The organism is Cellulomonas sp. CW35, assembly GCF_052378485.1.
GTDB lineage: Bacteria > Actinomycetota > Actinomycetes > Actinomycetales > Cellulomonadaceae > Cellulomonas > Cellulomonas uda.
In genome coordinates, this window is the sequence record NZ_CP199000.1 from 1,075,502 (window position 1) to 1,190,844 (window position 115,343).

At 74.5% G+C, this 115,343-nt stretch carries 93 protein-coding genes and 1 tRNA gene (2 of these 94 running past the window's edge); 48 read left to right on the forward strand and 46 right to left on the reverse strand.

The window, feature by feature from the left end:
- Both ACT17Q_RS05100 and ACT17Q_RS05105 read right to left on the reverse strand, forming a co-directional pair.
- On the reverse strand, positions 1-54 hold the start of the coding sequence (locus ACT17Q_RS05100) for a CDGSH iron-sulfur domain-containing protein (protein WP_141318777.1). It extends 123 nt beyond the left edge of the window; the window shows 54 of its 177 coding nt (coding positions 1-54); it begins with the start codon at positions 52-54; its stop codon lies beyond the left edge, outside the window.
- A 68-nt stretch (positions 55-122) separates the two neighbouring features.
- Complete coding sequence (locus tag ACT17Q_RS05105) at positions 123-1,148, reverse strand: iron-containing redox enzyme family protein (protein ID WP_444665008.1); 1,026 nt, start codon at positions 1,146-1,148, stop codon at positions 123-125.
- A gap of 275 nt (positions 1,149-1,423) precedes the next feature.
- Between ACT17Q_RS05105 and ACT17Q_RS05110 the strand changes: the two genes are divergently transcribed.
- The 4 genes from ACT17Q_RS05110 to ACT17Q_RS05125 all read left to right on the forward strand — a co-directional run bounded on the left by ACT17Q_RS05110 (position 1,424) and on the right by ACT17Q_RS05125 (position 7,346).
- Entirely contained in the window at positions 1,424-2,566 is a 1,143-nt protein-coding gene (locus ACT17Q_RS05110) for a zinc-dependent alcohol dehydrogenase (RefSeq protein WP_444665009.1), read from the forward strand.
- A gap of 15 nt (positions 2,567-2,581) precedes the next feature.
- On the forward strand, positions 2,582-3,175 hold the full coding sequence (locus ACT17Q_RS05115) for a hypothetical protein (RefSeq protein ID WP_444665010.1): 594 nt from the start codon (positions 2,582-2,584) through the stop codon (positions 3,173-3,175).
- Between the two features lie 251 nt (positions 3,176-3,426).
- Positions 3,427-6,060 (forward strand): alpha/beta hydrolase, encoded by a 2,634-nt coding sequence (locus tag ACT17Q_RS05120; RefSeq protein WP_444665011.1) that lies wholly within the window; start codon positions 3,427-3,429, stop codon positions 6,058-6,060.
- A gap of 98 nt (positions 6,061-6,158) precedes the next feature.
- Positions 6,159-7,346 carry a hypothetical protein gene (locus ACT17Q_RS05125; protein ID WP_444665012.1) on the forward strand — a complete coding sequence of 396 codons (1,188 nt, stop codon included), beginning with the start codon at positions 6,159-6,161 and terminating at the stop codon, positions 7,344-7,346.
- Positions 7,347-7,460: 114 nt separating this feature from the next.
- On the opposite strand, the gene ACT17Q_RS05130 is transcribed toward ACT17Q_RS05125, so the two are convergent.
- The 6 genes from ACT17Q_RS05130 to ACT17Q_RS05155 all read right to left on the reverse strand — a co-directional run bounded on the left by ACT17Q_RS05130 (position 7,461) and on the right by ACT17Q_RS05155 (position 13,700).
- Complete coding sequence (locus ACT17Q_RS05130) at positions 7,461-8,717, reverse strand: cellulose binding domain-containing protein (protein WP_444665013.1); 1,257 nt, start codon at positions 8,715-8,717, stop codon at positions 7,461-7,463.
- 178 nt (positions 8,718-8,895) lie between these two features.
- Positions 8,896-9,831, reverse strand: coding sequence for a PaaX family transcriptional regulator (locus ACT17Q_RS05135; RefSeq protein WP_444665014.1), 936 nt, complete (start codon positions 9,829-9,831; stop codon positions 8,896-8,898).
- A gap of 159 nt (positions 9,832-9,990) precedes the next feature.
- A tRNA-Met gene (locus tag ACT17Q_RS05140) sits at positions 9,991-10,064 on the reverse strand.
- Positions 10,065-10,089: 25 nt separating this feature from the next.
- Entirely contained in the window at positions 10,090-10,797 is a 708-nt protein-coding gene (locus tag ACT17Q_RS05145; protein WP_444665015.1) for a DMT family transporter, read from the reverse strand.
- 261 nt (positions 10,798-11,058) lie between these two features.
- The gene (locus ACT17Q_RS05150) at positions 11,059-12,651 is read right to left on the reverse strand and encodes a DUF2079 domain-containing protein (RefSeq protein ID WP_444665016.1); all 1,593 of its coding nucleotides are present in this window, start codon (positions 12,649-12,651) and stop codon (positions 11,059-11,061) included.
- A 59-nt stretch (positions 12,652-12,710) separates the two neighbouring features.
- Positions 12,711-13,700: a DUF4349 domain-containing protein gene (locus ACT17Q_RS05155; protein WP_444665017.1), complete on the reverse strand. Its 990-nt coding sequence runs from the start codon at positions 13,698-13,700 to the stop codon at positions 12,711-12,713.
- A 574-nt stretch (positions 13,701-14,274) separates the two neighbouring features.
- On the opposite strand from ACT17Q_RS05155, the gene ACT17Q_RS05160 reads away from it, so the two are divergent.
- Positions 14,275-14,712, forward strand: coding sequence for a GNAT family N-acetyltransferase (locus tag ACT17Q_RS05160; RefSeq protein WP_268535037.1), 438 nt, complete (start codon positions 14,275-14,277; stop codon positions 14,710-14,712).
- Here the strand turns inward: ACT17Q_RS05160 and ACT17Q_RS05165 are convergent.
- Complete coding sequence (locus tag ACT17Q_RS05165; protein WP_444665362.1) at positions 14,645-15,610, reverse strand: DNA-3-methyladenine glycosylase family protein; 966 nt, start codon at positions 15,608-15,610, stop codon at positions 14,645-14,647. The two genes, ACT17Q_RS05160 and ACT17Q_RS05165, sit on opposite strands and share 68 nt — an antisense overlap.
- A gap of 447 nt (positions 15,611-16,057) precedes the next feature.
- On the reverse strand, positions 16,058-16,576 hold the full coding sequence (locus ACT17Q_RS05170) for a DsbA family protein (RefSeq protein ID WP_444665018.1): 519 nt from the start codon (positions 16,574-16,576) through the stop codon (positions 16,058-16,060).
- A gap of 123 nt (positions 16,577-16,699) precedes the next feature.
- On the opposite strand from ACT17Q_RS05170, the gene ACT17Q_RS05175 reads away from it, so the two are divergent.
- Positions 16,700-17,506, forward strand: a complete 807-nt coding sequence (locus tag ACT17Q_RS05175) for an SDR family NAD(P)-dependent oxidoreductase (RefSeq protein ID WP_444665019.1) — start codon at positions 16,700-16,702, stop codon at positions 17,504-17,506.
- Here ACT17Q_RS05175 and nhaA read toward each other — a convergent pair.
- A complete protein-coding gene (gene nhaA / locus ACT17Q_RS05180) occupies positions 17,479-18,957 on the reverse strand; it encodes a Na+/H+ antiporter NhaA (protein ID WP_444665020.1) in 1,479 nt (492 codons plus the stop codon). The two genes, ACT17Q_RS05175 and nhaA, sit on opposite strands and share 28 nt — an antisense overlap.
- A 270-nt stretch (positions 18,958-19,227) precedes the next feature.
- On the opposite strand from nhaA, the gene ACT17Q_RS05185 reads away from it, so the two are divergent.
- Together ACT17Q_RS05185 and ACT17Q_RS05190 are read left to right on the forward strand one after the other, a co-directional pair.
- The gene (locus tag ACT17Q_RS05185) at positions 19,228-20,643 is read left to right on the forward strand and encodes an MFS transporter (RefSeq protein WP_444665021.1); all 1,416 of its coding nucleotides are present in this window, start codon (positions 19,228-19,230) and stop codon (positions 20,641-20,643) included.
- 13 nt (positions 20,644-20,656) lie between these two features.
- Positions 20,657-24,976, forward strand: a complete 4,320-nt coding sequence (locus ACT17Q_RS05190; protein ID WP_444665022.1) for a molybdopterin-dependent oxidoreductase — start codon at positions 20,657-20,659, stop codon at positions 24,974-24,976.
- An 82-nt stretch (positions 24,977-25,058) separates the two neighbouring features.
- Here ACT17Q_RS05190 and ACT17Q_RS05195 read toward each other — a convergent pair whose 3' ends face one another.
- From ACT17Q_RS05195 to ACT17Q_RS05220, 6 genes are all read right to left on the reverse strand, one after another.
- Positions 25,059-26,729 (reverse strand): molybdopterin-dependent oxidoreductase, encoded by a 1,671-nt coding sequence (locus tag ACT17Q_RS05195; protein WP_444665023.1) that lies wholly within the window; start codon positions 26,727-26,729, stop codon positions 25,059-25,061.
- 139 nt (positions 26,730-26,868) lie between these two features.
- A complete protein-coding gene (locus tag ACT17Q_RS05200) occupies positions 26,869-27,315 on the reverse strand; it encodes an HIT family protein (RefSeq protein WP_444665024.1) in 447 nt (148 codons plus the stop codon).
- A 44-nt stretch (positions 27,316-27,359) separates the two neighbouring features.
- Complete coding sequence (locus ACT17Q_RS05205) at positions 27,360-28,604, reverse strand: ABC transporter permease (protein ID WP_444665025.1); 1,245 nt, start codon at positions 28,602-28,604, stop codon at positions 27,360-27,362.
- Complete coding sequence (locus ACT17Q_RS05210; RefSeq protein ID WP_444665026.1) at positions 28,601-29,710, reverse strand: ABC transporter ATP-binding protein; 1,110 nt, start codon at positions 29,708-29,710, stop codon at positions 28,601-28,603. Before ACT17Q_RS05210 ends, ACT17Q_RS05205 begins: the two co-directional genes overlap by 4 nt.
- A gap of 177 nt (positions 29,711-29,887) precedes the next feature.
- The gene (locus ACT17Q_RS05215) at positions 29,888-30,448 is read right to left on the reverse strand and encodes a DUF1697 domain-containing protein (RefSeq protein ID WP_094182266.1); all 561 of its coding nucleotides are present in this window, start codon (positions 30,446-30,448) and stop codon (positions 29,888-29,890) included.
- Between the two features lie 40 nt (positions 30,449-30,488).
- Positions 30,489-32,099: an HNH endonuclease signature motif containing protein gene (locus ACT17Q_RS05220; RefSeq protein ID WP_268535008.1), complete on the reverse strand. Its 1,611-nt coding sequence runs from the start codon at positions 32,097-32,099 to the stop codon at positions 30,489-30,491.
- 220 nt (positions 32,100-32,319) lie between these two features.
- Here ACT17Q_RS05220 and nirB point away from each other — a divergent pair, with 220 nt between their 5' ends.
- Genes nirB through ACT17Q_RS05245 form a run of 5 tightly spaced genes read left to right on the forward strand, consistent with a single transcriptional unit; the run spans position 32,320 to position 38,486 of the window.
- On the forward strand, positions 32,320-34,872 hold the full coding sequence (nirB, locus tag ACT17Q_RS05225) for a nitrite reductase large subunit NirB (protein ID WP_444665363.1): 2,553 nt from the start codon (positions 32,320-32,322) through the stop codon (positions 34,870-34,872).
- Entirely contained in the window at positions 34,869-35,303 is a 435-nt protein-coding gene (nirD, locus tag ACT17Q_RS05230) for a nitrite reductase small subunit NirD (protein ID WP_094180551.1), read from the forward strand. Before nirB ends, nirD begins: the two co-directional genes overlap by 4 nt.
- Positions 35,300-36,580 carry a uroporphyrinogen-III C-methyltransferase gene (gene cobA, locus ACT17Q_RS05235; RefSeq protein WP_094180550.1) on the forward strand — a complete coding sequence of 427 codons (1,281 nt, stop codon included), beginning with the start codon at positions 35,300-35,302 and terminating at the stop codon, positions 36,578-36,580. The genes nirD and cobA overlap by 4 nt, the downstream gene beginning before the upstream one ends.
- Positions 36,577-37,713, forward strand: coding sequence for a uroporphyrinogen-III synthase (locus ACT17Q_RS05240; RefSeq protein WP_232514718.1), 1,137 nt, complete (start codon positions 36,577-36,579; stop codon positions 37,711-37,713). Before cobA ends, ACT17Q_RS05240 begins: the two co-directional genes overlap by 4 nt.
- A 17-nt stretch (positions 37,714-37,730) precedes the next feature.
- On the forward strand, positions 37,731-38,486 hold the full coding sequence (locus ACT17Q_RS05245) for a sirohydrochlorin chelatase (protein WP_094182264.1): 756 nt from the start codon (positions 37,731-37,733) through the stop codon (positions 38,484-38,486).
- Positions 38,487-38,587: 101 nt separating this feature from the next.
- Here the strand turns inward: ACT17Q_RS05245 and ACT17Q_RS05250 are convergent, their stop codons facing one another.
- The 3 genes from ACT17Q_RS05250 to ACT17Q_RS05260 form a co-directional block, all read right to left on the reverse strand.
- A complete protein-coding gene (locus tag ACT17Q_RS05250) occupies positions 38,588-41,371 on the reverse strand; it encodes a hypothetical protein (RefSeq protein WP_444665027.1) in 2,784 nt (927 codons plus the stop codon).
- 2 nt (positions 41,372-41,373) lie between these two features.
- Entirely contained in the window at positions 41,374-42,048 is a 675-nt protein-coding gene (locus ACT17Q_RS05255; protein ID WP_444665028.1) for a hypothetical protein, read from the reverse strand.
- A gap of 342 nt (positions 42,049-42,390) precedes the next feature.
- The gene (locus ACT17Q_RS05260; protein ID WP_013884816.1) at positions 42,391-42,789 is read right to left on the reverse strand and encodes a heavy metal-responsive transcriptional regulator; all 399 of its coding nucleotides are present in this window, start codon (positions 42,787-42,789) and stop codon (positions 42,391-42,393) included.
- 81 nt (positions 42,790-42,870) lie between these two features.
- Here ACT17Q_RS05260 and merA point away from each other — a divergent pair, with 81 nt between their 5' ends.
- The 4 genes from merA to ACT17Q_RS05280 all read left to right on the forward strand — a co-directional run bounded on the left by merA (position 42,871) and on the right by ACT17Q_RS05280 (position 47,634).
- On the forward strand, positions 42,871-44,241 hold the full coding sequence (gene merA / locus ACT17Q_RS05265; RefSeq protein WP_034228832.1) for a mercury(II) reductase: 1,371 nt from the start codon (positions 42,871-42,873) through the stop codon (positions 44,239-44,241).
- A 397-nt stretch (positions 44,242-44,638) separates the two neighbouring features.
- The gene (locus ACT17Q_RS05270; RefSeq protein WP_146840845.1) at positions 44,639-45,268 is read left to right on the forward strand and encodes a recombinase family protein; all 630 of its coding nucleotides are present in this window, start codon (positions 44,639-44,641) and stop codon (positions 45,266-45,268) included.
- A 13-nt stretch (positions 45,269-45,281) separates the two neighbouring features.
- Positions 45,282-46,733, forward strand: coding sequence for a Mu transposase C-terminal domain-containing protein (locus ACT17Q_RS05275; protein WP_444665029.1), 1,452 nt, complete (start codon positions 45,282-45,284; stop codon positions 46,731-46,733).
- Positions 46,720-47,634 (forward strand): AAA family ATPase, encoded by a 915-nt coding sequence (locus ACT17Q_RS05280; RefSeq protein WP_444665030.1) that lies wholly within the window; start codon positions 46,720-46,722, stop codon positions 47,632-47,634. Before ACT17Q_RS05275 ends, ACT17Q_RS05280 begins: the two co-directional genes overlap by 14 nt.
- A gap of 94 nt (positions 47,635-47,728) precedes the next feature.
- Here the strand turns inward: ACT17Q_RS05280 and ACT17Q_RS05285 are convergent, their stop codons facing one another.
- Positions 47,729-48,313: an NYN domain-containing protein gene (locus ACT17Q_RS05285; RefSeq protein ID WP_094180549.1), complete on the reverse strand. Its 585-nt coding sequence runs from the start codon at positions 48,311-48,313 to the stop codon at positions 47,729-47,731.
- Positions 48,314-48,664: 351 nt separating this feature from the next.
- Here ACT17Q_RS05285 and ACT17Q_RS05290 point away from each other — a divergent pair, with 351 nt between their 5' ends.
- The 5 genes from ACT17Q_RS05290 (at position 48,665) to ACT17Q_RS05310 (ending at position 52,388) form a co-directional block, all read left to right on the forward strand.
- Entirely contained in the window at positions 48,665-49,129 is a 465-nt protein-coding gene (locus ACT17Q_RS05290; RefSeq protein ID WP_094182261.1) for a MarR family winged helix-turn-helix transcriptional regulator, read from the forward strand.
- A gap of 134 nt (positions 49,130-49,263) precedes the next feature.
- Positions 49,264-49,764 (forward strand): flavodoxin domain-containing protein, encoded by a 501-nt coding sequence (locus ACT17Q_RS05295; RefSeq protein WP_094180548.1) that lies wholly within the window; start codon positions 49,264-49,266, stop codon positions 49,762-49,764.
- Positions 49,765-49,926: 162 nt separating this feature from the next.
- Positions 49,927-51,075 (forward strand): ferrochelatase, encoded by a 1,149-nt coding sequence (locus ACT17Q_RS05300; RefSeq protein ID WP_094180547.1) that lies wholly within the window; start codon positions 49,927-49,929, stop codon positions 51,073-51,075.
- Positions 51,076-51,216: 141 nt separating this feature from the next.
- Complete coding sequence (gene hemQ / locus ACT17Q_RS05305) at positions 51,217-51,867, forward strand: hydrogen peroxide-dependent heme synthase (protein WP_094182260.1); 651 nt, start codon at positions 51,217-51,219, stop codon at positions 51,865-51,867.
- Positions 51,868-51,965: 98 nt separating this feature from the next.
- The gene (locus ACT17Q_RS05310; RefSeq protein WP_094180546.1) at positions 51,966-52,388 is read left to right on the forward strand and encodes an META domain-containing protein; all 423 of its coding nucleotides are present in this window, start codon (positions 51,966-51,968) and stop codon (positions 52,386-52,388) included.
- A 62-nt stretch (positions 52,389-52,450) separates the two neighbouring features.
- Here the strand turns inward: ACT17Q_RS05310 and ACT17Q_RS05315 are convergent, their stop codons facing one another.
- The 6 genes from ACT17Q_RS05315 to ACT17Q_RS05340 all read right to left on the reverse strand — a co-directional run bounded on the left by ACT17Q_RS05315 (position 52,451) and on the right by ACT17Q_RS05340 (position 59,287).
- A complete protein-coding gene (locus ACT17Q_RS05315; RefSeq protein ID WP_094180545.1) occupies positions 52,451-53,701 on the reverse strand; it encodes a Glu/Leu/Phe/Val family dehydrogenase in 1,251 nt (416 codons plus the stop codon).
- A gap of 108 nt (positions 53,702-53,809) precedes the next feature.
- Positions 53,810-54,859 carry a LacI family DNA-binding transcriptional regulator gene (locus ACT17Q_RS05320; RefSeq protein ID WP_094180544.1) on the reverse strand — a complete coding sequence of 350 codons (1,050 nt, stop codon included), beginning with the start codon at positions 54,857-54,859 and terminating at the stop codon, positions 53,810-53,812.
- Positions 54,860-54,973: 114 nt separating this feature from the next.
- Positions 54,974-55,888, reverse strand: coding sequence for a carbohydrate ABC transporter permease (locus ACT17Q_RS05325; protein ID WP_444665031.1), 915 nt, complete (start codon positions 55,886-55,888; stop codon positions 54,974-54,976).
- Positions 55,885-56,922, reverse strand: coding sequence for a carbohydrate ABC transporter permease (locus tag ACT17Q_RS05330; protein ID WP_094182259.1), 1,038 nt, complete (start codon positions 56,920-56,922; stop codon positions 55,885-55,887). The genes ACT17Q_RS05325 and ACT17Q_RS05330 overlap by 4 nt, the downstream gene beginning before the upstream one ends.
- A gap of 161 nt (positions 56,923-57,083) precedes the next feature.
- Positions 57,084-58,400: an ABC transporter substrate-binding protein gene (locus tag ACT17Q_RS05335; protein WP_444665032.1), complete on the reverse strand. Its 1,317-nt coding sequence runs from the start codon at positions 58,398-58,400 to the stop codon at positions 57,084-57,086.
- Positions 58,401-58,780: 380 nt separating this feature from the next.
- A complete protein-coding gene (locus ACT17Q_RS05340) occupies positions 58,781-59,287 on the reverse strand; it encodes a DUF2505 domain-containing protein (RefSeq protein WP_094180541.1) in 507 nt (168 codons plus the stop codon).
- A gap of 127 nt (positions 59,288-59,414) precedes the next feature.
- On the opposite strand from ACT17Q_RS05340, the gene ACT17Q_RS05345 reads away from it, so the two are divergent.
- Positions 59,415-60,899 carry a sensor histidine kinase gene (locus ACT17Q_RS05345; RefSeq protein WP_141321212.1) on the forward strand — a complete coding sequence of 495 codons (1,485 nt, stop codon included), beginning with the start codon at positions 59,415-59,417 and terminating at the stop codon, positions 60,897-60,899.
- 139 nt (positions 60,900-61,038) lie between these two features.
- Here the strand turns inward: ACT17Q_RS05345 and ACT17Q_RS05350 are convergent, their stop codons facing one another.
- Positions 61,039-61,287, reverse strand: coding sequence for a WhiB family transcriptional regulator (locus ACT17Q_RS05350; RefSeq protein WP_013883096.1), 249 nt, complete (start codon positions 61,285-61,287; stop codon positions 61,039-61,041).
- Positions 61,288-61,678: 391 nt separating this feature from the next.
- Here ACT17Q_RS05350 and ACT17Q_RS05355 point away from each other — a divergent pair, with 391 nt between their 5' ends.
- Positions 61,679-62,194 carry a hypothetical protein gene (locus tag ACT17Q_RS05355; protein ID WP_244937762.1) on the forward strand — a complete coding sequence of 172 codons (516 nt, stop codon included), beginning with the start codon at positions 61,679-61,681 and terminating at the stop codon, positions 62,192-62,194.
- 30 nt (positions 62,195-62,224) lie between these two features.
- Here ACT17Q_RS05355 and ACT17Q_RS05360 read toward each other — a convergent pair whose 3' ends face one another.
- The 4 genes from ACT17Q_RS05360 to ACT17Q_RS05375 all read right to left on the reverse strand — a co-directional run bounded on the left by ACT17Q_RS05360 (position 62,225) and on the right by ACT17Q_RS05375 (position 67,693).
- The gene (locus tag ACT17Q_RS05360; RefSeq protein WP_444665033.1) at positions 62,225-64,738 is read right to left on the reverse strand and encodes an FtsX-like permease family protein; all 2,514 of its coding nucleotides are present in this window, start codon (positions 64,736-64,738) and stop codon (positions 62,225-62,227) included.
- Positions 64,738-65,529 carry an ABC transporter ATP-binding protein gene (locus ACT17Q_RS05365; RefSeq protein WP_141321216.1) on the reverse strand — a complete coding sequence of 264 codons (792 nt, stop codon included), beginning with the start codon at positions 65,527-65,529 and terminating at the stop codon, positions 64,738-64,740. Before ACT17Q_RS05365 ends, ACT17Q_RS05360 begins: the two co-directional genes overlap by 1 nt.
- Before the next feature lie 154 nt (positions 65,530-65,683).
- Positions 65,684-66,421, reverse strand: a complete 738-nt coding sequence (locus tag ACT17Q_RS05370) for a response regulator (RefSeq protein WP_094180537.1) — start codon at positions 66,419-66,421, stop codon at positions 65,684-65,686.
- 18 nt (positions 66,422-66,439) lie between these two features.
- Positions 66,440-67,693 (reverse strand): DUF7134 domain-containing protein, encoded by a 1,254-nt coding sequence (locus ACT17Q_RS05375; RefSeq protein WP_268534961.1) that lies wholly within the window; start codon positions 67,691-67,693, stop codon positions 66,440-66,442.
- 251 nt (positions 67,694-67,944) lie between these two features.
- Between ACT17Q_RS05375 and ACT17Q_RS05380 the strand changes: the two genes are divergently transcribed.
- From ACT17Q_RS05380 to manA, 3 genes are all read left to right on the forward strand, one after another.
- Entirely contained in the window at positions 67,945-68,640 is a 696-nt protein-coding gene (locus ACT17Q_RS05380) for a response regulator transcription factor (RefSeq protein WP_094180535.1), read from the forward strand.
- A gap of 12 nt (positions 68,641-68,652) precedes the next feature.
- Complete coding sequence (locus ACT17Q_RS05385) at positions 68,653-69,978, forward strand: sensor histidine kinase (protein WP_094180534.1); 1,326 nt, start codon at positions 68,653-68,655, stop codon at positions 69,976-69,978.
- A gap of 196 nt (positions 69,979-70,174) precedes the next feature.
- Positions 70,175-71,371, forward strand: coding sequence for a mannose-6-phosphate isomerase, class I (manA, locus tag ACT17Q_RS05390; RefSeq protein WP_444665034.1), 1,197 nt, complete (start codon positions 70,175-70,177; stop codon positions 71,369-71,371).
- Positions 71,372-71,407: 36 nt separating this feature from the next.
- On the opposite strand, the gene ACT17Q_RS05395 is transcribed toward manA, so the two are convergent.
- A complete protein-coding gene (locus ACT17Q_RS05395) occupies positions 71,408-71,989 on the reverse strand; it encodes a GtrA family protein (RefSeq protein ID WP_232514715.1) in 582 nt (193 codons plus the stop codon).
- Between the two features lie 73 nt (positions 71,990-72,062).
- On the opposite strand from ACT17Q_RS05395, the gene ACT17Q_RS05400 reads away from it, so the two are divergent.
- Positions 72,063-73,262, forward strand: coding sequence for a 5-(carboxyamino)imidazole ribonucleotide synthase (locus tag ACT17Q_RS05400; RefSeq protein ID WP_444665035.1), 1,200 nt, complete (start codon positions 72,063-72,065; stop codon positions 73,260-73,262).
- Positions 73,263-73,264: 2 nt separating this feature from the next.
- Positions 73,265-73,804 carry a 5-(carboxyamino)imidazole ribonucleotide mutase gene (gene purE, locus ACT17Q_RS05405; protein ID WP_444665036.1) on the forward strand — a complete coding sequence of 180 codons (540 nt, stop codon included), beginning with the start codon at positions 73,265-73,267 and terminating at the stop codon, positions 73,802-73,804.
- Positions 73,805-73,856: 52 nt separating this feature from the next.
- Here the strand turns inward: purE and ACT17Q_RS05410 are convergent, their stop codons facing one another.
- Genes ACT17Q_RS05410 through ACT17Q_RS05425 form a run of 4 tightly spaced genes read right to left on the reverse strand, consistent with a single transcriptional unit; the run spans position 73,857 to position 78,489 of the window.
- The gene (locus tag ACT17Q_RS05410; RefSeq protein WP_157732547.1) at positions 73,857-75,050 is read right to left on the reverse strand and encodes a DUF6716 putative glycosyltransferase; all 1,194 of its coding nucleotides are present in this window, start codon (positions 75,048-75,050) and stop codon (positions 73,857-73,859) included.
- Positions 75,047-76,042 (reverse strand): hypothetical protein, encoded by a 996-nt coding sequence (locus ACT17Q_RS05415; protein ID WP_444665037.1) that lies wholly within the window; start codon positions 76,040-76,042, stop codon positions 75,047-75,049. The genes ACT17Q_RS05410 and ACT17Q_RS05415 overlap by 4 nt, the downstream gene beginning before the upstream one ends.
- Before the next feature lie 22 nt (positions 76,043-76,064).
- On the reverse strand, positions 76,065-76,961 hold the full coding sequence (locus ACT17Q_RS05420) for an N-acetylneuraminate synthase family protein (protein ID WP_444665038.1): 897 nt from the start codon (positions 76,959-76,961) through the stop codon (positions 76,065-76,067).
- Between the two features lie 52 nt (positions 76,962-77,013).
- On the reverse strand, positions 77,014-78,489 hold the full coding sequence (locus tag ACT17Q_RS05425) for a cytidylyltransferase domain-containing protein (protein WP_444665039.1): 1,476 nt from the start codon (positions 78,487-78,489) through the stop codon (positions 77,014-77,016).
- 120 nt (positions 78,490-78,609) lie between these two features.
- On the opposite strand from ACT17Q_RS05425, the gene ACT17Q_RS05430 reads away from it, so the two are divergent.
- The 3 genes from ACT17Q_RS05430 to ACT17Q_RS05440 are packed head-to-tail and all read left to right on the forward strand — an operon-like array spanning position 78,610 to position 81,982.
- A complete protein-coding gene (locus tag ACT17Q_RS05430; protein WP_268534943.1) occupies positions 78,610-79,599 on the forward strand; it encodes a glycosyltransferase family 2 protein in 990 nt (329 codons plus the stop codon).
- Positions 79,596-80,264: a hypothetical protein gene (locus tag ACT17Q_RS05435; RefSeq protein WP_444665040.1), complete on the forward strand. Its 669-nt coding sequence runs from the start codon at positions 79,596-79,598 to the stop codon at positions 80,262-80,264. Before ACT17Q_RS05430 ends, ACT17Q_RS05435 begins: the two co-directional genes overlap by 4 nt.
- Positions 80,261-81,982, forward strand: coding sequence for a glycosyltransferase family 2 protein (locus ACT17Q_RS05440; RefSeq protein ID WP_444665041.1), 1,722 nt, complete (start codon positions 80,261-80,263; stop codon positions 81,980-81,982). Before ACT17Q_RS05435 ends, ACT17Q_RS05440 begins: the two co-directional genes overlap by 4 nt.
- Before the next feature lie 36 nt (positions 81,983-82,018).
- On the opposite strand, the gene ACT17Q_RS05445 is transcribed toward ACT17Q_RS05440, so the two are convergent.
- Positions 82,019-83,110, reverse strand: a complete 1,092-nt coding sequence (locus tag ACT17Q_RS05445) for a glycosyltransferase family 4 protein (RefSeq protein ID WP_444665042.1) — start codon at positions 83,108-83,110, stop codon at positions 82,019-82,021.
- Positions 83,111-83,125: 15 nt separating this feature from the next.
- On the reverse strand, positions 83,126-84,847 hold the full coding sequence (locus ACT17Q_RS05450) for a polysaccharide pyruvyl transferase family protein (protein WP_444665043.1): 1,722 nt from the start codon (positions 84,845-84,847) through the stop codon (positions 83,126-83,128).
- A 185-nt stretch (positions 84,848-85,032) separates the two neighbouring features.
- On the opposite strand from ACT17Q_RS05450, the gene ACT17Q_RS05455 reads away from it, so the two are divergent.
- Both ACT17Q_RS05455 and cysC read left to right on the forward strand, forming a co-directional pair.
- The gene (locus ACT17Q_RS05455; RefSeq protein ID WP_444665044.1) at positions 85,033-87,156 is read left to right on the forward strand and encodes an acyltransferase family protein; all 2,124 of its coding nucleotides are present in this window, start codon (positions 85,033-85,035) and stop codon (positions 87,154-87,156) included.
- A gap of 55 nt (positions 87,157-87,211) precedes the next feature.
- Complete coding sequence (gene cysC, locus ACT17Q_RS05460) at positions 87,212-88,513, forward strand: adenylyl-sulfate kinase (RefSeq protein WP_444665045.1); 1,302 nt, start codon at positions 87,212-87,214, stop codon at positions 88,511-88,513.
- Positions 88,514-88,544: 31 nt separating this feature from the next.
- Here cysC and ACT17Q_RS05465 read toward each other — a convergent pair whose 3' ends face one another.
- A complete protein-coding gene (locus tag ACT17Q_RS05465) occupies positions 88,545-89,633 on the reverse strand; it encodes a polysaccharide pyruvyl transferase family protein (RefSeq protein WP_444665046.1) in 1,089 nt (362 codons plus the stop codon).
- Between the two features lie 242 nt (positions 89,634-89,875).
- Here ACT17Q_RS05465 and ACT17Q_RS05470 point away from each other — a divergent pair, with 242 nt between their 5' ends.
- Genes ACT17Q_RS05470 through ACT17Q_RS05490 form a run of 5 tightly spaced genes read left to right on the forward strand, consistent with a single transcriptional unit; the run spans position 89,876 to position 95,084 of the window.
- Positions 89,876-90,154: a hypothetical protein gene (locus tag ACT17Q_RS05470; RefSeq protein WP_444665047.1), complete on the forward strand. Its 279-nt coding sequence runs from the start codon at positions 89,876-89,878 to the stop codon at positions 90,152-90,154.
- Positions 90,147-92,108, forward strand: a complete 1,962-nt coding sequence (locus tag ACT17Q_RS05475; RefSeq protein ID WP_444665048.1) for a hypothetical protein — start codon at positions 90,147-90,149, stop codon at positions 92,106-92,108. Before ACT17Q_RS05470 ends, ACT17Q_RS05475 begins: the two co-directional genes overlap by 8 nt.
- A complete protein-coding gene (locus ACT17Q_RS05480; RefSeq protein WP_444665049.1) occupies positions 92,105-92,911 on the forward strand; it encodes a 3'(2'),5'-bisphosphate nucleotidase CysQ in 807 nt (268 codons plus the stop codon). Before ACT17Q_RS05475 ends, ACT17Q_RS05480 begins: the two co-directional genes overlap by 4 nt.
- Positions 92,908-93,822, forward strand: coding sequence for a sulfate adenylyltransferase subunit CysD (gene cysD / locus ACT17Q_RS05485; RefSeq protein WP_444665050.1), 915 nt, complete (start codon positions 92,908-92,910; stop codon positions 93,820-93,822). The genes ACT17Q_RS05480 and cysD overlap by 4 nt, the downstream gene beginning before the upstream one ends.
- Positions 93,823-93,824: 2 nt before the next feature.
- Positions 93,825-95,084 (forward strand): sulfate adenylyltransferase subunit 1, encoded by a 1,260-nt coding sequence (locus ACT17Q_RS05490; RefSeq protein WP_444665051.1) that lies wholly within the window; start codon positions 93,825-93,827, stop codon positions 95,082-95,084.
- Between the two features lie 25 nt (positions 95,085-95,109).
- Here ACT17Q_RS05490 and ACT17Q_RS05495 read toward each other — a convergent pair whose 3' ends face one another.
- Both ACT17Q_RS05495 and ACT17Q_RS05500 read right to left on the reverse strand, forming a co-directional pair.
- The gene (locus tag ACT17Q_RS05495) at positions 95,110-96,531 is read right to left on the reverse strand and encodes an LCP family glycopolymer transferase (RefSeq protein WP_444665052.1); all 1,422 of its coding nucleotides are present in this window, start codon (positions 96,529-96,531) and stop codon (positions 95,110-95,112) included.
- A gap of 2 nt (positions 96,532-96,533) precedes the next feature.
- The gene (locus ACT17Q_RS05500) at positions 96,534-97,793 is read right to left on the reverse strand and encodes an LCP family protein (RefSeq protein WP_444665053.1); all 1,260 of its coding nucleotides are present in this window, start codon (positions 97,791-97,793) and stop codon (positions 96,534-96,536) included.
- Between the two features lie 225 nt (positions 97,794-98,018).
- Here ACT17Q_RS05500 and ACT17Q_RS05505 point away from each other — a divergent pair, with 225 nt between their 5' ends.
- The 4 genes from ACT17Q_RS05505 to ACT17Q_RS05520 are packed head-to-tail and all read left to right on the forward strand — an operon-like array spanning position 98,019 to position 102,216.
- On the forward strand, positions 98,019-99,185 hold the full coding sequence (locus ACT17Q_RS05505) for a glycosyltransferase family 2 protein (protein WP_094180514.1): 1,167 nt from the start codon (positions 98,019-98,021) through the stop codon (positions 99,183-99,185).
- Positions 99,186-99,192: 7 nt separating this feature from the next.
- On the forward strand, positions 99,193-100,062 hold the full coding sequence (locus ACT17Q_RS05510; RefSeq protein ID WP_444665054.1) for an ABC transporter permease: 870 nt from the start codon (positions 99,193-99,195) through the stop codon (positions 100,060-100,062).
- A complete protein-coding gene (locus ACT17Q_RS05515; protein WP_444665055.1) occupies positions 100,040-101,095 on the forward strand; it encodes an ABC transporter ATP-binding protein in 1,056 nt (351 codons plus the stop codon). The genes ACT17Q_RS05510 and ACT17Q_RS05515 overlap by 23 nt, the downstream gene beginning before the upstream one ends.
- A gap of 14 nt (positions 101,096-101,109) precedes the next feature.
- Positions 101,110-102,216 (forward strand): glycosyltransferase, encoded by a 1,107-nt coding sequence (locus ACT17Q_RS05520; protein ID WP_094182252.1) that lies wholly within the window; start codon positions 101,110-101,112, stop codon positions 102,214-102,216.
- A 3-nt stretch (positions 102,217-102,219) separates the two neighbouring features.
- Here ACT17Q_RS05520 and ACT17Q_RS05525 read toward each other — a convergent pair whose 3' ends face one another.
- Both ACT17Q_RS05525 and ACT17Q_RS05530 read right to left on the reverse strand, forming a co-directional pair.
- A complete protein-coding gene (locus tag ACT17Q_RS05525) occupies positions 102,220-102,579 on the reverse strand; it encodes a hypothetical protein (RefSeq protein WP_094180512.1) in 360 nt (119 codons plus the stop codon).
- Complete coding sequence (locus ACT17Q_RS05530) at positions 102,576-103,895, reverse strand: glycosyltransferase (RefSeq protein WP_444665056.1); 1,320 nt, start codon at positions 103,893-103,895, stop codon at positions 102,576-102,578. Before ACT17Q_RS05530 ends, ACT17Q_RS05525 begins: the two co-directional genes overlap by 4 nt.
- A gap of 164 nt (positions 103,896-104,059) precedes the next feature.
- Here ACT17Q_RS05530 and ACT17Q_RS05535 point away from each other — a divergent pair, with 164 nt between their 5' ends.
- Positions 104,060-105,286, forward strand: a complete 1,227-nt coding sequence (locus tag ACT17Q_RS05535; RefSeq protein ID WP_444665057.1) for a hypothetical protein — start codon at positions 104,060-104,062, stop codon at positions 105,284-105,286.
- Between the two features lie 24 nt (positions 105,287-105,310).
- On the opposite strand, the gene ACT17Q_RS05540 is transcribed toward ACT17Q_RS05535, so the two are convergent.
- Positions 105,311-107,071 carry a glycosyltransferase gene (locus ACT17Q_RS05540; RefSeq protein WP_444665058.1) on the reverse strand — a complete coding sequence of 587 codons (1,761 nt, stop codon included), beginning with the start codon at positions 107,069-107,071 and terminating at the stop codon, positions 105,311-105,313.
- Positions 107,068-108,369: a nucleotide sugar dehydrogenase gene (locus ACT17Q_RS05545; protein ID WP_444665059.1), complete on the reverse strand. Its 1,302-nt coding sequence runs from the start codon at positions 108,367-108,369 to the stop codon at positions 107,068-107,070. Before ACT17Q_RS05545 ends, ACT17Q_RS05540 begins: the two co-directional genes overlap by 4 nt.
- 168 nt (positions 108,370-108,537) lie before the next feature.
- Between ACT17Q_RS05545 and ACT17Q_RS05550 the strand changes: the two genes are divergently transcribed.
- The 4 genes from ACT17Q_RS05550 to ACT17Q_RS05565 all read left to right on the forward strand — a co-directional run.
- Positions 108,538-109,857 (forward strand): glycosyltransferase, encoded by a 1,320-nt coding sequence (locus ACT17Q_RS05550; RefSeq protein WP_094180507.1) that lies wholly within the window; start codon positions 108,538-108,540, stop codon positions 109,855-109,857.
- The gene (locus tag ACT17Q_RS05555) at positions 109,850-111,616 is read left to right on the forward strand and encodes a glycosyltransferase family 4 protein (protein WP_444665060.1); all 1,767 of its coding nucleotides are present in this window, start codon (positions 109,850-109,852) and stop codon (positions 111,614-111,616) included. The genes ACT17Q_RS05550 and ACT17Q_RS05555 overlap by 8 nt, the downstream gene beginning before the upstream one ends.
- Positions 111,617-111,745: 129 nt before the next feature.
- Complete coding sequence (locus ACT17Q_RS05560) at positions 111,746-114,256, forward strand: cell wall-binding repeat-containing protein (RefSeq protein ID WP_444665061.1); 2,511 nt, start codon at positions 111,746-111,748, stop codon at positions 114,254-114,256.
- Positions 114,256-115,343, forward strand: the 5' portion of a protein-coding gene (locus ACT17Q_RS05565; protein WP_444665062.1) for a SpoIID/LytB domain-containing protein. Its footprint extends 1,138 nt past the window's final position; the window shows 1,088 of its 2,226 coding nt (coding positions 1-1,088); it begins with the start codon at positions 114,256-114,258; its stop codon lies off the right edge, out of view. Before ACT17Q_RS05560 ends, ACT17Q_RS05565 begins: the two co-directional genes overlap by 1 nt.

Sequence of the window (115,343 nt, forward strand, 5' to 3'; positions counted from 1 at the left end):
GACGATCTCGACGTCGCCGCGCACGAGGATCGGGCCGTCGGGGCACGCGACGATCCGCGGCGGTGCGAAGCGGTCCGGCCGGGGTGCGGTGCCCTCGGGCGGGGGAGCGGGCTGCGTCGTCGTCACGCCGCCTCCCGCAGCGAGGACCGGCCGTGCTCCCACGCGTCGAGCACGTGCGCCGCGACGAGCTCGTCGAGGGACAGGCAGACCGCGGCGCCGAACAGGATGTCCGGCACGAGCGCGGGCTCCTGCTCGGCCAGCCCGCCCGCGAGGTCGCGGCCCGCGATCTGCTCGTGGACCGCGTCGGCCTCGACGTGCTCGTCGAAGTACCAGGTCGTGTCGGGGCCGAGCCCGTGGCGCCGGAACCCGTCGCCGTACAGGCGGTTGGGCAGCGAGCTCGTCATCTCGAACGCGGCCAGGTGGCCGGTGATCGCACCACGCAGACGCCGGTGCAGGCCCAGCAGCGACATCGCGTTGACGGAGGCGAGCGTGACGGCCGGGACCTGGTCGACGAACGCCCCGAAGGTCGCGTCGAGCCCCGCGCCGCGCATCGCGACCGCGAACAGCTCGCAATGCATGCGCTCGGGTGCGCCGCCGCCGTACTCGTCCGCCTGGATCTCGACGAGCGCCGCCTTGGCACCACCCTCGAGGCGCGGGATCGCCCACGTGTGAGGGTCGGCCTCCTTGAGCTGGTAGACCGATCGGTGCACCAGGAGCTCGTCGAGCTGGTCGCGCGTCGCACGCCGTCCGACGAAGCGCGCGAGGCTCGGCCCAGGACCGGGCGCCGTCATCGCGAACAGGGCGTCCGCGACCGCGCGCCGGTCGGCCGGGACGCCCGTGGGGGTCTCGACGCGACCGCGCAGGACCCGCTCGAACGCGTCCTCCAGCACGGCGCGGGCGCGCAGCAGGTCCGGGTCCCACTCCCACCGGTCGTCGACGCCGGCGACGCCGCGGTAGTGCAGCTCGTACAGGACGAACAGCGTCAGCTGGACGTCGTCGTCGCGCAGCAGGTCGGTGGTGGACGCCACCGCCTCCCGAGCGGCGACGAGGAGGGCGGCGCGGTCGTCGTCGGGAACCGCGTCGGGTGCTGCCGCGAGCACGGGCAGCACGCGTGCGCTCAGCGGCCCCCGGGGCCCGGGTACTCGCATGGCGCCTCGCGCGGCGCCGACGGTGACCGTCGTCATCGCTGCCCTCGGCCGCCGACGGGGGGCGCCTCGCCGGCGCTCGTCCCGTCCGTCGCGGGTCCCGTCGGCACGCCTCGACCCGAGGTCCGACCCGTCGTCCACATCAGCACCCGGACAGGCTGCCACGGCCCCGGCGAGGCCGCCTCCGGGGACGTGCACCCCCGCGGATCGCGGCCCCGGATGCGGGACGGTCGATGCTGTGCCCACCCTGGAGACCACCGACCTCCAGGAGGACGCCCATGCGCGCCATGGTCTACCGCGGTCCGTACAAGGTCCGCGTCGAGGAGAAGGACGAGCCGCGCGTCGAGCACCCCAACGACGCGGTCGTGCGGGTGACGTGCGCCGCGATCTGCGGCTCCGACCTGCACCTCTACCACGGGATGATGCCGGACACGCGGGTCGGTCACACGTTCGGGCACGAGTTCGTCGGGGTCGTCGAGCAGGTCGGTCCGTCGGTCGAGAACCTGCGCGTCGGCGACCGGGTCATGGTGCCGTTCAACATCTTCTGCGGCTCGTGCTTCTTCTGCGCGCGCGGCCTGTACTCGAACTGCCACAACGTGAACCCGAACGCGACGGCGGTCGGCGGCATCTACGGGTACTCGCACACGACCGGGGGCTACGACGGCGGCCAGGCCCAGTACGTGCGGGTCCCGTTCGCCGACGTGGGTCCCTCGCCGGTCCCCGACTGGCTGTCCGACGAGGACGCCGTCCTGATGACGGACGCGCTCGCCACCGGGTACTTCGGCGCGCAGCTGGCGGACATCGCCGAGGGCGACACCGTCGTCGTGCTGGGCGCCGGGCCCGTGGGGCTGTTCGCGGCGCGGTCCGCGTGGCTCATGGGGGCGGGCCGCGTGATCGTCGTCGACCAGATCGAGCACCGGCTGGCGAAGGCCCGCGAGTTCGCGTACGCGGAGACGCGCAGCTACGCGGAGCACGACGACATCGTCGTCGAGCTCAAGAAGGCGACCGACGGCCTGGGGGCCGACCGCGTGATCGAGGCCGTGGGAGCCGAGGCGGACGGCAACCTGGTCCAGCACGTGACGGCCGCCAAGCTCAAGCTCCAGGGCGGCTCCCCGGTCGCCCTGAACTGGGCGATCGACGCCGTGCGCAAAGGCGGCACGGTGTCCGTCATGGGCGCCTACGGGCCGCTGTTCTCCGCCGTGAAGTTCGGCGACGCGATGAACAAGGGGCTGACGATCCGCACCAACCAGGCCCCGGTGAAGCGACAGTGGCCGCGGCTGCTCGAGCACGTCCGCAACGGGTACCTCACGCCGTCGGACATCGTGACGCACCGGTTCCCGCTCGAGCACATCGCCGAGGCCTACCACGTGATGTCCGCGAAGCTCGACGGGTGCATCAAGCCCCTCGTCGTGCCCGCCTGAGGAGAGGTGACACCGATGACGACCCCCGCCGACGACGCGACGCCGACGCACGCCCCGTACACCGCCGACCGCCCTCCGCTGCGCGAGACCCCCGACCAGCTGCGCGCCCGCATCCCCGGGTGGGGTGCCGACCTCGACCCGGCCGACCGGCCCTCGTGCCCGCGCGAGCGCACCGACCTGCCGCGTGCGCGCTGGGACTTCCCCGAGCGGCAGGAGCAGACGTCCCCGCGTGAGCGGTCGCTCGAGCACCTGGAGCTCACGCCCGTGTTCGGGACCGCGCAGCCGCTGACGGGCGTCGCGGGGGCGATCCGCCGCTACTCGTACGAACGGTTCAGCGAGGGCCGGGCCGCGCACTGGCTGCTGCTCATCGCGGCGGACCGCGTCGAGTCGACCGCGGCGCACTGGCGCTCGCTCGCGAGCACCCGGCCCGACGACCCCCTCACCGAGACCGGGGTCCTCTCGGAGGCGCACCGGCACCCGGTCGCGTCGCGACGGGGGAGGGTGGACGTGCGGCACCAGCCGCTCGACGTCCTGGTCGTCGCCGGCCCGTGGGTCGCGGCCGGGCTGGCCGCGGCGGTGGCGGTGCGGGCGGTGGTCCGCCGCCGTTGACCCGGCGTGACCCGGCGCGCGCGCTCGTCGACCGGCTCGCCCTTGACGCGCACCGGGCAGACCGACACGATGCGGACATCCCTCTACCTCGGTAGGGGAAGCGGGGGGCGGCTCTACATCGGTGTAGAACTCGTGGCGCTCCTGGGCGCACCGCCGCGCAGTCGGTCGACGAGGAGGAATCGATGGGGATGACTCGGCAGGGGGCCCGCGGACCGGGCGCTGGACGCCGCGCGGCGGCGACGATGACGGGGGTGGCGCTCGCGGTGGGTGCGTCGGTGACGAGCGCGCAGGCGGCGCAGGACGGGCCGGCTCCCGACGCATGGGTGTCGACCATCCCGGAGGGGTACCACCGGTTCACCGTCCCGCAGGCGGACGCGGAGGAGATCCTCGGCTCGCGGCCCCAGGTGCTCGAGCTGCAGGGCAACATCGGGCCCAGCGGCACGTGGGCGGACCTGGCGCTCGACCCGAGCGGGTCCAGCTACCAGGCGTCGGTCGGCCCGCTCGCGCCGGGGCTGTACTACTACCAGTACACGGCCACCTGGGCGGACCGCACCAAGAAGTCGTTCCGCGAGCCCACGAGCCCCGTGGCCGTCACGTCCCACCCGACGTGGAACACGCTGTTCGTCCCCGGTCCGTCCGTGCAGTGGATGGCTGACCTGCCCGCCGGGGGCGACGTCGACGAGCTCACCTACCGCAGTCCGGTGACCGACGACGAACGCACCACCCTCGTGTGGACCCCTCCGGGCTACGACGCGCACCGCGCCGACGCGTACCCGGTGCTCTACCTGCTCGCCGACGGGTCGCAGACGGCGCAGGAGTGGGCCGAGCTGGGCCGCGCGCCGCAGATCCTCGACAACCTCGCGGCCGAGGGCCGGATCGAGCCCATGGTCGTCGTCATGGCCGACACCGGCGGGACGGACCCGCGCAGCGAGCTGCTCGACGGCGTGGTCGAGGCCGCACGCGAGGCCTACCACGTGACGGACGAGCCGTCCGGCCAGGCCGTCGCGGGCATCGGCGACGGCGCCAACCACGCCCTGAACGTGCTGCGCAGCGACCCGGGCACGTTCGGGTCGGTGGGGTCGTTCTCGGGTCACCTGAACGGGACCGTCGGCGCGGGCGTCGCCCGCGCGGTCAACGAGGGCACCGACCTGCTGCGGGTCTACGTCGGCAACGTGCTCGACCCGGCGTACAACCGCACGCACGCCCTCCTGCGCACGCTCGAGCGCGCCGGCGTCGAGCACGAGTTCGACGGTGTCGACCCCGACTCGGGCGCGACGTGGGACACCTGGCGTGAGGCGCTGCGCGACTTCGCGTCCCGTGTCTTCCAGGACGACGCCGACCCCGGCCCGCGCGAGGGCAACCTGCCCCTGGACGGCCCCTACGCGCCGCCCGCGGCCGGGTCGATCACCACGCCGCACATCGGCGAGCACGGCATCGTGACGTTCGAGACCGGCACCCAGTGGGCCGACGCGAAGGACGTCACCGTGTGGGCGAACTGGGCGCCGAACGGTGCCTGGTTCCGGGTGCCGATGACGAAGGTCGGGCAGCGCTGGCGGGTCTCCATGGGGCCGCTCGACGGGTTCTACTACTACCGCTACGTCGTCGACGGCGTGGACGAGAAGGACCCGCAGGACACGGTCAACACGCTCACCGGCGTGAGCCCGCTGTTCGTGCCCGGCACCACCGACCGGATGCTCTCGGACGTGCCCGCGGGGCAGGGCGGCGAGCTGTCCGTCCTGACGTACGACAGCAAGGTCGCGGGCGAGGAGCGCTCCGCGTACGTGTGGACGCCGCCGGGCTACGACGCCGACCGCGCCGAGCCGTATCCCGTGCTCTACCTCAACCACGGCGGTGGCCAGAGCTGGGGCGACTGGGTCGAGGTCGGCCGTGCCGCGCAGATCCTCGACCACCACTCGATCGACGGTGCGATCGTCCCGATGGTCGTCGTCATGGGCAACGGCAACGTGCCGGACTTCCCCGCGGAGCTGCTCGAGAACCTCGCGCCGGCGGCGCGCGCGGAGTACAACATCGCGTCCGACGCCGACCGGCAGGCGCTCGCCGGTCTCTCGATGGGTGCGATGAACACGCTCAACACGTGGCTCACCCACCCCGGCGAATTCGGCTGGATCGCCGCGTTCTCCGGTGGGCTGTTCTTCGGGACGCCGACGTTCGACCCCGAGGCGGTGAACGAGGGGACCACGTTCGCGCGCATCTACACCGGCGACGTCCTCGACTTCACGTACCAGGCGACGATGGACCTGCTCGACCTCCTCGAGGAGAACGGGATCGAGCACGAGTTCGCGGGTGTCACGCAGGGACCGCACGGGTTCGACACGTGGCAGAAGAACCTCGTCGACCTGCTGCCGCGGCTGTTCCGCAGCGAGTCCGCGCCCGGCATCCCCGTGCGCGCCGAGGTCCGCGAAGGCGCCCCGGGCGTGCTGGCCCTCTCGGTCGACGACGACGGCGCGGGCGTGACCCTGGACCAGGCCGCCAACCGCGGCGACCGCCTGCGGTTCACCGGGGCCCTGCCCACGGTCACCGTCACCGACTCGCGCTCGGTCGCGCAGGCCGGTGCGAGCGGCTGGGCCGTCGCCGGCATGGCGTACGCGTTCTCGTCCGGCTCCCGCACGCTCGACGCCGACCACCTCGGCTGGCGGCCGTTCGTGCGCGACCCGCGCGACGGCGTGGCCGCGGGGGCGCAGCGACCCACCGTGCTCGGCGGGGGAGACGGGCTCCTCGTCCCGGGCCGGCTCGCGTCGGCGACCCCGAAGGGCAGGTTCGGCTCGACGACGATGGGCGCGGACCTGTTCCTCGAGGTCCCCGTGGACACCGCGCCGGGCACGTACGAGGGTGCGCTGACGCTCTCGCTGTTCCCGGTCGACTGACCGCACGCACCAGCACGACGAGCACGGCGGGGCCGGTCGGCGCCCCGCCGTGCTCGTCGGCGCACGAGGACACGTCGACGCACGTGCAGGAGGCAACCGTGCCCGTCATCCGCACCACCACGTCCGCCAGGCGGCGGCGTCCGGCGTCGGCCGCTGCGCGGTTCGCGGCGTCCGCCGGCCTGCTCGTCGGGCTCGTGACGCTCTCGGCGACCGGCACGCACGCCGCCGACGCGACACCCGCACCGGCCTCCAGCGGTTCGCCCGGCTCGTCGAGCGGCTCGTCGAGCGGTTCGTCGAGCGGGACGGTCACGTGGACCGTGGAGCCCGCGACGGCGGACGGACCCGACGGGCGGATCTCGCTGCGGCACGCGCTCGACCCCGGGGCGTCGGTGGACGAGCACGTCGTCGTCACCAACTTCAGCGACCGGCCCGCGACGTTCCACGTCTACGCGGCCGACGGGACCGTCTCGGCCGACGGCGACTTCGACGTGCGCCCGAGCGAGGACGCACCGCGCGACTCGGGTGCGTGGGTCACGCTGCAGCCCCCGGAGGGCGCCGAGCCCGTGGCCGGCGGAGGGTTCCGCGTCGCGCTGCCAGCGGGAGGGTCGCTCGTGGTGCCCCTCACCGTCACGGTGCCGGCGCAGGCGCGGCCCGGTGACCACCCCGCGGGCGTCGTCGCCGAGCTGGTGGACGACGAGGCGGCCGTGCGGGTGGCGGCGCGGGTCGGGGTGCGGCTGCACCTGCGCGTGACGGGCGACATCCGCGCACGTGTGGCGCCCGGCGACGTCGAGGTCCGCTGGGAGCCGTCGTGGAACCCGTTCGCGCCGGGCACCGCGCACGTGCGCTACGTGCTGCGCAACGAGGGTGACGTGCGGCTCGGCGCGCGCGCGGGCGTCACCCTGGCGGGCCCGGCCGGGACCGGCGAGGTCAGCGCCACCACGCAGGTCCGCGAGGTGCTTCCGGAGGGCTCCGCGTCCGTCGAGACGACCGTGCGGCTGTGGCCGCTGGTGCGCGCGTCCGGCGAGGTCGAGGCCGTGCCCGTAGTCGTCGGCGACGACGTCGTCGACGTCGCGCTCGCACCGTCCGCCGTGCCGGTCGTGGTGTGGGCGGTGCCGTGGGCACAGCTCGTGCTGCTGCTGCTCGTCGTCGGCGTGCCCGTGCTCGTCGTGCGCCAGCGGCGCCGGTCCGCGCGGCGCGTGCAGGCGCGGATCGACGCGGCCCTCGCCGCCGCGGGCGTCGCTCCGCACGACGCGCCCGAGGTGGACCCCGACCCGGCTGCCGCCTGACGTCGACGCCGTGCCGGGCTTCCGCCGGTCCGTCGCAGGGCAGGGACGGCACGGGGGTGCGGGTCGTCCGACCCGCACCCCCGTGCCCGCGCCCCCCGCGCGGTCAGCGGCCGATCATGCGGCCCGGCACGTCACCGTCGCGCCGGCGCCGGACCCGGTGCCCTGGAACCCGAAGCTCGTGCGCTCGCCCTGACGCAGCGTGCCGTTCCACGGTGCGTTGCCGAAGGTCACCGTGCCGGTGGTGCCGGACTGCGCGCTGCTCCACGAGCCCGCGACGGCCGCACCGTCGGGCAGCCGCACCTGCACCACCCACCCGTTCAGCGCGGACCCGGCGGTCACGTCGATGTTCGCGACGAACCCCTCGCCCCACTGGCTCGCGACCGTGTACGTCGCGGTGCACGCGCCGCCCACCGGGTCGTCGGTCCGGTCAGGCGTCGGCGTGGGGGTCGGCGTCGGGGTGGGCGTCGGCGTGGGAGTCGGTGTGGGAGTCGGTGTGGGCGTGGGAGTCGGTGTGGGCGTGGGGGTCGGCGTCGGGTCCGTCAGGACGAGGTTCTTCTGCCGGACGTCCCACTGCCCGCCGCACAGGCCGCAGTTCTGCCCGACGAACGCGCGTCCGGCCTGGGCGTCGCCCTTGAGCTGCCATGTGAACCACAGCGTGCCGACCCGCGCGAACTCGCCGCCGTTGTACTGGTCGTACGTACCGCCGTGCCCCACGGGCAGGTTGCCCATGAAGGCGGGCAGGCCCGCCGGCAGCTTGCCCCAGTCGTCGATCGCGTTGGGATAGGCGATGTCGCCGGGTCCGCCGATGAAGTACGCGATCGGGTCGTCGAGACGGCGCAGCTGCCAGTCGTCGCCGTCGTTGAGCAGGCCGCTGGAGAAGATCGCGGTCGTCGTGACCCGCGGGTCGCCGGCGACCGCGTACGCCTCGAGACCGCCGCACGAGAACCCCGCGACCGCGACCTCGCTCGTGTCGATGCGCCCGGCCAGCGCGCTGCCCGCACGGCTGTTCTCGGCGAACGCCCAGTCGATCGACTGCGTGAGCATCGTCGAGGTGGTGCTGCCCCCGCCGTTGGGGGAGCCGTTGGCGATGACGAGGAACCCGTGCGAGGCGATCTCCCGCAGGAAGTTGACCTGCGAGGTGCCGTTGCCGGAGCACCCGCCGTTGCCCCAGACCACGATGGGCAGGCGCTCGGCGGGGAGGTTCACGGGGCGGTAGATGGTGTGGCTCGGCAGCGAGCCGGCGGTCGAGTAGTCGGCCGGGTAGGGGCCGGACCCGCCCGGCGCCGCGGCCGCCGGCGCGAGCCCTGCGCCCAGCGCGCCGAGGGCGAGCGCGGCGGTCAGGCCCGCGCGGGTGAGCAGTCGTCGTCTCATGGGAGTCCTCCCTCGGAGGTGCGCGGACGCACCGATGCGTTCGTGTACACCAACCGTCGCGGGAGTGACGAAAACTGTCGAGTACTTGTGCGGTGGTCCGGCGTCGCGGAAACGATTCGGCCAGTCGTGACTCGCAACCAGTCGTCACTCGCAACCAGTCGTCACCCGCGGCCAGTCGTCACCCGCGGCGCGGCGGCTGCGCGGGGTCGGCGGCGGCGACGAAGTACGTGACCCACCGGGCCGCGTCGGGCCAGGACGGCGCCGCGACCTCGACGAGGCGTCGCCGTGCCCCGGGCCCGAGCGCCGTGTGCACCTCGACGAGCAGGTCCCGGGCCGCTTGCACGGGCCAGTCGGGGGGGACCACGTCGGCCGGCAGGTCCGGGTGTCGCAGCACGAGCGAGCGCCACTGGTCCATGAGGCGTGTCCGGGCGACCAGCGCACCGGCGTCGTCGACCGCACCCGCGCGCACGGCGTGCAGCACCGGGGTGTGCGCCTCGAGGAACGCGCGGAACTCCTGCGCCACGCCCGCGAGGTCGTACGCGTCCGCCGGGCCCTGCGTGCCCGCGACGTCCTCGAACCGCACCCGCATGACCGACCAGCGCGCCGCGTCGACGCCACCGAGTGCGTCCCGCAACGCCGCGAGGACTTCCTCGCGGACCCCCTCCGGGCTGATCCACACGCTGTCGTACAGCCGCGCGAACCCCGCCGAGGTCAGCACCTTGCGGACCGCGTGCCGCTCCGCGTGGCGTGACTCCGGCAGGGAGTACGAGACGGCGGACCAGCGGTCGTCGGGTGCGGCGGTGCGGGTCCCGTACGCGAGGAAGCGGTGCATCGTGGTCTGCCGCGCGATCGACGCGGTGGTCAGGTGGTACACGGTCGCCCGGCCGCGTCCGCGCGCCTCGACCAGCCCGCGCCGGGCCAGTCGGTTCAGCGCCGCCCGGGCGCTCGAGGCGCTGAACCCGAACTCCGCGAGCACCGCGTCGAGCGCAGCCGGCGGCAGCGGCGCGTCGGCGGAGTCGAGGTACTCGCCCAGGAGGGTCGCCAGCAGGTGCTGCGGGTTGGGGCCCGTCCGGGCCCGAGGGGCGTCGAGGTCGTCGTCGGCGCGGCTCGCCATGCGACGACCCTAGGCCCGAGCAGCCGAGCGCGGTGACGACGCAGGCATCTGCCCTGCCCAGCATCCCGACGCTGACCGCCGCGGAGGGTGTCACGGTCGACGCCCGGACATGCCGAAGGCCCTTGCGCTCGTCTGAGCGCAAGGGCCTTCGGCTTCTTGTAGCGGGGGCAGGATTTGAACCTGCGACCTCTGGGTTATGAGCCCAGCGAGCTACCGAGCTGCTCCACCCCGCGTCGGCTCGACAACCTTACGACAGACCTACCGAGCGGCCAAATCGTCCCGACGTGACCCGCGCCACGGGAGCGGCCCGAGCCGCACCGCGCCCTGCGCGACGACGACCCCGACGACCACCAGGACGCCGCCCACCGGCTCGTGCCACGCGAGGTGCTCGCCGAGCACCGCCATGCCGAGCGCGACGCCGACGACGGGCGTGAGGTAGGTGACGGTCGAGGCGCGCTGCGCGCCCCACGCGGCCACGACCTGCGTGTTCCACACGTACGCGATCCCGGTGCCGAGCACGCCGAGCGCGACGACGCTCAGCACCACCGACGTGGACAGCGTCACGGGCTCGCGCGCCACGACGGGTGCGAGCAGCAGCATGACGACCGCCGCGCTGCCCACCTGGCCGGCCGCGACGGTCGGTGCGGGCAGGTGCAGGGGAGTGACGAAGCGGCGCAGGTACGTCATGCCCAGGCCGTAGCACGCGGTCGCGCCGAGGCACGCGAGCACCGCGGCGACGGGTGCGCTCGCGGCCAGGTCGGACACGTAGGTCCAGGGCCCGACGATCACGACGACGCCGACGATGCCGAGCGCGAGCCCGACGCGCTGCCGGGCGGTGAGCCGCTCGGTGGGCAGGAGCGCCGCGGCGGCCGCGGCGGTCATGAGCGGGGTGGTCGCGTTGAAGATCGACGACAGACCGGACGCGAGGTGCTGCCCGGCCCACGCGAACGCGATGAACGGCAGCACGCACAGCAGCAGACCGAGCGCGACGAGGTGGCCCCACGTGCGCGGGTCGCGGGGCCAGGAGGAGCGTGTGGCCAGGGCGCGAGGTACTTCACCACCACGTCCCGGGCGGCACGGGCCGGCCGCACGGGGGTGTCGCCGGGCGCGTGCGCGGTGACCGCGGGCACGGGGGGCTGGCTCACGGGACGACGATCCGCCCGGTGACCCCCGTGAGGCAAGCGGATGTCGACATGACCGCGCGGCGCGCGGGTGCGCGCGCCTGCCTCAGCCCGTGCGCTTCGCGAGCTGGTACCCGCCCGCGTCGTAGACGACCTGCCACGTCGTGCCCGGGTGCCGGTCCGCCGCGTACTGCGCGATGTCCGACGGCGCGGGGTTCCACCCGCCGCCCTGCTGGTCGATGACCAGGAAGTCCGGCGCCGGGTTGTCGGCGTTGCCGACGTAGAACACGTCGTTGTGGTCGACGAGGTACGACATGAGGCCGATGTCGGTCTCCACCACCGACCCCTCGGGGATCAGGTCGAGCAGCCCGCGGGCCTCGACCGCGCGCGACGACGGGGCCCACAGGTCGTCGGGCCGGCCGAGGCGCGCGACGTCGAGCTGCGGCACGAGCATCGCCGCGACGACGACCGCCACGGGTGCGGCGGCCAGCGAGTAGCGCCGCAGCCAGCCGCGTGGTGAGCGCCGCGCGAGCAGGACGCCGTCGAGCAGCGCCGCGAACGCGATCGGCATGAGCACCGCGGAGTAGTGCCACGTGTGGCCGTAGTAGTAGTCGATGTCCGCGTAGAACCGCCACATGATCGTCGGCACCGCGATGAGCAGCACCGGCGAGCGCAGCCCGACGAAGCCGGTGACCGCGACGAGCATGAGCAGCGTGACGATCTTCGAGCCGTCGTCGACGAGCAGCGTGACCGCCGTCCAGGGGTGCGTGACGATCGCGGCGAAGTCGATCCGCGAGCCGTAGTCGTACTGGTCCTTGGTGTTGAGCGCGGGCAGCAGCACGGTCGTCGACAGGACGACCCAGGCGAGCCCCCACAGTGCGAGCCACGCCCCGAGCAGCGGCTCGCGCACGTCCGTGCGGCGCCGCGTCCGCCACCACATCACCGCGCCGAGCGCCGCGACCGTCAGGCCCAGGTCCTCCTTGACCAGCACGAGCGGCGCCGCCCACAGTGCCGCCGCCCACCATCGTTCGCGCAGGAACGCGACCAGCGCCAGCGCGAGGAGCGGGACGGCGAACGCGATCTCGTGGAACTGCGCCGCGACCGCCCCGACCAGGCCGAAGCTCACCGCGTACGCCGCGGCGACGGACGTTCCCTGCAGCGCGCCGAGCACGCGGACCGCCTCACGTCCGACGACGTACACCGAGAACGCGAACAGCAGCCCCTGCACGACGAGCAGGGTGAGCGCCGAGGGTGCGATCCGGTACGGGACGCCGAGCAGCACCAGCAGCGGGTGGAAGTGGTCGCCGAGCAGGTTGAACCCGTCGCCCTTGATCGTCACGACCGGCGCCTCGAGGTGCGCGTACCGGCGCGCGAGCTGCGTGAAGATCCCCAGGTCCCACGACGGCGACTCGAACCGCCGCCACTGCAGCACCGAGTACAGGACGTACGTGGCGGCCGCGAGCAGCGCGACGACCAGCGGCCCGGCCCACGCGGTGACGCCTCGCGCCGGCTCGGGAGCCAGCGGCTCGCTCGCGACGGGGACCGGGACGGCGACGGTCGAGGAGCCGGGCGCCTCGTCCTTCCAGGTCCCGCTCTCGGGAGCCGGCGCCTCGGTGGGGTCGACCTCGGCACCCTGGTCCGGCTCCGCCGATGCGGGTGCCGGGTCAGGCGTCTTCGTCGCGTCGTCCGTCACAGCCACCGGGGCATCATGGCAGGCTCGGCCGTCACGCGGCGCGGATGCCGCCGATCGGGCGTCCGTCAGCCGTCGTCGCCGGGGCGGACGCCACCCTCGTCGGAACCGGACCGCGCGCCGACGGCCACGGGCTCGGGCGCCGCCGGCTCAGCCGGTGCGGGGCGCCGACGGCGCCGGACCGCCATCACGACGAGCGCCACGACGCCTGCCAGCGCGAGCCACGGCAGCAGCGCGCCGAGGACCACCATGACCACGCCGACCGTCGTCACGAGCGCCTCCCAGCCCGACGCGAGGCCCGTGAGGAACGTGCCGTCCTCCTCCTGGGTCTGCACCGGCAGGACGCCCGGACCGGACACCACCACCTCGATGGTCGACAACGCGACCTGGTCCGCCAGCCGCGCGCGCTGCGACTGCAGGCTCTCGAGCTCGGCCTGCCGCTCCGAGAGCGCGGACTCCGCCTCGAGCAGGTCCTTGGTGCTGCCCGCCGACGACATGAGCGCCTCCATGCGCTGCACCGAGAGCTCGAGCGCGTGGATGCGGGCGTCGAGGTCCTGCGCCGTGCCCGTGACGTCGTCGGCCTGCAGGTCGACCGCGGTGACCTCGCCGATCCTGCCCAGCTCCTCGATCGTCGCCGTCACCGAGCTCGCCGGCACCCGCACGACGAGCACCGCGGTCGCGGTCCCGTCCGCGCTCGCGGCCGACTCCGAGCGGGACTCCACCCGGCCGCCGCGGCGGTCGACGTCGTCGGCGACCGCGCGCGCCGCGGCGATCGGGTCCTCCGCCTCGACGTGCACCGACCCGGTCTGCACGACCATCCGCGCGTCGTCCCGTGCGGCGGCCTCCCCGCCGGTGTCCTGCCCCGATCCGCCCTCGTCCGCGTGGGCCGCCGAGCCGTCGACCGCACCCCCGACCGTGTCGTCCGCCGGGGACACCGCGGAGTCCGCGTCCTGCGAGCACCCCGCCAGCAGTACCCCCGCGACGAGCAGCCCGAGGAGCGCACCGGCCGGTCGCCGGGCAGGTCGTGGGGTCCGCAGGCGCAGCAGGCTCGTCGTCATGCCACCGACGCTAGGGACCGGCCGACGCGTGCGAGCAGGTTCGCCGAGGATGTGCCGCAATCGTGACGAGCCCGACGCCGGATCGTCGTCGGACCGCCTGCAAGAAGCCCGCGTCACCGCACAGTGAGACCGTCCCCGAACGTGGTTGACCGGCGTGAGAACGGGACGTACCGTCGCGTCGAACGGGTCGGACGTGCCCGTGTCGGAGGTGTGCACGATGGACGGACGCCGGGTCGAGCCCGCGACGTCGGCCTCGTGCGCGCTCATCCGTGAGGCCATGCGAATGCGCCCGGCGACGACCGCCGTGCGATATCCGCGCGGCTGTTGCTGTCGCCACTGACCTCACCCGCCGAGCCGGGGCGAGGCGAGCGTCGACCGTCCGGTCCGCTCGCAACCCGCGTGCTCGTGCACGCGCAGCGCGCGCTCACGGACCGCACGGTCCCGACGAGAGCCGCGTGACCCGTCGACCGCGACGCACCCCGCCCGCCGGGCGCAGCACCGCCTCACCGCGCGTGCCGCCCGCGGCACCTCCCGAACGTCCCACCACAGCGACCCGCGTCGCCGAGGAGTCCCCGTGTCCCAGGTCCTGGACCTTCCCGTCACCCCCACGTCGCTCGTCGGCGACGACCCGACCTTCGTCGTCGACGAGGACGACGACGCGCGCACCGCGGACGACGTGGTCGTCGTGTTCGACCGCAACGTCGCCGTCGCCGGCGGCTCCTACCGCGGTCGGAGCGCCGCGCTGCCCGCACCCGCGGGGGACGGCGCGCGCGTCGCGCACGTCACCGGCGTGTGGGTCCTGCCGGGTCGGCGCCGCCGCGAGCACGTGCGTCGCGCGCTCGTCGAGCTCGAGGCCAGCGCCGCCCGTGCCGGTTTCTCGCGTCTGCACGTCGTCGTCGAGCCGTCCCGGACCGACGCGCTCGCGCTCCTGCGTGAGCGGTGGTTCACGCCCGTGGACGCGCCGTCCGCGACGGGCGACCTCGAGCTGGAGAAGTGGCTGCTGCCCGCGTGACCCGCGCGAGCTGAGCCGCGGACCACACGTGCTGCGCCGCGAACGCCCGCCACGGTGACCATCGCGCGGCGCGCCGTCCGAGCTCCGCGGCCGGTGCGAGTGCGAACGCCTGCCGCAGCACCAGGTCGCCCGCGGGGAACGCGTCCCGCGCGCCCAGGGCCCGCAGGGCCAGGTAGTCGACCGTCCACGGCCCGACGCCCGGCAACGCCAGCAGCCGCTCACGCACCGCGGGCGCGTCCGCACCGGGCGACAGGTCGACGCCGTCGGCGCACGCGCGGGCGACCGCGACGAGCGTGCGTGCCCGGGCGGCCGGGACGCGGAGCACGCCGCGCAGCTCGTCGGCGTCCGCGGCGGCGACCACGTCCGCGGGCGGGAAGAGCGTCAGGCCGTCACGACCCGGTGTGCCCAGCGCCTCCGCGAGCCGGCCCGTGAACGTCCGCGCCGCGGCGAGCGAGACCTGCTGGCCCAGGACCGTCTGCGCCGCGACCTCGAACCCGTCGACGTGCCCCGGCACGCGCAGGTGCGGGCGCGCCGCGACGAGCGGGGCCAGCACGTCGTCGTGCCGCAGGTGCTCCCGGGCCGCCGCGACGTCGTCGTCGAGCCCGAACCACCGTGCGAGCAGGCTCTCGACCTCGTCGGACGCCGGCCCCGGTCCGACGCCCGACGCCGGGTGGGCCTCCGCGACGACCTCGTCCGGCGCGAGCCGCACGACCAGCCGGACGACCGACCCGTCCGCGGCGCGCACGAGCCGCTCCACGCGGCCGCTGCTCGGCGTCCCCGCCGCGTCCGCGCCGACCGCGTCGGGCTCGAGGCGCTCGACGCCCGGGACGACGTGCACCGCGAGGTAGGCGAGCATCGCCCGCGCGTCGAACGGCACCCGCACCACCGCTCCCCGCATCACCCGGCCAACCTAGCGGGCTCCCCCCACACCCCCGCCGCTCCGCCCCTCCCGACACCGCGCTTGCTCCGGCTCCGCCCCCGCACTCCCGGAGTGAAGACGGTCTCGTCGACGTCCCGCCCGCGACCCCGCGCTTGCTCCGGCTCCGCCCCCGCAATCCCGGAGTGAAGACGGTCTCGTCGACGTCCCGCCCGCGACCCCGTGGTCGCTCCGGCTCCGAGCCCGCCCCGCACTCCCGGAGCAATGACGGTCTCGTCGACGTCCCGCCCGCGACCCCGCGCTTGCTCCGGCTCCGCCCCCGCAATCCCGGAGTGAAGACGGTCTCGTCGACGTCCCGCCCGCGACCCCGTCGTTGCTCCGGCTCGGGGGCCGGATTGCCGGAGGAAGGGCGGGGTCGGCGGGTCGTGGGGGCGGCGGGGTGGGACGGGAGGGGGTGGTGCGGGGTCGTCAGGGGGTGGTGGCGGCGCGGAGGGCCGGGAGGGTGAGCGGGCCGCGGTAGGGCTCGCCGTCGACGAGCAGCGTGGGCGTCCCCGCGACGCCGTGCGACAGACCGTCGAGGTAGTCCGCCTCGACCGCGGGCGCCCAGCGCTGCGCGGCCTGGCCGACGACCTCGTCGGGGTCGATGCCCGCCTCGACGGCGTAGCGCCGCAGGTCCGGGTCGGCGAGGCGGTCCTGGTGCGCGAACGCCGCGTCGTGGAGCTCCCAGAAACGACCGTGCGCACCGAACGCCTCGGCCGCGAGGGCTGCGGTGAGCGCGTGCGGGTGCACCTCGAAGAGCGGGAAGTGCCGCCAGACCAGGCGCACCGCGCCGTCGGACGCGTCGACGAGCGCGCGCAGCACGGGAGCGGCGGCGCGGCAGTGCGGGCACTCGAGGTCCCCGAACTCCACGACCGTCACCCGCGCGTCGGGCGACCCGTACACGTGGCGCACGGATCCGGGGGACGGCGCGGCGGCGTCAGACGGCACGAGGTCAACCTAGGCCCGCCGGCGCCGCACGCGCACCGGGACGGGCACCGCGCGCGCCAGGATCGGACCGCCGCCCTCGGCTCCCGGCAGGGCGCACCGAGCGTGAGGTGGCAGGGTGGGAACGTGACTCGGACGGCTCTGGTGACAGGTGCAGGACGCGGGATCGGGCGGGGCATCGCGCTCGGCCTGGCGGCTGCGGGGTACGACGTGGCGCTCGTCGGGCGCACGCGCGCGCATCTCGACGAGGTGGCGGCCCTCGTCGCGGGACGCAGCCCGCAGGTGCGGGTCGTGGTCGCCGCGGCCGACCTCGTCGACCCGACGCAGGTCGCCGACGCGGTCGCGCGGGTCGAGGACGGTCTGGGCGGGATCGGTCTCGTCGTGAACAACGCGGGCGTGATCGAGCGCGCGGAGACGGACTTCGTCTCGGACGACGTCGAGGACGCGTGGCGCGTGGTCGAGACGAACGTGCGGGGGCCGATGCTCGTCGCGCACGCCGTGCTACCCGCGATGCTCGCGCGCGGTGAGGGACGCCTGCTGCAGGTCAACTCGGGCTCGGGCTACAGCACGGCGGGCGCCTACACGGGCTACGGCATCTCGAAGGGCGCGCTCGCGCGGCTCACCACGCTGCTCGACGCGCAGTACCGCGACCGCGGCATCCGCACGCTCGACCTGGCGCCGGGGGTCGTCGCGACCGACATGACGGCCGCCATGCCCCTGCACGCGGACCGCACGCGGTGGACGTCGCTCGACGACGTGGTTGCGCTGGTGCGGGCGTTCGGCGACGGCGAGCTCGACGCGCTCTCGGGCCGGTTCGTCCGCGCGGGCGCGGACACGGTCGCCTCCCTGCTGGCGGCCGCCGACCGCATCGCGGACACCGACGCGCGCCGCCTGCGCGTGCCCGCCTACGGCCCCGACGACCCGCTGGCCTGACCGGGCAGGCACTCCTGCGCCCCGTCGTCGTCCGCCGCGGCCGTCGTCGCGCCGGGGTCCGCCGGGTCGTGCGCGCCCGGCGCGCGCCAGGGGAGCGGGGGGAGCGCCGGTGGGGGGTCGGACGGCGGGGAGCACAGCGGAAGGCGTTCGCCGAGCCAGCGCAGCAGCACCGAGCCGACGACGGCCGCGACCAGCGAGCCCGCGAGGATGCCGGTCTTCGCCTCGGCGAGCTCCTGCTCGTCGTCGAACGCGAGCTCGGCGATGAACAGCGAGATCGTGAACCCGATGCCGGCCAGCACCGCGCCGCCCATGAGGTGACCCCAGCGCACGCGGCCGGGCAGGTCACCGAGCCCCATGCGGATCGCGAGCGTCGCGGCGCCGGTGATGCCGACCGCGTTGCCGACGACGAGGCCGACCATGATCGCGAGTGTGAGACGCGAGCGCGCCGCGTCGGCGAGCGACTCGGCGTCGAGCCGCACGCCGGCGTTGGCGAGCCCGAACAGCGGGACGACGACGAACGCGCTCCACGGGTGCAGCATGCGCTGCAGCCGGACGCTCGCCGGGACCGCGGCACGCGACGCGAGCTCGGTCAGGTGCTCGCGCTCGGCGGTGGTCTCCTCGACGAGGTCGCGCGCGTAGCCCTTGACGGCCTGGACGTCCTCGCGGCGGGCGGCGGTGGCGGGGACGACGAGCCCGACCGCGACGCCGGCGAGCGTCGCGTGGACGCCGGACGCGTGCACGGCGACCCACAGCGCGACCCCGCACAGCGCGTAGGGGAGCAGCCGCCACACGCGCACCCAGCGCAGGACCAGCATCACGACGACGAGCGCGCCCGCCACGGCCAGCGCCACCAGGTCGACGTCGTCGGTGTAGAACACGGCCATCGCCGTGATGGCTCCGATGTCGTCGACGATCGCGAGCGTCAGCAGGAACAGCCGCAGCCGGTCCGGGCACGCGGGGCCGAACAGCGCGAGCACACCGACGAGGAACGCCGTGTCGGTCGACATCACGACGCCCCACCCGTGCGCCACGTCGGTGCCGGCGGTGAGCGCGAGGTACAGCAGCACGGGGACGACGAGCCCGCCGAGCGCCCCGAGCGCTGGGACGGCGACGGTGCGCCGGTCACGCAGCTCGCCCCGCGTGGCCTCGCGGGCGATCTCGAGACCGACGACGGTGAAGAACACGGCCATCGCGGCGTCGTTCACCCAGGCGTGCAGCGACAGGTCGAGCGACCACGAGCCCAGGTGCAGGCCCGCGGTGGTGTCCCACAGCGCGTCGTACGCGGCCGACCACGGCGAGTTGACCCAGACGAGCGCGACGACGGTCGCGGCGAGCAGCGCGAGAGCCGACGCGGCCTCGGTGCGCAGGAAGTCCAGCACGGACGGTGACAGCGACGGCACGCGCACGCGCAGCGCGGGACCGACGCCGCCGCGCGGCGGTGCGCTGGTCACGCGCGGCCCGGGGTGCGTCGGGCGGTGCAGCGCGGGGCGGTGGCGGCCGCAGTCATAGCGGTGAACGTACGCCAGGGCGCCGACGCGACGCACCTGCCGGGTGCCGGGCGCGGCGGCCCGGCAGGTGCACCGCTCGCTACTTCTCACGCCTGGCGCCGCGCACGTGTGCGCGAAAGGTTCCCGGGACGCAACAGCGCCGCGTCGGGCGACGAAACATCCGATTCCTAGCGTCGGGGACGTCCGAGCCCCACCCGAGCCCCGGAGGCCCCCATGGCGCAGCCGCTCGCGACCGTCGACGAGTCGCCCTCGTCGTCCCCCTCGTCGTCCAGCACGTCGTCCAGCACGTTCGGCACGGCCCCCACGGCCCTCGCGGGCGCACCGCTGATCCACCGCCGCGGCCGGTGGATCGACGGCTGGGACCCGCAGGACGAGGCGCAGTGGAGCGCGGTCGGCCGCGCGATCGCCCGCCGCAACCTCGCGCTGTCGATCTTCGCGGAGTTCCTCGGCTTCGCCGTGTGGGCGCTGTGGAGCATCGTCGTCCCGCAGCTCCCGGCCGCGGGCTTCGACCTGAGCGTGGACCAGATGTTCTGGCTCATCGCGCTGCCCAGCCTCGTCGGCGCGACGCTGCGCATCCCGTACACGTTCGCGGTGCCGCTGTTCGGGGGTCGCAACTGGACCATCGTGTCCGCGTTGCTCCTGCTGATCCCCACGATCAGCCTCGCGGTCGTCGTGCAGGAGCCGGGCACGTCGTTCGGCGTGCTGCTGGGTGTCGCGGCGCTCGCGGGTGTGGGCGGCGGCAACTTCGCGTCGTCGATGGCCAACATCTCGTTCTTCTACCCGGAGAAGGAGAAGGGCCGCGCGCTGGGTCTCAACGCGGCCGGCGGCAACGTGGGCACCGCGGCGGTGCAGCTCGCCGTGCCGCTGGTGATCGGCGCGGGCGCGGCGCTCTCGCTCGAGCGGGCCGGCCTGATGTTCGTGCCGCTCGCGATCCTGGCCGCCGTCCTCGCGTGGCGGTGGATGGACAACCTGTCGCACGCGAAGTCCGACCCGCGCTCGTACGGCGTGGCGGCACGCGCCCGGCACACCTGGGTCATCTCGTTCATCTACATCGGCACGTTCGGCTCGTTCATCGGCTTCTCGGGCGCGTTCCCGACGCTGCTCAAGGGGACGTTCCCTGAGGTCACGGCGACGGTCGCGTTCCTCGGGGCCCTCGTCGGGTCCGTCGCCCGGCCGCTCGGCGGCATCCTGGCGGACCGCCTCGGCGGGGCGCGGGTCACGATCGCCGCGTTCGCGGTGATGGCCGCGGGCGTGGTCAGCGCGATCTTCGCCCTGCGGTCGCACAGCTTCGGCGCGTTCCTCGCGTCGTTCCTGGTGCTGTTCGTCGCGACGGGCGCGGGCAACGGCTCGGTGTACCGCATGATCCCGGCCGTCTTCCGGCACGGTGCGACCGACGCCGAGGACCGGGTCCGGCGGGCGCGCGCGGCGGCGGGGTGCCTCGGCATCGCGGGTGCTGTCGGGGCGTTCGGCGGGTTCCTCATCCCGCGCGGGTTCGCGGTCTCGACGTCGCTCACGGGCAACATCCAGGCGGCGCTGTGGGTGATCGTCAGCCTGTACGCGGTCATGGCGTTCGTGACGTGGGCGGTGTACTCGCGCCGCGGGTCGGCCTTCGGCGACACGGTCATCTGAGCCGCGAGAGCCGATGACGACCACCACCACGCAGGTCCAGGGGAGCACGCCGTCGCTCGAGCAGGTGGCGACGGTGTGCTCCTACTGCGGCGTCGGCTGCGGGATCGTCCTCGACGTCGCGTGCGACGACGAGGGCCGCCGGGTCGCGCGCGGCGCGCGAGGCGACAAGGCGCACCCCGCGAACGCCGGTCGCCTGTGCACCAAGGGCGCGACGAGCGCCGACATGCTGGCCGCGGGCGGTCGCGCGACGCACGCGCTCGTCCGCGCGGAGCGGGGGGCCGAGCCCGAGCGTGCGGACCTCGGCGAGGCGGTCGCGCTCGTCGCGCGTCGGCTGCGCGAGGTGATCGACACGCGCGGACCGGACGCGGTGGCGTTCTACGTGTCGGGGCAGATGAGCCTCGAGGCGCAGTACCTCGCGAACAAGCTCGCGAAGGGGTATGTGCGCACGCAGTGGATCGAGTCGAACTCGCGGCTGTGCATGGCGTCGGCGGGCACGGGGTACAAGCTGTCGCTCGGCTCGGACGGCCCGCCCGGCTCGTACGACGACCTCGACCACGCGGACGTGTTCCTCGTCATCGGCGCGAACATGGCCGACTGCCACCCGATCCTGTTCCTGCGGCTGCTGGACCGTGTCAAGGCGGGCGCCAAGCTCATCGTCGTCGACCCGCGGCGCACCGCGACCGCCGACAAGGCGGACCTGTTCCTGCAGGTCAGGCCCGGGACGGACCTGGCGCTGCTGAACGGGTTGCTGCGGCTCGTCGTCGAGGCGGGCGGTCTCGACGAGCAGTTCGTCGCGGAGCACACCGCCGGCTGGGACGCGGTCGAGGCGATGCTCGAGGACTACCCGGCCGACGAGGTGGAGCGGCTCACGGGCGTGCCGGCGGCGGACCTGCGGGCCGCGGCGGAGCTGATCGCCGGCGCCGGGAGCTGGGTGTCGTGCTGGACGATGGGGCTCAACCAGTCCACGCACGGGACGTGGAACACGAACGCGCTGGTCAACCTGCACCTCGCGACGGGTGCGATCTGCCGGACCGGTTCCGGGCCGTTCTCGCTGACCGGGCAGCCCAACGCGATGGGCGGGCGCGAGATGGGCTACATGGGCCCGGGCCTGCCGGGCCAGCGCTCGGTGCTCGACGCGGCGGACCGCGCGTTCGTCGAGGAGGTGTGGGGGCTCGAGCCGGGCACCATCCGCGCCGAGTCGACCGGCCGCGGCACGGTGGACATGTACGAGCGGATGGCCGCCGGCGAGATCGCGGCGTGCTGGGTCATCTGCACCAACCCCGTGGCGTCGGTCGGCAACCGTCGCACCGTGATCGAGGGGCTCGAGCGTGCCGAGCTCGTCGTCACGCAGGACGCGTTCGCCGACACCGAGACCAACGCGTACGCGGACGTGGTCCTGCCCGGGGCGCTGTGGTCGGAGTCCGACGGCGTGATGATCAGCTCCGAGCGCACCCTGACGCTGGCCCGCGCCGCGCTGCGGCCGCCGGGCGACGCCCTGCCGGACTGGCTGCTGATCGCACGCGTCGCGCAGGCGATGGGCTACGACGGCTTCGACTTCACGACCTCGCAGGAGGTGTTCGACGAGCTGCGCGCGTTCGCCAACCCCCGCACGGGTTACGACCTGCGCGGCGCGACCTACGAACGGCTGCGCGGCGGCCCGGTGCAGTGGCCGGTCGCGCCGGACGGCCCGCGCCGCAACCCGATCCGGTACCTCAACGACGGCGTCAGCCAGCCGGAGCTCGTGCGCGAGGACGGCACGCGACCGCGGCTGCGGTTCGCCACGGCCGACGGCCGCGCGCAGTTCCACGCACGGCCGCACCTGCCCGCCGCGGAGCTGCCCGACGACGACTACCCGTACGTGCTCAACACCGGGCGTGTGCAGCACCAGTGGCACACGCTGACCAAGACCGGCAAGGTCGCCAAGCTCAACCGCCTGGCGCCCGGCCCGTTCGTCGAGATCCATCCCGACGACGCTTCCGCGCTCGGCGTCGTCGACGGCGCGTCCCTCGAGGTCGCGTCGCGGCGGGGGCGCGCGGTGCTGCCCGCCGTGGTGACCGACCGCGTGCGCCCGGGCTCGCTGTTCGCGCCCTTCCACTGGAACGACCTGTTCGGGGAGTACCTGGCCGTGAACGCCGTGACGTCCGACGCCGTCGACCCGCTGTCGTTCCAGCCCGAGCTCAAGGTCTGCGCGGTCGCGGTCACTCCCGTCGCGGGTCCGACCGGTGGCCCCGACCGTGCGGACGGTGCGACCGACGTACGTGAGCACGACGAGACCGCGGGGCACCTCGCGCCGGGACCGGGCACGACGAGCCGCGGCGGGCTGACCCCGGGCGCGGTCGCGATCCGGGCGCTCGGCGCCGCGCTCGGGCTCGACGGCCTCGAGCCGCCGCCGCTCGGGGCCGACGAGCGGCGCTACCTCGCGGGCTTCCTCGCGGGTCTCGGCGGGGGCGCACCCGGCACACCCGTGCTCCCGACGTCCGCACCCCTGGCGCCCGACCAGGCGCTGTGGGTCGACGGCCTGCTCGCCGGCCTGTTCTCCCGCACGCCCGAGCCGCACCCGGCCCGCGCGTCGCGCGCTGCGGGCGAGGCGCCCGGTGTGCGCGCGCGGCAGGTCGTCGTGCTGTGGGCCTCGCAGACCGGGAACGCCGAGGAGCTGGCCGCGCTCGTCACCGAGCGGGTCACGGGTGCGGGGCTCGCGGCGCGGTGCGTCGCGATGGACGACTGCCCGCCCGCCGACCTGCCGACCGACGCGGACCTGGTGCTCGTGACCAGCACGTTCGGCGACGGCGACGCCCCCGACAACGGCACCGCGTTCTGGGAGGCGGTCGCCGCGCCCGACGCCCGGCGGCTCGACGGCACGCGCTTCGCCGTGCTCGCGCTCGGGGACTCGAGCTACGACCGGTTCTGCGGGCACGGGCGCCGCCTCGACCACCGGATCGCGGAGCTCGGCGCCACACGCCTCGTCGAGCGCGGGGAGTGCGAGCCCGGCGAGGACGACCGCGCGCACGCGTGGCTCGACGCGCTGCTCGCCGTCCTCGTCCCCGCGACGGCCGATCCTGCCGCGGGCGGCGCACCCTCGACCGGGATCGCGTCGTCCGCGTCCCTCGTCGTCCCGGCGCCCGGCTCGTCCTCGAGCTCCTCGGCCTCGTCGGCCTCGTCGGCCTCGTCGGCGTCATCGGGCTCGTCGGTCTCGTCGCCGCGCGACCCCGCGGCCGCGACGCGGCAGGACCCCGGCGCGGCGCGGCTCGTCGGGAACCGGCTGCTGTCGCTGCCGGGCTCCGCCAAGGAGGTCCGCGAGATCGTCCTCGACGTGGCCGACAGCCCGCGCGCGGTCACGTACCGGGCGGGCGACGCGCTGGCCGTCCGTCCGACGAACGCGACCGCGCTCGTCGACGAGTGGTTCGCGGTCACCGGGTGGGACCCCGAGCAGCTCGTCGCCGTGGACGGCCGGGCCGTCGCGCTGCGCGCCGCGCTCACCGACGAGCTCGACATCACGCGCGTCTCACGTGACCTGCTCGCCGTGGTCGCGGAGCACGGCGGCAGCCCCGAGCTGCGCCGCATGCTCCGGCCCGACGGCGGGACCGACCTCGCGCGCTGGACCTGGTGCCGCCAGGCGGTCGACGTGGTCGCCGAGCTCGCACCCGACGTCCCCGCGACCGCGCTCGTCGGCGCGCTGCGCCGCCTCGCGCCGCGGCAGTACTCGATCTCCTCGAGCCCGCGCGTCACGCCCCGCACCGTGTCGCTCACGATGTCGGTCGTGCGGTACGCGTCGCCGTCCGGCGCCGCGCGCGGCGGGGTGTGCTCGACGTTCCTCGCCGACGCGCCCACCGGCACCGTCGTGCCCGTGCACGTGCAGGCCAGCGCCCACTTCCACCCGCCCGCCGCGGACGTCCCCGCGATCATGATCGGCCCCGGCACGGGCGTCGCGCCGTTCGTCGGCTTCCTCGCCGACCGCGCGGCCGCCGGTCACACCGGGCGCAACTGGTTGTTCTTCGGCGAGCAGCACGCCGCGACCGACTTCTACTACCGCGACGAGCTGTCCGCGATGCTCGCCGACGGTCGGCTCGACCGCCTCGACACCGCGTTCTCGCGCGACCAGCGCGCCAAGGTCTACGTGCAGGACCGCATGCGCGAGCACGGCGGACGCGTGTGGGAGTGGCTGGAGTCCGGGGCGTCCGTGTTCGTGTGCGGGGACGCGTCGCGCATGGCGAGGGATGTCGACACCGCGCTGCGGGACGTCGTCGTCACGCACGGCGGGCTCACCCGCGACGCGGCCGACGCCTACGTCAAGGACCTCACCACCACGCGGCGGTACGTGCGCGACGTCTACTGACCCCGCGGTCTGCCCCGTGACCCTGCCCGGCGACGCTGCCAGGTCACGCTGTCCGGTCACGCTGCCCGGCGAGCCCGTCCGGTCACACGACCGTGACGTGCACCGAGTCGTACCCCGTCGCGCCGTCCGGCACCACGTCCGCGACCTCGCCCGTCTGCGGGCCCTCCGGGTCGAACGCCCGCACGTGCAGCACGTGCTCGCCCGGCTCCGCGCGCCACGTCCAGCGCCACTGCCGCCACGAGTCGATGCCCCCGTCCGCCGCGAGCGTCGCATCCTGCCACGCACCCTCGTCGGCCCGGACCTGGACCCGCCGCACGCCACGGTGCTGCGCCCACGCCGTCCCGGCGACCACGACGTCACCCGCCGCGACGTCCCCGCCGCCGCGTGGCACCTCGATCCGTGACTGCGTCTTCACCGGGCCGCGCTCCGACCACCCGCGCTGCGTCCAGTACGCCCGCGCGTCGGCGAACCGCGTGACCTCCAGCTCGGTGACCCACTTCGTCGCCGACACGTACCCGTACAGCCCGGGCACGACGAGCCGCACGGGGAACCCGTGCTCGACGGGCAGCGGCGCGCCGTCCATCCCGACCGCGAGCAGCGCGTCCCGGTCGTCGGTCAGCGCCTCGATCGGCGTCGACGCCGTCCAGCCGTCGGCGCTGCGCGAGAGCACCATGTCCGCGTCCGCGTGCGGCACCGCGCGCGCGAGCAGGTCCCGCACCGGGAGCCCGAGCCACCGCTGGTTCCCGACGAGGTCACCCCCCACCGGGTTCGACACGCAGCACAGCGTCACCCACGTCTCCACCAGGTCGGAGGCGAGCAGCTCGTCCCACGTGAGCTCCACCTCGCGCTCGACGAGGCCGTGCACCCGCAGCGTCCAGGTCGCCGGGTCGACCTGCGGCACGACGAGCGCGGTGTCGATCCGGTAGAACGCGTCGGGTGGCGTCCGCCACGGCTCGAGCCCGTCGACCGCGACGTCGACCCCTGCGGGCACCGGTGCCGCCGCGCGGGCCGGCCGCGGGAGCCGGACCGCGTCGCGCGCCGCCGTCACCGCGCGTCCCGCCGCACCCGCGGCCCGGCCGACGACCACCCCGACCGCTCCGAGCGCCGCCGCCACCCCCACGGCCTGCAGGAAGCCCCGCCGGTCCGTCCTCGACCACGCATCGCGCGCGGACGTCCCGACCGTCCCCGGCCCGCCCGCGCTCGCCGTCCCGACCGGGTGCGTGACAGGCGTGCCCCCGCTGCCGGTCGCCGCGACGGAGCTCGACCGGGCGGGCGCCGGCAGGCGGTCGACGAGCACCCGGAGCGTCCAGAGCCCGGCGGCGGTCCCGACGACCGCGGGCGCCGCCGTCCACGCCGACGCCCCCGGCCGACCGAGTGCCGCGGCGGCCGCCACGAGACCGAGCGCGACCACGACCGCGGCGCCCCAGACCCACCGCCGCGCGGCCAGGACCCCGGCGAGCGCGGCGAGCCCCGCGAGCACGAGCACCTCGCCGACGGCGAGCGCAGCCTTGTCGGCGGTGCCGAACGTCTCGGCGGCCAGCTCCTTGAGCCACGTCGGCGTCGCGTCGACGAACGCCGCGCCGACCGCGACGAGCGGATCGCTCGACGCCCCGGTGACGACCGCGACGAGCGCAGCGGCCCCGAGCGTCACGAGCCCCGAGGCGAGCCCGGCCAGCGCCGCGAACCGCGCCCGCGCGCTCCGGCCCCGGCGGTGTCCCGAGCCCTGCTCGTCACCCGTCCCGACCGCCGCCATGCCTCCATGCTGCGGCTTGACCCGGCTCCCGACCAGACCCGGCGCCCGACGAGTACGCCGGTCCCGACGAGAGTCTGTTCGCGACGAGACTCTGTTCCGGGTCTGACTCTGTCGGCGCCTCGTGCGGCCGGTCCGAGCGTCAGAGCGCGGGGGAGCCGAGCGTCGCGGGGACGTGGTCGGTGTGGCCCGCGGTGCGCAGCGCTGTGCGCAGACGCTCGGCGGCGGCGTCGAGCTCCTCGGCGGGCACGTCGCTGCGCGCGTTCGCGAACGTGAGGCTCGACTCGTCCCAAGCGGGCAGCACGTGCAGGTGCAGGTGCGCGACCTCGAAACCGGCGACGAGCAGCGCAGCGCGCGGCGCACCCCACTCGGCCTGCTGCACCGCCCCGATGGTGCGCGCGACGACCGCGAGGTGCGCGACGACGTCGTCCGGCGCCTGCGTGAGCTCGGGGATCTCGGCGCGCGGCACGACGAGGACGTGCCCCGGCGTGATCGGCGCGATGGTCGCGAAGGCGACGCACACCTCGTCGGCCCAGACGAACCGTCCGGGGATCTCGCCGTCGATGATCTTGGTGAACAACGTGGCCATGCGTCCAACCTAGCCGCGCGCCGGGTCTCGTCCGCGCGGCGTGCTCAGGCGCGCCGCAGGGCGTCGCGGATCTTCATGCGGCTCCCGGAGTGCAGGATCGCACCCGAGTAGATGCGGCCTGCGAGCCACACCAGCACCGGCACGAGCGCGATCGACAGCCCGAGCGCGAGGAGCGCCTCCCAGGTCTCCGCGGCGCCGAGCGCGATGCGGATCGGCATGAGCATCGGTGAGCAGAACGGCACGAAGGACAGCCAGGTGGCGAGCGAGTTCGTCGGGTCCCAGGGCAGGATCGAGATGCCGAGGACGTAGGGGACGATCATCAGCGTCGTGACGGGGCCGATGACCGAGCCGACGTCCTCCTGACGCGAGACGAGCGCTCCGAGCGCGCCGAGCACGAGCGCGTACATCGCGAACCCGACCACGAACCACACGAGCGCCCACACCGCGGTCGTGCCGATGTCGAGCGACGAGGCGTCGAGCAGCCCGAGTGCGGTGGCGGTGCCGGCTCCGGCGGCGACGACGAGCGCGACCTGCAGCAGCCCGACGACACCGATGCCGAGCACCTTGCCCGCCATGAGCTGGGCGGGCCGCACGGTCGCGAGCAGGAGCTCGACGACCCGGCTGGACTTCTCCTCGACGACGCCCTGCGCGACGAGCTGGCCGGCCGTCATGAGTGAGATGAACAGCAGGATGCCCGCGATGTAGCCCGCGACGATCTGACCGCCGTCGCGCACCGGCTCCGGGTCCAGGGCGGTGACCTGCGGCTGGGCGTCGGCGATCTGCCCCGCGACCTCGGCGGGCTCGCCGCCCAGGTCGGTGACGGCCGACGCGAGGGCGAGCTGCTGCGCGAACGCCGCGAGCACGGGCTCGAGCACCTGGCCGACCGCGTCGTCGACGGTGACGTCGAGCGTCGGGTCCACCGCGGTCACCACGAGCTCGAGCGAGCCGTCCTGCAGCTGCTCGTCGACGGTCGCGTCGTCGACCTCGTGGGTCTCGACCGTGACCCCCATGCCCTTCGCGGTGGCCTCGAACAGGCTCGCCGCCTGCGCGGCGGACGGCGTGAAGCCGACGTCGGTGGCGTCGGGCTCCTGGCCGCCCACGACGTCGAGCAGGATCCCTCCGAGGACGACCGCGGCGACGAACAGCGCGGTCGTCCAGATGAACGCGCGCGTGCGCACCCGCGTCGTGATCTCCCGAGCCGCGACGAGGCGGATCGCCGCGCTCGTCCCGAGCTCCCCGGTCGCGGCGACCTGGCGCGTGCTGGCTCCCTGCCGTGCGTCGGCGCTCACGCCGTCACCTCCGTGCTCGTCGAACCGGCCGAACCGGTGGTCGAACCGGTCGGCAGTACGGTCGGGGTCGACCCGTCGGGACCGGGCGGGTCGTCGCTGGTCACCACGTGCCGGTACAGCTCGACGAGCGACGGGCGCACGCGGGCGAACTCGCGCACCGGGCCGACGCCCAGGGCCGCGGCGAGGAGCTGCTGGTCGACGTCCTGCAGCTGCGGGTCCGCGACCTCGACGACGCTGCGCGTCCCCGCGGCCCTGACGCTGCGCGTCCCTGCGGCCCCGACGCTGCGCGTCCCTGCGGTCGCGTCGTGTCCCGCGACCGGGCTCGTCGGGCTCCCGGCTCCGGGCGCGAGGTCGGTCTCCTGCGTGGAGACGAGCCGCGCTGCGGGGACCTGAGGGAGCCACAGCCGCGGTGCCGGCCCGTCGACGAGCCAACGCCGCTCGGGCGTCGAGCGGAGCTCGTCGATCCCGCCCACCGCGACCATCGAGCCCGACCGGACGATGCCGACGCGGTCGCACAGCCGCTCGACGAGCTCGAGCTGGTGCGACGAGAACATGACGGGCACACCCGCTGCCGCCTGGTCGTGGAGCACCTGGCTCATGACGTCGACCGCGACCGGGTCGAGCCCCGAGAACGGCTCGTCGAGCACCAGGATGTCGGGGCCGTGGACGAGTGCCGCCGCGAGCTGCACGCGCTGCTGGTTGCCGAGCGACAGCTTGAGCACCTCGTCCCCGCGCCGCGAGTCGATCCCGAGCACGTGCGTCCAGTGCTCCATGGCGCTCACGGCGTCCGACTTGGACATGCCGTGCAGCCGCGCGAGGTACACCAGGTGCTCGCCGACCCGCATCTTGGGGTAGAGCCCCCGCTCCTCGGGCATGTACCCGATGCGCCGGCGCACGGTGAGGTCCAGCGGCCGGCCGTCCCAGCGCACCTCGCCCGAGTCGGCTGCGAGAACGCCCAGGATGATGCGCATCGCCGTGGACTTGCCCGCACCGTTCGACCCGACGAACCCGAAGATCTCGCCGGCGCGCACCGAGAAGGACATGTCGCGCAGTGCTTGTACGGGCCCGTACGCCTTGGACAGGGAGTCGATGGTCAGCTCGGCCATGACCACGATCCCATCAGACGGATCGCCATCTGACCAGCACGATCACGGCGGCGCGCCCAGGTCGCGAGGGGTACGACCCGCGGTCCGCGAGCCAGGGCGCGCGTCGCCGGCCGGTCGCGCTGATCGTCACCTGGTCCTCCCACCCGCCCGCCGTGCCGCTCCCGTCTCCCCGCGCGCTCAAGCCTGACCTCCCGCCTCGCGCTCGCGTGCCAACGCGTCGAGGGCGAGCACGGTGTTCCAGTTGCGGGCGGTCCCGCCCCGGCCCGCGGCCTTCTCGAGGACGGGCAGCGTGAGCCGCGACCGACCGATCCCGTCGGGGTAGTAGGCGTAGAGCTCGGTGCGCGACCAGACCAGCCGCTCGTTCCCGTACCGCGCCGGGTCGAACGCGCTGGCGGTCTCGGCGACCGGGCCGTCCCACGCGACCACGACGAGGTGCGACGGGTCGTCGCGGGCCTCGTCGGAGAACGGGCACGCCTCGACGACCGCGTGCCACGCGCTCGCCGTCCGGGCGACGACCGGGACGTCGAACCCCGCCTCGGCGGTGAGCGCGGCACCGAGGGCGTCCGCGGCAGCGGGCGCGCCGTGCGGCGCGACGACGACCACGTTCCCGGAGTTCACGTACGTCTTCACCTCGGTGTACCCGAGCCCTTCCGCGGCCGCGCGCAGCTGTGCGGACGTGAGCTTGCGTCCACCCACGTTGACCGCGCGCAGCAGGCCGATGACCACAGTCCTGGTCACGGAGTCCACCTCTCTGTCACGGGGTCCACCTCTCTCTTGCTCATGGGCCGCACCGCGGGTCGGGCCCGGGCCCGTTCACCACGCGCCCGGACCGGCCGAGGAACTCGTACCGCGCGGGCACGTCGATCCCGGACGTCGGCCCGGTGTCCTGGTCGTCAGCATCCCGTCCCGGGCGGGGCGGGTCCACCGGCGACAGGCGGCGCACGTCGAGGTCGAGCCGGTGCACCTCGTGGTGGTGGAACCCGCACAGCAGCACGGAGTTCTCCAGGTCCGAGGGGCCGCCGTCGCGGTGCCACCACCGGATGTGGTGGACCTGGCTGTACCGCGCGGGCGTCGAGCACCCGTTCCAGGCGCACAGCCTGTCCCGAGCGACCACCGCGAGGCGTTGGGCGGGCGTGAACATGCGTCGACTCCTTCCGACGTCGAGGGGAAGACCAGATGCGCTCATGACCACGCGCGCCATCGCGCAGTCGCACAGCGCCGCCGCGAGCTCGGTACGCGTCAGCACGACCCCGTCGTCGCTGACCGCCGGCCGCACCCGCGGCACCGCCCGCGACGTGACCTGCGACGAGACCTGCGACGTGACCTGCGACGTGACCTCGGACGAGTCCGGTGGTGGTGCATCTCGCGGTGCTGCATCTCCCGGTGGTGCACCTCGCGCCGCCGGGAGCCCGTCACCGGCCGAGCGGCTCGACCGGGCCCGCTCGCGGACCTCGAGCCAGGCCTCGGCGGGCACGAGCAGGCTCACGTGCGCGGCAGGCGCCCGCGCCGCGCCGTCGGGCAGCTGACCGTCGTCGGCATGCAGCGCGACGTCCGGCGGACCGGCCGGGGCCGATGCCCCCGTGGCGCTCGGAGGGTGCGTGCGCTGCCCACCCGTCAGTGCGTGGTGCGCGAGGGCTGTCAGCGCGTCGGCGCGCGCCTGCTCGCCCGTGCGGTCGTCGTCGGCGCGGTGCCCTGTGGCGTCCAGGGCGCGGGCAAGAGCGTGACCGGACAGCGGGTCGAGCCGACCACGCAGGTAGGTCCCGTCCGCGCCGTGCGTGAGCGTGAGGAACCGGGCCCGGCGCGCGGCCTCGCGGGCGTCGCTGACCACGTCCGGCTCGTGCTGGGCGACGAGCGCGCCGACCGACCGCGCGAACTCGCGTGCGTCGGTCTGCCGTGCGAGCTCGACGAGCTCGCGCTGCGTCTCGGGCCGCGCAAGGACGTCGACCGCGCGCGGGCCCACCGTCGTGAGCGTGCGGCCGAGGACGTCGAGGTGGCCGACGGGCACGACGTGCTCCGCCACGGCCCGTCCGACGTGGGGGAGCGCAGCCATGGCGTGCGCCGCACCCAGCTCGCGCGCGACCGCCGCCCGGCTGGCCCCGGACTGCCGCGCCCGGGTGTCGACGAACCCGCGCTCGTTCGCCACCTCGGCGGCCGCGGCGTGCTGCGCGACGAGCAGCGGCGCGCGCACCGCCGTGACGACGGCGGCGAGCCCGTCGAGCACACGGATCGCCCGCGCGCGCGTCGCGGCGTCCCACGTCCCGGGCTCGCTGGACCCCGCCAGCGACCGCAGCGAACCGTGCGCGCGCTCCAGCAGCGCCAGAGCGCTCTGGCTCCCAGGCGCCCCCGGCGCCCGCGCGGCGCCTCCGGTCACGACATCGGCCTCGAACATGTGTTCGATCCTACGCGATCCGGACATCGGCGCGCCAGGGGTCGGCGCACCCCGTGCGGGGCTCACATCGACGAGGCGCCCGGTGTGCGAGAAAGGTTGCGACCGGGAAACGCGAGCGCACGCGTGCCCGAAACACGCGGTTCGTAGCGTCGGCGGTGTTCTCGTCACCCGTCGGACGGAGCCCCCCGTGAACAAGCACCTCGTCGTCGTCGGCGGCGGCATGGTGGCGCAGCGCCTCGTCGAGGCCATGCGTGACCGCGACACCGCCGGCTCGTGGCGCATCACCGTGCTGGCCGAGGAGCCGCGTCGTCCGTACGACCGCGTCGCCCTCACCAGCTACTTCTCCGGCCGCGACGCGGACGACCTCGCGCTCGGCGACCCGGCGCTGTGGGACGACCCGCTCGTCACGCTGCGCAGGGACGACAAGGTGGTGGCGGTCGACCGGTCGGCGCGCACGGTCACCACCGCGCGCGGCCGCACGGAGCGCTACGACCACCTGGTGCTCGCGACGGGCTCGTCGGCGTGGGTCCCGCCGATGGAGGGTGCGGACCTGGAGGGCGTGTTCGTCTACCGCACGGTGGACGACGTCGCGGCGCTGCGCGGGTACGTCGAGCGGCTGCGGGAGAGCGGACGCGTGGTGCGTGGCGCGGTGCTCGGCGGTGGTCTGCTGGGCCTGGAGGCCGCGGGCGCGCTGCAGGCGCTGGGCGCGCAGGCGACGGTGATCCAGGTGGGCACGCACCTGATGTCGACGCAGGTCGACCTGGGCGGCGGTGAGGCGCTGCGGCGCCTGATCAACGGCCTGGGCGTGGGTGTACGGCTGAACGCGATGACCACGCGGATCCGCCCGCACCGCCGCGGGGGTGTGGGCCGGCTCGACCTCGCGGACGGGGGCCGCGTGGACGCGGACGTCGTCGTGGTCGCGGCGGGCGTGCGGCCGCGTGACGAGCTCGCGCGCAGCAGCGGTCTGACGGTCGGGGAGCGCGGGGGTGTCGTCGTCGACGACACGTGCCTGACCGACGACCCGCACGTCTCGGCGGTCGGCGAGGTCGCCTGCATCCGGGGCGCGTGCGTCGGGCTCGTCGCGCCGGGCTACGCGATGGCGGAGGTCACGGTGGACCGCCTGCTGGGCGGGGCGGCGCAGTTCCCGGGCGCGGACACGGCGACGAAGCTCAAGCTCGCGGGGGTGGACGTCGCGAGCTTCGGCGACGCGTTCGGCACGACGCCGGGCGCACTCGAGGTCGTGTGGGCGGACCCGGTCGCGGGCGTCTACAAGAAGCTCGTGCTGTCCGACGACGCGCGCACGCTGCTCGGGGGCGTCCTCGTCGGTGACGCGTCCGCGTACGCGAGCCTGCGGCCGATGCTGGGCCGTGAGCTACCCGGCGACCCGGGCGCGTACCTGCTCCCGGAGGGCGGGGCGGGTGCGCCCGACCTCGAGCTGCCCGACGACGCGGGCGTCTGCTCGTGCAACAACGTCACCGCAGGCGCGGTCCGGGCGGCGGTCACGGAGCACGGCTGCACCGACGTGGGCGCGGTCAAGGCGTGCACGCGGGCGGGCACGTCCTGCGGCTCGTGCCTGCCGTTGGTCAAGAAGCTCGTGGGGACGGAGCTCGCGAAGCAGGGGATCACGGTGTCGTCGGCGCTGTGCGAGCACTTCGCGCTGTCCCGCGCGCAGCTCTACGACGCGGTGCGCGTCTCGGGCGTCGCGTCGTTCACCGACGTCATCGCGCGGTTCGGCACGGACGCGGCGGGCCGCGGGTGCGACATCTGCAAGCCGGCGGTGGCGTCGATCCTCGCGACGACGGCCCCGGCGCACGTGCTCGAGGGTGAGCGCGCGGCGCTGCAGGACACGAACGACCACGTGATGGCCAACCTGCAGAAGGACGGCTCGTACTCCGTGGTGCCGCGCATCCCGGGCGGTGAGGTCACGCCCGAGGGGCTGATCGCGATCGGCGAGGTCGCCAAGGACTTCGGCCTGTACACGAAGATCACGGGCGGTCAGCGCATCGACCTGTTCGGCGCGCGCATCGACCAGCTCCCGGCCGTCTGGCAGCGGCTGGTCGACGCGGGGTTCGAGTCGGGGCACGCGTACGGCAAGTCGTTGCGCACGGTGAAGTCGTGCGTCGGGTCGACGTGGTGCCGGTTCGGGGTGCAGGACTCGGTGGCGCTCGCGGTGCTGCTGGAGCTGCGGTACCGCGGCCTGCGCAGCCCGCACAAGATCAAGCTGGGCGTCTCGGGGTGCGCGCGCGAGTGTGCGGAGGCGCGCGGCAAGGACGTCGGGGTGATCGCGACGGACAAGGGCTGGAACGTCTACGTGGGCGGCAACGGCGGGTTCACGCCGCGTCACGCACGGCTGCTCGCGGAGGACCTCGACACCGAGACGCTCATCCGGACGATCGACCGGTTCCTCCTGTACTACGTCCGCACGGCGGACCGCCTGCAGCGCACGGCACCGTGGGTCGACGAGGTCGAGGGTGGCCTCGAGGGCGTGCGCGCGGTCGTCATGGACGACTCGCTGGGGATCTGCGCGGACCTGGACGAGCAGATGGCGCGGCACGTCGAGGACTACACCGACGAGTGGCGCGCCACGCTCGAGGACCCCGAGAAACTGCGGCGGTTCGCGTCGTTCGTGAACGCCCCCGAGGTGCCCGACCCGTCGCTCGCCTACGTCCCCGAGCGGGGCCAGGCCCGACCCGCCACGCCCGACGAGCGTGCCGCCGCCGAGCGCGGCGAGCCGGTCCTCGTCGCCGGCACGACCCTGGAGGTACGCGCATGACCGTCCTCGACATCCCCCAGCACACCCGGCGGACCGAGCCCGCGGGTGGGTGGGTCGCCGTCTGCCGGCTGGCGGACCTGACCCCGGAGCGCGGCGCGGCCGCGTTGGTCGGCGGTGCGCAGGTCGCGCTGTTCCGGCTCGTCGACGACACGGTGCACGCCGTGCAGCAGCAGGACCCGTTCTGCGGTGCGTACGTGCTGTCGCGCGGCATCGTCGGGACGCGTCACGTCGGCGACGAGGTGGTGCCCACCGTCGCGTCGCCGATGCACAAGCAGGTTTTCGACCTGCGCACGGGCGTGTGCCTCGACGCGGTCGGCAGGTCGCCGGTGGCGGGGATGCCGGCGGACCTGCGCACGTGGCGCGTGCGCGTGGTGGACGGCGTGGTCGAGCTCGCGGCCCCGTCGGCGGACGTCGCGGGGAGTGCCGGATGACGACGATGCTCGGGGTGGACCTGACGGGCCGGCGCGTGCTCGTGGTCGGCGGTGGCCCGGTCGCGGCGCGGCGGGTGCCGGCGCTGGTGGCCGACGGCGCGCGCGTCGTCGTCGTCGCGCCCGCGTTGTGCGAGCCGCTGCGGGACGCGCATCGCTGGGGTCAGCTCGAGTGGCGCGCGCGCGAGGTCGTCGAGAGCGACCTCGACGGCGTGTGGCTCGTGCACACGGCGACGGGGGACCGCCGGTGCGACGACGACGTGGCGCGCTGGGCCGCGGACCGCCGGGTGTTCTGCGTGCACGCCGCACGGGCCGCGGGTGGCACGGCACGGACGCCGGCGACGACGAGCCTCGGCGACGTGCTCGTCGGCGTCGTCTCGACCGGCGCGCCCGACCCGGGCCGCACGGCGGTGGTGCGCGACGCGCTCGCGGAGCGGGTGCGCGACGTGCTGGCCGAGCACCTGCGGGAGGGGCGTGCGGACGTGCGCGCGCGGCGCCGCGGCGGCGCGGGGCGGGTCGTGCTCGTCGGCGGCGGTCCCGGTGACGTGGGGCTGCTGACGCTCGCGGGCCGGCGGGCGCTCGCGGAGGCGGACGTGGTGGTGACCGACCGGCTCGGCCCGGTCGAGGTGCTCGACGAGCTCGCGCCCGACGTCGAGGTCGTCGACGTCGGGAAGACGCCCGGCCATCACCCGGTGCCGCAGCACGAGATCGGCAGGATCCTCGTCGAGCACGCGCAGCGCGGGCGCGTCGTCGTGCGGCTCAAGGGCGGTGACCCGTTCGTGTACGGGCGCGGCGGCGAGGAGGTCCTCGCGTGCCGTGAGGCCGGGGTCCCGGTGACGGTGATCCCGGGCGTGAGCTCCGCGCTCGCCGCGCCGGCCGCGGCGGGCATCCCGCTCACGCACCGCGGCACGGTCGGGGCGCTGCACGTGATGAACGGCCACGACGGCTGGTCGTCGGCCGCGCTCGTCGGGCTGCGTGACGCGACGTGCACGGTCGTCGTGCTCATGGGCGTGGCGGCGCTGGGCGAGCTCGCGTCGGGCGCGCTCGCCGCGGGTGTGCCGCCGACGACGCCCGCCGCGCTGGTCGAGCGTGCGACCACCCCGACGCAGCGGGTCACGCGCGCCACGCTCGGGACGCTCGAGGCGACGGCGCTCGCGGCGGGCGTGCGCGCACCCGCGGTGCTCGTGCTGGGCGAGGTCGCGGCGCCGGGTCTGCTCGACCCGCGAGGCGCGGACGCGTGCGAGACGACGGACCTCACAGACCGCACAATGGCGTGGTGAGCATCGCGCCGAGCACGACCCACGAGGGGATCGACCAGACCCTGGCGGGGTGCGTCGTGCTCATCACCGCCGACCGACGCTCCGCCGAGCTGACCGCCGCCCTCACGCGTCGTGGCGCCGCGGTGCGGCACGCCGCGGCGCTGGGGATGGTCCCGCACATCGACGACGCGGCGCTCATCGCCGCGACGCGCGACCTCGTCGCGGACCCGCCGGACACGGTCGTCGTGACCACCGGGATCGGGTTCCGCGGGTGGGTCGAGGCCGCGGACGCCGCCGGGATCGCCGACGACCTGCTCGCAGCGCTGCGGGACGCCCGGATCGTCGCACGCGGCCCGAAGGCGCGCGGCGCGATCCAGGCGGCCGGGCTGACGCCCGACTGGGTCGCGGAGTCCGAGACGAGCGCCGAGGTGGCGCAGGTCCTGCTCGACGAGGGCGTCCACGGTCGCGACATCGTGGTCCAGCACCACGGCGCGGGGTCCGACGGCCTCGACGACGCGTTCCGGCTCGCGGGCGCGCGCGTCCGCAGCCTCGTCGTGTACCGCTGGGGGCCGCCGCCCGACCCGGCCGCCGTCGCGGCGTCGGTGTGCGCCGTGGCCGGGGGTGAGGTCGACGCGGTCGCGTTCACGTCCGCACCGGGTGCGGCGGCCTGGCTCGACGCCGCCGACGCGCAGGGGGTGACCGACCTCGTCGTCGAGCGCTGCCGCGAGGGGTCGGTCGTCATGGCGGCCGTCGGACCCGTGACGGCGGCGCCGCTCGTCGCGCGCGGCATCGAGCCGCTCGTGCCCGACCGCGGCCGGCTCGGGTCGCTCGTGCGGCTGATCGTCAACCACTACGGCGGTCTCGAGGCGCTCGAGACCGCAGCAGGTCCGCTGCGCGTCTACCGCGGTGCGGCCGTCCTCGACGGCCGGGTGCTGCCGCTGACACCGACGGGTCTGGAGATCCTGCGGCTGCTGGCCCACGCCCGCGGGTCCGTCGTGCCGCGCGACCAGGTCCTCGCGGCGCTGCCCGGCGACTCGCGCGACCCGCACGCCGCCGAGGTCGCGATCGCCCGGCTGCGGGAGGCGACGGGCTCGCGCGGGCTCATCCGCACGGTCGTCAAGCGCGGGTACCGGCTCGAGCTGGCGCTGTCGTGACCCCGGAGACCGCCGCGGTGCGCGCGGCGCGCGACGCGAGCGCCCCGCGACGCCCGACGAAGCCGCTCGTCCTGGTCGGCTGCTCGCACGGCACCGACGACCACGACGGCCGTGCCGCGATCCGGTCGATCCTCGCGGGGGTCGCCGCGCTGCGCAGCGACCTCGACGTGCGCGAGGCGTTCGTCGACGTGCAGTCGCCCGAGGTCGCCGATGTCGTGGCCGACGCGGTCGCGGGTGGCGCGCAGGCCGTCGTCGTCCCGCTGCTGCTCTCGGTGGGCTTCCACGTCAAGGTCGACGTCCAGGCGGCGGTCGACGTGCCGGACGCGTGCGCGGCCGCGCCGCTCGGGCCGGACGCCACGCTCGTGGAGATCCTGGTCGACCGTCTCGAGGAGGCGGGTCTGGGGCCCGACGACGCGGTCGTGCTCGCTGCGGCGGGCTCGACGGACCCGGCCGCGGCGCTGGCGGTCCGGGCGACCGCCGACCGGCTCGCGGCTGCCCTGGGCCGGCACGTCGGGCCGCCCGACGAGCGCGGGGGAGGGCTGGTCGTCGGGTACGGCGCGGGTGCGAGCCCACGCGTGCCCGAGGCGGTCGAGATCGTCCGCGCGGCGTCGGACCGGCGGGTCGTCGTCGCGTCGTACCTGCTCGCGCCCGGGTTCTTCCTGGACCGGGTGCGCGAGGCGGGTGCGGACGTGGTCGCGGCGCCCCTCGCGCCCGACCCGCGCCTGGCGCATCTGGCCCTGCGCCGGTTCGAGGAGGCGCTGGCGGCGGGTTGAGCCGTCGACGGGTCCCGGGCGCGGTCGGCCCGGCACCCCCTGGCACGACGACGCGCCCCCGGCGAGCCGCGGCTCCCCGGGGGCGCGTCCGCGCGACGCCGTCAGGCGGTGCGACGCCGCACGACCGTGCCGATCACGCCGGCCGCGGCGAACAGCGCGAGCGCGGCGACACCCTTGCCGACGTTCGTCGCGTTGCCGCCGTCGACCCCGGCGATCTCGAGCGAGTAGGCCGTGGTCCCCGTCGCCCCCTCGGGTGCACCGAACGCCATGCCCTCGGTCGCGGCGCGCTCGGCGCCCGCGGCGAGGACCGCGTACCCCGTGCCGAACCGGGCTGCGGTGCCCGCGCCCGACTCGACGAGCTGCGACGTGCCCTCGTCGGACAGGCGCTGGGTGCCGTCGACGAGCTGCGGGGCGCCGTCGGCGGCGCTGCCGAGACCGTCCGCGAGCTGCTGCGACCCGTCGGCGGCGTCCCGCAGGCCGGCCGCGAGGTCGCGCGAGCCGGCCGCGGCCGTCCCGATGCCGACCGCCAGGTCGCTCGAACCCTCGGCCGCGGTCCCGATGCCCGCCGTCAGCCGGCTCGAGCCGGCCGCCGCGGAGCGCAGGCCGTCGAGCAGACGCTGGGAGCCGGTGCCCGCGGTGGCGAGCCCGGTCGACAGGGTCCGGGAGCCGGTCGCGGCGGTGTCGAGCCCCTCGGCGAGGCGGCCCGCCCCGGTCGCGGCGCCCGCGATGCCCGTGGACAGCGTGCGGGACCCGCGCGCGGCGCTGGTGATGCCGGCGGACAGCTCACCCGCGCCGGTGCTGAGCTGCGACGCGCCCGCACCGAGCTCGCCGAGCCCGGTGACGAGTCCGTCGCCGCCGTCCTGGAGCAGGCCGACGCCGGCCTGCAGGCCGTTCACGCCGCCGCGCAGCGTCTCGTCGTCCGGCGTGTCCGTCGCGGTGCCCACGCCGCCCTGGACCCGCGCGACCACACCGTCGGTGAGCGTCGTGAGTCCCGCGTCGACACCGGCGAGGCCCTCGAGCAGGCCGGGGCGGGCCGGGTCGCACACGCCCGGGAGGGACGCGGCGGACAGCCCGCACTGCACGAGCGCGAGCGTCGAGGACGCCGTGCCGAGCTGGGTCGCCGAGCCGGTCATGCCGGTCTCGAGCTGGCCCAGACCGTCGGCGATGCCTCCGAGGAGCGCCGTGTACGACGCCTGCGCGCCGGCGGGCAGCATCGCCGTGAAGGCCTCGAGCCCCGTCGCCGGGTCGGTCACCGCGGCCTCGAGGTCCTGGATCGACCCGACGGTGCCCGTGGCCGTGCTGGACGCCGCCGCGAGCTGCGTGCGCAGGGCGTTGACGGCGTACATCAGGCTCGGTCGCTGACCCGCCGCCGGGGGTGCCGTGGTGCCGATCCCCGCGCGCATCGACGTCACCGCGTCGTGCAGCGGCTGCGCCTGGGCGGGCAGCGTGCCGATCTGCGTGGCGAGCGTCTCGAGGCCCGCCTCGACCTTCGCCAGGCCGTCGTCGACCTGCGTGAGGCCGGCGACGAGCGCGGGCGCCTTGGTGAGCGCCGTGGCGAGGCCCGCGTCGAGCGCGGCGGCACCGGCCGCGACGCGCTTGGCGCCCGGCGCGGCCGAGTCGTTGAGCCCGGCCGCCAGCGCCGCGGCACCCGGCGCCGCGGAGTCGGTCAGACCCTCCGCGAGCTCGGCGGCACCGGGCGCGAGCTGGTCGTTCAGGCCCGCGGCGAGCTGCGCGGCTCCCGGGGCGAGCTGGTCCGCGAGCCCCTCGTGGAGGTCGGACATGCCCGGCACGAGCCGTCCGCCGAGCCCCGAGCTGAGGTCCTTGGCCCCCGGCAGGATCTGGTCGTTGAGGCCGTCGGCCAGCGTGCGCGCGCCGGGCGCCGCCGAGCCGGTCAGGCCCGTCGCGAGCTGCTCGGCGCCGGGTGCGGCCTGGCCGACCAGCCCGTCGCGCAGCGCGCCCGCACCGTCGCGCAGCTGGACGATCCCGGCGAGCAGCTCCGCCGCGCCGTCGTGCAGGCGCTGCAGGTTGTCGTCGATCTGGATCGCGCCGGACGTGAGGTCGACGCCGGACTGCGCGCCCGACGCGTAGCTCTCCGAGCCACCCTTGAACGAGGGGTAGTCGAGCGGCGAGACGGGCATCGACGTGAGCGTCGCCGCGGGGACGACCCCGCGCGAGATGCGCGCGCTGTACCCGAACTCGGCCGTCGGCGAGCCGATCGGCGGGAACAGCGTCATCTGGAACTGCAGGCGCGTGCCGCCGCGCCCGTCGCCCGCGATCCCGGCCTCGGCGGACTCGACCGCCGTGAAGGACGGGGGCAGCACGGTGACGAGCTGGCCGATCATCGGCACGACGGTCGTCGCGGTCGTCGTCGCGGTGCCGCCGCGCCCGTCGTCGTACGTCACCTCGTCCTCGCGCGTCGTGAGGTTGGTGACCGTGTAGCGGACCTCGAGCAGGCCCGAGCGTCCGACGACGTCGCCCGGCGTGACCTTCTCGCCGTCGAGCGTGTAGTGCACCTCGACGCGGATCGGCAGGTCCGCGTCGTAGTCGCTCACGGTGCGCAGCCGGCGCTCGCCGTCGACGTCCACGTCGACGACCATGCGACCGTCGGAGACGGAGTACGACGAGAAGCCGTCGAGGTTGCGCAGGCCGCTCGCCGAGACGGGGTTGGCGATGTGCGCGGTGCCGCGCCCGCTGAGCGCGAGCTGCTCGTACACGCGGGCCTCGCGCAGCGCGCCGGTCGCGTCGAGCTTCGCCTGCACGGTCTCGGTGTTCGCGACGACGACGTCGCCGGTGTCGTCGGCGGCCGCGGCCGCGGTGCCGCACAGCAGCAGGGGCAGGGTCAGGGGAACCGCCGCCAGTGCGACGACGGGACGGGGACGACGCACGGTCAGGCCTCCGGCTGGGGGTGCGAGGACGGGTGGGCGGCGGCGGCCTGCGGCGCGGGCGACGAGAAGACGGGGTGCGCCGTCGACGTGCTCTCGTCGCGCGGTCCGACGACGGGCACGCCCCGCACGGGCGTCGCGGTGTCGTCGGCGTGCGCCCCGCGGGACGTCGTCGTGCGGCCCGCGGCGCGCGCGGCGCCGGACGCCGGCGCGAGGAAAGCGGTGGCGAGCAGCCCGACGGCCGCGGCGAGCAGGACGCTCGTGACGGTCTCGACCGACGTGCTCGCGACCGCCGACGGGTCGGCCGCGTAGACGCGCTCGTACGCGCCCGCCACGGCGGCGACGCCGAGCAGCGGGCTCCAGGCCGGGACCCGGCCGCGCGCGGCGGCGACGACGAACACGCCGATCCCGAGCACGACCAGCGCGGCCACGGCCCGGCCGGCGGCCGAGTCGGGCAGCGCGGCCGCGCGCAGGACGTAGCCGACCCAGGCGAGCAGCGCGCCCGCGACGAAGCCCACGGCGCGCGCCGCGACCGAGCCGTCGGGCACGAGCCCGAGCGCCCCGCCGAGGGCGGCTCCGAGCAGGACCACCGGTGCACCCTCGGCGCCCAGGAGGGACGTGCCGACGACCACCGTCGTGAGGACGGCGAGGACGAGCCCCGCCATGACGTAACGCTTCATCGACCACCTCGTCGTGAGCCAGGGCCCGGAGGTCGCCTTCGTCCTCCGGTCGCGAGGTGTCTACCAGGGGCACGGATACCGTGGCCATCCGGTACTAGGTAAATCCCCGGGGAGTATCAGGTAACCGTTATCGAGCCGTGACCAGGGGTGGGACCGACGGCCCTGGCTGTGGCTTTCAGCGCTGGGTGGCGGGAATCTGTCGCCGCAATGTGGCGGTTGAGCTGGGCCCATGACATCGACGGGGGGCTACGGCCCAGAGGCAGCCATCGGCGGCGCCGTGATCATGTGTGCACCTTGCGGCTGACTGCGCTGCGGCGTTCGCGCGCAGGTACGGCGGATGCTTCAGGCGGTGGGGATGAGGTGACAGACCTGGGCGGGGGTGCACTGGTCAGGGTGCAGAGTCTTTGCCCGCGCGCTGAGCTGGCGCACCTGGGTTAACAGAGTCGTGAGCTCGGCGATCCGCCGCTCAAGATCGTGGGCGTGCTGTTCGAGCACTGCCGCGACGTGTGCGCACGGTGCGCCGGCGCTTTCGCGGGCAGAGACGACGTCGACGATCTCCGCCAGGGTCAGCCCGGCCGCCTGCGCGGCCTTCACGAACGCCAGCCGGTCGACCGCCCGGTGGTCGTACTCCCGGTAGCCCGACGCTTGGCGAGCCGGCGCTGGCAGCACGCCGGCGCTCTCGTAGTAGCGGATCGTCTTGGTCGTCACGCCGGCCGTGGCGGCCAGCTCTCCGATGCGCATGGTCAACCGTAGACCTTGACCTTCCCCCGCACTGGAACGTCTACCGTCCGATGACCTGTCCGCGCGCGCGAGGAGAATGCCATGGACGAGTACGACCTGATCGTCATCGGGACCGGCGGCGCTGCGATGGCCGCGGGCATCGAGGCACGGTCCCGCGGCAACAGCGTCTTGCTCGTCGAGCACGGGCCGCTAGGCGGGACCTGCCTGAACATCGGTTGCGTGCCCAGCAAGAACCTCCTCGCCGCCGCCGGGCAGCGCCACCGTGCGGCCACGCACCCCTTTGAAGGCATCTCCACCAGCGCGGGCCCGGTCGCCTTGGGCGCCCTGATGGAGCAGAAGCAGGCCTTGATCGACCGCCTGCGCCAAGCGAAGTACGCCGACGTCGCCGACGCCCACGGCTTCCCGATCCTGCAGGGCCACGCACGCTTCATCGACCAAGAGACACTGCAGGTCGACGGCCAGGCCCTGCGAGCACGGCACGGGTACGTCGTGGCCACCGGCGTGGCACCACACATCCCGGACCTCCCGGGGTTGGGTGACGTGGCGTACCTGACCTCCACCACCGCGATGGAGCAGCAGGACCTACCCGCATCCATGGTGGTGCTCGGCGCCGGGTATGTCGGGCTCGAGCAGGCCCAGCTGTGGGCGCACCTCGGTGTCGCCGTCACCATCGTCGGACGCTTCGCGCCCCACGCGGAGCCGGAGGTTGCAGACGTGTTGCTCGGCGTGTTTCAGGACGAGGGCATCACCGTGGTGCAGGAGCGCGCGACGGAGGTGCGGGCGACTCACGACGGCGTTGAGGTCCGGACCGGGAGCGAGAGGCGGCTGACGGGCCAGCGGTTGCTCGTGGCGACCGGGCGCTTCGCCGACACGTCCGACCTGGCTCTCAATGCAGCAGGTGTTGCTACTGACAGGCGCGGCTTCGTCGTCGTCGACGAGAACCAGCGGACCACCAACCCACGGGTCTTCGCGGCCGGGGACGTGTCCGGCGTCCCGCAGTACGTCTACGTCGCAGCCCAGACAGGACACGTCGCCGCAGCCGGCGCGCTCGGCCAGCCCTCAGCAGTGGACTATCGAGGGCTGCCCGGCGTCACCTTCACCACGCCCCAGATCGCCAGCGCGGGACTGACGGAGGACCAAGCTCTCGCCGCTGGGCACGCCTGCGAATGCCGCGTCCTAGGAGCGCAAGACATCCCGCGCGCCCTGGTCAACCAGGACACCCGCGGTGTCCTCAAGCTCGTCATCGACGCCGAGAGCCGCAAGATCCTCGGGGTGCACGCTGCCCTGGACGGCGCAGGCGAACTGATGCTCGCAGCGACCTACGCGATCAAGTTCGGCCTCACCGTGGACGACCTCGCCGACACTTGGGCCCCCTACCTAACGATGAGCGAAGCCCTGCGCATCGCCGCCGGCTTGTTCCGCTCAGCGCTGCCCACGAGCTGCTGCGCATAGGCACCCGAGCCGGCGCGTCACGGCTCGTGCGAGCCCGCGCCGACAGTGTCGCCCTTCAGCCTCAGGGCCACCCATAGGCCGCAAGGCCGACAGATGTACGACGCCCCGCCGTCCAACGCATGAAGAGCGCGGCGCGGCTTGCTGCGCCCGCAGCACGAGCACTCCCTCGAGTCCTGGCTCATCACGCGATGCTCCCACTCCCGCACCAGAAGACACAGGGCCAGGCTGGGTCAACGCGTCAGACAGAGTTGAGCCTGTCCCACTTCCTTGGAAGTGGGACGAGCGGTCCAAGACTTGTTCGAGCCGAGGCGGCACGGCTGACGCGCCGTGCCAGAAGTAGGTCCCGAAATCGCGTCCCGTTGGTTCCGTACAGAGACGACCTTCGGTACGTTGGGCGGTGGAGTTGGGCTACGCACGCGTCTCGACGGCGAAGCAGGACCTTGACCGGCAGGTCGAGGCGCTCGTGGCGGCCGGCGTCGCACGGGACAAGATCTTTTTGGACAAGAAGTCCGGCGCGACCACCGACCGGCCGGGCCTCCGGGCGGTGTTGGAGTACGCCCGTGAGGGCGACGTCATCGTCGTGCACACCCTGGACCGCCTGGGGCGCACGGTGCGCGACACCCTCAACCTGATCCACGACCTCACCGACCGCGGCGTCGGGGTCCGCAACCTCGCGGACCCGATCAAGGTCGACTCCGCGAACCCCAGCGACCCGATGGGACAGCTCGCGGTCGTCCTGCTGGCCCTGTTCGCGCAGATGGAACGGACCTACACCGTCGAGCGCGCCGCCCACGCTCGAGCTGTTGCCACAGCCAAGGGCCGGCGGATTGGCCGACCCGTCCTGGTCGACGCTGACAAGCTCGCCTACGCCGCCCACCTGCGTGAGGCCGGCCACTCCATCGCGGAGATCGTCGCCAAGACGGGGATCGCCCGCACCAGCCTGTACCGCCACCTGCCGCCTCGGGCCGTCGAGCACCTCACCGCTGCGCCGGCGACCGAGCAGGCGGCAGCGGAGTCCGCGAGGTAGCAAGGAGACAGCGATGGTCTCGGCTCGGTTGACGGCCCAGCAGAAGGCCTTGCTGCTGTGCCAGCACCTCCAGGACGGAGTGCCGCTGACCCGCCTGGCTGAGCACGCTGGCATCCCGGAGCGCACGCTGCGCCGGTGGGCAACGACCTACCGGGCCGACGGGACCGTCGATTCACTGGAACGTCGACGGCGCAGCGACGCCGGCCAGCGCCGGCTGCCCGACGACCTCATCGCGGCCGTCGAGGCGTTGGCTCTACGCCGGCCCGCCCCGACGACCGCGTTCGTGCACCGCCGGATCGCTGACATGGCGCGCGACCGCGGGCTGGCTCCGCCGAGCTACTCCACGGTGCGCGACATCGTCACCAGCATCGACCCAGGTACGGGTGGCGACACCGCCTATCGGGATCGGTTCGAGCTGGTCTACCGGCGCTCGGCGGCCCGCCCGAACGAACAGTGGCAGGCCGACCACACGCTGCTCGACGTGCAGATCCTCGATGCCCACCGACGCCCGGCACGACCGTGGCTGACGGTAGTGCTGGACGACTACTCGCGTGCCGTCGCCGGCTACACGCTCTTCCTCGGCGCGCCGAGCGCCGAGCGGACGGCCCTCGCGCTGCACCAGGCCGTCATCGCGAAGGGCAACCCTGCCTGGCCGGTCCAAGGCCTACCCGACGTGCTCTACAGCGACCACGGCAGCGACTTCACCAGCAGCCGGCTCGAGCGGGTCTGCCTCGACACCCACGTCAGCCTGATCCACTCCCGGATCGGGGTCCCGCAAGGCCGCGGCAAGATCGAGCGCCTCTTCAGGACCATCACCACCGAGCTGCTGCCGCACCTGCCGGGGTACATCCCGCACGGCACCGGCGGGCAACCCACCACACCGCCGCAGCTCACCCTCGCCGAGCTCGACAGCGCAGTCGAGTGCTTCGTCGTCGAGGAGTATCACAGCCGGCCGCACTCCGAGACCCGGCAGCCGCCCGTGGTCCGCTGGCTCGCCGACGGTTGGATCCCTCGCAGCCCAGCCCACCCGGAGGACCTCGACACGCTCCTGCTCACGGCGGCTACCAGCCGCATCGTCCAACGTGACGGGATCCGCTTCTCCGGCACCCGGTACATCAGCCCGGTGCTCGCCGCCTACGTCGGAGAGAGCGTCTCCATCCGCTACGACCCCCGCGACGCAGCCGAGGTCCGCGTCTACTACTGCGATAAGTACCTGTGCCGGGCGATCGCACCTGAGCTCGCCCGCGAAGCAGTCACGCTGGAGCAGCTGCAGGACGCTCGCGTCGCCAGACGGCGGGCGCTGAAGAAGGAGCTGCGCGAGCGTCGGAGTCTGGCCGACGCCTTGCCCGCGGATCACCACTACGCCGTGGTGCAGCCCGCGGGCTTGCCGGGCGTGGACGGGCAGCGTCCGCCGGCCGAGCCGCCCGTCCCTCGTCACAGGCTGCGGACCTATGCGAACGACTGAACCTGCCCCCGACCGGAGCATCCTCGGCAAGAACGACGACGGCCGGCGCTTCCTGACCAGAGGACTGGGTGAGCTTGTCCCGCCGGCGCCGCGTGAGGAGCAGGTCTCCTTCTTGGTCACGAAGGAGCACCGGCGGTTCGCAGAGTTCGCCGACACCGTGCGACGCCACCGCCACGTCGGGCTGTGCTGGGGGCCGCCCGGGGTTGGCAAGACCCTGTCTGCTCGCCACTACGCCGGCACGGATCACTGGGCGCGTTGGCAGCACACCCTCACCAGCGGCACCGATCCCGGTGCCGTGCCCGAACGCGTCCTGCAGGCGCGGACCGCGTTCTGGACGCCCACGGTCAACGCGAGCACCCGCGAAGTCGACCGGGCCTTGCCCCGCGCGTGCCAGGAGATCTCCTACGCCGTCGACTACCACCAGTACGGCAAGGTCGACCCCTTCGTGCACCCGGCCTCAGCGGGCTCTGCGCTCACCGAGCTGCTCATCATCGACGAAGCCGACCGGCTTAGAACCGTCGGGCTGGAGCAAGTCCGCGACTACTACGACCGACACCGCCTCGGCGTCATCCTGATCGGCATGCCCGGGATCGAGAAGCGCCTGGCCCGTTACCCCCAGCTCTACAGCAGGATCGGCTTCGCCCACGAGTACCGATCACTGGGGCCCGACGAGCTCACCGCCGTCCTCACCCGCCGCTGGCAATCAGATAAGCACCCGGACGAAGACGACTTGGCTCAGGCCGCCGCCATCACCACGGTCGCCCGCGTCACCGGCGGCAACTTCCGCCTCGTCGACCGACTCCTCACTCAGATTGAACGCATCCGCCAGATCAACCACCTCCCGACGGTGACACCGGAGGTCGTCGAAGCGGCCCGCGAGGCCCTCCTCATCGGGCACTGAGCGAAGGTGCCCGGACACAGAGCACAGGTGATCTACGGCCACATATCCCTGTGGGCCACAGCCCTGGCGCCGCCGTCCCCGCCGGTCGCGCCCGTCAGAGGTAGCGCGTCGGGTCGAACTCGTCGAGCGGGATGATCCGGACACGCGGCAGCTGCACGTTGAACGCGTTGACGTCGTGCTCGAGGTCGAACGTCTGCAGCCCCTGGCCGATCAGGCCCGACAGCGCGGTGGAGGTGAACTCGCGGAACGCGATGAGCCCGGTCCGGCGCGCGGGGTCCTCGACGAGCGTGGCGAGCTCACCCGCGAAGTCGCCGTCGTGGCTCACCAGCATGACGTCGCCCGAGCGGCCGGCGATCGCCTCGAGCGTGCGCTTGATGCCGATGTCGACGACCTTCTCGTGCGACTCGCCCGACAGCGGGATCGGCTGGAACCCGATGGCGAGGAGCGCCTGCACGAAGCTCATGGGCAACGAGCCGCTCGAGGCGTTGAGGAAGAACAGCCCCTTGACGTCCTGGCCCCACTCCTTCTGCGCGAACGCGAGCACCCGCTCCCAGCGCGGCCGCTGGTCCGGGGCCGGGCGCGCCTGCAGGATCGCGGTCCCCAGCGTCGCGTCGATGTTCTCCCCGTCGACGACGACGTACGTGGTGCCGGACGTGCCCGGGTCGCTCGCTGTGCTCATCGCCCCAGGCTAGACGCACTGGCGGGGCGCCGGGCCGTCGTGACCCGAGGGAACGGGAGTGGGGGTCGCGACGGCCCGGCGCGCGGGCGCGGGCGAGGGGATCGACCGGCCGCGACGGCCGCCGCGGGGAGCGCCGGGTCGGACGCGCCGCGCCGGTCGCGACGGCACCGCCGGGGCGTGCCAGAGTGGGCGCAGCCGGTGGTGCCGGGCGACGGCGCGGGCGGACCCCGTGCCCTCGTGCGCGGGACGGCCCTGCCGCGTCCAGCGTGGCGTGGGCGTGCCGCACGCCACGAGGGCTCCAACCGATTAGGTTGCCCCGAGGTGTCGACGACCGTCGAGGAGGATGCGCGCATGACGACGAGCGCGCGCCGTGCCACCCCGCGCGAGGCCGCGCAGGCCTGGGAGTCGCTGTTCCGGACGCAGGTCGCGCTCATGCGCCGGTTCGCGGCCGAGGACGTGTGGGGCGACCTGTCGGTGCGGGAGTACGACGTGCTGTTCACCCTGTCGGGCTGCGAGGGTCGCGCCGCGCGCCTGCGCGAGCTCGGTGCGCAGAGCCTGCTGTCCCAGCCGAGCCTGTCCCGCATGGTCGAGCGGCTCGAGCACCAGGGCCTCGTGCGCCGATCGCCCGCGCCCGACGACGGTCGCGGCGTCGTCGTCACGCTGACCGAGGAGGGCGTGCGGGTGCAGCGCGAGATCGGGCGGCGGCACGTCGACCAGATCCACCGGCTCGTCGGGGGCGCGCTCGACGCCGAGGAGCTCGCGACGCTGCGTCGCCTCACCGACCGGCTCCGGGAGCGCCAGGCCACCATCAGGTGAGCAGCCTCACGCCCTCGCGCACGTCCCGGGGCCGTGCCCGGGCACGTCTCGGGACTCAGGGCCCACCCGCCGCGCGCCTCCTCGTCGGACGATGGACGGGCCAGCACGCAGGAGGAACGGACCAGGAGGTGCGCATGCGGGTGCTCGTCGCGGTGGCGTCCCGGCACGGCGGGACGTGGGGGATCGGTGAACGCGTGGCCGAGGTGCTGCGCGCCCGGGGCCACGCGGTCGAGCTCCGGGAGCCCGAGGACGTCGTCGACGCCCAGGGCTACGACGCGCTCGTCCTGGGGTCCGCGGTCTACACGGGGCACTGGCTGCCCGCGGCGCGCGCGTTCGCCGAGCGCGTCGAGGCGGGCGGGGTGCCGCCGCTCGTCTGGTTGTTCTCGTCCGGGCTCGCCACGCAGCCCGCGGCGGCGGCGAATTCGCCGCACGAGCTCTCCGCGCTCGGCGCCGCGCTGCACGCACGCGGGCACCGCAGCTTCCGCGGGCGGCTCGACATGGCCGCGCTCTCGTTCGCGGAGCGCGCGATCATCGCCGGTGCGCGGGCGCGCGCCGGCGACCACCGCAACCTCGAGCTCGTCGCCGAGTGGGCGAACGGGCTCGCGGACGCGATGGCGCTGCAGCCGGCGCACTAGCGGCCCGACGACCGCCGCCGCCCCCGACCGTCCAGCGGCCCGGGGGCGGCGTGCTGCCCGGGCCGTCGGCCCGGCGATGCTGACACGGTGTCGGGTCGATCTCACTGCCCCCGTCACACCCTTCGACGGGGCGCTCGGGCGGCGCGGTGCGATGATCGACGGGTGCCTCACGACGAGTCCATCCTGAGCCCGGCAGCGCCCTACGACGCCCTCCTGCTCGCCTCGTTCGGCGGCCCGGACGGCCCCGACGACGTGCTGCCGTTCCTGCGCAACGTGACCGCGGGCAAGGGCATCCCCGACGAGCGCCTGGCCGAGGTCGCCGAGCACTACCACCACTTCGGCGGCGCGAGCCCGATCAACGGCCAGAACCTCGCGCTGCAGCGCGCGCTGGTCGACGAGCTCACGCGGCGTGGCATCGACCTGCCGGTCCTGTGGGGCAACCGCAACTGGACGCCCTACACCAAGGACGCGCTCGCGGCCGCGCACGCCGACGGCCACCGTCGCATCCTCGCGCTCGTGACGAGCGCGTACTCGTCGTACTCGGGCTGCCGCCAGTACCGCGAGGACTTCTGGACGGCGCTCGACGAGCTCGAGGACGAGCTCGGCTTCGACGACGAGGAGCCGCTGCGGCTCGACAAGCTGCGCTCGTACTTCAACCACCCGGGCTTCGTCGAGGCGAACACCGACGCGGTCGCCGAGGCGCTCGGCAAGGTGCCCGAGGACGCGCGCGTCGTGTTCGTGACGCACTCGATCCCCGACACCATGGAGGAGGCGTCCGCCGTGAGCGGCGCGACCTACTCCGCGCAGCACCTCGACGTCGCCGCGAGCGTCGCCGCCGCCGTGGGCGAGCGGCTGGGCCGCACGCTCGAGTGGGACCTCGCGTACTGCTCCCGGTCCGGCCCGCCGAGCCAGCCGTGGCTCGAGCCCGACGTCAACGACCTGCTCACCGCGCTGGCCGGGCAGGGCGTGCAGTCCGTCGTCCTGGCGCCGATCGGCTTCATCTCCGACCACATGGAGGTTGTGTACGACCTCGACACCGAGGCGCTGGAGACCGCCGACTCGCTCGGGCTCACGGCCGTGCGGGCGGACACCGTCGGCACGCGCGAGCCGTTCGTGCGCGGCCTGGTCGACCTGATCCTCGAGCGCGCCGCCGCCGAGCGTGCCCTGGCCGCGGGCGAGACGCCGCTGCCCGGCGCCGCCGTGGGCACGTTGCCCGCCTGGCACGGCGTCTGCCCGCCCGGGTGCTGCCGCCGGCAGGCCGGCGTGGACTCGGGCCGCCCCGCCGCGTGCGCGGTCGACCCGCTGCGCTGAGGTCCACCCGGCGCACGGCCCCCGGGCCGGCGTCGTCCGACTGCCGAGCGCGTCCCCGCCGGGACGCTCGTCGCCCCACGAAAGGAACGCCGCGTGACCGACGTCGACCACGAGGTCCTCAACGCCACCGTCCGCTACACGATGTGGTCCGTCTTCGCGCTCGAGGAGGTGCTGCCCGCCGACGCCGACGAGCGTGCCGCGCTGATCGCGGACGCGCAGGCCGCCGTCGGCGAGGACGCCGCGCTCGTCGTGCGCGGCTGGTACGACGTGGCCGGCCTGCGGGCCGACGCCGACCTCATGGTCTGGTGGCACGCCGAGACCGTCGAGCAGGTGCAGGGCGCGTACCAGCGCCTGCGCGCGAGCGACCTCGGCCGCCACCTGCTGCCCGTCTGGTCGGTCGTGGGCCTGCACCGGGCCGCCGAGTTCAACCGCAGCCACGTCCCCGCGTTCCTCGCGGGTGAGGAGCCCGGCGCGTACCTGTGCGTCTACCCGTTCGTGCGGTCCTACGACTGGTACGTCCTGCCCGAGGACGACCGCCGGCGCATGCTCGTCGAGCACGGCCAGGCGGCACGCGACTACGCCGACGTGCGCGCCAACACGGTCTCGGCGTTCGCGCTCGGCGACTACGAGTGGCTGCTGGCGTTCGAGGCGCCCGAGCTGCACCGCATCGTCGACCTCATGCGGGAGCTGCGCAACACCGAGGCGCGCCTGCACGTCCGCGAGGAGGTGCCGTTCTACACCGGCCCGCGCACGACCCTGGAGGCGTGGGCGGAGCGTCAGCCGCGCGGCTGACCGCGGGACCGGCGGCATCGGCGCGATCGGCGTCTCGTCCGGCGTCTCGTCCGGCGCCTCGTCCAGCGCCGGCGAGGCGCCGGTGCCATGATCGACGCATGCTGCGACTCGTCGGCCGGTGGCGTGTGGACGTCCGCACGGCCACCCCACCACCTGCCGACGACGCGACCTCGTCGGAACCTCCACGCACCGCGTCGCTCACGTTCGAGGGCGACGGGCAGGTCTTCGGGACCGGTGGGGTCAACCGGCTGCGGGGGACGTGGTCCGTCGACGGGGACACGCTCACGTTCGGACCCGTCGCGTCGACGCTCATGGCCGGGCCCACCGCCGCGATGCACCAGGAGGCCGAGCTGCTGCGCCTGCTGCACGAGCCGCTCGAGCTGCGGGCACCCGACGGGAGCCCGGTCACGGTGCTCGAGCCTCTCGCGGCGCCGGCCGGTCCCACCGACGACGGCGCGGCGGCCCGGGTCGAGCTCGTCGCCGCCACGGGGGAGCGGCTGACGCTCACGCGCGAGGACTGACGCCCGGGCCAGGGGCCGCAGGGGTAGAGGCCGCAGGGGTAGAGGCCTCAGGGGTAGAGGCCTCAGGGGTAGAGGCCGCGGATCTGGTGCGCCTCTGCGACCCGCTGGACCCCGATCGTGAGCGCCGCGTCGCGCAGCGAGAGGGACTGCTCGCGCGCCGTGCGGGAGACCGCGTCGTACGCGGTCCGCATGCGCAGCGCGAGCCGGTCGGCGATCTCCTCGGCGGTCCACCAGTACGCCTGGTTCGCCTGCACCCACTCGAAGTACGAGACGACGACGCCGCCCGCGTTCGCCAGGATGTCCGGCACGACGACGATGCCCCGGTCCGCGAGCACGCGGTCACCCTCGGGCGTCGTCGGCCCGTTGGCGCCCTCGACGACCCAGCGGGCCTTGACCCCCGCCGCCGTGGTCTCGTCGAGCACGCCCTCGACCGCCGCGGGGACCAGCAGGTCCACGTCCAGGGCGAGGAGCTCGGCGTTCGACACCGGTGTCCCGCCCGGGAAGTCCGCGACCCGGCCGCCCTGCGCCCGGTGCGCCAGCAGCGCGGGCACGTCCAGCCCGCCGTCCGCCCGCGTGCCGCCGTCCACGTCGGTCACGGCGACGACGCGCGCCCCGCCCTCGTGGAGCCAGCGCACGGCGTGCGAGCCGACCTTCCCGAAGCCCTGCACCGCCGCGGTGACCTCGGACAACGTCACCCCGTCCTCCGCGAGGGCGGCCTCGGCCGCGTGCACCACGCCCCGGCCCGTCGCGGTCGCACGCCCGAGCGAACCGCCCACCGCGAACGGCTTGCCGGTCGTCACACCCGGGATCGTGTAGCCGAGGTTGACCGAGTAGGTGTCCATGACCCACGCCATGGTCTGCTCGTCGGTGCCGATGTCGGACGCCATGATGTCCCGCTCAGGCCCGATGATCGGCATGATCTCCGAGGTGTACCGACGCGTGACGCGCTCGAGCTCCGCGCTCGAGTACTGCGACGGCTCGATCGTCACCCCGCCCTTGGCGCCGCCGTACGGGACGTCGACGACCGCGCACTTCCACGTCATCCACATGGCCAGCGCCCGCACCTCGTCGATGTCGACCGACGCCGCGTAGCGCAGCCCGCCCTTGCCCGGACCCCGCGAGATGTTGTGCTGCACGCGGTAGCCGTGGAACATCACGATCTCGCCCGTGTCGCGGCGCAGCGGGACCGCCACGTTCATCTCCCGACGTGGGGTCGCGAGCATCTCGTGCAGACCCGGGGAGTACCCGAGGATCTCGACGGCGGACGCGAGCTGGGCCTGGGCGGTGGTCAACGGTGACGTCACGCCCGACACTCTGCCATCCGGCCCGGGCCTCGTCCTGGTGGCCCGTCGTCCCGGCTGGTCCTGACGGCTCGTCCTGACGGCTCGTCCTGCGGCCCGTGCCCGCGCCGCGGCGGGACGTCAGGCGGAGGCGCGGACGATCAGCTCGGGGGCGAAGATCAGCGGGTCGCGGGTCAGGCTCTCGCCGTGGAGCTGGGCGAGGAGCCGCTGCCCGGCGGCGCGCGCCATCGACACGACGGGTTGCACCACGGTCGTCAGGGGAGGCGTCGTCGACGCAGCGACACCGATGTTGTCGTAGCCGACGACCTTGATGTCCCCGGGCACGTCCTTGCCGAGCTCGGCGAACGCGGCGAGCGCGCCGGCGGCCATGAGATCGGACGCGATGAACACGCCGTCCACGTCGGGGAACCGCTCGACGAGCTCGCGGGCCAGGCGCGCACCCGACGCGAGCGTGAAGTCGCCGTGCAGCACCGCGTCGTCGGGCAGACCCGCCGCGCGCACCGCGGTGCGCCACCCGGCGAGGCGGTCGACGCCCGCGGACATGTCCTCGGGGCCGGCGATCGTCGCGATGCGGCGCGTCCCGTGCTCGATGAGGTGGCGGGCGGCGAGCTCACCACCGGCGACGTTGTCGGTGTCGACGTAGTGCACGTCGTCCGGGTCGACCGACAGGGGGCGGCCGACGAAGACGTTGGGCACACGCGACGAGAGCAGCACGCGGTCGAGGTCGTCGGTGCGGTGGTGCGACACGACGATCGCGCCGTCGACGTGACCGTTGCGCAGGTAACGGACCGTGCGCTCGCTCTCGCCGGGGCGGGCGATCACGAGGACCACCTGGATGTCGGAGTCGGCGAGCGCGGCGCTCAGCCCGTTGAGGGTGCCGGCGAAGAACGGGTCCGACAGGACACGCTCGTCGGGCTCGGGTACCACGAGCGCGATGGAGTCGGTGCGCTTCGTGACGAGGGAGCGGGCGGCGCGGTTGGGCGTGTAGCCCAGCTCGGCCACCGCGGCCTCGACGGCGGCGAGCGCGTCGGGCGAGACGCGCAGCCCGCCGTTGATCGCCCGCGACGCGGTCGACCGGGACACACCCGCTCGCTCGGCGACCTGCTCGAGCGTCGGAGCGGTGGGTCGGTCGTCGCCGGCGAGGGCGAGGGGAGAGTTCTCGACCACCATCGGTCAGTTCCCTTTCGTGTGCCAGGCAGTCGTCCGGATCCCGGGGCCTGGTGCCTGGCGGCCCGGCGGACCACCGGGTCGGGCCGGCGACACCGCCGGCCCGACCCTGGAGGATCAGCCCTTGACTGCTCCGGCCATGATGCCCGCCACCAGCTGGCGGCCGGCGAAGGCGAACAGGACGAGCAGCGGGAGCGTCATGAGGAACACCCCCGCCATGATCAGCGAGTAGTCGACGAAGTAGTTCTGCTGCAGCAGCCGGATGGCGAGCGGCAGCGTCGGGTTCTGGTTGTTGAGCACGATCGACGGCCAGAAGAAGTTGACCCACTGGGCGACGAACGTGAACAGCGCGAGCATCGCCGCTGCCGGCCGCGCGGCCGGCAGGGCGATGGACCAGAACGTGCGGAACATCGACGCGCCGTCGACACGGGCGGCCTCGATGAGCTCGTAGGGCAGAGCCTCCTCGAGGTACTGCGTCATCCAGAACACGCCGAACGCGCCGACCAGGGCGGGGACGATGATGGCCTGGAGGTGCCCGATCCAGCCGAGCTTCGTCATGATGATGTACATCGGGACGACGCCGAGCTGCGTCGGGATGGCCATCGTCGCGATCACGAAGACGAGCAGCCCGCGGCGACCGGGGAAGCGCAGCTTCGCGAACGCGAACCCGGCGAGTGTCGAGAACAGCACCGTGGACGCCGAGACGACGACCGCGATGACGACCGAGTTCCACACCGCCTTCCAGAAGCTGAAGGCGTCGGCGTCGATGACCCGCTTGAAGTTGTCGAACAGGCTCGCGTCCGGGAAGACCTGCGGCAGAGCCTTCTGCGCGATCGCGACCGGGTCGGAGGACCCGATGACGAGCGTGTAGTAGATCGGGAGGATGCCGATGAGGACGACGATCCCGAGCAGGACGTAGTTCACGAAGTGCGGGCGGCGGTCGTACCCACCGACCTTGCGGTTCGTCCGGCGCGCGGCGGCGCGTGCGGCACCCCGGCCGGCACTCTGCTCGATGGCGGGGATGGAGTTCATGCCGACGTCCTGTTCGAGTCGTAGCGCTTGGACTGCCGCTTCACCTTCTTGCCCGGCCCGGAGGACGAGCCGCTGGCGATCCGCTGCGTCAGCGCGAAGTTGACGAGACCGATCACGAGGATGAGCAGGAAGAGCAGCCAGGCGATCGCGGCCGCGCGGCCGAGGTTGTACTGGCCGCTCCAGCCCGTGTTGTAGAGGTACAGGGTGGTGGTGAGCCACTGACGCGAGGCGCCGCCGGCGCCGCTGCTGTCGAAGACGCGCGGCTCGTCGAAGATCTGCAGGCCACCGATCGTCGAGGTGATCACGACGAAGAGGACGGTCGCGCGGATCTGGGGGATCGTGACGGAGAAGAAGCTCCGCACGCGTCCGGCGCCGTCGATGATCGCGGCCTCGTAGAGCTCACGCGGGACGGCCTGCATGGCGGCCAGGAAGATCAGCGCGTTGTAGCCGGTCCAGCGGAAGTTCACCATCGTCGCGATGGCGATGTGGCTTGCGAGCGGGTCGACGTGCCACCGGACGGGGTCCATCCCGAAGGCGCCGAGCCACGCGTTGATGAGGCCGGACTGGTCGGCGAAGAGACGGCCGAAGATGAGGCCGACGGCGACGGGGGCGACCACGTAGGGGAGGAGGACGCCCATGCGCCAGAAGGTCTTCGCGCGCAGGTTCTGGTCGAGGAACGCGGCGATGAGGATCGCGGCGATGACCTGGGGGACGGCCGAGATCACGAAGATCGACAGCGTGTTGCGCAGGGAGAGCCAGAAGTCCTTCTGCTTGAACACGTCGACGTAGTTGTCGAAGCCGACGAAGTCGCCCTGGCCCTGCAGCAGCTGCCACTTGTGCACCGAGACGTAGCCGGTGTACAGGATCGGGAACAGACCGGTGACGAAGAACAGGATGAAGAACGGCGAGATGTACAGGTAGGGCGAGACCTTGACGTCCCAGCGGCTCAGCGTCTGGGAGAAGCCCACGCGGCGCGGCTGCCGCGGTGCGGGCGCGAGATCGCTCTCGGGCTCGACGGGTGACTGGACGGACATGACCACCTCATGACGGCGTGAGTGGACACGGCGCCCGGCGGATGCCCCGCTCCCACAGGGGCGAGGGCTCCCGCCGGGCGCCGCTCGGATCCAAGGCCGGCTCTCTCAGCCGGACACTCGGCTGGTCGGGCCGGGCGCCTCAGCGCCCGGCCCGACCCGGGTCACAGACCCAGCGCGTTGAACGCGTCGAGCGCGCCCTGCCAGGCTGCAGCCGAGTCCGCCGACTTGTCGACGTCGACCTTCGTGATGGCGTCGCCAACCGTCTGGTGGATCGAGAAGTAGTTCGGGCCCTTGAACGGCGTGACCTTGATGGCCTTGTAGCGGTTGCCGAAGATCGTGCCGACCGGCGCGTTGTTGAAGAAGTCGTTCTTCGCGCCGGTCAGAGCCGGGTCGGTCAGCGCCTCGGTCTGGCTCGGGAAGGTGCCCGCGTTGAGGAACGCCTTGATCTGGATCTCGGGCGAGGTGAGCCACGCCGCGAGCTCCTTGGCCGCCTCGGCGTTCGCGCCCGCCGCCGGGACGGTCAGGTACGAACCGCCCCAGTTGCCGCCGCCGCCGGGGAAGACGTCAGCGATGTTCCAGCCGGTGATGCCGCCCGAGTTCTGCTCGATCGGACCGGTCATCCACGCCGGGCAGAGCATCGTCGCGAAGCCGTTCTTCTGGAACGCAGCGGTCCAGTCCTCCGACCACTGGCCGAGGTGCGCGGAGAGCTCCTGCACCTGGGCGCCCGTGACGGTCTCGTACAGGCCCTTGACCTGGTCGTTCTCGGCGAGCGGGATCGGCGTGCCGTCCGTGTTCTCGTACGCGGCCTCGAGCTGGTTGACCATGCCCTGGTAGATGGCGTTGGCCGAGTCGAACCAGGCGCTCTCCGACTTGTCGACGAACGTCTTGCCGACCTCGAAGTACTTGTCCCACGTGGCGCCGTCGCCACCGAGGAGCTCGGCCACCTCGGCCGGGTCGCTCGGCAGGCCGGCCGCCTCGAACAGGTCGGAGCGGTAGCAGATGGCCTCGGGGCCGACGTCGGTGCCGTAGCCGATGAGCTTGCCGTCAGCGGCCGTGGCCGGCTTGGTCTTGAACTCGAGCCACCGGCCCTCGACCTCGTCGGAGTTCAGGTCGAGGAACTTGTCGGACGACTGGACGAGCTCGGGGAGCCAGTCGATCTCGATGGCCTCGACGTCCGCCAGGCCCGCGCCACCGGCGGCGAGCTTGGTCGTCAGGTTGGTGCGGGCGTCCTCCGCCTTGGCGGCGACCGTCTGCTTGACCGTGACGTTCGGGTGCGTCTTGGTGTACTCGGCGAGGAGCTCGTCGGTGTAGCCGAAGTTGTTGAACGTCGCGACGGTCAGCGTGATCGGCTTGCTGTCCTTGGTCGCGTCACCCGTCGACGCCGGCTTCGGGTCGTCGGACGAGCACGCCGTCGCCAGGAGGGCGATGCTCGCGACCCCGGCCGTGGCGGCCAGGAACTTCCGTGTGGTCTTGCGCACTGTGACTCCCTTGTCATTCGGACGGCTGCCATGCCGTACCTCTCGGGGTCGCCTCCGCGGCCGGACACGTGCCTCCGAACCACGTCGGCGTGGGTCTGAGAGACCCCGCCTGGGAGCGCTCCCCTCCGCAGTCTGCGGGAGCGTTCCCACGCGCTGGGTGACACCTTCGTCGGGCGGGTCCGAGGTGTCAAGGAGCGTGGCGTCCGAAATACGCGTGGTAGCGATTCCACGACAGTGTTACCGCAGGTCAGAGCGCACTTCCACGATTCCCACGTTACCGAATCGTTACGGCGTGGAAGCGGTACCGTGACCAGTGCGTCGGATCCCCGCCGCACCCGCTCGGGTGACCCGGGCGCGGGCGTCCGGCACGGGACGCCCGGTCAGGCCAGTCGAGCGGCCGCGGCGGCCGCCTCCGCGGCCAGTGCCGTCCGGATCGCCCGGGCGGTCGCGTCCTCGATCGCGGCGCCGAACAGCGGGACGGAGGCATGCAGCTCTCCGTCGTAGCGCACCGCCGTGGCGCCCGTGCCGTGCGCGACGAGCGTCGCCCGCCCGGTCAGCCGCACGGGCGCCCCCGCGACCTCCACGAGGACCGTCCCGACCCGCTCGCCGGTCTCGTCCGGCCGCTCCCAGGCCTCGACCTGCCGCACCTCGATGCGCCCGCCGACGAACCCGCGCAGGTGTGCGGGGATCTGGTCGGCGGGCAGCGCGCGCCGCGTCGTGACCGTGAACGCACCGACCGGGTCGCCCGCGACCTCGCCCGTGACGTCCGCCTGCTCGCACGTCGCGCCAGACGCGACGACCTTCTCGCGCGCGAACGCGGGGTCGGCGAGCAGGCGTGCGGCCGCGCGCGGGTCGGTCGGCAGGACGATCGTCTCGGTCAGGCGCACCGGGGTCTCCTTGGTCGGTCGCGCCGCAGGCGCGGCGCGTCGAGCCTAACGAGCGCCACCACAGCCGTACGGCGCAGGCCGCGGTGCCTGGCGGCCGGTGTCCCGCGCGCCGCATAGGCTGGGCGCCGTGTCGACCCTGAGCGTGCTCGTCGAGCGTCACGGCTCCCTGTCCGGTGCGGACCTCGAGTGGCTGCACCTGCTCGTGGGGGACTGGCAGGTCGCCTCCGACCTGGCGTTCGCCGACCTGGTGCTCTGGCTGCCGACGACCGACGGCGACTTCGTCGCGGTCGCGCAGTGCCGCCCGTCGACGGGTGCCACGGTGCACTACGACGACGTCGTCGGCTCGCGCGTACCCGAGGGGCAGCGCCCGCAGCTGCGGCGCTCGCTCGACGAGCGCCGCCAGCTCCGCTCGCGCGAACCGCGCTGGTTCGGCTCCTACGCGGTCCGCGAGGAGGCCGTGCCGGTCGTGCGCGACGGTCGTGCGATCGCGGTGATCGCCCGCCAGACGAACCTCGGGGGTGCGCGCACGCCGAGCCGGCTCGAGCTCAACTACGTCGAGGCGGCCGACGACATCTTCGCGATGATCGCCAACGGCGAGTTCCCCGCGCCCGACGCCCCGACCGGCCCGCGCCGCGGTGCCCCGCGCGTGGGGGACGGTCTCGTCCGGCTGAACTCCGAGGGTGAGGTCCTCTACGCGAGCCCGAACGCGCTGTCGTGCTTCCACCGGCTCGGCGCGCTGGGTGACCTCGTCGGGCGCTCGCTCGTCGAGGTCACCGCGGACCTGATCCCCGAGCAGCGCGCGACGGTCGACGAGTCGATGCCGCTCGTGCTCATGGGCCGCGCGCCGTGGCGCACCGACGTCGAGGTGGGTGGGGTGGTGCTGTCGCTGCGGGCGGTGCCGCTCACCGAGAGCGGGCAGCGGATCGGTGCGGTGCTGCTGTGCCGTGACGTGTCCGAGCTGCGCCGGCGCGAGCGCGAGCTCATCACCAAGGACGCGACGATCCGCGAGATCCACCACCGCGTGAAGAACAACCTGCAGACCGTGGCCGCGCTGCTGCGGCTCCAGTCGCGCCGCATGACGTCGCCCGAGGCGCGCGACGCGCTGGCGGAGGCGATGCGTCGGGTCGCGACGATCGCGCTGGTGCACGACTCGCTGTCCCAGACGATCGACGAGAGCGTGCCGTTCGACGACCTCGTCGGGCGCAGCCTGCGGCTCGCGGCGGACGCGGCGTCCGCCGGCGCGCACGTGCGCACGACGGTCACGGGCACGTTCGGCTCGGTCCCGGCCGAGGACGCCACCGCTCTCGCGCTCGTGCTCACCGAGCTCGTGACGAACGCCGTGGAGCACGGGTTCGACGGGCGCACCTCCGGCACCGTGGAGATCGTCGTCGAGCGCGACGACGACGCGCTGCGGGTCACGGTGCTCGACGACGGCTCGGGCATCCCCGAGGGGCGCGGCGCGGGCTCGGGGCTCGGCACGCAGATCGTCCAGACGCTCATCACCAACGAGCTGCGGGGGACCATCGAGTGGCGGCCCCGCCCCGAGGGCGGCACCGCGGTCGAGGTGTGCGCCGAGCTGCGGACCGGGCGCGACGCGGCCCAGCTGGGCTGAGCGCCGGCGTCCGGTCGGGGTCGCTCGGCGGGCTCACCGGGCAGGGACGACGAAGGGGCCGGCCGCGCGTGCGGCCGACCCCTCCGGGAGATCGTGTGCGTCGTCCGACCCGGACCGGCTCGGCCGGTGCGGCGACCGGTCAGCCGGCGCGGCGCTGGCGAGCCGTGCGGCGCTTGAGCGCGCGGCGCTCGTCCTCCGAGAGCCCGCCCCACACGCCGGCGTCCTGGCCCGTCTCGATGGCCCACTTGAGGCATGTGTCGACGACGTCGCAGCGACGGCAGACCGCCTTGGCCTCCTCGATCTGGAGCAGGGCGGGGCCCGTGTTCCCGATCGGGAAGAACAGCTCGGGGTCCTCGTCGAGACATGCTGCGCGGTGGCGCCAATCCATGGAAATCTCCTTGGGCGCACGACAGCGACGGCGCCAGGATGAGGGCGCGCGCCGTCATGGCGGTGTCGTGGGGGTTTGACCGGCGGTTTGACCGGGGGTTTTGACCGGGGGCTGGGTGATGAAACCTGCTGCATCAAGGTTCACACCCGTTCACCTCTTCGCACAAGGGGTTACGAGTTGGTTTCGACTCAGTGACGGATGAGGCGTTCATCACACAGATTCGCGCTCGCCACGCCGCTCTCGGAACGATTCGGGCATCGCGGGTGGGGCTCCTGGGCGGTCGTCCGGTTCGGCTCGGGCCGTCCGTGTGGTATGCGATCCGCGTCACCGCGCGCGGCGCACGCCTCGGCCACGGGACCCGTGCCGCCCGCCGCCCCGTAGTCTCGGGCGCGTGAGCCCGTCCCGCCGCCCGACCACGCCGTCCGGCCCCCGCGAGGGAGGCCGCCGCCCGCCCGCGCCCGCGCGGCAGCCCGACCCCGCACCCGCCCGCCCGCCGCTGCTCGCGGTCGTCTGCCTCCTGACGCTCCTCGAGGCCGCCGCCGCGGTGGGCCTCGCCGTCGCGTGGGTCGTCGACCTGGTGAGCGGCGTGTCGGTGCGCCCGGCCGCGACGGTGTTCCTGGTGGTGTTCGGGCTCGCGGTCGCACTCGTGCTGGCCGCCTCGGCGCGCGGGCTGTGGCGCGGCCGGCGCTGGGCGCGCTCGCCCGTCATGACGTGGCAGATCATGCTCGTCGTCCTGTCCCTCGGATGGGTCGGGGCCGACCCCGCACCGTGGGCATGGGCCGTGCTCGCCGTCGCGCTCGTCGTGGGGGTTGGCCTCCTGCTGCCTCCCGTCGTCGCGGCCACCACCGGCCGTGCGGGGGACGACGACGCCCCGGGTACCACGAGGGGTACCGCGGGGCGTCGCTGACCGGCGCACGCCGGCTCGGGGCTCAGACGCTCACTCGACGCTCAGCGCCGCGACCGGCCGGGTGCGCACCGCGGAGCGCGCCGGGATCACCGAGGCCGCGAGGCCCGCGAGCAGCGCGACCGCGACGATCACGACGAGGTCGAGCCACGGCACCGTGAGACGGGCCTCGCCCAGCGACTCGAACGCGATGGCCGCACCCGCCCAGCCGTACAGCAGGCCGAGCAGCGCCCCGAACAGGCCACCGACGCCCGCGATGAGCGCACCCTCCGTCGCGAGCGACAGCCGCAGCTGACCGCGCGTCAGGCCGATCGCCCGCAGGATCGCGGACTCCCGTCGCCGCTCGATGACCGACAGCGACAGGGTGTTCGCCACGCCGATCAGCGCGATCACCACGGCGACCGCGAGCAGGCCGATGACGATGGCGAGCAGCGCGTTGATCACCTGCTCGTACTGCGCCCGCTCGGAGGCCGCGCTCTCGATCGACACGGACTGCGAGGACAGCTCGCTGCGCACGGAGTCGACCACCTCGCCGGCGGCGGCATCGGACGAGACCATCGCCCACACCCTCGTCGTCGCGTGGTCCCCGACCACCTTCTCGAACGTGGCAGGCGTCAGGTAGACGTCGCCGGTCCGCGGGCTGTCGACCACGACGGCGTCGACGGTCGGCGCGTCCGTCGTGGGCTCGCCGTCGACCGTGTCCTGCGCCGCGCGGATCGTCGTCGAGGAGGATCCCAGGTCGACGGGCAGGACCACGGCGCCGTCGCGCAGGGCCGCCGGGACACGGTCGTCCCGCAGGACCTTCGCGGCCTCGGGGGTGACCTCCCACGCCGTCATCCACCGGTCGTCCCCGAGCGTCACGTCCGCGCTGCGCACGAGCGCGGTCCGCTCGATGCCCTCGACGCCCGCCACGGTCCGCGCCACCTCGGCGCTCACCCGGTCGCCGTCGGTGGGCGCCACCGTGATGTCCACGAGGTAGTGCGCGTCGAGCTCCGCCGCTGCCGAGAGCCGGGCGCTCGCGGCACCCGTCGACATCATCGCGACCAGCGTCACGCCGATGAGCAGCGCGGTGCTGGTGGCGGCCGTGCGCCGCGGGTTGCGCACCGAGTTGACCGCCGCGAGACGTGCGGCGGCGCCGCTGCGGCCCAGGGCCCGGCCCATGAGGTCGACGACCCGCGGCACCCAGAACACGGCGCCGACGAGCACCCCGACGAACGAGACCGCGCCCCCCAGCATGCCGAGACCCAGCCAGATCACGGCGTCGTCCGAACGCGTCCGCGCACCGACGATCGCGAGCGGGAACGCCAGCGCCCCGCCGACCGTCAGGACGAGCGCGAACGCGAGCCGCAGCCTGCCGGCGCGCGAGCCGACGTCCGGTGCGTCCATGGGACGCAGCGCGACGATGGGGCTCACCTTGGTCGCCGCACGGGCGGGGACGAGGGCGGCGAGCAGCGTGACGGCCGTCCCCACGAGCAGGGGGACGATCACGACGACGGGCGTGACCTGCACGTACTCCGGCAGCGGCACCTCCTGCTGCACGCCGCGCAGCACCGACAGCGCCACCTGCGCGAACACGGTCCCGAGGACCACGCCCGCGACCGAGGACGCGACGCCGAGGATGCCCGCCTCGAGCAGCACGGAGCGCCGCAGCTGGCCGCGGACGGCGCCCACGCAGCGCAGCAGCGCGAGCATCCGCGCCCGCTGCGCGACGAGCACCTGGAACGTGTTCGAGATGACGAGCGCGGCGACGACGAGCGCGACCGCCGCGAACCCGAGGACGATCACGACGATGACGTTGTCGCCGTCCGCGAGCTCACGGATGCGCTCGTCGCTCGCCTCGTCCTTGGTCAGCACGCGCACGTCGTCGGACAGCGCCTGGAGCGTGGCCTGGACGGCTGCCGTGTCCTTCGGCGCGTGGACGATCATGCCCTCGTCCCACACGAACTCCTCGTCGAGGTCGCCCCACGTCTGCAGGGCGCCCAGGGTCACGAGCGACGCGCCGCCGAACCTCGTCCACGCGCCCTCGGGGTCGCTGGTCAGGCCGGTGACGGTCGCCGGCACGACCTTCTCGGTGCCCTCCTGCGTGTCGTCGTCCCACACCCAGTAGCGGACGTCGACCGTGTCGCCGACGGCCACCCGCAGGCGCTTCGCGGTGGCCTCGGGGAGCGCGATCTCGTCGTCCGTGGCGGGCGCGACGCCCTCCTCGACGCGGAGCGCGCCGAGGTGCGGGTCCGAGGGCACGGGGACGAGCAGCTGCCAGCTGCGCTGCGCGCCCTTCTGGAGCTCGGCGCCGCTCGCGGCCAGCGGGTCGGCGGCGACGACGCCGGGCGTCGAGCGGATCTTCTCGTGGATCGCGCCCACGTCGCCCTCGACGACGAGGTCGGCCTGCGCGAGCTCGGCCGTCACGGCGTCATAGCTCGAGCGCGTGATGACGCCACCGGTGAGCAGCGTCGCGGCGACGAAGCCCGTGCCGATGGCGGTCGCGATCGCGGCCGCGGTGAGCCGGCCCAGGCTGCGGCGCATCTGGGCGAGGGTGAGTCGCAGCATCAGGCACCCACACCGTCGGCGACGGGCGCCTCGAGCGCGCGCAGGGCGTCGAGGCCGGCGAGCACGGACTCCGGGGTCGGGTCCGCGATGTCGCCCGCGATGCGACCGTCGGCCAGCAGCACCACGCGGTCGGCGTAGGCGGCGGCGGTCGGGTCGTGCGTGACCATGATGACCGTGCGGCCCAGCTCGCGCACCGAGCGGCGCAGGAACGAGAGCACCTCGGCCCCCGAGCGCGAGTCGAGGTTGCCGGTCGGCTCGTCGGCGAACACGACGTCGGGCCGCGTGATGAGCGCGCGCGCGATCGCGACGCGCTGCTGCTGACCGCCGGACAGCTCGCTCGGGCGGTGCGTCAGGCGGTCGCCGAGACCGAGCGTCGCCGTCAGCAGGTCGTACCAGTCCGGGTCGACGCGACGGCTCGCGAGCTCGAGCGGCAGCGTGACGTTCTGCGCCGCGGTGAACATCGGCAGCAGGTTGAACGACTGGAACACGAACCCGACGCGGTCACGACGCAGCCGCGTCAGCGAGTCGTCGTCGAGCGAGGTGATCTCGGTCTCGCCCAGGCGGACCGAGCCGGTGGTGGCCTGGTCGAGCCCCGCGAGCAGGTGCATGAGCGTCGACTTGCCGGAACCCGAGGGGCCCATGATCGCGGTGAACGCGCCCGCGGCGAAGTCGACGTCGACGCCGTCGAGGGCGCGCACGGCGGCGGCACCCGAGCCGTACGTCTTGGTCAGGCCACGCGCCGACGAGGCGGGCGCGCTCCCGGGCGTCGGGGCGGCGGGGATGGAGGTCACGGTGCTCCTCGGTTCGTTCCGGTGGGGACGCGACCACGCTAGGCAGCGGCCGTCGGCCGCCTCGTCGGCCCCCGGTCTCGACGTGGGGTGCCGCGGTCATCCCGTGGCATGACCCGGCGTGCGACCGTGGGTGCGCCGTCGGGTGGGCCCGCGCTCAGGTCCCGGGCGTGACCAGTCCCGCCTCGTACGCGGTGACGACCGCCTGCACCCGGTCGCGTGCGCCGAGCTTGGCGAGGATGCGCCCGACGTGCGTCTTGACGGTGGCCTCGGCGACGAACAGGTCGCGGCCGATCTCGGTGTTGGACCGGCCGCGCGCCATGAGCAGCAGGACCTCGCGCTCGCGCTCGGTGAGGTCGTCGACGGCCGCGCGAGCGGGGCTCGGCGGGCCGTCCGGCACGGCCTCGGGCAGCGCCGAGACGAGGTGCTCGATGAGCCGGCGCGTGGACGACGGCGCGATGACGGCGTCGCCGCGGTGCACGGTGCGGATCGCGGTGAGCATCTCCTCGGGCGGCGCGTCCTTGAGCAGGAACCCGCTCGCGCCCGCGCGGATCGCGGACATGACGTACTCGTCGAGGTCGAACGTCGTCAGGACGATGACGCGCGGTGCCGGGTCGGCGTCCGTGCCGCGCGCGATGATCTGCGCGGTCGCCTCGAGCCCGTCCATCGTCGGCATGCGCACGTCCATGAGCACCACGTCGACGCGACCGAGCGCGGTGCGGGCCGCGGGGTCGAGCGCCCGGACGGCCTGGGCACCGTCGCCCGCCTCCAGCACCACCTCGAGGTCCGGCTGCGAGTCGATGACCATGCGGAAGCCCGCACGCACGAGCTGCTGGTCGTCGACGAGCGCGACGCGCACGACGTCGCTTCGGTGGGCGCTCGGCTGCTCGGTCACGGGCGTGCTCCTCGGGTGTCAGGCGTCGGGTGCCGCGGTGCGCGGACGGTCGGGGAACGGCAGTCGCGCGCGCACACGGTAGCCGCCGCCGGGCCGCGGACCCGCGGTGACCGAGCCGCCGAACATGGTGGCGCGCTCGTGCATGCCGCGCAGCCCCTGCCCGAGCCCGTCCGTGCCCGCGGACGCGCCCCGGCCGTCGTCGGTGACGTCCAGCTCGATCGAGTCGGGCCGCCACTGGACGACGACGGTGACGCGCGGTGCGGGCCCCGCGTGCTTGAGCACGTTCGTGAGGGCCTCCTGCGTGATGCGGTACACCGCGAGCCCCACGCCGGGCGGCAGCGGGCGCGGCTCGCCCATCCGCACGAGCGAGACCTGGGCGCCGCTCGCGCGGACCTGGTCGACGAGCCGCGGGATGTCGGACTCACCGGGCTGGGGCGCGACCTCGGTCAGCGGTGCCTGGCGCAGGACCCCCGGGCCGTCGGCGGTCGCGCGCAGCCGCCCGTCGGGCTCGCTGCGCAGCACGCCGAGCAGGCGGCGCATGTCGGTGAGCGCGGCGCGGCCGGTCTCCGCGATCGTCTCGAGCGCGCGTCCCGCGGCGCCCGGGTCGGACTCCGCGGCGTAGCGGCCGCCGTCGGCCTGCGCGATGACGACGGACAGCGAGTGCGCGACGATGTCGTGCATCTCGCGCGCGATGCGCGCGCGCTCGGCCTGCGTGGCGAGCTGCGCCTGCTGGTCCCGCTCGTTCTCGAGGCGCACCGCGCGGTCGACGAGCGCCTCGAGCGTCTCGCGGCGCGAGCGACGCACGAGCCCGAACGCCCACACGGTGAGCGAGCTGGTGCCGATGAGCAGCGCGGCCACCGTCACCACGGGCGCCGTCATGTCGGCGACGAGCCGCAGGGGGAGCAGCACACCCGCGGCGAGCGCGCACGCGATCGCCGCGCGGTGCGCCCACACGGGGCCGTGCACGGTGACCGAGTAGAGCGCGACGAGCACCGCGAGGTCCCCGGGCAGCACCGTGGGGGCGACGACGAGCTGCGCCAGGCCCACGGCGTACACGGCGCCGGCCGATGCGACGGGCTGCACCCGCCGCCACGCGAGCGGGGCGACGAGCAGGAGCGTCCAGCCGAGCATGGCGTCGGACGACGGCGCCATGCCGACGCCGGTCACGAGCGACAGTGGGCTGACCACGACGAAGAAGAGGACGGCACCGACGGCGTCGACGACGAACCGGTGCGAGTCCTCCCAGCGCAGCAGCCGGTCCCACGTGCTCACCCCGCGAGCCTAGGGCGGAGCGCGCACGCTCGTCGTACCCCCGCAGGCGGACGGTCGCGCGGGCCGCTACGACGTGGGTCGCGGGTCGCTCACCCCTCGGGGCGTCCGGCGCGGCCCGCGTCGGACGCCGCACGAGCCACCGCCGGGTACGTGCGTGCACGCACACCCGGGCGCATCTCACACCCGTCGACGTGCACCCGTGGGCCGCGAGTCCTGGCGGTGGATACCAGGGCGTGACCTAGCATGGGGCAATGACCCAGGTGCTTCTGGCGGAGGACGACCCCGCTATTGCCGAGCCTTTGGCCCGGGCCCTCGGACGTGAAGGCTATGACGTCCGCGTGCAAGGGACCGGTCAAGGCGCCATCGACGGGGCCGCCGCCGCGGACCTCGTGGTGCTCGACCTGGGGCTCCCGGACATGGACGGCCTCGACGTCGCCCGCGCCATCCGCAACCAGGGCCTCACCACGCCCGTGCTCGTCCTGACGGCGCGCGCCGACGAGGTCGACCTCGTCGTCGGGCTCGACGCGGGCGCCGACGACTACGTGACCAAGCCCTTCCGGCTCGCCGAGCTGCTGGCGCGCGTGCGGGCGCTGCTGCGCCGCACCGCCGTCGAGGCGGGCGACGAGGACGAGCTGCACGCGCAGAACGTGCGCGTCGACGTCGCGGCCCACCGCGCGTTCCAGGGTGAGCGCGAGCTGCACCTGACCGCCAAGGAGTTCGACCTGCTGCGCGTGCTCGTCGCGTCGGCCGGCACCGTCGTCGCGCGCGACACGCTCATGCGCGAGGTGTGGGACTCGGACCCGACGGGCTCGACCAAGACGCTCGACATGCACGTGTCGTGGCTGCGTCGCAAGCTCGGCGACGACGCGAACGCGCCGCGCTACATCTCCACCGTCCGCGGCATGGGCTTCCGGTTCGAGACCGGGCCCGTGCCCGCCGGCGGCTGAGGCCGGCGGCGCGTGCGTCGTCGCGTCCTGCAGGCGACCATCGCGGCGGTGACCGTCGCGGTGGTGCTCCTCGGCTTCCCGCTGGCGTTCCTCGGTGCGCAGCTCGTGCGCGAGAACGAGGTGCAGCGGATCGAGACGCGCGCGCAGTCGGCCGCGCGTGCGGTGGACTTCCGCATCGGCCTGGGCATCGAGCTCAACGACCAGATGTTCGAGCCGTTCGCCACGGGCAGCGAGGGTGACCTGCCCGCCTCCGTCGTGGTGCACGCACCCGACGGCACGGTCTACCAGGCGGGGGAGCGGGTCGACGGCCGCACCGAGTCGGTGCGGGCGCTGTCCGACCAGGGCGCGGTCGTCGTGCTGTACGTGTCCTGGTGGGAGGTGTTCTGGCTCGGAGCGCGCGTGATCGCGCTCGTCGTCGTCGCGGCCGTCGTGGCGTTCGCCGCGGGCATCGCGATGGCGATCTGGCAGGCGAACCGGCTCGCGGCGCCGCTGGTCTACCTCGCGGCGTCGGCGGAGCAGCTCGGCTCGGGCCAGGTGCGGCCGCAGCTCGAGCCGTCCGGCGTCGAGGAGATCGACCTCGTGGCGTCCGAGCTCGCGCGCAGCGCCGACCGCATGGCCGGCCGGCTCGCGGCCGAGCGCAAGTTCGCCTCCGACGCGTCCCACCAGCTGCGCACGCCGCTCACGGCGCTGTCGATGCGGCTCGAGGAGATCATGCTCGCGTCGGACGACGAGGAGGTGCGTGAGGAGGCCCGCATCAGCCTCGAGCAGGTCGAGCGCCTCGTGCGGGTCGTGGACGACCTGCTCATGGCGTCGCGCCGGGCCCAGGGCGGCACGACGGAGGCGGTCCGGCTGATCGACGTCGTGCACCAGCAGGAGGAGGAGTGGTCGGCGACGTTCGAGGCCGTCGGGCGCCGGTTCGTCGTCGAGGTGGACGCCGCGACGCAGGTGCTCGCGACGCCCGGTGCGCTCGCGCAGGTGCTCGCGACCCTCATCGAGAACTCGCTGCGGCACGGCGACGGGACGACGACCGTCCGGTCGCGCTCCGGCGGACCGTCGGGCACGGTCGTCGTCGAGGTCGCGGACGAGGGTGAGGGCGTGCCCGACGAGCTCGCGGGGCGGATCTTCGAGCGGGACGTGACCTCCGGGAAGGGCACGGGCCTGGGCCTCGCGCTGGCCCGCGACCTCGCGTCCGCCGACGGCGGGCGCCTCGAGCTCGCGCAGCGGCGGCCCGCGGTGTTCGCGCTGTTCCTGTCCGGCGTGCCCGCGTCGCTGCGCCCCGACGTGGTGCTCCCGCTCGGCGCGGTCGTCTCGTCGCGCCCCGACCGCCGGCGGCGCTGAGGCCGCGGCGCCGGACGGCGACGGGCGTGTGTGGCGTTCCGCACAGCCCGATCCGGGGCGAACGGGGTCAGGTGCGCCCGCGCCGGTCCGGGCCACCGGCGCGGGGCGCGTTGCGGACACCTGCGGCGGAATCGCCCGCGAGGGTCGCCCGGTAGGGTGTGGGGAACCTTTGCGCCCCCGCCCGGAAGGACGCGCGTTGTACCGCCTCGCTCCCGCGACCCAGAGCTACGCCTGGGGCTCGACGACCGCGATCCCGCAGCTGCTCGGCACCGAGCCCGACGGCCGTCCCGTGGCCGAGGCCTGGTTCGGCGCCCACCCGCTCGGGCCCGCCCGCCTGACCGGCGCCGACGCCGAGCGCCTCGACGCGCTGGTCGCGGCCGACCCCCGCGGGGCTCTCGGGGAGGACGTCGTCGCGCGGTTCGGCCGGCAGCTGCCGTACCTGCTCAAGGTCATCGCCGCGGCCTCCCCCCTGTCCCTGCAGGTCCACCCGTCCCGAGCCCGGGCGCACGCGGGCTACGAGCGTGAGGACGCCGCGGGCGTCCCGCTCGACGCGCCGCACCGCAGCTACCGCGACCGCAACCACAAGCCCGAGCTCGTGTTCGCGCTCTCGCGGTTCGAGGCGATGGTGGGCTTCCGTGCGCCGCGCCGCGCCGCGGAGCTGCTCGTCGGGCTCGAGTCGACGCTTGCCGAGCAGCTGCACAAGATCCTCGCCGACGACCCGACGCCCCAGGGTGTGCGGACCGCGTTCGAGTGGCTCCTCGCGCCGCACACCCGCCCGCACCCCGACGACGTCGCCGAGCTCGCCCGCGCGTGCCAGCGCCGCCTCGACGCCGGCTCGCCGTCACCCCGCACGGACGGCACGGTCGTGCGCCTCGACGCCCAGTACCCCGGCGACCCGGGTGCCGTGACGTCGGTCCTCCTCAACCCCGTGACGCTGCAGCCGGGCGAGGCGCTGTTCGTCCCCGCGGGCGCGGTGCACGCCTACCTCGAGGGGCTCGCGGTCGAGCTCATGGCGAACTCCGACAACGTGCTGCGCGCGGGTCTGACCGCCAAGCACGTCGACCTGCCGGAGCTGCTCGACAACCTCGACGTCGTCGCCGCCCCGCCGATCCGCATCGCGCCCGAGCACGTGTTCACCGCGACCGCGGTGTACTACGCACCCGTCGACGACTTCGAGCTGTCGGTCACCACGCTGGCGGACGACACCGAGACCGTGCGCCTGCCCGGCCGCGGGCCGCGCATCCTGCTGTGCCTCGACGGGACGGTCGAGCTGCACGGCGAGCACGACGGGACGCTCGAGCTCGTCACCGGGCAGTCCGCGTTCGTGCCCGCCTCGGACGGTCTGCTCACGGCGCGCGGCACGGGCCGCGTCGTCCAGGCGGACGTGCCCTGACCCGACGTCCCGGCCGGGGCACCGGCGGTCGCGGCGTCAGCCGTCGTGGTGCTCGAGGTGGTCCTCAGCCGCCAGCACGGCACCGAGCGGGATGACGGGCTGCACGGCGAGCGCCACGGCCGCCTCCTGCGCGGCGTGCTCGTCGCGGCCCTCGTCGGCGGACGTCGTCTCGCCCGTGAACACCCACTGCTTGTAGCCGACGTACCGCAGGACCGTGCCGAGCGCGATGCCGATGAGGTTCGCGACGTTGTCCGGGACCGGCCCGTCGAGGTGCAGCACGTACTGCGAGAACGCGAGCGGCGCAGCGCCGACCGCCAGGCCCAGGCCGTTGACGACGACGAACAGGAACAGCTCGCGCCCGCGATGCCGCGTGCGCTGCGACGCGAACGTCCACAGCCGGTTGCCGACCCACGACACGAGCGTCGCGACGAGCGTCGCCACCACCTTCGCGGTGAGCGGCTTGGCTGCGAGCAGCTCGCCGGGACCGAACCGCAGCAGGTTGTACAGGCCCACGTCGACGACGAACGCCACGCCACCGACGGACAGGAACCGTGCGAGCTCGAGGAGCCGGGCCCGGTGGTCGGGTCCGAGCAGTCGCGTCAGCACGGCGGTCGTCACGTCCGCGAGGATATCCCGCGCCCCCGTGGACGCCTCGTCGGACCCTGGTCCTACTCGGTTAGGGTGGGCGCCCGTGAACGCACCCGTGGTGGCCGTGGTCGGCGGTGGGCAGCTCGCCCGCATGATGGCTCCCGCAGCGACCGCGCTGGGGGTGCACCTGCGCGTGCTGGTCGAGAGCGCGACGGGCTCCGCCGCGCAGGTCGTCGTCGACGCGCCCGTGGGGGCCGCCTCGGACGAGGACGCGATCACCGCGCTCGTCGCGGGTGCCGACGTGCTCACGTTCGAGCACGAGCACGTGCCCGGCGCGCTGCTCGACCGCATCGACGGCTCGGGTGTCCCGGTCCGGCCCGGCGCCGCCGCGCTCGTGCACGCGCAGGACAAGATCGTCATGCGCCGCCGGCTCACCGAGCTCGGCGTGCCGTGCCCGCGGTGGGCGCCCGTGACCACGCGCGAGGACCTGGCGCGGTTCCTCGCGGGCAGCGCCGACGGCACGGCGGTCGTCAAGACCGCGCGCGGCGGCTACGACGGCAAGGGTGTGCGCGTCGTGGCGGCCGACGGGGAGGCCGACGACTGGCTCGCCGCGGCCGCCCGGCCCGGCGGGGTGCCCGTCCTGGTCGAGGAGAAGGTGCCCTTCACGCGTGAGCTCGCCGCGCTCGTCGCGCGTCGCCCCTCGGGCGAGGTGCGCACCTGGCCGGTGGTCGAGTCCGTGCAGCGCGACGGCGTGTGCGCGGAGGTGGTCGCCCCGGCGCCCGACCTGGCGGAGGACACCCGCGCCCAGGCGCTCGACGTGGCGGTGCGCGTCGCGGAGGGGCTCGGGGTCGTCGGTGTGCTCGCGGTCGAGCTGTTCGAGGTGCCGGACGCGGACGGTGGCGCCCCGCGCGTGCTCGTCAACGAACTCGCGATGCGCCCGCACAACTCGGGTCACTGGACGATCGACGGCTCGGTGACCAGCCAGTTCGAGCAGCACCTGCGCGCGGTGCTCGACCTGCCGCTGGGCGACGTCACGCCGCGCGCACCCTGGACCGTCATGGCGAACGTGCTCGGCTCGACGCTGCCTGATCTGACCGACGCGCTGCCCGCCGTGGCCGCGCTCGACCCGGGCGCGAAGGTCCAGCTCTACGGCAAGGAGGTGCGTCCGGGCCGCAAGCTCGCGCACGTCAACGTGAGCGGGGACGACCTGGCGCAGGTGCGCGCGCGTGCGCTCGCCGCCGCCGCGCTGCTGCGCGGCGAGCAGCCGGGGCAGGATGGCCCCACCCGGACGGACGGAGAGTGACCATGACCGCAGGCGCCCGCGTGGGCATCGTGATGGGTTCGGACTCGGACTGGCCGGTCATGCAGGCCGCCGCCGAGGCGCTCGCCGAGTTCGACGTGCCCGTCGAGGTCGACGTCGTCTCGGCGCACCGGCAGCCCGACAAGATGGTCGCGTACGGCCGCGAGGCCGCGGGGCGCGGGCTGCGGGTGATCGTCGCCGGGGCCGGGGGTGCCGCGCACCTGCCGGGCATGCTCGCCGCGGTCACGACGCTCCCGGTGGTGGGTGTGCCCGTCCCGCTGCGCCACCTCGACGGGTTGGACTCGCTGCTGTCGATCGTGCAGATGCCGGCCGGCGTCCCCGTGGCGACGGTGTCGGTCGGTGGCGCGCGCAACGCGGGGCTGCTCGCGGTGCGGATCCTCGCATCGGGCACCGACGACGAGGCCGCGCGCCTGGCCGCCGCGATGGCGACGTTCCAGGACGGTCTGCGCGAGCAGGCCGACGCGAAGGGCGAGCGTCTGCGCGCGCAGGCCGCGGGCCGACCCGCGACGGGCTTCACCGCCTGACCCGCACGCCGCGAGGCGGGACGGGCCGTGCGATGTGGACGTGCCGGCCCCGTCAGGGGGCCAGGCGGCGGGTCGCGCGCACGCTGGGCATGAGCGCCATGACGCGACGCGACGCCGCGGGGGCCGCGAGCCGCAGGCGCCGGCGCAGGTGCGACGGGACCGAGCCGACGCGCGGCGGCGCCGCGAGCGGGGCCAGGGGCGCGGCGAGGAGCTCGTCGAGCGCGCCCGGCAGCTCGTCGGGCGTGTCCTGCAGGTAGTTCTCGCGCAGCCAGGCCGGGTCCGCGTGGTGCACGCGCGCGGCCGCGAGGTCGGCGAGCGAGCCGACCAGGCCGCTGTCGGCGTACGCCGCGGTGAGGTTGTGCTCGCCGATCCCGAAGTCGTCGAGCACGAGCGCGCGCAGGCCGAGCGCGAGCGCCTCGAGCAGCGCGGTCGAGCTCACGGTCACCAGCGCGGTGCCGGGCACGAGGAACTCCTCGAGCGGACCCGTCGCCACGCGCAGGCGGGCGACGCCCGGCTCGTCGGCGTGCCGTGCGGTGAGCGCGTCGAACGGGAACGCCTCGTGGTGCGTCTGCGGCTCGCCGACGAGCCCGCGCAGCTTGACGACGACGTCGAGGTCCGGCCGGGCCTCGGCGAGCGCGGCGAGCCCGTGCAGCAGCCGGACGCGGTCGTCGAGCGTCTCGGGGAACTTCGCCTGGGGCGCGAACACGACGCGGTGCAGCGCGGTCGTGTCGGGCTCGGGCAGGGCACCGCCCGTGCCGGCGAGGAACGGCAGACGGTCGACCACGAGGCGCGACCGCGTGCCGAGCTGCCGCGCGAGCTCGTCGAACGCGCGCGCCTCGCGGTGCGAGTGCACGACGAACAGGTCGGCCGTCGCGCGGTAGCGCAGCGCGAGCGCGGTCGCGGGCAGCGACATCCCCGGCAGACCCGTGACGACCACGGGACGCGCCGGCAGGCCGGGCAGCGCGCGCAGCACGAGCTCGGCGGCGGGGCCCGTGGTCGCGACGAGCAGCACGTCCGGCGGTGCCGCGCGCAGCGTGCGGACCAGCGCGCGCAGCCGCAGCAGCCGCGGCGCGGCGGCCGCGAGGCGGGTCCCGGCGACCGCCGCGCGGACCTGCGCGGGGGAGGGACGCACCGGGCTGTCGAGCACGACGAGCGACGCCGTCACGTCGTCGAGCCGGTCGAGCGTCGCGGCCGCCCACTTCACGTACGAGTCCGAGTCGGCGACCGCGAGCACCCGCCGCGTCACGCGTGACCCGCGATCGACCGTACGGAGGCGCGGAACCGGGCGCTCGCGTGCGGCGTCCACCACCAGTCGGGCACCGACGAGCCGACGAGCTCGACGCCCGCGTCCGCGAGGAGGCTGCGCAGGGTCAGCAGCGGCGTCGACGGCAGGCAGTGCACCACCGAGCCGGGCGCCAGGCAGCGCAGGCTCACCTCGACCGGCCACGGGCCGCGCTCGACCCGGATCGAGTCGCGGTCCGCCACCGCCGCCGTGATCGCGGGCGTCTCTCGGCGGTGCGGGATGTAGACGACCTCGTCGTGGCCCGCGTCGGCGATCTCGTGGACCCAGGCCGCGTACGCGTCCGGGTCGACCAGCCCGTCGGACGCCATCGCGGACCCGACGACGACGACGCCGGCGCCGTGCAACTCGGGCTCGCGCAGCGACGCGCTCCACGCGAACGAGTGCCCGACCAGGCGTCCGCCCGTCGCGCGGAACGCGTCCGCCAGGCCGTCCGGCACGGGCAGCGCCGTGAACACCGTGAGCAGGCCGGCGTCCGCTAGCGACAGGAGCCTGCTGCGGGCGGCCGAGGCGAGCGTGCGGCGCGCGAGCCCGGGGTGCGCGCGGGCGCGCACGAGGTAGCGGCCGTCGGCGGCGGTGAGCAGGCGCAGCAGGTGCAGCGTCGCGAGCCCGTCGTCGAGCACGACGAGCGGGCGGCGCACGCCGAGCAGACCGCGCGCCTGCACAGCGCCCGAGAACGCGTCGCCGACCGCGCGGACCTGACCGTGGCGCCACAGGCTGCGCGTGCTCTCGGGGGTGACGGTCGTGCCCGCGGGCAGCGCGATCGTGCCGAGCCGCGCCGCGAGCTCGGCCAGCGGCGTGATGCCCGTGCGGTAGACCACGTCCACCGACGGGCCCAGGAGCCCCGCCGCGCTCGCCTCGAGCGCGGACACCATCTGCAGGGGTGACTCGACCCACGCACGGGCGAGGTCCGTGCGAGCGCTGCTCGAGGTCGTCACGACGGCGGGGCTCCGGCGCAGGTCAGGCGCCGACGCGGCGCAGACGCGACAGCGGTGCGAGCTCGCCCGGGAAGACGCGCTTGACGCCGTCCCCCATGGCCTGCTCGACGATGCGGATGTCCCGCACGAGGTTCTTCAGGCCCGTCGGCTCGAGCGAGGACGCCTGGTCCGAGCCCCACATCGTCCGGTCGAGCGTGATGTGCCGCTCGACGGCGACCGCGCCGAGCGCGACCGCGGCGACCGAGATCTGCAGCCCGCGCTCGTGGCCCGAGTAGCCGACCGGCACGCCGTAGCGCTCCTGGAGCGTCGTGATCGTGCGCAGGTTCGCCTCCTCGGGAGGCAGCGGGTACGTCGAGGTCGCGTGCAGCAGCACGAGCCGCTCGGTGCCCAGGGTCTCGACCGCGACGTCGATCTGCTCGAGAGTCGACATGCCGGTCGACAGGATGACGGGCTTGCCGGTCGCGGCGAGCGCGCTCAGCAGCTCGAGGTCCGTCACCGACGCCGAGGCGACCTTGTGCCCGACGACGTCGAGCTCCTCGAGGAACTCCACCGACGGCACGTCCCACGGGGACGCGAACCAGTCGAGACCGCGCGCCGCGGCGTGCGCGCCGACCTCGAGGTACTGCTCGCGGTTGAACTCGACCCGGTAGCGGTACTCCAGGTACGTCATCTCGCCCCAGGGCGTCTGGCGGATCTGGTCGCGCTGGGCGAGCGGCGTCGAGATGTCCGGTGTGCGCTTCTGGAACTTCACGGCCTGGGCGCCCGCCTCGGCCGCGACGTCGATGAGCTGCTTGGCGATCTCGACGTCCCCGTTGTGGTTCAGGCCGATCTCACCGATCACGTAGACCGGCTCGTCGGCACCGATCCGGTGCGCGCCGAAGGGCACGCCGGCGGGGGCGGCAGTGGGGGAGGTGGTCATCGCTGTCCTCTTCTCGGACGCGCACCCTGCGCGCGCGTCGTCGTCGTCGCTGTCATCGTGCCACGGTCGCCGGGGCGGGTCCGTCGTCGTGCCGGGCGGCCAGCACCCGGTCGGCCACCTCGCGCACGGCGCCGTGCCCACCCGCGTGGCGCAGCACCACACGGGCGGCGGCGAGCACCTCGGGACGGGCGTCGGCGACCGCGACCGGCCAACCGACGAGCGCGAGCGCGGGCAGGTCGTTCACGTCGTTGCCGACGTACGCGACACGCGCGGGGTCGAGCCCGTGCTCGGCCATCCACGCGCGCAGCGCGGACGCCTTGTCCTCGACGGCCTGCAGGCACTCGACACGGAGCTTGCGGGCGCGTGCGGACACGACCCCGTCGGTCTCGGTCGACAGGATGAGCACGGGTACGCCCGCGCGGCGCAGCCGGGCCACGCCCAGACCGTCGCCGCGCAGCACGCGCACCGACTCGTTCCCGGCGGCGTCCACGTGCGCCGCGTCGTCGGTGTGCACACCGTCGAAGTCCGTCACGAGCGCGTCGACGTCGATCGCGTCACCGTCGGTCGCGTCGCCGTCGGTCGAGCCGGGCCGCTGTGCCGCGGCGTGCTCGTCGGCGAGCGTGCGCGCGACCGCGAGGTCCGCGGGCGTGTCGATCTCGACGGCGGTCGCCTCGTCGACGACCTCGATGCCGGTGCGCCCGAAGAACCGGTGCCCGCCCGCGCGCAGGCCGCTCGTGCGCATCGCGTAGAACGCGCCCGTCTCGGCGTACAGCGGCTCGCGGTCCTGGCGTCGCGGGCGGTGCGCGGCGTCGTGGCCGACCGCGACGGCCCGGCCGTCGTCGACGCGCCACGTGAACACGTGCGTGGGTGCGGCGGCGAGGACCGAGTCGTCCTCGTCGTCGAGCACGCGGCGCACCGCGTTCGCGAGCGCGGTCGCGTCGATGAACGGGGAGGTGGCCTGCACGAGGACGGTGACCTGCGGGTCGACGCCCTCGGGGAGCAGCGCGTCGAGCGCGTGCAGCACCGCGGACTCGGACGTCGCGGTGTCACCCGACAGCGCGGCCGGGCGCTCGACGACGCGCGCGCCCGCCGCGCGGGCCTCGGCCGCGATCTGCTCGTGGTCCGTGCTGACGACGACGAGGTCGACCGCCGGCAGGCACGCCTCGACGGCGCGCGCGACCAGCGAACGGCCGCCGACGGCCTGCAGGTTCTTCAGCGGGACGCCCTTCGACCCGCCGCGGGCGGGGATGACGGCGACCGAGCGCGGGCTCGTCGCGACGCTGCGCTCCAGGGTCGTCCTCCGATGTTGTGTCCCGCGGGCGGGCGGCGGCTCGTGCGGTCTCGTCGTGCTGATCGGTCGTGCTGATCGGTCGTGCAGCGCGTTCGTGCAGATCGGTCGTGCGTGACGTCCCGCGTGGCCGGACGAGGGCCGGTGCGCGACCCGGCGTCGGCCGGGTGCGGCTCCGGCGGGAGGCCGGCCGTGGCCGGCGGACTCCGCCCGTGCCGACACTCGCGTCGGCCCGGTCATCCTATGCTGTCGCCGACATGTGCCGTCGACGTCGGGCGTGTCGCCGCACCCGGGAGCGCCCCGGGCAGGACGCGGGCCGACCAGCGGCCCCGCGGCCGACGAGGGACACGGGAGGCGAGCATGCCGGGCCGTCCGGACGCCCTGCTCGACGTCGTGGTGGCCGTGCACGACGGTGCCCGGCACCTGCCGACGTTCGTCGCGAGCGCCCGCCGCAACCTCGCCCCCGGCATCCGGTTCGTGGTGGTGGACGACGCGTCGTCCGACGAGACGCCGCAGCTGCTCGCACGAGCGGCGCGCGAGCTGCCGCTCGAAGTCCTGCGCAACCCCGAGAACCGCGGCGTGGCCGCGAGCCGCAACCGTGCGCTCGACGCCGCGGACGCCCGCTACGTGACGTTCGTCGACGCAGACGACTGGTGCGCTCCCGGGCACCTGCCCGCGATGCTGGCAGCGGTCGAGCGCACGGGCGCCGCGATGGTGCGCACGGACCACGTGCGGGTCGACGGCATGCGCCGCGAGGCCGAGCGCGCGCCGTGGGACGGACCGCGTGACGTGGCGTTCGCGGCGCGCGAGGGGATCGGCGACGCGGGCGGGCGCGCACTGGTCGACTACCCGTACCTGTGGGCCGCCGCGTTCGACCGCGAGCGCGTCGAGCCGCGGCTGCTGCGGTTCCACGAGGACCTGCGCACGGCCGCGGACCGCCCGTGGTTCTGGCGGCTGCACCTCGCGGACCTCACGTGCGCGGTGGTCGACAGCCCCGGGTACTTCTACCGGCGGTCCGCGGGCTCGGGCTCGCTCACGCAGGCCGGTGCGGACCGTCTGCTGGACTTCCTGCTCGCGTACGACCGCGTCCTCGACCTCGCGCTCGCCGACGGCGACCCGGCCGTCGAGCGGCGCGCGCTGTACGGCGCGTGCCGGATCGTCGACTTCCACGTCTCCCGGCGGCACCGGCTCTCGCGTGCGCTGCAGCGCCGGCTGCTCGCGGGTGCGGCCGCGCTGCTCGCACGCGGCGGCGACGACGCCTTCGAGGTGGCCGTGCAGGGTGCACCCGCGGGCGGCCGACGGCTGCTGCGCGGGCTGCGCGCCACCGGCCGGGCGGCGGGTGCCGCATGAGCACCCTGGTGCTCGCCACCGACGCGCGGCAGGTCGCACGCGCGTGCGACGCCGTGGCGTCCGGCGTGCTGCGCGACGACGACGGTCTGGTGCTGCTCGTCGCCACGCTCGACCCCGTGCCCGAGGTCGCGCCCTCGCCGCTCGACGGCGACGACGGCGCGGGGCACGACCTGGCGGCGCGGGCCGCGGACGCGTTCGCGCGCGTGCTCGACCTGGGCGCGCTCGTCGCGCCGCAGCACCCGGCGGCGTGGGACGCGCGGGACCTCGCCGCGGGCGCCGCGGTGCTGCTCGACGCGCTCGCGGGCGTGCACCGCGTGGTCCGCTGCGTGGCGGGTCCGGTGCCCGTGCTGCCCCTCGTGCTGCCCGACGCGCGCACCGGCCTGCTGGGCGCGCACGAGGTCGTCGCCGACCCCCACCGGCTCGGCGCGGTCCCGACGCCCGAGCAGGCGTCGGCCGCGCACGGCCGCGTGCTGCGCACCGCGCGACGCGCCCCGGGTGCGGTGCGCCGACGCGTCGAGCGGGCGCTGCGGCCGTGGTGGGAGCGACGCGTGCTCGCGCGCGCCGGGCGTGACCTGGCCGCGCTGCGCGCGCAGGGCGACGCCGACGGGACGCCTATGCTGGCGCGGGCCGTGGCGGCCACGCCCGGGTGGAGGAGGAGACGTTGACGGACGGCGAGCGCACGCCCGCGATCTCGGTCGTGGTGCCGACGCACGACGTGGTCGAGTGGGTCGACGACTGTCTGACCAGCATGCTCGACGACCAGGACGTCGACCTCGAGGTGGTCGTCGTCGACGACGGGTCACGTGACGGCACGTGGGAGCGCGTCACGGCGCGCGCCGCGGCCGACCCGCGCGTGCGCGCCTTCCGGGCACCCGGCGTGGGCGGCGGCCAGGCGCGCAACTTCGGTGTCGAGCAGGCCCGCGGCGAGTTCCTCGCGTTCGCGGACGGCGACGACCTGGTGCCGCGCGGCGCCTACGCGGCGATGCTCGCGTCCGCGCGCTCGTCGGGCTCCGACATGGTCGTCGGCGACTTCCTGAAGTTCTCCGCGCTGCAGACCTGGAGCCCCACCGCGCGGTGGACGGGCTTCGCCGAGCGGGCGCAGGGCCTGACGCTCACGGACCGCCCGCAGCTCGTGCGCAACCGCGCGTGCTGGAACCGGTTGTTCCGCATGCAGTTCTGGCGCGAGCAGGCCATCGCGTACCCGTCCGTCCCGCGGTCGAACGACATCGTGCCGATGGTGACCGCGCTCGTCGCGGCCCGCACGATCGACGTCGTCCCGGATGTCGTCTACCTCTACCGCGAGCGTCCCGGTGGCACGTCGATGACCGCCCAGGCGAGCGCTGACGCCGCGGTCGCGTCGTACCTCACGCAGGAGCTGCTGTGCGCGCGCCTGCTGGGCGCGGTCGAGAGCGACCAGCTCGCCGCGACGTACTGGCAGATGGTGCTGAACGCGGACGGGTGGGTCCACCTGCGCAGGTACGCGCGTGGCGCGCAGACCCCGGGCGAGGCGTCCATGGTGCCGGCGCTGCTCAGCGAGCTGCTGTCGTTGCGCCGGGTGTACACGTTCACGCACCTGCGGCCCGAGAGGCAGGCCGTCTACGCGCTCGGCACGCTCGGCGAGGTGCAGCTCGCGCGCGAGGTGCTGGACGCGTCCGGCGACGGCGGCCTCACGCCGGTGCCCATGGACCCGGTGCGGGCGATCCACGCGATCCAGGCCGCTGCGGGCACCGGGCTGCTCGACGAGCGCGCGCAGCGTGCGCTCGCGTATGCGCTCGTCGTCGAGAACGTCGCGGGGCGCAGCACGCCCATCACCGAGGCCGAGGCGACGGAGCTGGTCGCACTCGCCGCGCCGCACGCGCAGTGGTTCACCACGTCGGTGGCGCCCGTCGAACGACCGCAGGACCGCCTGGCTCGCGCCGCACTCGTCGCCGGCGACGTCCGCGCCTTGCGTGAGGCGGCCCGGGGGGCCGAGCCGCAGGTCGTCGAGACGCTCGTCGTCACGCGCACCGTGGCGCAGATCGAGCTCCGGCCGCCCGCGGGCCTCGCGCCCGGCACGGCGCTCGAGCTGCGCGCGTACAAGCCGGGTCGGCCGGAGACGCAGCGGTCCGTGGGCCGCGTCCGGCCGGAGGGCGATCGGTGGTGCGCCCGCGTCGGGGCGAGCGCGCTGCCGAGCGAAGGCACGTGGGCCCTGGAGCTGCTCGTGGCCGCGCCGGACGGCGAGATGCAGGTCCCGCTCGTCGTCGAGCGGAGCGCCGTGCGCCTGCGGGGTGGCCGCCTTGGTCGCCTCACGGTGCGTGGCAAGGGCTCCGGTCAGGTGAGCGCGACGCTGTTCCGCCGTCCGTCAGTCGTCCGTCGCGCGGTGCGCGCGCTGCGTCGCCGCTGAGCCGCCCGTCCGGGCGGACCCGCACGCGCCTGCAGGTCAGCCGGCGAGCGCGCGTGGTGCGGGACCGACGGGCGCCTGCCCGTCGAGGATGCGCAGGAAGTCGCGGCTCATCGCGTACGGCGGGTACCGCAGCGCGTACGCCGTCGCGTCGTGCGCCGTCCGTCGCGCCGAGCGCAGCGCCGACCGGATGGCCCGTGCGAGGCTCTCGACCGCGTCTCCGCCCGGGGGGTAGAACGTCACCCACGGCTCGTCACCGAACTCGGCGACGAGGTGCGCCTCCCGTGGCAGCACGCACGGTCGCCCGAGCGTCGCGGACAGCAGCACCGAACCCGAGTTGAGGACGCGCTCGTACGGGAACACCATGACGTCCGCCGCCCGGAACCACGTCTGCATCTGCTCGTCCGCGACGAAGTCGTGGTGGCGGACCGTGCGGACGCCCTGCGGAAGGGCCGCTTCCACTTGCGGCAGCACGTCCTCGCGCGTCTTGCCCGCGAGCAGGAGCGTGAGGTCCTCGACGTCCCGCGCCACGCGGCCCGCCGCGGCCAGGAGCGTGGTGATGCCCTTGTACGGGCGGATCTGCCCCACGAAGCCGATGGTCGGTGACGTCGGCGGCACGTCGAGCACCGCGCGGGCCTGTGCCTGCGTCATCGAGTCCGGGTACACGCCGAGGTAGGACGCGTGGGGGAGGGTGACGACCTTCTCGACCGGCAGCACGTACTCGTCCGCGACCGCCTCGACCGTGTGCCCGTTGAGCTGGACCACGACGTCCGCGAGCTCGGTGAGGTGGCGCGCGAGCTCCAGCTCGAGCTCACGGTACGCGACCTCGTGCGGCAGCTTGTTGTGCACGGTCCACACCAGGCGCACGCCCGAGGCGCGGGCCGCGCGGATCGTCGCGACGAACGTGTCGAGCCGCTCGCGGGCGGTCGTCTCGTCCGGCGCGGTCTGGCAGATCGGCGACGTCCAGTGCACGTGCAGGACGTCCGCGGCGCCCAGGCCGCGGGTGCGGCGGACGAGCTCGTCGAACGAGGTGGTGCCCTGCACGTCCCAGCCGGCGCCACGCGTCGCGAGGTACAGCAGGTTGAGATAGGGGTTGTCGCGCCAGGCGGGGAACGCGAGCAGCGTGGGCATACGGGTCCTCTCAGCTCACGCCGGGACGGCGGTCGGGTCGACGACGAGCGTCCAGGCGGTCGGCGGCGGCGACTGGCCACCCGATCCGGACAGCACCAGACCGAGCGAGCCACGTGGCGCCAGCGGGACCTCCGAGCGTGCGCCGGTCCCCTCGACCAGCAGGACGTGGACGTCCCACCGCTCGGTTCCCGGCTCGGCCGCGGACGTCGAGTCGAGCGCGTGGCGGGGGACCATGACATCGACGTCGAGATGCCACTGACGCACGTGGAACGGTGAGCGCGGCACGGGCACGAGGACGCGGGCGTGCGAGCCCTGCGCGCGCAGCACGAGCGCGAGCTCGTCGATACCCCCACGCACGTGCGGCACCTGGACCGTGAAGCTCAGGACCCAGCCCCCCGATGCCGGGCGCTGCGCGCGCAGCTCGGCGGTGGGGGGACGGCCGTGCAGACGCGCAGCGACCGCGAGTCGTGCAGCGTCGCGGTGCTGCACGAGCTCGGCCCGGTCGCGCTGCTCGTCCTCGAGCACCGTGGTGTCCAGGCCGGGCACGACGAGCTCGCGGTACGTGGCCGCCAGCTCGAGCGGGTCCTCGGCAGCGTCGTCCGCTGGCGCCTCGTGCGCTGGCGTCCCGTCCTCGCGCGTCTCGTCCTCAGGTGTCCCGTCGACACGCTCCTCGGGCTCGTCCGCGTCGGTGACGGCACTCTCGCGCCGGTCGGTCGACTCGAGCACGAGCGGACCGACCTCCTGGCCCGTCACCGCGGCCACCGCGCGCGGCACGAGCTGGTCGAGCCAGCGTGCACGCAGGTCGTCGTCGGACACCTCACCCCGCGTCGTGCGCAGCAGGTCGCTCGTCACCACCCGGCCGAAGCGAGCGACGCCGAACGGTCGCCCCGCCCACCCGGTCAACGGGGAGCCGAGCGCCCAGACGTCGCGCGGGAACGCGGCGAGCAGCCGCTCGAGGTCGACCACGGGGGGCTCGTGCGGTCCCAGCTCCAGGGCGTGGGCGACCGAGTCGGCGATGCGCGTGAGCGGTCTACCCGTGCCCGCGAGGTAGTCGCGGTACTTGAAGACGGACTCGTTGGCCGAGGCGACGAACCGGGCGGGGATGCCGAGCGCGTCCGCGAGGATCACGGCGTGCAGGGACGACCCGACGACGAACCTGGACTGCGCGATCGTCCGCAGGACGGAGCGCACCGGGTCGGTGGGGACCAGCAGGCGCTGACCGGCTTCGGGGTCGACGGGCCAGGCCGCCTCCGAGCCCAGGTCGTTGAGATTGGGTGCGACCAGCACGTCGGTCACGCGTCGGCGCGCCCACTGCCACAGCTCGGGCATGAGCGTCGGCAGGAGCATCGCCGGGTCCCCGTAGACGTCCGGGACCTCGATGCCGCGCGCGCTCAAGTACGCGGCCGACAGCGGGCCGCGCACGGCCCGGACGTCGAGCTCGCGCTCGCCGTGCACGCTCGCGTTCGACACCTTGCCGTTGATGCCCGTGCCCCACACCACGTCCCGCGGGCGGGCGAAGTGCATGACCGAGCCGACAGACAGGACGCGCCGCTCGGGGGCACGCTCCAGCCGGGTACCCGGTGCGATCGACTCGAGGACCAGCTCGACCACGATCGGGCCGAGCAGGTCGCCGAAGTTGTTCAGCAGCTGCGGCTCACCGTCGATCTCGCGCAACGGGTTCCACTGGAAGGCGTGCACGCCACCGACGCGCCGCAGGTAGTCGCCAGCCTCGTCCACCGGGCCGAGGGTAGCGCAGCGCCGGGCCGACGAGGTGCGCGCCGGGTACGCGCGCGCCGCCCATCTGCATGGTCGTCGCACACCGGGTACGGGGCGGTATCTTTCCGGAGCGCTCAGGCCCGTCGTGTGGATGCGGGCCGTGGCAGAAGGAGCCCTGGGACGATGGCCACGACGATCGAGGACGCATGACATCGGCGACCGCCGAGGCCGTCGCCGCGTCGGCCGAGCGGCCGACCCCGGCTGCGCGTCGGCGCGACGTCCAGGGCCTGCGTGCCGTGGCCGTGCTCGCCGTGATGGCCGACCACGTGATCGGCTGGCCGCACGGTGGGTTCGTCGGCGTCGACGTGTTCTTCGTCATCAGCGGGTACCTCATCACGGGTCTGCTGCTGCGCGAGCACCGGCGTAGCGGCGCCATCTCGTTCCGTGGCTTCTACGCGCGCCGCGTGCGCCGCATCCTGCCCAACGCCCTGCTGACCCTCGCCGTGACGGTCGGGCTCACGGCGGTGCTCGTCGGCGGCACGCGGTTGGCGAGCACGGTGCGCGACGCGATCGCCGCGGCGCTCACGGTCGTGAACTGGCGGTTCGCGCGCGAGGGCACCGACTACTTCGCGCAGGGCCTGCCGCCGTCACCGGTGCAGCACTTCTGGTCGCTGTCGGTCGAGGAGCAGTTCTACTTCGTGTGGCCGTGGCTCATGCTCGGCCTGCTCGTGCTGACGGCGCGCCGCGCGGCGGGGCGCGAGCGCCGCGTGCGGCACGGGCGCGCGCTGTTCGCCGCGATGAGCGGCGTCGTGTGCGCCTCGTTCGTGTGGGCCGTCGTGCAGACGTCGGCGCAGCCGACGTACGCGTTCTTCTCGACGCTCACGCGCGTGTGGGAGCTGGGGGTCGGCGCGCTCGTCGCGATCGCCGCGGCGCGCCTGGGCATGACGCTGGGCCGTGCGCGGCCCGTCCTCGCGTGGGTGGGCCTCGCCGGCATCGTCGTGTCGCTGCTCGTCGTGCGGGAGGACGCGGGCTTCCCTGCGCCGTGGGCGGCTCTACCGGTCCTGTCCACGGCGCTGGTGATCGCGGCGGGAGAAGGCCCGGGTGTCCGTGGCCCGTGGCCGTTGACCAACCGTTTCGCGAACTACGTGGGTGACGCGTCGTACTCGCTGTACCTGTGGCACTGGCCGGTCGTGGTACTGCTGCCCACGCTGATCGCGCAGGACTCGCCGTGGTTCGTCCCGGTCGCGCTCGCCGCAGGCGTCGCCCTCGCCCTGCCTGCCTACCACTTCGTCGAGAACCCCGTGCGGCACGTGGGCGGGCTGTCCCCGCGCGCGACGATGCGGCGCCTGCGGACCCCGCTGGTGGCAGCGAGCGCGATCACGGTGCTCGTCGTCGCAGGTGCGGCAGCAGGCGTGCGTGCGCTCGAGCAGCGCGCGACCCCCGCCGCGACGGCGCCGCCCGCGGCGCAGGCCGACTGCCGCGGAGCACTGGCGCTCGACCACCGCGCGGAGTGCGCGGGAGTGACGTTCGCGGGCGTGGTGCCCGCGCCGCGCGACGCCGAGCACGACACCCAGCATGCGTACGAGTGCTACTCGACGCCCGAGTCCGGTGCCCGCACGTGCGAGAAGGGCGACCTGGACGGGCCGCTGCGGGTGGCGGTCGTCGGGAACTCGCACGCCGCCGCTCTGCTGCCGGGACTGCTCGAGCAGGCCGACGAGCGTGGCTGGCAGGTGACCGTGATGGTGGGCAACGGGTGCGCGCTGAGCCGCGACGTCAACGAGAACTGCGTCCCGACGTCCGAGGAGATCCGTTCGCGGCTGCTGGAGGGCGAACCGTACGACCTGGTGATCACGTCCGGCAGCAGGTCCGCGATGGGCGCCGACAAGCTCTCGCGCGTGCCGGGCATGGCGAAGATGATGCGCGCCGTCGCGCGTCGCGGTTCACAGGTCGTCGCCGTCTCCGACGGGCCGATCGTGAGCGACACGGCGCTCGCGTGCGTCGCGCGCATCGGTCAGGACCCCGCGGGGTGCGCCGTCCCCCTCGACGACGCGTTCGCCGTGCCCGACCTGCTCGAGCTCGCCGTAGAGCGCGTGCCGCAGGCGCACTACGTGGACATCCAGGACCTGTACTGCACGGACAGCGAGTGCCCGCTCGTCATCGGCGGCGTGCTGGCGTACCGCGACTCGGCCGGGCACATCACCGCGACGTACTCACGCTCGCTCGGCCCGCTGGTCGCCGACCGGATCCTGGCCGCCGCAGGGCTCGACGATCGGCACGGCGAGACCGCAGCCCCCACGGAGGCGCCCACGAGAGCGTCCGCGGACGGGTGACGTCGCAGGCCACGTCCCGTAGTCGACCCCTGGGATCGAGATAGCCTGTGCCACCATGAGCGACGACTGGACCCGCTGGAGCGGACTTCCCCAGCTGGTTCTCGGTGCGACCGACGCCGACGCGGTGGAGCTCGCGCTCGGCGGGGCGGTCTCCCACGACCGGCACCCCGTCGTCGCGGCAGCGCCGGACGGTGCGGTCGTCCTGCTGGACGACGAGAACACCCCCATCGCGGTCCGCGAGCGCGGCGACCAGCCGCTGGCACCCTTGCGTCCGCCCGGCCTGCGCGGCGGCGAGGACGCGGACCCCCGGGTGCGCCTCGCCGCGCGCGACGTGCGGGACCGTCTCGGCGAGGGACCGGTGCTGGGCGTCCTCGTCGACGACGTGGCGGGTCTGGATCAGGTCGACGAGATCGTCGAGCGCGCCGCGTGCGCGCGCACCGTCCTGCTGCTGTGCCTCGTCGCGCCACCACGTCCCGCTCACGCGCTCGACGTCACCGCGGCGGGCGTCGTGCGGGCGGCAACCGCGTTGCGCGACGAGCTGACGCAACCGGGCCGGATCGCGGTGCCGGTCGAGGTGGTCGCCGTCCCGTGGGCGCGAGGCGCACGTCTCGAGCGTCTCGCGTGGCCGGCCGGTCAGCCCACGCTCGACGAGCTCGCCCGCGCGTACGGGGCGAGTGACGTCCTCGACCTCACACTCGGCCCGAGCGCCGCGCGTGAGGCGTACGCCCTGGCAGAGCAGCGACGTGCCGCCGTGCTGGCTGCCAGCTTCCCGGCGTCCTCGACGCGCGAGCTCTCGTCGTCGCGCGACGCGGGCACCGGCCCGGGCGCCGTGGTGATGTTCACGGGCCTGTCCGGCTCCGGGAAGTCGACCGTCGCCAAGGCCGTCGCGCAGCGGCTCCAGTCGTCGGTCTCACGCCAGGTCACCGTGCTCGACGGCGACGAGGTGCGGCACATGCTGTCGGCCGGGCTCGGGTTCGACCGCGAGTCCCGCTCGCAGAACGTGCGGCGCATCGGCTACGTCGCGTCCCTCGTCGCGGGCGCGGGCGGAATCGTGCTCGTCGCGGCGATCGCGCCGTTCGAGGAGGACCGCGCGGACGTGCGCCGCCGCACCGAGGCCGTCGCGGGGTTCGTGCTCGTGCACGTGGCCACGCCGCTCGAGGTCTGCGAGGCGCGCGACCGCAAGCACCTGTACGCGCGCGCCCGGGCGGGTGACCTGCCCGAGTTCACGGGCGTGTCCTCGCCGTACGAGTTCCCGCACGACGCCGACGTCGTGCTGGACACGTCCCACGACGACATCGGCCGCGCGGTCGACGCCGTCCTCGGGGCACTACGAGCAGCGGGGGTCGACGGCCTCTGAGGCGTCGACCCCCGCTGCGGGGTGGTGCTCGTCAGCGTGCGAGGGCCTCGGCGATCGCGTCCGCGAGCCCGCGCATGTGCTCGCTCGCCTGCTCGCGGATCCGCTCGACATCGGCTGGGTCGACCTGCGGCCGACCCTCGAACTTCTCGACCAGCTGCGGGGAGTTGAAGCTCGACACGAGCGCGCCGAGCCCGATGCGCTCCATGAAGTTGATGTTCTTGTTCGTCGGGACCATGACGATCGACGGGACGCCGTACATCGTCGCGACCACCGTGCCGTGGAACTTCATCGACGCGAGCGCGGTGCACTCGCCGATGGCGCGCGACAGGTCGTCGAGGTCCTCGGAGTAGACGACCTCCTTGGAGTCGAACACGAAGTCCTCCGCATTCGCGAGGTCACGCTTGCCCACGTTGTTGGTGCCCAGGATGATCTGGCGCACGCGCCAGCCCTGCTCGGACACGTGCTGTGCGAGCTTGACGACCTCGCAGTAGTCGTCCGGCTCGGGGCGGTTCGGACGGAAGCGCGTCACGACGCCCAGGATCGGCGCGCCCTCGGGCTTGGTCACCGGCGGCAGGTCGAGGCTCGCGACGATGTCGGGGGCCACCAGGATCTCGCCCGGCGGGTCGAGCCGGTCGCGGATCCACGAGGCGGCCTGGTCGTCACGCACGCCGATCCGGCGCACGTTCCGGTGCGCCATGAACCGACGGTGCCGCGCGACGATGTGCTCCTTCTCGTCGGGCGCGTGGCGGTTCGTGTACTGCGGCACACCGATCCCGACCACGAACACCGGCTTGGCCAGGAACGCGTGGTTGAAGTAGCGCGGGTCCTGGTTCCACGGCTGCAGGATGTCGCCGCCGCCGATGACGATCGCGTCGACCTCCGCGACGATCTTCTTCACGTCACGCGAGAAGTGGGGTGCGTTCGGCAGGTCCGCGAGGACCTTGAGCTCGAAACGTGGGCCGAGGTACTGCTTGAACACCTCGAGGAACAGCTCGTCGCCGTAGTTGCCGTCGCCGAAGAAGCCGGCGAGGCCGACGACCGGTTTGCGGCCGGTAACTTGTCGCACCTTCCGCGTGACGTAGCGCTTGGCGCGGCCCGCTGTCGATCGCAGTCGACCCATGGGGGATGTCCTCCTGAGAACCGGTTTCCGGGCACGGCGAGACAAGGCACGGCCCGGGGAACGAAGAACGCTACCGTATGGTCCGGTGCCCCAGCCGACCCGTCGGCGCGCCCTCCGGGCCCCCAGAGTCGGTCGGCCCCCGCGCGGGACCGTGGCGGAAAGGCAATGCAGTGACGTCCCCCCAGCGTCCTGGTCTGGCAGCAGGCCGCGACCCCCAGTACCTCGAGCACCACACCAAGCGAGTGTCACGCCTCGACGGCGCGGACGGCGATCCGGCGCCGTCGGCAGGGGCCCTCGAGCTCCTGCGCCGGGTCACCGAGGCGCTGCCACCGGGTGAGGCCGGTTCGCTGCGGGACCTGCTGCACGCGGACGTCGTCTCCGACGTGCAGCGGCTCGCGGTGCGCGGGACGGGCACGCGCGACGAGGTCGACGCGGAGATCGTCGGCGAGCTCCTGGCGGGGGTGTACGCGCGTACTCTCGCGCTCGTCGCCGAGGCCCGGGCGGAGGTCCCCCGTGGCTGATCTCGCCCTCGAGCCGCTCCCGGAGGGAACGCGACTCGTGCACATCGGCGCGCACAAGACGGGGACCTCCTCGGTGCAGGGCGCGTTCCACGAGCAGCGCGAGCAGCTGCGCGCGCACGGCGTGCACTACCCGGGTACGGACGTCAGCCACATGTTCGCGTTCCGCGCGATGTTCGGGTGGGGCGCCGTGGAGACGCAGACAGCGGGCCAGACCCGGCTGGGCGCGCTGCGCGCGACGCTGGAGGAGGACACGACGAGCCGCGTGCTGCTGAGCTCGGAGGAGCTCTCGTGGTCCGATCTCGACGAGGTGCGCCGGGTGCGAGAGCTCGTGGGCCCCCGCTCGCACGTCGTCCTCACGCTGCGGGACATGGGCGGCTTCCTGCCGTCGATGTGGCAGCAGATGGTCCGCAACGGCGAACCCCAGCCGTTCGACGACTGGCTCGCGGCGCGGTTGCGTGAGCCGGAGCGCGTGCGCGCGTTCCACCGCACCGACGGCTCCTGGCTCACGCACCGGTGGGCACAGGTGTTCGGGGCGCAGTCCGTCACGGTGGTCGTGCTGCAGCGTTCCGCACCGGAGCGGCTGTTCTCGGTGTTCGAGCAGCTGCTCGCGATCCCGGCGGGGACGCTCACGGTGAGCGAACGCAACCGTGGCATGACGCTGCCCGAGAGCGAGGTCGTGCGCCTGCTCAACGCCCGCACGCGCGAGCTGCCGGCGACCACCGCGCTTCGTCGTGCGCTCGTGTACCACGGGCCCGTGATGGGGATGCTGGACCAGTGGGTGCCCCCCGCCGGGACCCCGCGAGCGACGGTCCCGCAGCGGCACGCCGAGGGAGTCGCCGAGCTCGGCCGGCGCGTCGCCGAGGAGGTCCGCGCGTCGGGTGTGCGCGTCATCGGTGCGCTCGACGAGCTCGCGCGCGTGTCGTCGGACCTTCCCGAGTCGAACGTCACGACGACGGTGCCGATGGACGTCGCGACCACCGCGCTGGCGAGCCTGCTCGAGCGGGCCGAGAAGATCGTCGTGGAGGCGCGGGCGGGGACGCGGCGCCGGCCCCGCCTCACGGGCGTGAGCCTGGTGCCCGTGCCCGGGCGCCTCGTGCACGTCGGGCCACCGCACTCGGGCGGACAGCGCCTGCGCGCGGCGTTCGACGCGTCGGCGGACGCCCTGCGCGCCCGGGGCGTCGACCTGACCACCGCCGAGCCCGCGGCGGGTCGCCGGACGTTCGTGAGCGACGACGCGTGGGCTCTGGACCCGGGGTCGGTGCCCGACGCGCTCCTGCGGGGTGCGCGCGTACTGATCACGCTGCGCCCGGTCGGCGACCTCCTGCTCGGCTCCTACGCCGACCACCTGCGCGCGGGTGGGACGCAGACCCTGCGGTCGTGGCTGTCCGCGGCGCTGGACACGGGCGGGCCGGGCAGGGTCCCGCTCGCCGCGGCCGACGGCGAGGACCTGCTCGGCGTGTGGACCCGGCGGGTCGGTGCGCAGAACGTCACGGTCCTGGTGCCACCGGCGACCGACGGCGCGCTGCTCGTCGACGCGCCCGCGCGGATGCTGGACCTGCCGACCGGGGCCGTCCAGGCAGGGCGCGTGCCCCGGGCGATGAGCGACCGCGAGGCGGCGGTGGTCCGACTGCGCAACGGCGGCGTGTGGGCCCGCCGCGCCTCCGGCCTGACGACCGCGCAGGTACGCACCGCGCTCGCGCGGTGGTCCACGGGCCCCGACGAGGTCCCGCTCGGCGTGCCGGAGGGCCTGCAGGCGCGGGTCACGGCCCTCGCGGAGCTCCTCGTCGACCGCGTGACGAGCTCGGGCGCCGTGGTGGTCGGCGAGCTCACCACCGTGCTGCGGTCACCGCGCACGGCGGGACCCACGGACTTCGTCGACTCGTCGCAGGTGCGGCTGCTGAGCGCGGCACGCCTCCTGCGCTCGACGCTGAGCGCCCGGAAGGACCACGAGTGACCGACGACGAGCTTGCCGCCGCGCTCGCGGTGGGAGCGGGCCAGGTGCTGCTCGCCGAACGTGACCGCGGTGACATGACCGACCTGCGCTCGCGCGGCGACGCGGTCGCCCAGGCGCACCTCGCCCGCGAGCTCGCCCGGCTGCGCCCGAACGAGGCGGTGCTGTCCGAGGAGGCCGCCGACGACGGCGCGCGGCTGCACGCCGAGCGCGTCTGGGTCGTCGACCCGCTCGACGGCACGCGCGAGTACGCCGAGCGCCACGACGACGGCACGTGGCGTGACGACTGGGCGGTCCACGTCGCGCTCTGGGAGCGCGGTCGCGGGCTCGTCGCTGGAGCGGTCGCGCTCCCGGGACGCGGAACGGTGCTTCGCACCGACGTGGTCGTCGAGCGGCCTGCGCGTCGGCCGGGTCCGCTGCGGCTCGCTGTGAGCCGGTCGCGTCCGCCTGCCCTCGTCGGCGCGCTCGCGACCCTGACCGACATCGAGCTCGTGCCGATGGGCTCGGCGGGCGTCAAGGTCGCCTCCGTCGTGACGGGCGAGACCGATGCGTACGTCCACGCGGGCGGCCAGTACGAGTGGGACTCCGCTGCGCCCGTCGCCGTCGCGACAGCGGCCGGTCTGCACTGCTCGCGCGTCGACGGCGCCACCCTGGAGTACAACCGACGCAGCCCGTGGCTGCCCGACCTGCTCGTGTGCGAGCCCGGCCGCAGTGAGGAGCTGCTGGGCCTCGTCGCGCAGGCGCAGGCGCTCGTCGCGGCCGGTGCGCCGGGCGACGCGCCGACGCGAGAGGATGCTGCCCCGTGACCACCACCCGACCGCAGTACCAGCTGAGCCACATCGACGTGCTCGAGTCCGAGAGCATCCATGTGATGCGCGAGGTCGCCGCCGAGATGCGCAAGCCCTGCCTGCTGTTCTCGGGGGGCAAGGACTCGATCGTGATGCTGCACCTGGCCGTGAAGGCGTTCGCGCCCGCGCGCATCCCGTTCCCGGTGATGCACGTCGACACCGGCCTGAACTTCCCGGAGGTCATCGCGTTCCGCGACGCGGCCGTGGAGCGGCTCGGTCTGCGCCTCGTCGTCGCCTCGGTGCAGGACGCGATCGACCGCGGGCTCGTGCGCGAGGAGAAGGGCGGCTCACGCAACCGCATCCAGACCCCCGTGCTGCTGGAGGCCACGGAGGAGCACGGCTTCGACGCGCTGTTCGGCGGTGCGCGGCGCGACGAGGAGAAGGCGCGGGCCAAGGAACGGGTGTTCTCGTTCCGTGACGAGTTCGGCCAGTGGGACCCGAAGAACCAACGCCCGGAGCTGTGGTCGCTCTACAACGGCCGCGTGCACCCCGGGGAGTCGATCCGCGTGTTCCCGCTGTCGAACTGGACCGAGCTCGACATCTGGTCCTACATCGGCACGCAGGACATCGAGATCCCCGACCTGTACCTCGCCGCGGACCGCGACGTCGTCGAGCGGGACGGGATGCTGTACGCCGTCAACGCGTTCGTCGAGCCGCGCCCCGGTGAGACCGTCACACGTCGCAGCGTGCGCTACCGCACGATGGGGGACGCCAACCTGACCGCGGCGGTCGAGTCGACCGCTGCGACGGTGCAGGACGTGATCGACGAGATCGCGGCAGCCCGGCTCACCGAGCGCGGCGCCACACGTGGTGACGACCGGGTGAGCGAGGCCGCGATGGAGGACCGCAAGCGCGAGGGGTACTTCTAGAGATGAGTGATCTGCTGAGGTTCGCGACGGCCGGCTCGGTCGACGACGGGAAGTCGACCCTGATCGGACGCCTCCTGTACGACAGCAAGGCGCTCTTCACCGACCAGGTGGAGGCCGTCGAACGCGTCAGCGCCGACCGCGGCGACGACTACACCGACCTGGCGCTGCTCACCGACGGCCTGCGGGCCGAGCGTGAGCAGGGCATCACGATCGACGTCGCGTACCGCTACTTCGCCACGCCGCGGCGCAAGTTCATCATCGCGGACACCCCGGGGCACATCCAGTACACCCGGAACATGGTCACGGGTGCCTCGACCGCGGACGCGGCGCTCATCCTCATCGACGCGCGCAAGGGCATGACGGAGCAGAGCCGACGGCACGCGTTCCTCGCGACGCTGCTCGGCGTCCCGCACCTCGTCGTGTGCGTCAACAAGATGGACCTCGTCGACTGGTCGCAGGACGTGTTCGACGAGATCCGCGCCGAGTTCACCGACTTCGGGGCACGGCTGCGTACGCACGACCTGACGTTCATCCCGGTGTCCGCGCTGCTCGGGGACAACGTCGTGGACCGCAGCGCGCGCACGCCCTGGTACGACGGCGCGACGCTGCTCGGGCATCTCGAGCACCTGCACGTCGCGAGCGACCGCAACCTCATCGACGTGCGCTTCCCGGTGCAGTACGTGATCCGCCCGCAGTCGAGCTCCGCGCGCGACTACCGGGGGTACGCGGGCCGGGTCGCCAGCGGCGTCATGCGGCCGGGGGACCCCGTGGTCGTGCTGCCCAGCGGGTTCACCTCGACGATCGCCTCGATCGACCAGGCCGGCGAGCCCGTCGACGTCGCGTTCCCGCCGATGTCGGTCGTCGTGCGGCTCGCCGACGAGCTCGACATCAGCCGGGGCGACATGCTGTGCCGCCCGGCGAACACGCCGCACGCGACGCAGGACCTCGACGCGCAGGTGTGCTGGATGGACGAGACAGCGCCGCTGCGGCCCGGCGTCGTCTACGGGCTCAAGCACACGACGCGCTCGACGCGCGCGAAGGTCACGGCGGTGGACTACCGGATCGACATCAACACGCTGCACCGCGACCCGGGTGCCGACACCCTCGAGCTCAACGACATCGGCCGCGTGCGGCTGCGCACCGCGACCCCCGTGCTCGTCGACCAGTACGAGCTGAACCGCGAGACCGGGTCGTTCATCCTCGTCGACGAGTCGACGCTGCGGACCGTCGGCGCGGGGATCGTCACGGCGGCGCGCGACTGACCGGTGCGGCCGGGACGCCGGGGAGTCAGTCGCCCCCGACGGTCCCCGGCTCGAGCGTGCCCTCGCGGATCGCCTTCCAGAACGGGGGCGTCCGCTCCGGGTCGAGCCGGACGGTCGAGCCGACGCCGCCGGGACGGTAGTCCATGCTCGCGATGGGCGGAGTCCCCGTGATGCCGCCCTTGCCGTTGGCGGCCTTGAACGCGAGCGCGAGCCGGGCGAGGTCGACGACGTCGCTCGACTCGTCGACCGTGAGCGCGTCCGTCGCGGCGGACACGAGCGAGACCTGCTGCGACGGGTGCAGCGCGAGGGCCTTCGGGTCGACCTTGTCGAGCACCGCGCCGACGAGCTGACGCTGACGCTGACCGCGGCCGATGTCGCCCAGCGGGTCGGCCTTGCGCATGCGGGCGAACTGCAGCGCCTTCTGGCCGCCCACGGAGTGGCAGCCCGCCGACCACTTCATGTGCGAGTCACGGTCGTCGACGTCGTGGTCGTAGCACAGGCGCACACCGCCGACCGCGTCGACCACGTCCTTGACACCCGCCATGCCGATCTCGGCGTAGTGGTCGACCGTCAGCCCCGTGAGCTCCTCGACCGTCTCCACGAGCAGCGGGGCCCCGCCGAACGCGAACGCCGCGTTGATCTTGTTCGGGTCGTGCCCCGGGATCTGGACGTACGTGTCGCGAGGCAGGGAGATGAGTGCGGTGGGGCCGCTGTCCGGCACGTGCAGCACCAGGATCGTGTCCGAGCGCTGGCCCTGCGTGCCGTCGTCCTTGACCCCGCCGTCGGCGCGCGAGTCGGACCCGGTGATCAGGTAGGTGGTGCCGGGCGTGTCGTCCGCGCCCGAGAGCGCCTCCGTGCGCTGGATCTTGCCGTTGGCCCACACGAGCAGCCCGATGGGCCACGCGAGCAGCAGGACCAGGACGAGCGCGACGACCGCGAGGGCGATCCGGCCGCGGCGGCGACGCGGGGGCGCCTGGTCCGGGCCCGCGACGGCCGCGCCGCCGGGACCCGTGGGACCGCCGGGACCGCGGCCCGCCGGAGCGCGCCCGGCGGGCGGGACGGGTCGGCCGGCCGTGGCGCCACCGGTCGTCGGCCTGCCCGGCGCGCGACCCGACGGTGCCGCGGTGCGACCCGACGAGGCCGCGGTGCGACCCGACGGGGCGGCCGTGCGACGCGGCGCGGTCCGCGCGGTCTCGTCGCCCGGCGTGAACGACGGGGGAGTGCCGCCGGTGCCGCGGGGCGCCGTGGGGCGCCGGCTCGTGGCGGCCCGGGGCGCGGCGGTGCGAGGAGGAGCGGCGGTGCGAGGAGGCGCGGGCGGCGGGGGCGGCGTCCCGGCACCACCGGGCGACCTCGACGAGCCGACGACGACCGCGTCCTGCCCCGTGGGCCGGCTCCCGCCGGACCCCGGGGCGAAGCTCGGCGGCGTGCCCCGCTCGTCGCGCGCCATGCTCAGCAGCTGGCCGTGTTGTCGTCGAGCGTGAACGCCTCGCGGCCGGCCTTGCGCGTGGCCTTCGGCGTGGGCGCCTTGGTCGGCTCGGCGGTCTGGCCCTGCGTGGGCGTCGCGGTCGCGGACGGCTTGTCCGTGGCCTTCGCGCCCGGGTCCTGCGACGTGCCGGTGAGCAGCGGCGTGTCCGCCGCGATGTTCGACCAGATGATGTCGGCCTCGTCGGTCCACACCACACGGTTCTTGTCGTCGGGCGCCGCGCCCCACGGGATCGTCATGAACGTGATGTTGCCAGTGCGGATGCTCCGGGCGCTGTAGGCGAGGCCGGCCATGTCGGGCGTGTGCATCGACGTCGTGAGCGACTTGGTCGCGGCGTTGAGCAGGCCCAGCAGGTCCGTCCAGTCCGTCAGGACGTTCTTCGACAGCGTCTGCGAGGCCATCGCGGCGAGCAGCCGCTGCTGGTTGCCGATGCGGCCGATGTCCGAGCCGTCGCTCACCTGGCTGTGCCGCGAGCGCGCGAACGCCAGCGCGGTCTTGCCGTCCAACGTCTTGTTGCCGGCCTCGACGTGCAGCTTCGCCTTCTTGTCGTCCATGTCCTGCGGGATGCAGATGTCCACGCCGCCGATCGCGTCGACCATCGTCTGGAACCCGGCGAAGTCGACCAGCATGAAGTCGTGGATGGTGATGCCCGTGTTCGCCTCGACGGTGCGCCACGTGCACGCGGCCGCCGACTGCAGGTCCAGCCCCAGGTCCCAGCCGCGCGCGAACGCCTCGTTGAACATCGCGTAGCTGCTCGCGCCGGTCGTCCCGTTCGTCGTCTGGCACGAGGGGATCTCGACCATCGAGTCACGCGGGATGGAGACCATCTCGACGCGGTCCCGGTCCGCCGAGATGTGCATGACGATCGTCGTGTCGGAACGCATGCCGCCCGCGACGCGACCGCCGATCTCGCCGTTGGCACCCTCGCGCGAGTCCGAGCCGATCAGGAGGATGTTGACGTCCTTGCCGGCGTTCGGGTCCTTGCCGACCTGCGCGCCGCCCGTCGGCCGCGGGCCGATGAGGCCCGAGACGTCGACGTGGTTGATGTTGCCGTTGAGCCGGGCGTAGACCGCGTACGCCGCGGTGCCGCCGAACGCGAGCAGCGCGACCGTCGCCAGCGCGGTCCCGCGCAGGATGTGGCCGGTGCGGTGGTGACGGGCGTGGCGCACCGTCGACGGACGCGCGGCGGAGGCGTGGCGGGCCGAGGAGGCAGGGGTGCTGGTCACGCGGTCGATCCTAGGGAGCCCCCTCGGCGTGAGAGGGGGAGTCCTCGCAGGTGCCCGGTGGAGAGATTGTGGAGATGCGCGCACACCCGGCGAACGGGTGACGTCGCAGGTCACAGCGGCGGGTCGCGCAGTCGCGCCGGGCGCCGAGGCAACCGTCCCGGATCGCCCTGACGGGCGTCGCGCGCGAGCCTGCGCACGTCGTCGCCTGGGCTAGCCTTGTCGGCGATGTCCCCCGCGAAGAGCCCGTCGGAGCCCGACGGCACCAGCCACCTGCCTCCGGTCTCCGTGTTCCTCACGGTGCGCGACGAGGAGCGGCACCTGACGGCCGCGATCGAGCGGGTCCTGGGCCAGGACTACGCCGGCGAGCTCGAGGTCGTGCTGGCCGTCGGACCGAGCCACGACCGGACGCTGGAGATCGCGCACGAGCTGGCCGGGCGCGACGCCCGCGTGCGGGTCATCGACAACCCGACCGGACGCACGCCCGACGGGCTCAACCTCGCGGTCGCCGCCGCGCGGCACGACGTGCTCGTGCGCGTCGACGGCCACAGCGAGCTCGAGCCGGACTACGTGCGGCGCGCCGTCGATGCCCTGCTCGAGACCGGCGCCGCCAACGTCGGCGGACGCATGGTGCCCCTGGGGACCACGTCGTTCGAGGACGCCGTCGCGCGGGCGATGAGCAGCCCGCTCGGCATCGGCTCCGCCGCGTTCCACACCGGGGGCGAGCCGGGGCCCGCACCGACCGTGTACCTGGGGGTCTTCCGGCGCGACGCGCTCGAGCGGGTCGGCGGGTACGACGAGCACTTCGTGCGCGCGCAGGACTGGGAGCTCAACCACCGGCTGCGGGAGGCCGGCGAGGTCGTCTGGTTCGTGCCCGACCTCGGCGTGACGTACCGGCCGCGCGGCGACGTGCGCGCGCTCGCGCGGCAGTTCTTCCGCACGGGGCAGTGGCGGCGCCAGGTCATCAAGCGCCACCCGCAGACCGCCGGGCTGCGCTACCTCGCGCCCCCCGCCGCGGTCGCCGGGATCGCCCTGGGGACCGCGGTCGCGGCCGTCGGTGCGACCGCCGGCCCGCGCTGGCTCCTCGTCGGGCTCTCCGCGCCCGTGGGGTACGCCGCGGCCGTCGTCGCGGGCTGCGCCGTCGTCGGCCGCGACCTGCCTCCCGCGGCGCGCCGCCGCCTGCCCGGCGTCGTCGCCACGATGCACCTCGCGTGGGGCTCCGGCTTCCTGCGCGGGCTGCCGCGTGCGGGAGCACCGGCGGTCGCTCCCGGGACGACCGCATCCGCCTCCGCGGCGGGGGCGACGACGGGCGTCGTCTATCCTGTTGCGGCGAATGCGCCCCGTCCGGCCCCGACCGAAGGCCCGGGGCCTGACCGTCACGTGACGGAGGACTGACCACCACATGTCGACCAAGGACGTCGTGCGCGATGCCGACGCGGACCTGCAGGTCTACTCGCCCCACCGGGCGGGCCTGCCGAGGTTCGGACCGTACTTCCGCGACCTGCGCGCGCGACTGCCGTTCGCGGCGGAGTCGTCGAAGGCCAGCATCCGTGCCGCTCACTCGCAGACGGTGTTCGGCCAGCTCTGGCTGATCATCAACCCGCTGCTCATGTCGTTCGTGTACTTCCTTCTCACCGTCATCATCGGCGGCAAGGGCGGTATCGACCTGCTCGCGCACATCGTCAGCGGGCTGTTCGTCTTCCACCTCGTGTCGGGCTCGATGTCCGCGGGCGCGAGCTCGGTGACGGGTGGCGGCCGACTGATCATGAACATGGCGTTCCCGCGCCTGCTCATGCCGATGTCCGCGGTGCGTACCGCGTTCTTCCGGTTCCTGCCGACGCTGCCCGTGGTCCTGATCATGAAGGCCTTCACCGACGAGGAGTGGGGGCCGCAGATGCTCCTGGCCGCCGTCTTCCTGGGCTTCATGGTCGTGTTCTCCATCGGGCTCGCGTCCGTCCTGGCGACGCTGCAGGTGTACTTCCGGGACACGTCGAGCTTCCTGCCGTTCTTCACGCGCATCTGGCTGTACATGTCGCCGATCCTGTGGACGGTCGACACCGTGCAGACCGGCAAGTTCGCGCGGTTCGCCGACTTCATGCTGTACGGCAACCCGCTGTTCACGATGATCGGCGGATGGACGGACCTCGTGCTCGACGGGACCGTCCCGCCGCTGTCGTTCTGGGTGATCTCGGCCTGCTGGGCCGTGGGCATGGCCGTCGTCGGCAGCCTGTTCTTCATGTCGAGGGAGCGTGAGTTCGCTGTCCGCCTCTGAGGTGAGCACGTCGGGCGACTCCCGACGACCGTCCGGCACCGCGACGGGCGCGGACGCGCCCGCGCAGCCCGCCGACCCGCAGCAGCCCGACGCGCCCGCGGTGCCGTCCGCGCCCGACGCGCCCGCCGACCAGACGGCACCCGCGGGCGAGGAGGCGGCCCCGAAGCCCAAGGCCAAGAAGCCGGCGGCCAAGAAGCCCGCGGCCAAGAAGCCCGCCGCCACGGTCGAGCCGCGCATCGAGCGCAAGTACCAGGTCGACACGAGCGTCCCGCCCGCGGTCAGCGTCCAGGACGTGTCGATCACGTACCGCACGACGTTCGAGAAGGTGCCGACCCTGAAGAGCGCGATCGTGCGCTTCGGGCGCGGCGAGCGTGCGGTGCGCGAGGTCGAGGCGATCCAGAACATGTCGTTCGACGTCCCGGTGGGGACGGCGCTGGGCATCCTCGGCGCGAACGGCGCGGGCAAGTCGACGCTCATGCGAGCGCTCGCGGGCGTGCTCCCGCCCACGTCGGGCCGCATCGAGGTGCGCGGGAAGATCAGCTCGCTGCTGTCGCTCGGTGTCGGGTTCAACTCGGCCCTCACGGGGCGGGAGAACGTGGTGCTCGGCGGGCTCGCGCAGGGCCTGACGCGCGAGCAGGTCGCGGAGCGCGCCGACGAGATCGCGGACTTCGCCGAGATCGGCGAGTTCATGGACATGCCGATGCGCACGTACTCGTCGGGCATGTCGCAGCGGCTCGCGTTCGCGGTGTCGGTCCACATGGAGCCGGACATCCTGCTGATCGACGAGGCGCTGTCCGCGGGTGACGCGAAGTTCAAGAACAAGGCCGCCGCGAAGATGGACGAGCTGATGTCCTCGGCGCGCGCGATGTTCCTCGTCTCGCACTCGCTCGGGTCGATCCGTCAGCTGTGCAACGACGCGATCTGGATCCACAAGGGCAAGCTCATGATGCGCGGCACCCCGGAGGAGTGCGGCGCGGCGTACACCAAGTTCCTCGAGGTCGGCGAGACCGCGTTCACGCTCGAAGACTTCTGAGCGGGGTGCGCGCGATGAGGCCGCAGGTGAGCATCGTGACGTCGGGCCACGACGTCGCGGACGCCCGCCTGCACCGCGAGGTCGCGGCGCTGAGCCGGCGCGGGCTCGAGGTCGAGGTGCTCGGCCTGGGCCAGGCCGCCGCCGGGCCGCCCGAGGCGTCGACCCGCTCGTGGCGACGGGGCGGGGGACTGCGCCGCTCGTGGCACGCGCTCACGCTGCCCCTGCGTGCCCGCGGTGACGTGCTCGTCGCGCTCGACCCCGACTCGGCGGCGGGCGTGTGGCTCGCGCGCGGCCTGCGCCGGCTCACCGGCCGCCGGATCGCGGTGGTGACCGACGTGCACGAGGACTACGAGCTGCTGCTGCAGGACCGCCCGTGGGCGTCGGGGGTGCGCGGTGCGCTCGCGTCGGTGTGGGCGCGCCTCGGCATCCGTGCCGCGCAGCGTGCGGACCTGCTCGTCGTCGCCGACCAGCACCTCATGACGGACGTCGAGCGACGCCTCGTGGTGCGCAACCTCGCCGACACCTCGATGCTCCCGGGGCCGACCGCGCCGGGGCCGACCCCGCGCGCGCTGTACATCGGTGACCTGCGGCGCAGCCGCGGTCTGTTCGCCATGCTCGACGCGGTCGAGGCGGCTCCCGGGTGGGAGCTCGACCTCGTCGGGCCCATCGCCCCCGCGGACCGCGAGGAGTTCCTCGAGCGCCTCGCGTCGCCCGTGCTCGCGGAGTGCGTGCGGTGGCACGGCCGCCAGCCCCCGCGCGAGGCGTGGACGCTCGCGCGCGGCGCATGGGTCGGGCTGCTGCTGCTCGACCAGACTCCCGCGTTCCGCGACGCGATCCCCAGCAAGCTCTACGAGTACCTCGCGTGCGGCCTCGCGGTGGTGGCCACCGACCTGCCGCGCAGCGCGCGCGTCGTGCGCGAGAGCGCCGCGGGCGTCGTGGTCGACGACGCCGCGGGCGCCGCCGAGGCACTGCGGACGTGGCAGGCCGACCTGGGCGGGTTCTCGCGCGTGCGCGACGCGGCGGTCGCCGCCGGCGGCGCGTACGTCGCGGAGGACGACCTGTCGGCCTTCGCCGACGCGGTCGCCGCCCTCGTCAAGACGCCGGTGGCCGCCGGGGTCTGAGCGTCACCGCCGCCCCGCGAGCACGCGCTGCCCCGCGGGGACGCCGTTGACCAGTGCCGCGCTCGGGTTGGTGCGCCGCGTGCGCCACACGGCGGGGACGGCCGTGCGGTCGGCGGCGACGATGAGCTCGGCGTCCCGGAGCTGTGTGCGCTGCGCCGTCGTGACGCGGCGGGCCGCGGACCACGAGGCGGTGGTCCCGGCCAGGGCTGCGGCGAGCCGGCCGGTCGCGGTGCGGGTGCCGGGCGCGCGCAGGTCGACGACCGCGACGTCGCCGCCCGCGTCGCGCAGGGCAGCGGCCAGGGACTCGACGGCCTGGTCCGAGGTGTCGGACGAGGCGACCACGAGGACGGTGCGGGTGCTCATGCGTGCTCCCCGTCGAGGGCGGCGCCGAGCGCGGCGACGCGCGGGGCGAGCTGGGCGTCGCGCCGGTACGCGAGGGCCAGGCGGGCGAGGGTGTCGGCGTGCTCGGGTGCGGCCGCGACGAGCGCGGGGACCTCGCCGAGGGCGCGCGCGACCTCGGCGGGCGTCACCTGCTCCACGCGCGCGACGAGCGGGTGCCCCGCGATGACGTCGGTGGTCGCGTTGCGCGGGTCGTGCACCGCGACGACGGGGCGGCCCGCGGCGACGTACTCGTAGACCTTGCCGCTGCTCACGTAGCGGCCGGACCCGAGCGCGAGGACGAGCGCGTCGGCGTCGGCGTAGAACCGTGAGACGTCGGCCTTCGCGACGGGACCGACGTACCGCACGCCGTCGGCCGCGGCGTCGGCGACGGCCTGCGCCAGCGTCCCCTGGGGGACGGCGAAGTAGCCCAGGTGGCCGCCGAGCGTGAGCGTGGACCCGGCGGGCAGGCGTCCGTCGGCCAGCGCGAGGCGCCAGCCCGCGATCAGCTCGGCCAGCGGCACCTTGGGCGTGACCGTCCCGAGGTACGCGAGCCGCAGGCCCGGGCCGGGGCGCGGCGTGTGCGCCAGCGGGACCTCGAGCAGGGACGGGTCCCAGCCGTTCGCGACGACGTGCATCCGGTCCGCGGCGTGCGGGTACTGCTCCCGGTGCCACGCGCGGATCGGCTCGTTGACGAACCACACCTCGTGGGCGTCGGCGACGAGCCGGCGCTCCCAGCGACCCACGCGGGAGCGCGCGGAGGCCGTCGTCGCACCCGAGAACACGTCGAGCCGCCACGCGTCGCGGTAGTCCATGACGTACGGGACGCCCGCGGCGCGCCGCAGGTCGTGCGCCGCGGCGAACGTCACGTGCGGGTTCGCGGTCGCGAGGGTCAGGTCGACCGGGTGCTCGGCGTGCACGGCGCGCGCGGCCGCAGCGAGCCGGGCGCGCCACGGGCCGTAGGACGCCTCCGGAAAGGGGACCTCGTCGGCGAGTCGGCGCAGGCGCGCCCACACGGGCGGGAGCGCGACGCGCAGCGCCGAGTAGCCGCGGATGTCGGTGTCCTGCGCGGGCCAGTCGAACGGCACGCGCCGGACCGTGACGCGGGGGTCGACGAGCGCCTCGAGCGACGTGTCCGCACCCGTGTACCGCTCGAACGTCTCGCGGCTCGCGGTGACGACGGTGACGTCCCAGCCCGCGGCGGCGAACGCGTTGACGGTCGCGAGCGCGCGGTACACGCCTCCCGCGCGCGACGGCGGGAAGCCCCACGCGAGGTGGAGCAGGTGCTTCGGTGTGGTCATCGTCCCTCGGGAGAGCGGGTGCGGGCCGCCCCCGAGGGTACGCGGTGCATGCCCGACGGGGCCGCGCGTGCGTGCTCGGCGAGGCGCGCGGGCCGTCACAATGGGTCGGCGCGACGCGACGCGCACGGCACCGGCGGAGCACCGCCGAGACACGAGGAGGACCCGTGGTTCGACGAGCCCGCGCGCTCGCCGCCGGTGCGGCGTCCGTCCTCACGACGCGCCGGCACGTGCTCCCGCCCGCCGTGGACCGCGCGCTGGACGCGGCCAAGTGGGCGCGCGCGCCCTGGACGGCCGACCCGGGCGCCGTGCCCACGCTGGTCTCGCCCCGGTCGGGTCGCCCGGCGCGCGTGCTGCTCGGACCGGCGAACTTCGCGGGCCAGGGGCTCGCGTGGGCGGCCGCGCTCGACCGCTCGGGCGTGCCCGCCGTGGCGTGGGCGTTCACGGCGGACCCGAGGTTCCGGCACGGCGCCGACCACACCGCGCCGCTGGCCGTGGTGCACCGCGCGTCGCGCGCGTACCAGCAGCGCGTGTTCGACGCGGTCGTCGCCGGCGTCGAGGCGGTCGTGATCGAGGCGGGCCGGCCGTTGTTCGGGCGGCTGCACGGCTTCGACCCGGTCGCGGAGGCGCGTGCGCTGCAGGCCCGGGGCGTGCGCGTCGCGCTGCTGTGGCACGGCACGGACGTGCGCGTGCCGAGCCGGCACGCCGCGACCCACCAGGCTTCGCCGTTCCGCGCGGGGCCTGGTGGTGACCCGCGCACGCGCGCGCTCGAGTCGGTCGCGCTGCGCAACCGGCGCCGCGCCGCGGGGTTCGACGGCCCCGTGCTGGTCTCCACGCCCGACCTGCTGCCGGGCTGGCCGGGCGCACGGTGGTGCCCGGTGGTCGTCGACGCGGACGCGTGGGCGAGCGACGCGCCCGTGCTGGAGCGCGCGGTGCCGCGGGTGGTGTTCGCGCCGAGCAACGGTGTGCTCAAGGGCGCGGACCTCGTCGGGCGGGCGCTCGCGCCGCTCGTCGCCGAGGGGCTCGTGGAGCGGCGCGTCGTCGCCGGGGTGCCCGCCGACGAGGTGCGCGCGCTGTACCGGGACGCGGACGTCGTGCTCGACCAGTTCCGGCTCGGCATCTACGGCGTCGCGGCGTGCGAGGCGATGGCCGCGGGACGGCTCGTCGTGAGCCACGTCGACGCGCAGGTCCGGGCCGAGGTCCGCGCCGCGACCGGGCGGGACCTGCCCGTGCTCGAGTCCGCCGGCGACGCGCTGGGCGGCACGCTGCGCACGGTACTCGCGGACCGCGACGCGGCGCGCGCGACGGCCGCCGCGGGTCCCGCGCTCGTGGCAGAGCTGCACGACGGGCGCCGCAGCGCCGCGGTCCTGCGCGAGGTCCTGCTCGAGGGCTGACCGGCGCACCCGGACAGCGGGCGGTCAGACCCCCAGGAGCCGGCGCAGCGTCGCGTCGCTCGGCGGTCGCACGACGCGCGCGTCGGGGTGCCGCTCGCGCAGCACGGCGGCGAGCGCGTTGGCGCTGCGGTCGCCGAGCACGACGACGTCGGCGGGCTCGTCGGCCCACCCCGGCGCGAGCCGGTCCGCGGCGTCCGGCAGCACGCGGCCCTCGACCCGTGCGAACAGCGCCCGGTCCGCACCGCGGCGCGCGCGGGCCGCGGCGCGGCGCCAGCGGGCGAGCACCGCGCTCGTGGCGCGCTCGCCGCGAGACGCGAGGGCCGAGGTGGGGCCGGGCACGCGCGCGACGAGCGCGCACGCGCGCCGCACCGTCCGAAGCACGAGGTCGGGCGCGAGCTCGAGCCCGCGCCACGCGACACGCCACGGCAGCCGAGCGACCCCGGACGACAGGTCGACGACCTCGACGACCGGCTCGGCCGCGACGGCCTCGGTCGCGAGCTGCGTCACGAGCCGGACGTGCGCACCGGCGCGGACGGCCTCGGCCTGCACGGGCACGAGCGCACCCGCGCCCGCCTCGCTCGTCGCGAGCAGCACGACGCGGGCCGCGGACGCGTCGGACGGGAGCGGGGCGTCGAACAGGTGGTGGCGCAGCGCGTCGCGGTAGGCGGCGGTGCCGTAGCGCGCGACGAGCACGTCCCGCACCGCCGCACGGTCGCACGTCTCGGCGCGTGCGGCGAGCGCGGTCACCGCCGCGACGACCTCGTGGGGCGCGGGACGCACGGGCACGAACGCGACGAGCCCCTGCTCGGCGGCGTCGGACAGCGTCTCGGGCGGGCCCGCGCTGCGGGTCACGACGACGGGCAGCCCCGCCATCGCCGCCTCGACGACCGTGAGACCGAACGTCTCGTAGTCGGACAGGTGGACGAGCACGTCGGCCGCGGCGAGCAGCCCGGGGAGCTCGTCGGGGTGTGCGGGGCCGTGCCAGGTGACGCGGTCGGCGACGCCGAGGCGGTCGGCCAGCGCCGCCAGCTCGTCGCGCTGCGGGCCGTCCCCGACGAGCGTGAGCCGCGCGGCGGGGTCCGCGACGGCGAGCGCCTCGAGCACCGTGCGCACGTTCTTGCGCTCGACGAGGTTGCCGACGTAGACCCAGCGCAGCAGCGGCCCGTGCGGCGCGGGGACGGGCACGAACCGCGCGTCGTCGACCGGGTTGCCGATCACGTCGACGCGCGGGCGCAGGTCCGGCACCCGGCGGCGCAGGTCGCGCGCCTGCGCGCGGGACACGGTCAGGTGCACGTGCCCGCGCTCGAGCATCGAGCGGTACGCGGCGAGCCCGTCCGGCGTGCGCAGGACGGTCTCGAGGTAGGTCGCGTGCTCGGTCGTCACGAGCCGCTGCCCCGCGCGCAGCAGCGGCGCGACCGCGAACCCCGACGGCATGCCGACGTGCGCGTGCACGACGTCGGCCGCCGCGAGCTCGGGCAGGTCGCCCGCGGCCTGGGCGGCGACGATCGCCTCGCGGTGCGCGAGCGCGGTCGCGACGCGCGGCGTCATCGGGTCGAGCGGCACACGCAGACGCACGACGGTCCCGTGCGGCGAGTCCTCGCGCGTGAGCGAGGCGGCCTCGTCGGGCGCCACGGAGGTGACCTGCACGATCGTCGTCGCGCTCGCGGGGTGCGCGAGCGCGGCGACCGACTGCTCGACGAACGAGCCGTGGTAGGGCGCGTCGGCCGTCGGGTACCACGGCGTCAGCACGACGAGCCGCCGCTCGCCGCCCTCGGGCCGCGTCACGCCGTGGCCGCGCCGAGCACGATGCGCGTGACGCCGTCCCAGCCGGGCTCGCCGGTGACGCGGCGGCCGTCGACCAGCACGCGCACGCCGGGCAGCTGCTGTGCGGACAGCGTGCGGTACTCGTCGTGGTCGGCCTGCAGGACGGCGACGTCGACCGGCTCGCCGAGGTGGTAGGCGTCCCAGCCGAGCGAGCCGAGCTCCTCGTCGGAGTACAGCGGGTCGTGCACGAGCACCTGCGCGCCCGCGGCGCGCGCGGCGTCGACGGTCGCGAACACGCCCGAGAACGCGGTCTCCTTGACGCCGCCGCGGTACGCCGCGCCGAGCACGACCACGCGCAGCCCCGACAGCGAGCCGCCCGCGGCGGCGCGCGCCAGGTCGACCGCGTGCGACGGCATCGCGGCGTTGGCCTCGCGGGCCGCGCGCACGATCGTCGCGTCCGGGTCGTTGAACAGGTAGAGCCGCGGGTAGACGGGGATGCAGTGCCCGCCGACCGCGATGCCGGGCCGGTGGATGTGCGAGTACGGCTGCGAGTTCGAGGCCTCGATCACGGCGTGCACGTCGATGCCGTTCTTCTCGGCGAACCGGCCGAACTGGTTGGCCAGGCCGATGTTGACGTCGCGGTACGTCGTCTCCGCGAGCTTGGCGAGCTCGGACGCCTCGGCCGAGCCGAGGTCCCACACGCCGTTCGGGCGGGCCAGGTCGGGCCGCTCGTCGAAGTCGAGCACCTGCTCGTAGAACTCCACCGCGCGCTGCGCGCCGCGCGGCGACAGCCCGCCGACCAGCTTGGGGTAGCGCCGCAGGTCCGCGAACACGCGGCCCGTCAGGACCCGCTCGGGGGAGAACACCAGGTCGAAGTCCACGCCCTCGGTCAGGCCGGAGACCTCCTCGAGCAGCGGCTTCCAACGGGTGCGCGTGGTGCCCACCGGCAGCGTCGTCTCGTAGGACACGAGCGTGCCCGGGGTCAGGTGCGCACCGAGCGAGCGCGTCGCGGCGTCCATCCAGCCGAAGTCCGGCTGCCACGTCTCGTCGTCGACGAACAGCGGCACGACGAGCACGACGGCGTCCGCCCCGGGGATCGCGTCGGCGTAGTCCGTGGTCGCGCGCAGCCGGCCCGCGGGTACCAGCTCGGTGAGCTTGTCCTGCAGGTGCGCCTCGCCGGGGAACGGCTCCGTCGCCGCGTTCACCAGCTCCACGACCTGCGGGTTCACGTCGACACCGACGACGTCGTGCCCCTTCGACGCGAACTGGACGGCCAGCGGGAGGCCGATCTTGCCAAGGGCGACGACAGCGATCTTCACAGGATCCTCGAGGGTGCGGGGGCGGGGCTGACGGACGTCGACAGGAACCGCGCGAAACGGCCTCCCTATACTAACGACGGCCTTCGCGCTGTCCCCGGGACCCACCGGGACCCACGCGGAGGTCGTCCCTTGTCGACGCGGCGCGCCCGGCGCGCCCGAGGAGGTCGAGTGGTCCACGACGGGCGACGCCCGCACGTCCTGCTGGTCGCGCTGTACTACCCGCCGTCCCGCGCGAGCGGGGTGTTCCGACCGCTGGCGATGGCGAACCACTTCGCCGCGTCGGGCTGGGACGTGACGGTCGTGACGGTGACGGAGGACTTCTTCGACCGGGTCGTCGGCTCGCGCGACGACTCGCTGCTCGCGACCGTCGACCCGCGCGTGCACGTCGTGCGCGTGCCGCTGCCGATGTCGCACCTCGACCCCGACCTGCGCCACCGCGGGCGTCTCGCGACGACGCTGCCGTTCGTGCACCGCGCGCTGACGATCGCGGGGCAGAAGTACGTGTTCCCCGAGCAGTACGGCTCGTGGGTCCTGCCCGTCGCGAACGCGATCGGCCGCGTGCACCGGCACCACCCGGTCGACGTCGTCGTCGCGACGGGGAACCCGTGGTCGGACTTCGCCGCGGCGTACGCGGCGCACGTGCGCCACCGCATCCCGTACGTCATGGACTACCGCGACTCGTGGACCCTCGACCTGTTCGAGGAGACCGACGCGTTCCCGCCCGGGCACCTCGCGAGGCGCTGGGAGAGCCGGCTGATCGGTTCGGCCGCGCGCGTGACGTTCGTCAACGAGGCGCTGCGGCACTGGCACGCCGAGCGCTACCCCGCGGCCGCAGACCGGATGCGTGTGCTGCCCAACGGGTACGACGCGGACCTGCTCGGCGAGCCGGGGTTCCGCTCGCCCGAGCCCGGCGCGCCGCTGCGCTTCGGTTTCATCGGCACGGTCACCGACCGGCACCCGCACGACGCGATGTGGGAGGGCTGGAAGCTCGCCCGCCGCGACCCCGCGATGGCGGGCGCGACCGCGCACGTCTACGGGCACCTCGGGTTCTTCGCCGGCCAGGCGGACCGCATCCGCGCGCTGCTGCCGTTGGACGAGAACGTCGGGGTCACGTACGAGGGCCCGGTCTCGAAGGCCACCATCGGGAAGGTGTACGACGACCTCGACGCGATCCTGCTGATGGCGGCGGACTCGCGCTACGTCACCTCGGGCAAGGTGTTCGAGTGCATGGCGTCGGGCAAGCCGATCACGGGCGTGTTCTCCCCGACGACCGCGATCGCCGAGCCGCTCGCCGGCTACCCGCTCGCGTGGTCGGCGGCCGAGCTCACGCCGCAGGGCGTCGCCGACGCGCTCGTCGCGACCGCCCGCGGCGCGCGCGAGCAGACCGCCGGCCAGCACGTCGACGCGCTGGTGCACGCCCGCACCTACCGGCGCGACGCGTTGCTCGAGCCGTTCGTCGCCGAGGTCGCGGAGGTGGCCGGTGCCTGAGCCCACGCAGGATCGGACCGCGGCCGGCCGGCCGGGCCGGCTCGTCGTCGTCACCCCCTGGTACCCGACGCCGGAGAACCCGTACTGGGGCGCGTTCGTGCGGGCCACGACGCTCGCGCTGGTCGAGCAGTTCCCGGACCCGCTCGTCGTGCACGTCGAGGCGCGCGTCCCGGACGCCCCGGCGGTCGCGACGACGCGCGAGGTGGTCGACGGGATCGAGGTGCTGCGCGTGCCGTTCGTCGTGGCGCCCGCCACGTCCCGCGCCCGCGTCGCTGAGCTCACGCGTGACGCGCTCGCGCCGTACGCCGACGAGCTCGCGGCCGCGCAGGTCGTGCACGCGCACGTCGGCATGCCGACCGGCTGGGCGGTCGTCGACCTCGTCGGGGAGCGCACGCGCGTCGTCGTGAGCGAGCACGCCTCCTACCTCAACCGGCTGTGGGCCGACGAGCGCACGTCCGCGATGTACGCCGACACGGTGCGCGGGGCCGCGCGGTTCACGAGCGTCGGCGAGGACACCTCGCGCGCCCTGCGCCGTCGGTACCCGGACGTCGCCGAGTCGGTCCACACCGTGCACAACTCGGTCGACGTCACGCGGTTCGAGCTGCGCGAGGACGTGCCGGGCCGGCTCGACCGGTGGCTGTACGTCGGCAACGTGCTCGAGGCCAAGGGCGTGCTGCGGCTCGTGCGCGCGTTCGCGGCGTGGCGCGCGCGCCGCCCCGACGCGACGCTCACGGTCGCGGGCGGCGGCGCCGACACCGACCGCGCGCTCGCACTCGCCGACGAGCTCGGCGTGGCGGACGCGGTGCGGTTCCTCGGCCGCGTCGACCCCACCGGGATCGCCGCGGTCTATCGCGACGCGGACGTGCTCGTGCACCTGTCGGTCTCGGAGACGTTCGGGCTGTCCGCCGTGGAGGCGCTCGCGGCCGGGCTGCCCGTCGTGGCGACCGCGACGCGCGGTGCGCAGCGCAACCTCGACGTCGCCCAGGACCTGTGGATGGCGTGGCTCGTCGAGGTCGGCGACGAGGTGGACGACGTGCTGGCCGCCGTCGAGGGCCTCGAGGCGCGGCACCGCTCGGCCCGGCCGGGGCTCGTGCGCGAGGATCTCGCGCTGCGGTTCGGCCCGCAGACGGTCGCGGCGACGCTCGGACGCACGCTGCGCGGCGAGCCGGAGCCCGAACTGCCGGCCGACGCGCCGGTCGTCGTCGCGATCGCGCTGCACCGCGCGGTCGTCGCCGCCGCGACGCGCGTCGTGCGGGACGCGGCGCGGCGCGGGGCGCGGGCGTACCTCGTGACGGACGGCTCGCACGCCGTCGATGTCGACGACCGCGTGACCGTCCTGGACGTCTCGCCCGCGCGCTACCGGGTGATCACGCACCGTCTCGAGCGGTGGACGGTCGACGGCGTGCCGCGTGTCCTGCTCGGCGCGGCGCGCCCGCTGGCGCGCGGCCTGGGCCGCGCGGACGCCCTGGACGCGCTCGCCGCGCGGCAGCAGGACCTGAGCACGCGGCTCAAGCGCACCGTGGGGGAGAAGGGCGTGCACGCGCACGTCGACCCGCTCGTGCTCGCGCGCTACGTCGAGCGGACGTGGGGTGACCTGCTCGTCGACCCGGTGCTGGTGACGTGGGGCGACCCGCGCGGCATCCCGCTGGCGACGCGGCTCGCACGCGCGAACCCCGACGCGCACGTCGTGCGGACCGCGCACCACGACCTGCTCGTCGACGTGCTGGCGAGCGCGTCGGGCGCGCGCGACACCGACTGACGGCCGATCGCGGGGACCGGTGGGACGTGGCGCGCCACGCCTCGCCGGTCCCCGCGGCCTGCGTGCATGTGTGACAGGTGTGAATTACTGTGACCGCGGCTTGGACCGCGAGCAGCGAGGGGCACCACCATGCGACGACGCCGACACCTCGCCCTGGTGTGCGCTCTCGTCGGCGCGCTGACCGTGACGGCGGCCCCCGCGGCCGTGGCGGCCCCGGCGCGCGACGCCCTCCCGGCGGCGGGCGCGGACCCCGGCGGCGTGACGGGCGCGACCAGCGTCCCCGTCGCGCCGGACGCACCGGTCCGCACCACCACCGTGCCGCTCGCCGGCGGCGTCGACGGCCCCAGCCGGCGCACGCTCGACCTGCCGGTGGACGCGGACCACGACCACGAGGTGCCGGCGACCTCCCGGCTCGCCGTGCTCACCGCGGCGCGCGGCACCGCCGACTTCGACCTCGTCGGCGTGACGTGGGCCGCGGGGGCGCAGGTCACGCGCGTGCTCGTGCGCACGCGGCACGCCGGCGCGTGGTCGACGTGGCAGGAGCTCGAGGTCGACCCCGCGACACCCGAGGCCGGGACCGCCGAGGCCGCCGGTGCGCGCGGCGGCACCGCGCCGTTCGTCCGCACGGGCTCCGACGGGCTGCAGGTGCGGCTCGAGACCGCGACCGGAGCCGCGCCCGCGCGGCTGTCCGCGACGCTCGTCGACGCGGGCGTCGAGGACCTCGCCGACGCCCAGGTCACGCAGGTCACCGACGCGACGGCGGGCGTCGCCCCCGGCACCACCGCGCTCGACACCGCCACCGCCGTGGCCGGCGTGAGCCCCGCCGCGCTGCGGCCCGCGATCGTCACGCGCGCGCAGTGGCGCGCGAACGAGCGGCTGCGCAAGCCCATCGACTGGAGCTCGACCATCCAGGCGGCCGTCGTCCACCACACGGTCAACGCGAACGACTACACGCGCGCGCAGGCACCGGCGCTCGTGCGGGGCATCTACGAGTACCACATCAAGGGACGCGGCTGGAGCGACGTCGGCTACCACTTCCTCGTCGACCGGTTCGGGACGGTGTACGAGGGGCGCAAGGGGTCGCTCGACAAGGTGCCGCTCGGCGTCCACTCGGGCGGCTTCAACACCAACACCATCGGCATCGCGATCATCGGCGAGTTCACGAGCAAGGTCCCGTCGACGACCGTGCTGCGCGCCGTCGCGCAGGTCGCGTCGTGGAAGCTCGCGTCGTACGGGCGTGACCCGCTCGGCACCACCGTCCTGACCGCCCGCAGCGGGAGCACGCACCCCAAGCGCAAGCCGGGCTGGCGCGGTGAGCTGCCCGTCATCATGGGTCACCGCGACGTCGGGTCCACCGCGTGCCCGGGCCAGATGGTCTACAACCGGCTCTCGACGATCCGCTCCTACGCGGCCGACCAGGTGAACCGGGTGACGTCGCGCGTCGCGACGGCCGCGAGCACGCCCGGCCGCAACGTCGTGGCCGAGGCGTACGCGAAGAGGTGGTCGACGTGGTCGGCGTCGGTGCGCTCGGTGTGCACCGGCACGGTCGTCGCGAGCCTGTCGGGCAAGAGCCGCGGGTGGATGCCGGTGCGGTGGGGCCAGAAGCTCGCGGACGGCTCGGCGGCACCGCCAGGGCTGTACTCGATCACGACCACGCGGCACGGGCTCGTCGACACGGTGTACGTCGAGGCGCTGCCGAAGGGCGGGTACGGCGACGAGTCGTGCGGCATCTCGCGCTGGGGTGGCGCCGACCGGTACGCGACGGCGGTCGCGCTCGGCCGCGCCGCGACCGGTGGCTCGCAGCAGGTCGACGACATCGTGCTGGTCGCCGGCACGCAGTCCTCGGTCGTCGACGGGCTCGTCGCCGGCCCGTTCGCGGCGTCGCTCGACGCGCCCGTGCTGCTCGGCGCGGTCGACGGGCTGCCGGAGGCCACCCGGACGGAGATCCGGCACCGCGCCCCCGAGCGGGTGTGGCTCGTCGGCGGGACGGGCGTCCTGGGCCGGGCCGTCGAGTCGCAGCTCGAGGCGCTCGGCGTCCGGGACGTGCGCCGGCTGGCGGGGGCGGACCGGTACGGCACGGCGGCGGCGGTCGCGGCGCGGATGCCGGCCGGCCGCTCGGTCGTGCTCGCGTCCGGTGCGCAGGCGAACCTCGTGGACGCCGCGGCGGCCGGCGGGGCGGCGGCCGCGACCGAGCAGCCCGTGCTGCTCACGGCGCCGGGCACGCTGCCCACGGCGACGAAGAACGCCATGCAGGCGCGAGGGGTGCGCACGACGACGGTGGTGGGCGGCACCGGCGCGGTGTCGCTCGCCGTCACGTCGTCCGTGCGCTCCGTGACGAAGGGACAGGTCGTGCGGTTCGGAGGTGACGACCGCTACGCCACCGCGCTCGCGGTCGCGAAGGGGTTCGCGTCGGCGGTCGGGACGTCGCGCGTCGTCGTCGCGGCGGGCTCCGACGACCACCTGATCGACTCGGTCACGGCCGGTGCCCTCGCGCGCCTCGTCGTGCTGGTGCCGGGGAACGCGAGCCACGGCGGCGTGCAGAAGTGGCTCAAGGCCGCCGGCACGGACCGGCTGGACGTCGCGGGCGGCGCCGGTGCGGTGACGCCCGGCGCGCTGCGGAGCCTGGTGGCGGCGATCTGATGCGCCGATCCCTCACGCCGCTGCTCGCGGCGCTCGTCACCAGCACGCTCGTCGTGACCCCGGCGGCCGCGATGGACCCGCCCGTGAGCCCGACGCAGAGCGGTCGCACCGAGAGTGCGGCCGCGTCCGTCGACCTCCCGGCGGCCGCGCCCGCGTCCTTCACGGTGCACGGCAGCGGCTGGGGCCACGGCCTGGGGATGTCGCAGTTCGGCGCGTACGGCATGGCGCTCGACGGTCGCTCGGCGACGAACATCCTCGAGCACTACTACGCGCCCGCGAAGGTCACGACGCGCACCGACGACCCGACGATCCGCGTGCAGGTCCGTGCGGGCGTCACCTCGGTCACCGTCAGCCGGGACTCGGGCGTGACGTGGACGCTCGGCACCGCGCCGGGCACCACCGTGTCGGTCGCCGCGTCCTCGCTCACGTTCACGTACTCCACCGCGAGCGGGACCGCCCGCGTCTCGACGACCGTCGACGGCACCCAGTACCGCACCAACCCGTCGACGTGGCCGGAGCTCACGCTCACCTGGAAGGGCGGTGTGGTCAGCGTGCCCGGCGCCAACGGTGGGTCGGGCACCGTGCGCTACAAGCGCGGGAGCCTCGCGTTCGGCCCGCTGAGCGGCGCGGTGAACACCGTCAGCGTCGTGCGGCTCAACAGCGAGTACCTCTACGGCATCGCGGAGATGCCGTCGTCGTGGCCGGCGTCCGCGCTGCAGGCGCAGGCGATCGCGGCGCGCACGTACGCCTACCGCAAGTACCAGGCGGGCGTGCGCTCGTCGATCAACGCGCACCTCACCGACGAGACGACCGACCAGAAGTACACGGCGTACAACAAGGAGGCCGAGGCGGGGTACGGCAAGTACTGGGTCGCGGCCGTGGACGCGACCCGCGCGTCGGGCAACGCGCGCGTGATCCAGGCGCCGGACGGCCGGCTCGCCGAGACGTACTACTCGTCGTCGACCGGCGGTCGGACGACGAACTCCGAGGACGTGTGGGGGAGCGCGACGATCCCCTACCTGCGCAGCCGCGACGACCACTGGTCCGTCGACCCGCGCGTGCGCAACCCGTACGCGACCTGGACCAC

Coding starts and splice junctions, on each gene's coding strand:
- ACT17Q_RS05530 (WP_444665056.1), bottom strand. CDS start 103,895: ATGACCACACCGAAGCACCTGCTCCACCTCGCGTGGGGCTTCCCGCCG.
- ACT17Q_RS05325 (WP_444665031.1), bottom strand. CDS start 55,888: ATGAACTCCATCCCCGCCATCGAGCAGAGTGCCGGCCGGGGTGCCGCA.
- ACT17Q_RS05185 (WP_444665021.1), top strand. CDS start 19,228: ATGGCGCAGCCGCTCGCGACCGTCGACGAGTCGCCCTCGTCGTCCCCC.
- ACT17Q_RS05115 (WP_444665010.1), top strand. CDS start 2,582: ATGACGACCCCCGCCGACGACGCGACGCCGACGCACGCCCCGTACACC.
- ACT17Q_RS05350 (WP_013883096.1), bottom strand. CDS start 61,287: ATGGATTGGCGCCACCGCGCAGCATGTCTCGACGAGGACCCCGAGCTG.
- ACT17Q_RS05520 (WP_094182252.1), top strand. CDS start 101,110: ATGAGGCCGCAGGTGAGCATCGTGACGTCGGGCCACGACGTCGCGGAC.
- ACT17Q_RS05505 (WP_094180514.1), top strand. CDS start 98,019: ATGTCCCCCGCGAAGAGCCCGTCGGAGCCCGACGGCACCAGCCACCTG.
- ACT17Q_RS05320 (WP_094180544.1), bottom strand. CDS start 54,859: ATGGTGGTCGAGAACTCTCCCCTCGCCCTCGCCGGCGACGACCGACCC.
- ACT17Q_RS05330 (WP_094182259.1), bottom strand. CDS start 56,922: ATGTCCGTCCAGTCACCCGTCGAGCCCGAGAGCGATCTCGCGCCCGCA.
- ACT17Q_RS05165 (WP_444665362.1), bottom strand. CDS start 15,610: ATGCGGGGAGCGGTGGTGCGGGTGCCGTTCGACGCGCGGGCGATGCTC.
- purE (WP_444665036.1), top strand. CDS start 73,265: ATGACCGCAGGCGCCCGCGTGGGCATCGTGATGGGTTCGGACTCGGAC.
- ACT17Q_RS05135 (WP_444665014.1), bottom strand. CDS start 9,831: ATGGCGAGCCGCGCCGACGACGACCTCGACGCCCCTCGGGCCCGGACG.
- ACT17Q_RS05510 (WP_444665054.1), top strand. CDS start 99,193: ATGTCGACCAAGGACGTCGTGCGCGATGCCGACGCGGACCTGCAGGTC.
- cysC (WP_444665045.1), top strand. CDS start 87,212: ATGAGCGACGACTGGACCCGCTGGAGCGGACTTCCCCAGCTGGTTCTC.
- ACT17Q_RS05495 (WP_444665052.1), bottom strand. CDS start 96,531: ATGGCGCGCGACGAGCGGGGCACGCCGCCGAGCTTCGCCCCGGGGTCC.
- ACT17Q_RS05525 (WP_094180512.1), bottom strand. CDS start 102,579: ATGAGCACCCGCACCGTCCTCGTGGTCGCCTCGTCCGACACCTCGGAC.
- ACT17Q_RS05455 (WP_444665044.1), top strand. CDS start 85,033: ATGACATCGGCGACCGCCGAGGCCGTCGCCGCGTCGGCCGAGCGGCCG.
- nirD (WP_094180551.1), top strand. CDS start 34,869: ATGACCGTCCTCGACATCCCCCAGCACACCCGGCGGACCGAGCCCGCG.
- ACT17Q_RS05105 (WP_444665008.1), bottom strand. CDS start 1,148: ATGCGAGTACCCGGGCCCCGGGGGCCGCTGAGCGCACGCGTGCTGCCC.
- ACT17Q_RS05260 (WP_013884816.1), bottom strand. CDS start 42,789: ATGCGCATCGGAGAGCTGGCCGCCACGGCCGGCGTGACGACCAAGACG.
- ACT17Q_RS05420 (WP_444665038.1), bottom strand. CDS start 76,961: ATGACCACCTCCCCCACTGCCGCCCCCGCCGGCGTGCCCTTCGGCGCG.
- ACT17Q_RS05190 (WP_444665022.1), top strand. CDS start 20,657: ATGACGACCACCACCACGCAGGTCCAGGGGAGCACGCCGTCGCTCGAG.
- ACT17Q_RS05255 (WP_444665028.1), bottom strand. CDS start 42,048: ATGAAGCGTTACGTCATGGCGGGGCTCGTCCTCGCCGTCCTCACGACG.
- merA (WP_034228832.1), top strand. CDS start 42,871: ATGGACGAGTACGACCTGATCGTCATCGGGACCGGCGGCGCTGCGATG.
- ACT17Q_RS05285 (WP_094180549.1), bottom strand. CDS start 48,313: ATGAGCACAGCGAGCGACCCGGGCACGTCCGGCACCACGTACGTCGTC.
- ACT17Q_RS05195 (WP_444665023.1), bottom strand. CDS start 26,729: ATGGCGGCGGTCGGGACGGGTGACGAGCAGGGCTCGGGACACCGCCGG.
- ACT17Q_RS05380 (WP_094180535.1), top strand. CDS start 67,945: ATGACCCAGGTGCTTCTGGCGGAGGACGACCCCGCTATTGCCGAGCCT.
- ACT17Q_RS05200 (WP_444665024.1), bottom strand. CDS start 27,315: ATGGCCACGTTGTTCACCAAGATCATCGACGGCGAGATCCCCGGACGG.
- ACT17Q_RS05310 (WP_094180546.1), top strand. CDS start 51,966: ATGCTGCGACTCGTCGGCCGGTGGCGTGTGGACGTCCGCACGGCCACC.
- ACT17Q_RS05155 (WP_444665017.1), bottom strand. CDS start 13,700: ATGACGACGAGCCTGCTGCGCCTGCGGACCCCACGACCTGCCCGGCGA.
- hemQ (WP_094182260.1), top strand. CDS start 51,217: ATGTGGTCCGTCTTCGCGCTCGAGGAGGTGCTGCCCGCCGACGCCGAC.
- ACT17Q_RS05110 (WP_444665009.1), top strand. CDS start 1,424: ATGCGCGCCATGGTCTACCGCGGTCCGTACAAGGTCCGCGTCGAGGAG.
- ACT17Q_RS05290 (WP_094182261.1), top strand. CDS start 48,665: ATGACGACGAGCGCGCGCCGTGCCACCCCGCGCGAGGCCGCGCAGGCC.
- ACT17Q_RS05220 (WP_268535008.1), bottom strand. CDS start 32,099: ATGTTCGAGGCCGATGTCGTGACCGGAGGCGCCGCGCGGGCGCCGGGG.
- ACT17Q_RS05430 (WP_268534943.1), top strand. CDS start 78,610: ATGCCGGGCCGTCCGGACGCCCTGCTCGACGTCGTGGTGGCCGTGCAC.
- cobA (WP_094180550.1), top strand. CDS start 35,300: ATGACGACGATGCTCGGGGTGGACCTGACGGGCCGGCGCGTGCTCGTG.
- ACT17Q_RS05280 (WP_444665030.1), top strand. CDS start 46,720: ATGCGAACGACTGAACCTGCCCCCGACCGGAGCATCCTCGGCAAGAAC.
- nirB (WP_444665363.1), top strand. CDS start 32,320: ATGGTGGCGCAGCGCCTCGTCGAGGCCATGCGTGACCGCGACACCGCC.
- ACT17Q_RS05425 (WP_444665039.1), bottom strand. CDS start 78,489: ATGACCGGGCCGACGCGAGTGTCGGCACGGGCGGAGTCCGCCGGCCAC.
- ACT17Q_RS05560 (WP_444665061.1), top strand. CDS start 111,746: ATGCGACGACGCCGACACCTCGCCCTGGTGTGCGCTCTCGTCGGCGCG.
- ACT17Q_RS05130 (WP_444665013.1), bottom strand. CDS start 8,717: ATGAGACGACGACTGCTCACCCGCGCGGGCCTGACCGCCGCGCTCGCC.
- ACT17Q_RS05465 (WP_444665046.1), bottom strand. CDS start 89,633: ATGGGTCGACTGCGATCGACAGCGGGCCGCGCCAAGCGCTACGTCACG.
- ACT17Q_RS05360 (WP_444665033.1), bottom strand. CDS start 64,738: ATGCTGCGACTCACCCTCGCCCAGATGCGCCGCAGCCTGGGCCGGCTC.
- ACT17Q_RS05210 (WP_444665026.1), bottom strand. CDS start 29,710: ATGGCCGAGCTGACCATCGACTCCCTGTCCAAGGCGTACGGGCCCGTA.
- ACT17Q_RS05435 (WP_444665040.1), top strand. CDS start 79,596: ATGAGCACCCTGGTGCTCGCCACCGACGCGCGGCAGGTCGCACGCGCG.
- ACT17Q_RS05295 (WP_094180548.1), top strand. CDS start 49,264: ATGCGGGTGCTCGTCGCGGTGGCGTCCCGGCACGGCGGGACGTGGGGG.
- ACT17Q_RS05275 (WP_444665029.1), top strand. CDS start 45,282: ATGGTCTCGGCTCGGTTGACGGCCCAGCAGAAGGCCTTGCTGCTGTGC.
- ACT17Q_RS05445 (WP_444665042.1), bottom strand. CDS start 83,110: ATGCCCACGCTGCTCGCGTTCCCCGCCTGGCGCGACAACCCCTATCTC.
- ACT17Q_RS05490 (WP_444665051.1), top strand. CDS start 93,825: ATGAGTGATCTGCTGAGGTTCGCGACGGCCGGCTCGGTCGACGACGGG.